The sequence below is a fragment of the Ligilactobacillus pabuli genome (assembly GCF_022836475.1).
Classification (GTDB): domain Bacteria; phylum Bacillota; class Bacilli; order Lactobacillales; family Lactobacillaceae; genus Ligilactobacillus; species Ligilactobacillus pabuli.
The window spans coordinates 1-102,232 of the sequence record NZ_BQXH01000009.1 but is presented as its reverse complement, the minus strand read 5'-3'; the positions used below and the strand labels follow the sequence as shown (position 1 = coordinate 102,232).

Here is a 102,232-nt window from a genome sequence, read left to right as displayed (position 1 = left end):
AAACTACAAGATTTAGAGTTCATTCAAAGTATGTCGCGCAAAGGAAATTGTCTAGATAACGCACCAATTGAAAGTTTCTTTAATCTATTAAAACGTGAGCGTTTGAATCGGTGTAAGATTCAAGACCTTGAAGAGTTGATTATGATTACAGAAGATTATGTTCAGTGGTTTAATAATGAACGAATTTCTTTGAAAACAAAAGGCCTATCTCCGGTAGAATACCGAAAACAGGTCTTAACTAGTTAAAACTTATTTAAATGTCTAACTTTTTTGTTGCACTTCAGTGCTAAGGGAAGGCTTTTTTATTGGCAGAATGTGCCGCTTTTTTAAGATAAATGAGCATACTCAATTTGCTGAGGGTAATTTGTTGTCAACTAGCTATTTCTTAGTTATAGTTAAGGTAGAAACAGACTTTATCAAAAAGGAGTGGGAAAGTTGAAAAAGTTAGTACTGTATGTGTGTGCAGTAGTTGCCATGTTATTCTTGGTGGCAGGCTGTTCTAGTAATTCTACTCAAAAAGAAGGGTCATCTACGCACAGTCATTCTTCTGAGAAAACAGAAATGCACGAGCATACAGGTTCGAAAAAAGTGCATGGTTTAAAGAAAGCTGAGCAACCAAAATATAAGGCCGGTACTAAAGTTAAGTTAACGGCAGATCATATGAAAGGTATGAAAGATGCCAATGCAACGATCGTAAATGCTTATGACTCGAAGTTATACGCAGTAGATTACAAATCAACTTCCGATAAAAAAATGGTCAAAGATCATAAATGGGTCACTATTAATGAAATCAAGGGTAATCGAAAAGAATACAAAAAAGGTGATAAGGTAACATTAAAAGCTGATCATATGGCGGGGATGAAAAATAGCTCTGCTACGATAGTTGAGATCCAAAAGGGACCAGCTTACATGGTAAATTATCAGCCTACAAATGGTGGCAAGCAAGTTACCAACCATAAATGGGTCGCTGAAGATGAAATTGAAAAACGTTAATATAAATCTGTAATAAAAGCTGATTTAAAAACTTTTAGTGATCAGCGTTGAAATAGGGATCAAAGCAAAACTTTTGTTTTGGTCCTTTTTTGCGCGACGAATTGTCAAATCAAGTGTAACTTTTTACCGAAGAAAACTTCAGACGGTGTCTTCCAGACTAAGACCTTACGGGGTCGATTATTTAAATCCCTGACAAACTTCGCGATATCTTGATCGGTCAGTTCATCAAGGTCAGTTCCTTTGGGAAAATACTCTCGGATGAGACCATTGGTATTTTCGTTGGTCCCACGTTGTTGTGGTGCGTGCGGGTCTGGAAAATAGACTGAGATACCAAGCTCTTTACCGACTTCACGATAACCCGCAAACTCTGTACCTCGGTCTGGTGTAAGTGTACGAACGCGTTTAGGTGTGACTGTATGCAGGAGGTCGATCATCGCTTGGGTCACATTCTTGGCATTCACTTTGGGTACACGCTCAGACAGAAGGTATCGTGACTTACGGTCGACCAGTGACACTAAACCCGAACACCCGATCTTGCCGCGAACGGTATCGCCTTCCCAATGGCCAAAACGAGTCCGATTCTCACATGAGACTGGTCGTTCATGGACTGATGGGACATTATTAAAACGGCCACGTCGTTCGTTGACAGTTCCTTTAACCTTACGAGTTTTCCCACGATGTCGTAACTTTCGAGCGAATCCTCGAGCCCCATGACTTTTACGTTTAACGCCTAAATTATTTCGTTCAATTCCGCGATAAATCGTGTTGTAGCTGATATGCCAATTACTGTTCTCTAAAGATAAACGACCGGCGATTTGCTCGGGTGACCATTGCCGTTGAAGAATGCAGTGAAGGACAAAGTCGCGTAGCTTTAAATTCTCCAGTACCCTGAGGCGACGACTCTTTAATCGGCGCTGTTGATAGTTCTGCTGGGCTTTTACGGCAGAATAGGCACCCCGACCGCCGTTGCGTTTAATTTCTCGTGACACAGTGGCTTTGGAACAACCGATTTGATCGGCAATAACCTGGTAAGTATGGTGTAAAGTTACACCTAACAGTATGCATTCGCGGTCTTTTAAGGTAAGATGTGTATATGGACTCATAGCCTAAGAACTCCTTTAGATGATTGTTATGGTGACTTCATTCTACAGGACTCAGGCTAGGAGTCTATTTTTATTTTCTTACTTGTTGCACTTCAATTGTAAATTCGTCACTGATATTACGTACATTCCCCTTAACCATACTTGGTGTTACCTAGCTAGTGTCTATAATCCAGTAACCCGACGGGTTATTGCTTACCACTTAATACGCAGATGACTAAAGAACTAGCGACTAACTTTATTACCCAAGTCATGGCGCAAGCAGTTAAACCACAAATTATTCATAGTGATATGGAAAGCCAATACACAAGTGACTTATTTGAAAACACTTTATCGAAGTATGGTATCAAGCATTCTTACTCCCGAAAGGGTCAGCCCGGCGATAACGCGCGAATTGAAAGTTTTCATTCAATTTTGAAACGTGAATACGTTAATTTCCAAGATTTTAAGACAATTCATGAAGCAATCGCCGGAATTGATAACTATATTCGTTGGTATAACAGTGATCGTATTTCACTTGTAGCGTAGCTACAGTCTATTAAATTCAATAATGTTGGGGCTTATTTAATATACTCTAAAGCGTTTTTAAAATCTGAACGGGACTAAAACTTCGGCCTCCGAAAATTAAATTAAGTAATTTAAATTGAAAGTCAAATTTGTTCGTACTTTTATGTCCGGATTCTTGACATAGGAGCCCACCTCTCAGTATAGAGGTGTCCTTTTTCATTTTCTAGGTACCTTTCTATTAGGCGCTTACGTTACTCTAACAATTACCGTTATCAATGGAATTTAAAAAAGATGGCCCCTATTCAATATAGGAGGCATCTTCAAGCAGCTTAATCTCTTGTTTTATTGTGTCCTTGACATGGGTACCATTTTATCGGGAGCTCTCTACCAAACTTTTATTTTTAAATCATTCTTTAAACAACAATGCTTTACTATTTGGATACGTAGGAAATTGGTTCATTGGAACGGTCCAGTCTTGTTCGGGAATACTAAAGTTATATTTATTTACTAATTGGTCAGAAAAGACACGCATACTGTGAAGAGTAATCCATTCTCCTGCACAACGGTGCATATTTCTAAATTCTCCTCCACCTTGCGCAATCATTTCGTATTCTTCTTCATAAGAAATTTCTTTTGTTTTTCCAATATATCTTTTGATATCAAATTTTTCTGGATGATCAATCGTACGAGCGTCATGGTTTGTACCATAAATATCTAAGACAACCCAGCTATCTTTTGGTATTTCGTAACCATCAATTTCTACATCACGAAGAGCGATTGCTGGTAACATAGGAAAGAATGGATAGTAGCGACGCATTTCTTGAATAAAGGAATCTTGTAGGGTATCAAAGTCTTCTTTTAATTGGTCATACAAGTTCGTTTTACTGAAAAGCGCATGCCCCATTAAGGCCATCCAAACCGTCAGTGCTACAGTAGGACGAATGATGTTTAGCAATTCAACTGCTGCAACCTCTACTGGTAATAACTCTCCTTCTAGGTCTTCTGCTTGTGCGAATGTATAGAGGGCAAGATTTTCTTTGCCTGGTACAGGATTTTTGCGAGCTTCTTTAATTAATGATTGAGCCCATCCCTCTGATTCGTTACGGTCTTTTACTCCTTTCAAGTGGTCCGTTGGAGAAGTGATGGCTCCGCTAATCATGGATATTTGATTACTAGCAAGCTTATCGATTTCTTTCGGATCATACTGTGCTAGATTAATTCCAGCCCATTCACAAATAGAGTTAAAGAGAACTCTTTTAGAAAGGTCGAATAACTCAAAAGTGCCATGTTGCTGATCGAGTTCGGTTGCAAGATTTTGATCTAGAATAGCTCTATAGTCTTCCATACGTTCTGGAGTCATCAAATCCATGAAATAATTTTTACGTTGATGGTGTTTCTTTCCATCTATCGTCTGTACGCCGTCTTCACCAAATAAAGTTTTCAATACTACTTTTGGCATAGACCCTTCCCGCTTGAAGTTTTCAGGATTATAAAATTTACGCGCTGCTTCTTCTCCATAAACGGTTGTAATTTCTTCTGTCAGAAATTCTGCTTTTGCTACTGGAGCATCTGCTTCTTCACGAAGCTCACCTAAAAGGTTATACCCTTTATTAAGCAACTCCTTTACATCCGTTAGTTTGATTTTTGTTTCTGGTACTTGTTTCATTATTTCATCTCCTATTTGTTTTATTTCTACTAATAAAAACGTACTATTTAAACAACTCAGCGTCAAAAATACTGCTCACTGGGTCTATACTAATATCCTTCCAGAATACTCCATATAAAACAGTTCATTTTTTAAGCGTCCAAAAAGAACCTATACACCACTGCCTTAACTGGTTTCTATTCAATAGCCCAGCATTCGGACTTTCCCAGAATAAGCTTGTTCATATTCAAGATAATGAAAAACCGCCATCTGTTATTCTTTTAAAATAAGTTTCTTTTAGAATAAATTACGTTGTACCATTTTTTGTGAAAATAACTAGCATCGAAATAAGCCGTAGGCTTCCTTATTTGTAAAATAGCGGAAAGTAGTCAGTTCATTCCATGGTTTGTGTAAAAAAAGTGTCTGTTTTTTTACTCCGCTTTTATTTTTGCGTACGTCAAACAAACGATCCCTTCTAATTTTAAAAAAATTAAGCTACCCAAGCAGTTAGATAAGCTAGATGGTTTTTACTGATCTTATCTTTCGCAAAGGCTAACATAATGAGAAAACTCTAGTTAGAGTAATCAAGTATATATTTGGCTCCTATGATGGAATTACGGACAAACTGTTCGATATAATACATGAAGTGCCCCATAATTATTAGACTTTTATATCTAATCAATTATGGGGCACTTCATAATAGTGATTTTTTTCTTCTAATGGAATTTCACAATAATCAAGCATTGCCAGCACGGCCGCTGGAGTTAGCGGCATAAAATCAACATTTTACGGATATCAGCTTTTAACAAGGTTAATGTATTCAACCATACAGTTCAAACAGATTCCAAGCACAACAACTAACACTCAAGCCACTTTTTCAGCAGCAGTTGCTACATCCGAGGATAAACTGGGCTAGCAGCACAGTCTTCATAAAATTACCTATCTAAAACAAACCAGTAATTTTTCCATCAGCGGTCACATCGATCTTTTCAGCAGCTGGTGCTTTAGGCAACCCCGGCATTGTCATTACAGAGCCGGTGGAAACTACAATAAATCCTGCTCCAGCATTGACCTTAATTTCTTTGACTGGTACTTTAAATCCTTTTGGCGCTCCTAAAGAGTTTTTGTTAGCTGAAAATGAATACTGGGTTTTAGCAATGCAGATCGGCAAATTGCCATAGCCGAGATGTTCTAGCTTCTTGATACTCTTTTTCGCAGGACCCGCCACTGTAATACCGTCTGCGCCATAAATTTTAGTTGCAACTTTTTCAATTTTATCTTGGATCGGATCTTCCTTATCATAAATTGCTGTAAAGTCTGCTGGCATATCAGCTAATTTAACAACTTCCTGGGCAAGCTCAGTGGCACCTGCTCCGCCTTGTCCCCAGACATCGGCTTCAATGGCATTGATTCCTAAACGTTGGCATTCTTCTCGCACTAAGTCTAACTCTGCTTGAGTATCAGTCGGATATTTATTAATAGCCACTACTGTCGGCAAGCCATAGACTTCATGCATATTATGAACATGCCGTAACAAGTTAGGCAACCCATTTTTTAGCGCATCCAAATTTTCTTCATTTAATTCTTTTTTATTCAAACCGCCATGCATCTTGAGCGCACGAACGGTAGCCACTAGCACAACTGCATCCGGTGTTTTACCCAAACGAGGAGCAACAATATCTAAGAATTTTTCAGCTCCAAGATCAGCACCAAAACCAGCCTCAGTAACTACATAATCCCCCAACTTCAACGCAAGATCTGTACCAATTAGTGAACTGCAGCCATGAGCAATATTCGCAAATGGACCGCCGTGAACAAAAGCCGGATTATGCGCCAAAGTCTGCACGATATTTGGTTTGATAGCATCTTTTAGCACTGCTGCCATCGCACCTTCAGCCTTTAATTGACCAGCAGTGACTGGTTCACCCTTCCTACTATAACCAATAACGATCTTAGCCAATCTTTCTTTTAAATCAAGCAAGTCTGTTGCCAAACAAAGAGTAGCCATTATTTCTGAAGCTGCCGTAATATCAAAACCATCTTCGTGTGGTATCCCGCTGGCATGATTACCTAATCCACCGACAAAAAGCCTTAATTGCCGATCATTCATATCGAGCGAACGTTTCCAAGTAATATTTTTAACATCGATATCTAGTTCATTTCCTTGATAAATATGATTATCGATCAAAGCAGCCAGTAAATTATTCGCAATTCCAATTGCGTGCAGATCTCCAGTAAAATGAAGATTGATGTCCTCCATTGGGATCACTTGAGAATGTCCACCACCGGCAGCGCCTCCTTTAATGCCGAAGACTGGTCCTACAGAAGGTTCACGGATCGCAACGATCGACTTTTTGCCAATTAGATTAAGTGCATCGTCCAAGCCGATTCCCACAGTTGTTTTTCCTTCTCCAGCAGGAGTGGGTGTGATAGCAGTGACTAAAATCAACTTGCCTTTTCGTGGCAGATGATCAAATTTGTGCAGAGCTATTTTAGCTTTATCTGTACCGTAGACTTCCAATTGTTCTTGACTAATTCCTATTTTAGCAGCTATATCTTGAATTTTTTCTGGCTGAACACTTTGAGAAACTTCAATATCTGAGACCATTTATAAACATCCTTCCACAAGCTATTGCCTTGAATTTGAAGACAGTCAACTTAACTTATAAATCACGAAATCCGATATCCTTACGGTAATAAAATTCAGTTAGGGCTAGTCGTTCTAACGTAGCATTGACCTTGGCTTGTGCTTCTTTCAAAGTCGGCGCATGTTCCACCAGAGTGAAGATCCGCCCGCCCGAACTTTTCAGCCACTTTCCATCACTAACGACCCCTGCATAGAAAACGTTAGTTGGCAGTTCTGGCAGCGGCAGTCCTTGTTTGGGTTGACTCGGATAGCCGGGAGCGGCCACGACTGTTCCGAGATAAAACTCCCGGCTTTGCCACTTCATGTCTGGTGTCCGTCCTGTCGTTAAATCAGTGATTGCCGTGTAAAAATCACTGGTCAGTTGCGGCAGCAAGATCTGCGTCTCCGGATCACCCAGCCGCACGTTGTATTCAATGACCTTGATCCCTGTCGGGGTCACCATGCAGCCAACGTACAGTGTGCCGGAATATTCCAAGCCCTCTTTTTTCAAACCAGCAATCGTCGGCTCTACTATTGTTTGCCGGGCTTGTTCCACGATTTTCCTCGTGATGTGCGGCACCGGCGAATAGGCTCCCATGCCACCGGTATTAGGACCCTGCTCCTCTGCAAAAATTTTCTTATGATCCTGGGAGATCGGTAAAACGACCGGTTCTGGTCCGCCCATAAACAGCATCAAGGAGAACTCTTCGCCTTCCAAATATTCCTCGATCAGAACTTGACCGCTCTGAGTGAAGGCTTGATGCAAAGCTGCTTCCAATTTGGTGACCTCAGTCACGATCTGAACGCCTTTGCCGTCGGCCAAACCGTTTTCCTTGATCACCAATGGAAAACTCAAGTTTTGCGCGTAAGCCAGTGCCGTTTCATAGTCGCTAAAAGTCGCAAAGGCAGCGGTCGGAATTTGGTTACGTAACATGAAGTTTTTGGCAAACTTTTTATCGCTTTCCAACCGCGCTGCACTCTGTGAAGGGCCAAAAACCTGCACACCGCGCTTTTGTAAGAAGTCAACGATTCCGTCAGCTAAGGGTGCTTCCGGTCCCACGAAAACCAAGTCGACCTGTTTTTGCTCGATAAATTCTGCCAGGCTCTCAAAGTCATTTTCAGCAATTGCTGCCAACTGGATCCCGCTTTTGACCATGCCCGGGTTGCCTGGGGCACAGTAAACACGATCAACCTGTCGGCTGCGTATAAAGGTCGCAGCAATTGCGTGTTCACGTGCGCCTGCACCGATCACAAGTACATTTTTCAAGCTGCTGTCCCCTCCTTAATGTCTGAAGTGCCGCACGTCGGTCATAACCATCGCGATCCCATATTTGTCAGCCATCGCGATCGAATCTTGGTCGCGAATGCTGCCGCCAGGCTGGATGATGGCTTTGATGTTATGCTGGGCAGCGTATTCCACGCAGTCATCCATCGGGAAGAAGGCATCTGAAGCAAGGATCGCATTTTCGTAGCCGTCCTTAGGCATTGCCTTTTGGATCGCAATCTTGGTCGAATCGATCCGGTTGGGCTGCCCCATCCCCACTCCCAGCGTCTTGGAATCAGTAGTGACAACAATCGCATTGCTTTTGACAAATTTAACGACATGCTGGCCAAACTGGAGCGCCTTTAACTGCTTTTTAGTTGGCTGAGTTTTAGTTACAACGGTAAAGTCGGCTATCTCTTCGACTTGCCGGTCCGTTTCTTGGACCAGCAAACCGCCGCTCACTGTCATCGCTTCATAACGCTCTGCTTGATCGCGGTGACTGAGGTCTGCTTGCAATAGCCGAATATTTTTCTTCTTGCTCAAAATTTTCAAAGCTTCTTCACTAAATGAAGGTGCGATCACGATTTCCAAAAAGATTTCGTGCATCTTCTTAGCGGTCGCGGCATTCACTTGGCGGTTAACAGCTACGATCCCACCAAAAATCGACATTGGATCGGATGCATAAGCTTCGTCCCAGGCGGTCTCTATCTCCGCGGCAATCCCGACTCCGCAGGGATTCATATGTTTCATGGCAACAACAGCGGGTTGATCAAACTCGCTGACCATGGTCAAGGCTGCATTAGCGTCTTTCAAATTATTAAAAGAGAGTTCCTTACCGTGTAGCTGCTTGGTAATAAGCGAAAGTTTCGCCGGAATTGGTTTGCGGTAAAAAGCGGCTGCCTGGTGACTGTTTTCACCGTAACGCAGACTCTGCTGTTTCTCGTAGGTCAAAGTCAGCTTCTCCGGGAATTCTTCTTCGGTTAAGTAATTGGCAATCAAAGCATCATAGGCAGCGGTGTGGCGGAAAACTTTGGCTGCCAGCTGTTTGCGGAAATCCTGGTTATTGACGCTCTTTTGCAAGAAGTCGGTCACTGCCGGATAGTCGGCTGGATCAACGACAGGCAAAACGTCGGCAAAGTTTTTGGCTGCTGCCCGCAACATCGAAGGTCCGCCGATATCGATCTGCTCGATGGCTTGTGCTTCGGTCGTAGCCGGATCTAAGATTGTTTGCTTGAAAGGATAGAGATTGACGACCACTAAGTCGATTGGGGTAATCCCAGCATCGTCTAACTGCTGCATGTGCTCTTGGTTGTCTCGTTTGGCCAATAAGCCGCCATGAATCTTCGGATGCAAGGTCTTAACGCGTCCGTCCAGCATTTCTGGAAATCCGGTCACTTCATCGACGCCAGTGACGGTCAAGCCGCCTTTCTCCAGTGCTTTTTTAGTACCTCCAGTTGAGACAAGTTCAAAATCCAATTTTAGTAACTGCTGGGCAAACTCCAGCAAACCCGTTTTGTCGGAAACACTCAGTAAAGCTCTTCTCGTCATCGTTAAATTTCTCCTTTTTCTAAAAGTTCCTTGACTACTGCTGGATAAAATTCATGTTCTCTGGTATGGATCCGCGCCTCAAGTTCTGGCAAACTATCTCCTTGATAAACCGGCACCTTGCTTTGTGCAATGATCTGCCCGGAATCGATTCCGGAATCAACCCAGTGAATCGTAACACCTGTTTCAGAGACTCTGGCTTGGTAGGCATCCTCGATTCCATGCCGCCCGGGAAAAAGTGGCAATAAAGCTGGATGGATGTTGATCATCTTCCCCGTGTATTCAGTCAAAAGGGTGGGGCCGATGATCCGCATATAGCCGGCTAATAAAATAAAGTCGACCTTTTTAGCGGCTAGCTGAGTGACAATTACCCTTTCAGCGGCGACTTTGTCAGGATGATCCTGATAATTCACCACGAGTGTTGGGACGTTTTCATGCGCGGCTCGCTCTAAGACATTGGCATTTTCGTGATCACAGACCAGCAAGCAGACCTTTAACGGCAAATTTTGCCGGGTAAATGCATGGCATAAGGCGGTAAAATTAGTTCCTTCACCTGATGCAAAAATCGCGATCCTCTTGATTGGTGCTGCCACTACAGCTCACCTCTGATCTTCACTTCTTTGGACCCGGACACGATTCGTCCGACTTGATAAACCGTCTCTCCTGCCTGCTCTAACTGACTTTTTACTTCTGCAGCCACGCTAGGATCAACCGCCAATACTAGTCCGAGACCGAGGTTAAAGGTCTGAGTCATATCAGCAAAACTAAGCTGACCTAGTTTCTGTAGCTCCTGCATGATCGCAGGTACTTGCCAGGCAGCCAGGTCAATTTCAGCAGCCAAATCATCCGGCAAGATCCGTGCCACATTTTCAACTAAGCCGCCGCCAGTGATGTGCGCGATTGCGTGGAGCATTTCCGCTTCAACCAGCGGATAGACCGACTTGACATAGATGCGCGTCGGTTTGAGCAGTTCATGACGCAGGTCCGTCTGACAGCCAGGCAAGATCTCGTCTAACGAAAAATCGTTTTGCTTAAACAAAATGTCGCGTACCAGACTGAAACCGTTGGAATGCAAGCCATTCGCTGCCAACCCCAGCAAAACGTCGCCTTCCTGCGTATTTTGAGCCGTTAACAGCTTCTTTTTGTCAGCGATCCCGACGGCAAATCCAGCCAGATCGTAGCGGCCGTGTTCATACATATCAGGCATCTCTGCCGTTTCACCGCCCAAAAGCACTGCTCCAGCTTCCTTGACTCCGGCAACTATTCCGCTCAAGATCTCAGTGGCCTTTGCTTCTTCCAAATGGCCAGTCCCCAGGTAATCTAGGAAAAACAGAGGCTTAGCGCCCTGAGCTAAGATATCATTGACACACATGGCCACCAGATCGACCCCGACCTGTGCGTTTTGCCCGGCTTGGGACGCGACCAGCAGCTTGGTCCCGACCCCATCGGTCCCAGCTACTAAGACCGGTTCATCGTACGTGCCAAGTTCTAACGAAAACATTCCGCCAAAAGAACCAAGGGCATCGTTTTGCGTCAGTTCTTTGAGCGCATCAACTAGGCGGTACCCGGCGGTAATATCGACTCCTGCTTTTTTATAGGCATCCATTATATGATCCTTTCATCTGCTAAATTAGACTTTCAAACAGTGTTTCAGAGCTGCTTGTTCCTGCTCATATGATTCTTGGTAATCGTACAGTGGCGTCGGATATTTACCGTCAAAATACGCCACGCAGAGACTGCCGTTTGGTTCTCCCGTCTTTAACCCGACCGCTTTGATCAGGCTAGGGACGCTCAAAAAACCCAGCGAATCGGCCCCAAAAGTCACCTGCATCTCCGCGATACTCTGGTTAGCCGCGATCAACTCGCTGGCGTGTTGAATATCGATCCCGTAAAAACACGGGTAACGTAAGGGCGGCGAAGCAATCCGCAAATGAACTTCGGCTGCTCCGGCATCTTTGAGTAATTTGACGATCCTGCGGCTGGTCGTCCCGCGCACGATCGAGTCATCGACTAAGACGACCCGTTTGCCAGCGACGACTCCTTTAACCGCTGACAGTTTCATATTGACACCTTGTTCTCTCAATTCTTGGGTCGGCTGAATGAAAGTTCGAGCTGAATATTGATTTTTGACTAAGCCCATTTCATAGGGCAGACCGGAAGCTTGGGCATAGCCCATCGCTGCTGAGAGCGAGGAATTCGGCACCCCGGTCACAAGATCAGCTTCCACTGGTTGTTCTTCGGCTAATAAAGCCCCCATGTTCTTGCGCGCAGAATGAACATTGATCCCGTAAATGTCGGAGTCCGGCCGGGCAAAATAGATAAACTCCATCGAACAGATCGCCAGCTGCGTATTAGTCGTGTACTCCGAAACGCTCAAGCCGTTCTCATCAATTTTCAAGAGCTGACCGGGTTGAACGTCACAGTGAAACTTCGCGCCGACTGCATCCAAGGCACATGTCTCGCTGCAAACTACATAGCCGCCATTTGGCAGCTGCCCGACAACTAACGGTCGAAAACCGTTGGGGTCAAGCGCCGCGTACAAGCGGTCTTTTGTCAGCAAAAGGTAGGCGAAACCGCCCTTGATCTGCCGTAAAGCGTCCTTGACTTGATCGTCCAAAGTTTCTTCCTTGCTTAAGCGGATCAGGTGCATCAAGTTTTCCGAGTCAGAACTTGAATGATAAATTGCCCCCTGATCTTCTAGGTTTTTGCGGATCGTCAGGGCATTAGTTAAGTTGCCATTATGTGCTAAGGCAAACTGGGTATCACTAAAATTAAAGGACAAGGGCTGGATGTTTTCCAGCGTATTGCTGCCAGCCGTCGAATAGCGAACATGACCAATTGCTGCTTGACCTTGCAGCTCTTGCAAGTCGGTAACCTTGAAGACGTCATTTACCAGCCCCAACCCGCGCTTGGTGCGCAGTTGGCCGTTGTCATTGATCGTGATTCCCGCCCCTTCTTGCCCGCGGTGTTGCAAGGAAAATAAGCCGCAATAGGTCAAAAAGGCAGCGTCAGGAGTTCCCCAGACACCAAAAATCCCGCATTCTTCATTTAAACTACTTACTTGAGACTGCATGCAGGGCTCCTTTCCAGATAGCGCGCGCTTTTGAAACAGCCAAGTCAAACTGGCCGTCTTTTGCTGTCACTTCTAAGCGATCTTCTGCCGTTACTTGACCTAATTTAACTGCGTTTTTTCCACATAACTTTTCAAACGCAGCTTGAGCCGCTGGTCTGACCGACAGTACGAAGCGCGACTGTGTTTCAGCGAAAAATTGGCGGACCGTCAAGTCGCTAGTAAGCTTGATCCCGAGTTGGTTGCCAAAAGTTGCTTCAGCTAAAGCCGTGATCAGCCCGCCTTCGGAAACATCATGTGCACTCTGAACCAGCCCTTCTTTAATCGCTTGGGCAACCAGGTTTTGTATTTGTAATTCGTAGTCTAGGTCAAAGTCAAACAATTGCCCCGAAACCGCGCCGGTCTGCATTTTTTGAATCTCTGAACCGTTAAAATCATCTTTGGTTTGTCCGACAATATAGACGAGGTCCCCGGCTTGTTTGAAATCTTGGGTCGTAATGTGTTCGAGCCCTTGGATCAAACCAACCATCCCGACCATCGGTGTCGGATAGATTGGCACACCGTCATATTCATTATTGAGCGAGACATTGCCGGAAATCACCGGTGCGCCAATTTTTTGGCAGGCTTCGCTCATCCCCATAACTGCTTGGTCCAATTCATAGAATTGTTCCGGCTTTTCCGGGTTGCCAAAGTTCAGGCAATCGGTGATCCCGAGTGGTTTTGCACCCGTAGCCACGATATTTCTAGCGGCTTCAGCGACTGCAATCTGTCCACCAATCTTGGGGTCCAAGTGGAGGTAGCGGCCGTTGACGTCAGTCGTCAGCGCCAACGCCTTGTCATAGTGCCGAATCCGCACCACGGCAGCATCCGAGCCGGGACGGACAAGCGTGTTAGTCTGGACCTGAGAATCATAGGTTTCATAAATACTTTCTTTAGAAGCAATTGTTAACTGGCTGAGCATTTCTTTTAAGACAGCAGTCGCGTCACTAATTTCTGGTACAAATTGTTGTGAAGCTGCATTCTTAATACGCTCTGGAACTGCGCTTTCCCGCTGATAGACTGGAGCTTGTGAAGCTAGTGCGTCGACAGGCACGTCCGCGACGACCTCACCATGATGAACCAAGCGATAACGGTCATCGTCAGTGACATGACCGATCACGACAGCTTCGACTCCATAGTGCGCGAAAACATCCAAAATCTCTGCTTCGCTCCCTTTTTTGACGCACAAAAGCATCCGTTCCTGGGATTCAGACAGCATCATTTCAAAGGGGGTCATTTCGGCTTCACGTTGCGGCACGAGGTCTAGATCCAAAACCATGCCGTTACCACCGGCTTTTGAACCCATCTCAGCCGAAGACGAAACCAAGCCAGCAGCTCCCATATCCTGGATCCCAACTAAAGCAGCGGCATGATTTTGGCTGACATCTAGACAAGCTTCCATCACCAATTTTTCAGTGAATGGATCGCCGACTTGGACCGCTGAACGTTGACTTTCGTGTTCGGAATCGAATTGAGCCGAAGCAAATGACGCACCGTTGATGCCGTCGCGCCCAGTTTTGGCACCAACGTAGATAATGCTGTTGCCGACTCCAGCTGCCGCTCCAACTTGGATCTGGTCAAGATCCATCAAGCCGACCGCCATCACGTTGACAAGCGGGTTTTGCTGATAAGCATCGTCAAAGGCGATATCGCCGCCAACAGTTGGGACCCCGATACAGTTGCCATAAGCCGCGATCCCGGCTACGACCTGCGAGATCAAATACCGATTCGCTGGAGTCTTGGGAGTTCCGAACCGCAGACTGTCTAGGCTGGCAATCGGGCGCGCGCCCATCGAAAAGATATCACGCAAGATTCCGCCGACCCCAGTGGTTGCCCCCTGAAATGGTTCCACAGCTGAAGGATGGTTGTGACTTTCTGCCTTGAAAACTACTCCCTGGCGATCACCGATATCGATGATCCCCGCACCTTCACCGGGACCTTGCACAACTTTAGGACCCTGGGAGTAAAATTTCTTCAGAACCGGTTTGGAATTCTTATAGGAGCAATGCTCGCTCCACATGCCTGAAAACAAACCAATCTCGGTATAATTTGGCAATCTGCCCAAAACTTCATCTTTGATCAGCTGGTATTCGTGATCAGACAAGCCCAAGGTCCGGTATAATCGTTGTTCTTCGATCTCTGCGGGTGAAACTTCTGGTGTCTGAAGCTGTGTTTTATTCATGAACAATTACCTCGTCTGCGGTGAAAAAATCGATCAGTGACTGAAAAAGTTGAATGCCGTCAGCAGAACCGAGAATTTCTTCGACACCCCGTTCTGGATGGGGCATCATGCCTAAAACATTGCCGGCTTGATTGGTGATCCCAGCAATATTTTTGACACTGCCGTTTGGATTATCTTGATATGTGAAAATAATCTGCCCATTTGCTTCTAATTCTTGGAGAGTTTCCTCATCGGCATAGTAATTACCGTCTCCGTGGGCGATTGGCAAGGTAATGACTTGCCCAGCTTGATAGCGGGAAGAAAATGGCGTTTGGGCATTGATGACGACCAGTTTTTGCTGGCGGCAGATAAATTTGCCAGCGGTATTTTTCTGAAGAGAGCCGGGCAGCAAGCCAGCCTCGGTCAAAATCTGAAAGCCGTTGCAGATACCGAGGACCGGTTTGCCCGCACCAGCAAAACCTTTTAGAGCCGGAATGATCGGTGCGAAACGTGCCAACGCCCCGCTGCGCAGGTAATCGCCATAGGAAAAGCCGCCTGGAACGACCACGGCATCAAAACCGGCCAGTGACTCGGCTTGGTATGAAACCAAGGTGACATCTTCTTCCAACACGTCTTTAAGCGCATAAAAACTGTCTTTTTCACAGTTAGAACCTGGAAAAGCTAGGACCGCAAACTTCATTAAATTACCTCCGTTTCGCTGATCTCATAGCGATATTTTTCCATGTTGTAGTTGACCAGCATCTGGTCGCAGATCTCATTGACCTCGCTTTTGATCTGTTCTTGGGTCAAACCATCTGCCAGAGTCAGCTCGAATGATTTGCCTACTTTCAGCTCGGCAATATTCTGATAACCAAGACGGCCAAGAGCCTTTTTGATTGTTTCTGCTTCCGGATTTAAAATCGAATCCTTATAGTTTACAAAAATTTTCACGACCGTCATTTTATCTCTCCCCTTCTTTTAGCAAACGCTGCAAGATTTCTTCATAAACGGGCACCATCTCACCCAGACCCTTGCGAAAAACATCCTTATCAAGTGACTGTTTAGTATCCAAATCGACTAACCGGCAGTTATCTGGTGACAGCTCATCGGCTAAGATCACGTCACCAGCGGCTGTCAGGCCAAACTCCAATTTGAAATCAACTAACAAAACATTCATTTTGGCAAAAATTTGTCTTAAGTGTTGGTTGGCCTTTAAGGCCAGTTGGCGGATCTGCGCCATTTGTTCGCGTGTGGCAGCACCAAGCGCTAAGGCATCATCATCGTTTAAAAAGGGATCGTCGAGCTCATCGCTTTTATAGAAGAACTCGATCACCGGCTGGTCAAATTTCTGCAAGTATTCTGTCTGATACCTTTTGACAAAACTCCCGGAGGCATAGTTGCGGACGACCGTTTCCAAGGGGATGATTTGCACCTTTTGCACCAGCTGGTCAGTCGGGGAAAGCTGTTCAATGAAATGACTGACGATCCCCTGCTCACGCAATTCTGTGAAGAGTCGGGCTGAGATCGCGCAGTTGGTTTTGCCTTTGTCCTTCATTTGGACCTTTTTTTTGCCGTTTAAAGCTGTGACTTGATCCATGTAGTGGACCCATAAAATGTCCGGATCATTGGTGGTGTACATTTCCTTAGCCTTACCCTGATACAACAAATCTTGTTTTTTGATCTCTGTCAATTCAGTCATGGTTTAATTTTCTCCTTTGAGCATGGCGGTCGTTTCCAGCAACTGTTCAACATCGCTGCCTAAAACGGTAATATGTCCTAGTTTACGTTGCGGTCTGATCTCGGCTTTGCCGTAATCATGAAAATGCCACTCCGAGTGATCTTTGAGTAATTTGCGGGCTAAGTTCAAGTCTTCCCCAAGCAAATTACGCATCACGGCCGGTTTGTACTGTACGATTTGCGGAATTGGCAAGCCGCAGATACTTCTAATATGTGCTTCAAACTGTGAAATGTTGCAGGCCTCGATCGTGTAGTGCCCCGAATTATGCGGGCGCGGGGCTAGTTCATTGACGACTAGATCATGATCATTGACGACAAAAAATTCGATGCCTAAAACACCGTACAAGTCGAGCTGCTCGGCGATCCGCTCGGCATAGACCTGGGCTTTTTGCTGGAGCAGTTCAGAAAATTGGTCGGCAGCGATCGTCGTGTGCAAGATGTGATTTTTATGTTGGTTGGTTACTAGCGGAAAGGTCTGGATCTGCTGGTGCAAATCGCGGGTCACCATCACTGAAGCCTCCGCCTGAAATTTTTGGCGAGCTTCTAGGATGCAGGGAACCTTGGTATAAAGTTCAGCTGCTTGGTCCAAATCGGCAGGTTCGTTAATATCTAACTGGCCATGTCCGTCATAGCCGCCGCTGACTGTTTTGAGCAAAGCCGGATAACCGACCTGCGCGATTGCCTGTTTAAGGGAAGGCTCATCTGTGACTGAGGCAAAATTAGTGACCGGGATCTGCGCGTTTTTGAGGAAAGTCTTTTCGCGCAAACGCTGTCCGGTAATGTGCAGCAACTCGACACCTTGGGGCAGTTCGGCGTACTGACTAGCTTTTTGCAGTGTTTCTTCGGCAGCATTTTCGAATTCGTAGGTCAAGACTGCACTGCGCTGCGCCAGTTGCAGTAAAGCTGCTTGGTCATCGTATTCTGAGGTGATCTGGAAATCAGCAACTTGCGCGGCCGGTGCATTCGGAGTTGGATCCAAGATCCCCACTCGATAACCCATCGCTTTGGCAGATAAAGCCATCATCTGCCCCAGCTGACCGCCGCCGACGATCCCAATCGTTGCTGGTGGTAAAATTGTTTTAATCAAAACGCGCCTCACTTTTGATGGCCTCCACTCGTTGTTCTTCTTTCAAATCAACTAACTTCTGCTGCAATATCTCGTCGGTCACACCCAGGATCTGCGCTGCCAGCAAAGCAGCGTTTTTAGCTCCTGCATCGCCAATGCTGACAGTTGCTACCGGGGCCCCGGCTGGCATTTGGACGATCGACAGCAATGAATCGATCCCGTTTAATGTTCGGGTTTTGATTGGAACGCCAATGACCGGCAGAGTCGTGTTAGCTGCCAACATCCCCGGCAAATGTGCGGCCCCTCCTGCCCCAGCAATAATCACTTTGATTTCATTTTCGCGTGCCTTTTGTCCAAAGTTCTGTAGCTCGTTAGGCATCCGGTGCGCCGAAATAACCCGCTTTTCATAAGCTATTTCAAGTTGCTCCAGTTGTTGGCAAGTTAATTTCATCGTCGCCCAATCTGAGATTGAACCCATTACAACCGCAACTTTATTTGCCATCTTTATCACTCATCCTTTACGTTATTGTTATTTATATAATACTTAACGTTATAACTAATGTCAAGGTATATAATTCGTGTTTTATACAAACAATTACACTAAATTTCAGCATGATAATAACTTTAAGTTCTTAATTACGAACATTTAACGTTTTACGGAGGCGGGAATGGAAGCGTTTTGTCCCAGTCCCATTTTTAACTAGGAGAAATTAAATTTTGTAAAGTACCGTTAAGCTTTGTTTTGTATAAAATAATACAATATCAACCAGGAGTTGAATTGAAACTATGCTTAAAACTACTATTCAAGCAAATAAACTATTGATTTTCACCTTAGGAACGCTTGCTGTCTTGCGCCCACTAGCTAAAATCACTCATTTAATCCACCTTTTTCCGACTGATAAAATGGGCAGTCTACTGTTAACCTTGCTGATTTCTCTGATTTGGTTTGGGACTGTTCTGGTCAAACAAAACCGCCATCCCATCATCGTCTTAGCGAGTGCCGGTTTAATATACGCACTGTAGGCATTTTTTCTAAGCGGAATCTTATCGCCAATATTAACTGGCAGTTTACAAGGCGGCCCACTCACTAATCTGCTGGCGCTGATCAGTGTCGTCGTGACCAATCTGATTTGGGACGCACTTGTTGGCTGCTTGGCCTTGCCATTTATCCGCAAAAATCGCTAAAAAAGAAGTTATGCCTGATAGGCTTTCACCTAACGGACATAACTTCTTTTAATATTTCTACCCATGTTGAGTTGATAAAACTACGCCATTATTCACTCAGTGCGAGTTTGCGTAAAATCGCCTGATAAACCTCTTCTTCGGCCATTCCAATTAAAAGCGGAATTCCACTGATAACTTGGTCTTTAAGTTCTTCTGGTACAACTGTGGTGCTCACAAAAGCATCATAAGCTGCCACATCATTTAAATGCTCAGCAATATTGCCTTGTAACAACTTCACTTGGTCACTGATCCCTTGACTAGTTAAAAATTCCCTGATCTTAGCTGTCACTAAAGTTGAGGTCGCTACCCCACTACCACATACTACCATTACTGTTTTCATTTTAAAATTTCTCCCCCTTAAATTCCTGTTGCCTAAAAATCCCTACTTGATACCTAAGCTCGCTAGCAAAGTGATGATGTCGTTTTGATCTGTCAATGTCATTAATTTTTGGACTGCGGCTTCATTTTGAAAAAACTGCATTAGAGCTTGCAACATCGCTAGCTGTTGTTGTGGTTCTTTTAAAGCTAATATGAAGACTAATTGGACCGCAACTTCAGCGTTATCACCCATTTGGCGAAAAATCACTGGTCGTTTTAACCGCAATAGTCCCAGTTGCTCGTGCTCGACGAACTCAGGCGCCGCATGCGGGAGCGCAACTCCTAACGTCTTAGTTTGTAAGCCCGTCGGAAATTGACGTTCACGGGTCAGTAACGCTGCTTTAAATTGGTCGTTGACCTGGCCTGCTGCTTGCAAACTATCAGCTAAACGAGTTAAAGCTAGGGTTGCACTTGGCAACTCTTCATCCAAGATAATAATTTTTTGATCAAACAACATTCAACCAGCCCCCTTCACTAATAAAAGCGTGCACAATTTTTATCCCACTAGCTTCTACTTTACAATAATTTAATCCAAATAGCCAAAAAAGCTACCATCCAGTGGACGATAGCTTTAATGCAACTTTATTTAGTGATTTTTCAAATCTTCAATCGAGTTGATATCTGTCATATATTTAGGAACGGCCAAACCGATCCGGGCTCCTTTTAAATTAGTCCGAATAATTTCATATTGTCCCTGATATTTTTTAGCAAATGCTCGGTGAGTTGACGGTAATTCCGCTGTCACCGTGGCGTCTGCCTTATCAGAAGCAATGGCTTGCCACATTACTTCAACGTCTAGTTGTTGCAAAGTCACGTCATAGTTTTTCTTCTTCAATAACTGACTCACAACATTCGAAGCAGCAATTTCATAGTCATATGGCATATAAACGAGCTTCAATTTCTTGCCCTTACCGTCGGGAACGTTCTTTAAGACTTCTTTGACCTTCTGTGGGTGCTCTTTTAAATACTTCTGCGCCTCTGCCGTTGGGTCTTCACCCTGATTAATTGCCATCATGACGGGTTCAGCATCTTTTTGTAAGTCCCACGAAAAGTTTTTCAGTAGTTGATAGGCTCCAGGATTATCCTGCTTAAATCCTTTTCTAACCACAGTCGATTCGTGTTCGCCTTTACCAAAGACATTCTTCGGGTCCTTCAACCATTTTAACGGATATTTGGAAAACATCCAATGAGGTTGATAAGCCGTCACAACGATTGGTTGTTTGTACTTCACAGCCTTGTCCAAGGTGCTGACCATTGCTGCCGTTGAACTTGGCATTAACTGCCAGTTCGCCTTCTTCAAGCCATACTTATCCAAGGCTTGCGTGGCATTATCCATTTCACCAGCAGAAGCATCGATCCCAGTAATCGTATAATTCAATTGCGGACCTAGCTTTTGGTCTGTTTGATAAGCAGCTGGCTTGGAACCACAGGCAGTCAAGATCAGGGTCAATCCTAAAACAGCAATGCTGCTCAATAATCCAGTAAGCTTGCGTTTCAAATGATTTCCCCCTTTTAGTGCGATGTCTTATTAAACGATTGTGTGATCCGGTCCAAAATAATGGCGACGATCACCACGGCAATCCCGGCAGCGAAACCTGCCCCGGCATCATTACGTCCAACCGCAAAGTAGACCTGTGTCCCTAAACCTAAAGCACCGATCATTGAAGCGATCACGACCATGGACAAGCCTAACATCATCGTCTGGTTGACCCCAGACATGATGGTGTTTTTAGCCATTGGCAACTGTAAACCGATCAGCTTTTGCCAGGACGTCGAACCAAATGAATCAGCAGCTTCGATCAAGTCTTCTGGGACCTGACGGATCCCCAAATTGGTCATCCGCACTGTTGGCGGCATCGCGAAGATCACGGATGCCAAGACCCCGGGAACCATCCCGATGCCAAAGAAGGCAACGGCTGGGATCAGGTAGACGAAGGCTGGCAGCGTCTGCATGAAGTCCAAGATCGGTTTGATCACAACTTCAGCCTTGCTGCTTTTCGCCATCCAAATCCCGAGTGGGATCCCGATCACGATCGCAATTAAACTTGATGAAAGAACCAAGGTCAACGTTTGCGTCATATCACGCCAGAAACCTAAGTTCCAAATTAACAATAATCCTAAAGCTTCAAAAATCATGAAGCCGAGTTTCTTTTGATCACGTTTGATCCAGTAAGTAAAAGCTAGGATCACAATGATGAACAGCCATTCTGGCAGCAGGTCAAAGACCCATTGAATGGCATCAATGATCGCCTGAAAGAAGGCCGTAATACTATTGAAAAAACCAGTAAATTGACTTAACCAATCAACACCTGAGTTGACCCAGTCAGCCAATGGTAATGCTCCGATACTACCCATTAAGCGTTCACCTCTTCCCCAGAAATAGCGGCTAAGACAGCCCCACGCAAGATAATGCCTTGTAAATGATCTTCTTCATCGACCACGATGTATGGGATCGGAGTCTTCGAAATGTCATTGATCAAATCATTGATCGGCGTGTCAGCGAGTGTCTTAGGCACATCAGTTTTAAGCACTGAACGCAAGTCTTTGCTGCCTTGCTTGATCAAGTCTGACACGTCATGCGCATCCGCGAAGCCGACAAACTTGTTCTCGTTATCAACGACATAAATCGATGAAATATCATTGTCGCGCATCCGACGCAAAGCCACCCGTGGACCAGCTTTTGCAATATTGATCACGTGGGCTTTAGTCATCACGCTGCTGGCAGTCAAAACACGAGTCCGGTCAACGCCTTCGATAAAGCGTTCGACGTAATCATTAGCTGGATGAGTCAGAATTTCTTCTGGTTCACCAATTTGTTCAATATTACCATCACGCATAATTAAGATCCGGTCGCCCAATTTTAAGGCTTCGTTCAAGTCATGGCCAATAAAGATAATGGTCTTATGCATTTTTTCTTGGATCTGCAGTAACAAGTCCTGCATTTCCTTCCGGTACAATGGATCCAAAGCTGAGAAAGCTTCATCCATCAGTAAAATTTCGGCATCATTCGCAAGTGCCCGGGCTAAACCGACCCGTTGCTGCATCCCACCAGATAATTGGTCAGGATACTGCTGGTCATAGCCATTCAATCCCACAAGATCTAAGGCTTCTTTGGCCTTCTTTTCCTGGGTTGATGAATCCACTTTTTTCAGTGCTAGCCCATATTCAGCGTTTTGTAAAACTGTCAAGTGCGGGAACAAGGCAAAGTTCTGGAAAACCATCCCAATTTTGTCTTGACGCAACTTCCGCAGTTCTTCTTTTGATAACTGCATTACTTTTTGACCATCAATTTCGACGTCACCGTCAGTTGAATTGATCAAGCGGTTGATCATGCGAATAATAGTTGACTTACCACTACCGGAAAGTCCCATGATCACAAATAATTCGCCTTCATTGATAGTAAAATTCGCTTGGTTGACCCCAACTGTACAACCAGTTTGAGCGAGGATCTCTTTTTTATCTTTGCCCTCACTCAATAATTTTTTTGCTTGAGGAATTTGTTTACCGAATATTTTAGTTAAATTTGTTACCTTAACTTTTTCTGTCATTCTGTTTTACTCCTCCCTTTTTTAAACGATACCTAACCATTATTTCAAACTTTTACCCCATAAGTCAAATTTAAGGCACTAAAAACCGTCTGAAAAAAATTATTATTACTAAAATTTTTAGTTATGATTACGCCAAAATTTGCAAGTTAAAAGTGCTTATAAAGACCGTCATTATCAACTTTACTGGGATAATGTTGCTAATGGTTTTTTCGGCAAACCAAAATATCTTTTTAGACTAAATTTAATTTTTTAAATACATAGGTTTTGCCCAACTTTCTTGCTGAAATTCACCAAAATGCAGACTTTTTATTTTGCTAATCATTCAAAATTTCGTATACTAAAGCTACATTAACTGATGAATTATTCATCATAGCTGAGAGGAGTCAAACATATGCATTGGATTTGGGTTTTAATCGTTGGCGCCATCATCGGTGCGATTGCTGGGTCAATTACCAGCCATGGGAAGTCAATGGGGTGCGCCGCTAACATCGTCGCTGGTCTGGTTGGTTCTTCACTAGGAGAAGCCTTATTAGGCGATTTCGGACCTCAAGTCGCTGGAATGGCACTAATTCCTTCCATCATTGGGGCAGTGATCATTGTCTGGATCGTCGCCTTCTTTGTTAATAAAATGGACTGAGTTAACTGAAATCAAATTATGCCCCTGATATTAATTACAGCTGCTAGCTGCCTTTTTTCATTTTTAGTCGCTACACAAGCAGGCTCATTAGAGTCCACTTACGTAGCGACTTTTTAGATCCACTAAAACATTTTCCTAGTTTTCCCTCAACACAAAAAACAGTCCCAACCCCTTTAATTCAAGGAATAAGAACTGTTCTTTGATCATTATTTTTCTATGCTAAATCTTCGCCATTAGTCTGAATTACCTTTTGGTACCAGTAGAATGAATCTTTGCGATAACGTTTTAGACTTCCTCGACCTTCATCATCTTGATCAACATAAATGAAACCATAGCGTTTGGACATTTCTGAGGTTCCGGCACTTATTAAATCAATTGGTGCCCAAGAGGTGTATCCCATTAGATCAACTCCATCTTGAACTGCTTCTTTCATCTGTAAAATATGCTTGCGCAGATAATCAATCCGATATGAATCATGGACCTGACTGTCTTCAGTTAACTTGTCGAGTGCACCCAGCCCGTTTTCAACAACAAAAAGTGGTACACGATAACGGTCCCAGAAAGCGTTAAGCGTAATTCTTAACCCAATTGGATCAATTTGCCAACCCCAGTCACTAGTTTCAAGATACGGATTTTTTCCGCCAAAGGTTAGGTTTCCACTTGTTTGTTCAGCATCTTTTGAAGCCGAAGTTACTGTCGACATATAGTAGCTAAACGACAAGTAATCCACTGTCCCTGCAGCCAGTAATTTCTCATCGCCTGGCTCCATGTTAATTTCCACATTATGTTCAGCAAAATAACGGTTCATATATTCTGGATATTCACCTCTGACCTGAACATCAGTGAAAAAGAGATTTTGTTGGTCCTGGAATTGTGACTCACGGACATCTTTTGGATCTGGTGTTAGCGGATAGTTTTGCATCCGCGCTAACATACAGCCAATTTTTGCCGTTGGATCAATTTCATGGCACTGCTTAACGGCGATAGCACTAGCAACAAACTGGTGGTGCACAGCCTGATATTCTAACTGCAGTTTCTCATCAGCTGATAAATTATCCTCAATTGCTCCAGTAGAAGTAAAGCCCCAGGTCCCTGCATTGATTTCGTTAAAAGTCATCCAATATTTAACTTTCCCACGATATCTCTCAAAAACGACTTTGGTGTATCTGGTAAAGTCCTCAATTGTTTTCCGACTGGCCCATCCATTACGCTGAACTGTCAAATTAAGGGGCATTTCATAATGTGACAACGTTACAACGGGTTCGATATTGTATTTGGCACATTCCGCAAAAACACGGTCATAAAATTCCAAACCCTTTTCATTTGGTTCTTGATCATCACCATTCGGAAAAATTCGCGCCCAAGCAATCGATAAACGATAAGCTTTAAAGCCCATCTCTGCTAATAACTTAATATCTTCTTGATAATGATGGTAAAAATCAACCCCACGCCGCTTCGGATAATTTTCGGTCCCATGATCTGCCATAGCCTCAGCAATTGTTGCCTTGGTTACTTGATTCATCGCCATCGCATTTTGCCGGTCAGTTGCTTTTCTCACCACTTCAGCAGTAGTCATACCTTTACCATCTACGTCCCAGGCACCTTCAATCTGATTTGCTGCCGTTGCTCCACCCCATAAAAATCCTTGTGGAAAACCTGTTGGTATATTTTTTGTATACATTTGCTCCATCCTTTCATAAAGCGCTTTAATTATTTTAATTCTAACAAATTATCTTCTGCTGAGATCAAACCTTTTTTCAAATAATTTACTTCATGATATTTAGTTGAGTTAGTCACAATCATTGGTGTTGTTAATTCATAACCTGCTGCGGTAATTGCTGCCACATCAAATTCAATTAATGGCTGTCCAGCTTGGATCTTCTGCCCTTTTTCAACTAAAGTTTTAAAGCTTTTTCCATTTAATTCAACGGTATCCATCCCGATGTGCAACAGGATTTCCGCACCATGCTGAAATTTAGTTTTGAGTCCTAAAACTCAACAAACAAAAACTCCTGGCTAGTTCGACCCGGTTTTATAAGTAAACCTCGTCGAACTAATCAGGAGTTTTCTGTGATCTTTTTTAATTATGAATTACTTAGCTTCAAGGTTAGCTTGTTCTTGAGCTAACAATTTCTTGTCGTAGATCCGTGCAAATGGGTAGTAAACTAATCCAGCAGCGATCACGTTGACAACGGCCAAGATAACTGATCTCCAGTCACCACCAGTACCAAGGAAGGCCCCGATACCAACAGGTGATGGCCATGGCATCTGTGCAATAATTTGACTAGTAATTCCCAGTTTGATTGACCAGTATGTTAATGATGAAGTTACAACTGGTGCTAACATAAATGGAATTGACAAGTATGGATTATACACAACAGGTGCACCGAAGATGATCGGTTCGTTAATGTTAAAGAAGGCTGGTGCTAACGCAACCCGACCCAGAGTCTTTAACTGTGCTGATTTGGCAAAGAATGACATGAAGAAAACTAAGCCCAAAGTTGCACCAGAACCACCAATAATAACAAACATGTTGTTAAATTCACCAGCAAAGATCATGTGAGCACCATGAGCGTTCAAAGTCAGGTTGTTCAAAGTGATTGGTGTAATCAAAGCCCCAATAATATTGGCACCATGGATACCCAAGACCCACAGTAAGGAAATCAACAGTTCGATGACAACCACACCTAACCAACTATTGGTTAAGTTAGTAACGAAACCGAATGGCATTGCGATCACGTTGTAAATATCAGTATGCATAGCAATCAAAATACCGTCGATCAATAAGACTACAAATGCAATCACAAAAGTTGGAATCAAAGCAGTAAAGGCATTCGCAACACCTGATGGAACTTGTTCTGGCATTCTGATGACCCAATTCTTTTGTACGATGATTTGATAAATCTTAACTGCTAGCAAGGCCATGATGATCCCAGTAAAGATCCCACCAGTTCCTAAGCGGTCAAGACCACCAGCACCGTTTCTCCAACCATTGAGCACGATTCCTGAATCATTGTTAACGTTTAATAATTTAAACAAACCGCCCTTAATGACTAATTCTGGAATTGTCATAAAGAAAGCAAAAACAGCTAACAAAGCACCGTTAACAGGATCAAGGGCAACTTTAGCTTCATCACGGATGATCCGGGTATATTCATAACCGATCACGATCGTGAAGTAAAGTGCTAAGATTCCCATTGTTGTTTGATTAGCGATCATATATAAATCGGTAATTTTGACAAATGTGGCGTTAAAGAAGCCGGTTAAGCTGGTAAAAACAGTTGGTAAAATATTTAAGACCAAGAACATGGACCCAACGATCGTAAATGGAATACTTGCTAAACCTGCGGCCATGATTGCCCGGACGATTCGAGTTGAAGCAATTTTTCCCATTGGTCCCATGAGTTTATCGTTTAAAAACTTCATGAACTTATTATCTTCACCCATAATTATTTCTCCTTTTTGAACGTCGTCTTTCGTGACGTTTAGTGTAAAAGTCAGCTCAATGTCGAACAGTGATGGCGGTTACATTTAACTACTAAAAAATAAGCTGTTGCTCAATAACTGAACTTCTCATGTAGTCCACCACTATCTAGGACTGAACTGGCTGATCTAAAGATATGATATAATAGCTCTTACTTTGCGCTTAGTTTGCGTCCTCCTCCCGCCTAAATTAAAGCGCTTTAATTCCTACACCTAAAGTATAATATGTTGGTACCATTTTTACAAGTGCCTTTCAATTTTTTATTAATTTTTTCTTATTGAACACTTTTTTAGCGGAGTAAACAATCAATTGTAATTCAAAAAGACCTATCAGCATTTTCGCTAATAGGCCTTTTTATTTGGGTCTAACAACTGTCAGAGATAAAATCCAATCATGCTACCGGTCGATCGCGTCGTTGTATTCCTGCATTCGCTTCAGGTAACGATCCCGGTCATTTTCAATCTGGTTAATACGTCTTTCCATATACAGACACAACAGAATCCCAACTGCCAATAAGGCAATGATCAATGTTTTTCCTTTAGCTGACATAAACGGATAGAAGCTAGTAAATAACGGTGTGGCACAAATCACCAATAAGCCGACATTTACTACTAATTGCAACCAAAAATAAGCTTTCGAAAGCGGCAGTTTGTTAGACGTATCGTGCAATTTTTTAAAGTGTTCCCAAATTACCGGTAAAATCGCTAGTATCAGTACTACTGGAAAAAACAACGTCCACTGATGTACGAAGATCAATAAGACCAGCCAATAGATATTCAGGAAAAATAAAAATGCCACAACATATCTAAATAGCAAAAAGCGGTTAAAAGACATCGTCTCCTTACTCTGCTTTTTTTGATTTTCCTCTGCTCTCTTTAAATCTTGTGCTTTCTTGTCAGTCATTTTTTGTCCTCAACTTCTCTTTTATCCAATTTATTTTCTGGTCGATTTAACAATTACTCTGATAAATCAGCACCGTTTGTTTTAATTACTTTTTGATACCAATAAAACGAATCTTTCCGTGAGCGAGCTAGGCTGCCATTACCATCATCGTCTTTATCAACGTAGATAAAACCGTAACGTTTAGACATTTGCCCTGTTCCAGCAGAAACTAAATCGATGCAGCCCCATGGAGTATAACCCATCAGGTCCACGCCATCTAAAGTGACTGCCTTTCTAACTTCTTCTAAATGTTTACGCAAATAGTCGATCCGGTATGGATCATGAATTTCTCCGTTTGCTTCAACTTGATCAACGGCACCCAAACCATTTTCAACAATAAAGAGCGGCAAGTGATAACGGTCAGTTAAGTCATTCAAGCCATAACGTAACCCAATTGGGTCAATTGGCCAGTCCCAGTCACTGCTTTCCAGATATGGATTTTCAACTACAATATCCATTGGGTCAGTGATCTGATCAACATCACCCTTTTTGGCGCTAACCGTCATTGATTGATAATAGCTAAAGCCAACATAATCAACTGTGCCTTCTTTTAAGACGATCCGGTCTTCCTCTGTAATATCTGGTCTAAAACCGCGGCGTTGAATATAAGTTTCAACTTCTCGTGGGTATTCACCCCAGACCTGAACGTCTGAGAACCAGAAGCGCCGTTGGTTGACCCGTTGTGCCATTAAGACATCAGCTGGCGCAGACGAAGCAGGGTAAGCAGGAGTATAGTTGATCATTGTCCCAATCATGAAATCAGGGTTGATCCTCTTTCCTTCTTTAACGGCCAACGCACTCGCAACAACCTCATAATGGGCAGCTTGATACATTTCTGCTTCATTGTCGCTATCGTTGTCTAATAGTAAGCCAGAGTTAGTTGCCATTGAAAAATCATTATTAAATGCTGCCTGATTGTCAATTTCATTAAAGGTCATCCAATATTTGACCTGGTTACGATAACGTTTAAAACATGTTGTCGCAAAACGAACAAAGAAATCGATCGTTTTCCGGTTACCAAAACCATGATACTTTTCAACTAAATGCCATGGCATTTCAAAATGAGCTAAGGTAACTACTGGTTCGATCCCATACTTATGACATTCAGCAAATAAATCATCATAAAATTTCAGACCCGCTTCATTTGGTTCAGCTTCGTCACCATTAGGAAAAATCCGTGTCCACGCAATTGAAGTTCTAAAGCACTTGAAGCCCATCTCAGCAAACAAAGCGATATCTTCTTTATAATGTCCATAAAAGTCAATTGCATCATGATTTGGATAGTTCTTACCAGCAACAACACCCTTGGTAATTTCACGGGGAACCCCGTTTTCGCCAGCTGTCATCACATCTGCGACAGAGACACCTTTACCGCCTGCTTGCCAAGCACCTTCAAGCTGGTGAGCAGCGACAGCGCCGCCCCACAGAAAACCTGCTGGAAATGAATTTTCAACCATTATTCCACTCTCCTCATTCTGATTAAAGTTTAAGTAAAACGCTTTCCACCAAAATTATAACTTATTGGTACAACTTCGTCAATGGCAGACAAGATTAAGCCTTAGCTCGCTGGCGTTGTGCGTTTAATCCCGCTTCGATCGTCACTAAGATCACTAAAAACAAGCCGAACAGCCCTATAGTTACTAACAAAGTCTGCCCGTAATCCAATAACCGGCCCCATTTAAGTTGAATTCCCAGTTGCTCCGCCAACTCTTGGCGAACATTAGCGGGAAATAACTTTTCCAGGTCATTTTTCAAAAATAACTGACGAAATAAAGCTGCAACATAGGCACCAGGTGTAAATTTAACGACCCATTGCGCCGCTTCAGGCAAGACTCCGATCGGAATATAGGCACCTACTAAAAAGCCAGAAACCGTCCCAACAATTGTAGAAATAGCACTTAAAGTACTCCGATTACGCACAAAAAGAATGAGAACAGCATTAACAACTGCATTTACTCCGGCGCCTAACAACATTATTCCGACCAGTGCGCCAAAATTGAAGTCCGTCAGTTGTAAATCGTCCACTAAGTGAAAATAAAGATACATTACGGCAAACACGATCATTTGCATCACAAAACCCACAAAAGCAGCACTCAAAAGATAGCCGCCATTCAACTTAAAGCTGCTGATTCCAGTTAACGTAAAATCTTGGGAAGTTTTAGTTTCGTAGTCCTCTGTTTTTTGACTTAAAACTGAAAGTGTGGTGGTAATGCCTGTGATGGCAAGGGTTCCACTAATTAACCAGCAGTCTAAAAACTGAGTATGTCCCGGGAAATTATCTCCCATAATGTTATCTTTTAAGAACGCAACGTATAAAATAAAAGAAATTAATGCTCCTAATAATGAAAAAAGACTTCTGATTTATTTCGGAAATATAGTAGTAAATTACGGTAACACAGAGTTAGCATTTTAGTGCATCTCCTTTCCCGTTAAGGCAATGAATGCATCATCTAACGTTCCTTCCCGGTATTCAAAATGTTGTAGTTCCGACTGGACCGCTAACAAACACTGAATAGCTTGCTGGGTACTTACTGGATTAACCAGTAGCTGCTGATCTGTTATTACGACTGGCTCAAGTTCTTCCGGTATCAATCGTTTTAAAGTCTCCGAGTCCGTTCCTTCTAACACCAGTTGATTTTTAGCGTAACGCTGCTTTAAAGAAGTCGCTGAACCATGCGCGATCAACTGACCTTGGTCAATAATAAAAATCATTTCGGATTGATCTGCTTCCTCTAAATAATGAGTTGTCAAAACAATAGTCAAGTTGTCTTGTTGTCTCAACTCGCCTAAGACTTGCCAAATTGCTTGTCTAGTCTGAATATCTAGTCCGGCTGTCGGCTCATCTAAAAATAAGATTTCCGGCTGTCCCAATAAGGCACGAGCGATATCAACGCGTCTCCTTTGTCCGCCTGATAAACGACCATAGCGTTTCTTGGCAAACTCGCTGACACCCAGTCTTTTCATCACCGTTAAAATTTCAGCTTGATCTTTGGTACCCGTCATTTTCTGCCGCACTTGCAGGTTTTCTTTAACCGATAATTCAGCGTCTAAAACACTATTTTGAAAAACAACGCCAATTCTAGGTTTTGAGTTTTGATAAGTGATCGTTCCACTGCTTGGCCGTAATAATCCTAACAACATTGCGATCGTAGTCGACTTCCCCGCTCCATTCGGTCCTAAAATTGCGGTAAAACTACCTTCTTCAATCTTCAAATCTAGTGAAGCAACTGCAGTTTGTTGACCAAAGTTCTTGGTTAGACCTTTAGTTTCCAGATATATTTCAGTCCCTCCGATCCATGTAGCCTACTTATCCCACGTCCGTCGATTATTAATTTTTGTTTTAGCCGCCACCAATTTTAGTGGATCGACATTCAATTGTTCACACATAAAAAAAGTGTAGGTCAACACATCAGCTAGTTCTTCTTCCAAATGTGCTCTTTTTTCCGGCGTTAACGGTGTATCTTCTGACTGCCACTGAAAAATTTCTAACACTTCAGCGGCTTCTAAATCTAACGATAACGCCAGGTCTTTCAAATTATGAAATGGTGCCCACCCTTGGTTCTGCCGAAAATCGCGTAACTGCTGCAGCACCGTTTGATACTGTTCTGATGTTTGTTGATCAATTTGTAAATTGCGATTTGAACCATCCTGCTCTAAATTATGTATTTTCCCCATTACTTCCACTTCTTTCTCTACTTTTCATCTTTATTTTAGCCTATAATCTCAACGAAGTCGTTAAATTCGAACCGGAATTCGATAAATAAAAAGCATCACCATGTTTTAACAAACTTTAACATGGTGATGCTCTATTAATTTTTAGATAATCGCTAAAACAGCGAAGTTAATGATAAATAGCAATGACACGATCCAAATCAACGGATGAACCTGCTTGCCTTTGCCCAAAACCGTTTTAACTAATGTGTAGAAAATAAAGCCAAAAGCGATCCCGTAAGTAATGTTGTAAGTGTAAGCCATGACGATCGAGGCCATAAAGGCTGGAATGGCTTCTTCTAAGTCTTTCCAAGGAATATCGCTAAAGTTACTCATCATCATCACACCCACCATGATCAATGATGGGGCAACTGCGACAGATGGGATAATCGATAAGAACGGTGATAAGAAAGCACTCAAGATAAACATCACTGCAACAGTTACACTAGTTAGACCAGTCCGACCGCCAGCACCGATCCCGGCAGAACTTTCAACGTAAGCAGTAATATTTGAAGTACCAAATAATGAACCAACACCAGTTGCAATGGAATCAGCAAACAAAGCCTTATCCAACTTAGACTTGAAACCTGGTTGTTGTTCTAAGGCCAATTCTTCTTCACCAGAGAAGATCCCTGTTTGGCGACCTGTTCCAATAAAAGTTCCCAGTGAGTCAAAAGTATCTGACAAACTAAAGGACAAAATTGTCACTAATACTAATGGGATCCGGTGTGCATCAGTAAACAAACTACCCATTCCTTGTGAACCAAAGGCAGCTAAAAATGTATTCTTTAGTTCTGCAACTGAAGCACCAAATGAGTATGCTCCTGAAAGATGCAAATCAGTCACGCCCATTGGGATGCCAATCACAGTTGTCAGCAAGATCCCAACTAAAAGTGCAGCTGGAACTTTTTTAACCAATAAAATAACTGTTAGGATGATTCCAATCACTGCCAAGTTGACCTGAGGATTGTTAAAGTTGCTCAAGGCTGGAACGATTCCGCCGCCAGAAACAACGCCAGAGATACCATGGGCAAAATGTTCCTTAGCTGCAGAAAATGGTTGGTTATTAATGCTTAAAATATCACCAGCATTAGTTGTGAATTGAACTAAGCCCGCGTTTTTGATCCCAATATAAGCAATAAAACAACCGATCCCACCGCTGATCGCAATTTGCAGATTAGCTGGAATTGCAGAAATCAACATTTTACGGATCTTAGTCACGGTGATCAAAATATTAACAATCCCGCAAAAGAAGACTAGTGCCAAAGCTTCTTGCCAGCGGAACCCTAAACTCATTACCACTGTATATGTAAAAAATGCATTCAAACCGATTCCGGGTGCTAGAGCATAAGGAACATTGGCAAATAATCCCATGATCAGCGTCCCGACTACTGAAGCAATAATTGTTGCTAAAAAGGCAGCTTGTCCTGGGATTCCTGCTTGATTCAAGACTCCTGGAACAACAAACAAAGCATATGACATTGCAAAAAATGTAGTTAATCCCGCACTAATTTCTGTCCCAACAGTAGTCCCTGATTTTTTTAACTGGAAAAAATGATCCACACTTACTTCCTCCTATATTACGAACTTTAACATAAGCAAAGGTCTAATAGTTCGCATTTATGATATGGTTAATTGTAGCACGATTTTCAGAAATAAGCACAAAAAAATCACACTTTTTGCAAATTTTTCATGTTTTTGCCACTCAATTTGCTCAATTTCCAAAAATTAACCATAAAAAAATAGCGTAACATTCGCTTATTTCAGCTCATGTTACGCCAATCTTTAATAATCTTTTTCACGTTATCTAACCCCAAACTGCGATAATCATTCGACCAATGATCCAAACAATAGCGATTGCGACCATCCATCCAGTCCGCATCATGAAGTCCCAAAAACTACTATGGTTATTTTGATTATTCACGACGATCCTCTCCTTTAACTCCGGGTCACCCTTAATTAAGCTGTCCAAAGAAATGTGGAAGTAATCGCTAATTTCAATTAAACGCTCTGTATCCGGATAAGCTGACCCAAGTTCCCACTTAGAAATTGTTTGTCGACTAACATTCAAAATATTCGCTAAGTCATCTTGTGTTAACTGATTCTTTTCTCTTTCTTCCTTGATCCTCTGACCTAAAACTAGTGCCATGGTAAATTCCTCCTCTCTTTTCTTAACTATGCACTCTCTCACCCTAAAAGTACACTGTAATGCCCGCTAATCATTCGCGCTAGCTGCGCAACTGCTGGTTGCATTCCCTCAACAACAAGCTTTCTTCAATTTTTTCCACTAGACACCCGCAATCTTATTACGTGACAAGTCCTTTGAGTAATTAATAATTTTTGGCAAAAGTGTGGTATTATTAGACTAATCTAAGTTCACATAGGAGCTTCATACTAATGAAAAACATTAAAATTTTAACGGATTCCTCTGTTCTTTTGACTCACCAAGAAATTGAACAATATGGAATCACCATCGTACCACTGTCAATTGAAGTTAACGGTACTAATTATATTGACGGTGAAGATATCAGTCGAGAAAAACTGGTCGAATTCTTAAAAGAAGGCAGCATTCCCAAAACTAGTCAGCCTTCATTAGGCCGTTTCGTAAACGCTTATGACGAATTAGGTAAAGATGGCAGCTCAGTCATTGCCATCGTACTTTCAGACGCTTTAAGCGGCACTTTATCAGCCGCTCAGCAAGCTGCAGCAATCTCCCAGACAGATGTAACTGTCATCAACAGCAAGTCAATCGACCGTGGTGCAGCTTTTCAAGTTATCGCCGCTGCTAAAGATGTCGCTGCCGGTAAAAGCATTGAATATATTAAACTCCACTGTGCTGAAATTTGTGCTCGGACAACCGTGCATGTGATGATCGACAGTCTTGACTGCTTAGTCGCTGGTGGACGCGTTAACAAAATGCTGGGTGCCTTTACCAAGCTGGCTAACATTAAAGTGGTCGCTGAACTCAAGAATAAATCATTAGATGTTGTTTCTAAGGGAAGGAACACTAAGAGCTGGTTTAAATTCTGTGAAAAGCTCAGCCAACAGCTTAAAGATAAACAAATTCAAGCTTTAGCCTTACCCAACGTTGCTGCAGACAGTACCGCCTTGGCTAAAGTCAAAGATATTCTGATTGGCGACAACCCTACTGCTGAATTTATTGCAGAGCTTACAAGCCCAATCATCATGACACATACAGGCTTAAAAGCCATCGGAATTATTACACTAACTGCTCAGCCAGTTAACGAATCGCAAAATTAACAACTATCAAACCGTAACTAACTTTTACTAGTTGAAAGTTAGTTACGGTTTTTTGATACACAATCCCCTTTTAACCACTGATAGCAAAACATTACTCTTTCAAAAAGCTTATTTATCGCCTTTTTTCTGAAAAATAAATAAATATATTTAAAATAGTTCGTAATTTGGTGTACAATAGTAGGCGGAGTTTATGAGAAAGGGACTTGAACATGAAACAATATAAATTTTTAAAATTATCTTTAGGCTGGCAAATACTGATTGGCTTGATCCTCGGTGTGATCCTTGGCATCATCTTTTACCATAACGATTTAGCAATCACTGCCATGCAAAATATCGGTAGTATGTTTATCGGTTTAATTCAAATGATCGTTTTACCGATTGTCGTTTCTTGTCTCACGGTTGGGATCGCCAATATGGGAGACATAAAGGAATTAGGACGGATCGGCTTAAAAACCCTGATTTATTTTGAAATTTTAAGTACGATCGCTATTATCTTAGGTATGATCGTCGCTAATATCTTTCACCCTGGGACTCTGATCGATATCAAGACACTTCATGGTTCCGACATCAGTCAGTATGTTGCAACTGCTAAATCAGCTAAAAGCAATCCCGGCATTTGGGCGACCCTTTTAGGCATTATTCCTACTAATATTTTTAAGGCGTTAGCTAACGGGGACATGATGCCAGTGATCTTATTTTCCGTTTTCTTTGGTTTAGGAATTTCTGCCATCGGTGAACGTGGGAAAATTATCGTCGATTTCTTAACTGCCGTACAAGAAGTCATGTTTAAGATCACCAACTGGGTGATGAAGACTGCACCAATTGGGGTCTGTGCTTTAATTGGAGTAACCTTAGCTCGAATGGGGATCAATGCCCTATTACCATTAGGCTACTTCGTTGCAATTACTTATGTGACTATGCTGCTTTTCGTTCTGGTAGTTATGGGGATCGTAGCCAAGATATTCAAATTTAAATTAACTGACCTGTTACGTGTCATCAAAGATGAAATTATCTTAGCCTTTTCAACTGCTAGTTCAGAAGCCGTTTTGCCAAAAATGATGGAAAAAATGCAGAAGTTTGGCGTCAAACAAGGAATTGTTTCCTTTGTAATTCCAACTGGTTATACTTTTAACCTTGATGGTTCAGCAATTTATCAGTCATTAGCAGCACTCTTTTTAGCTCAAGCCTACGATATTCATCTTTCCTTAGGCCAACAGTTAACCTTACTGATCGTTTTAATGTTAACTTCCAAGGGAATGGCGGGTGTCCCTGGTGCCTCCTTCGTGGTTTTACTAGCAACCATCGCTACGATTGGTGTTCCAATGAGCGGCTTGACCTTCATTGCAGGAATTGACCGAATCGTTGATATGGGTCGAACAGCTGTCAATGTTGTTGGTAATTCACTCGCAACAGTTGTAATCGGCAAATCAGAACACGAATTTGACGAAGAAAAATCTCAAAAATATATCGCTCAATTTAAATAATCAAAAAGGGGTCTGGATCTTTCTCATCAACAAGAAAGGTCCAGACCTCTTTACTAACAATTTTTATTGGGGAATAATTTTTCCCTTAAGGCGCCAGAATTCATCGTTTGGCACACTTGTGATATTTGTATAGCTGATCAGTTGATTAAAGTCATCAACGTGAGTCACTGTATTATGGCTTTCAGCTTCTGTCCAAGTGATCATATTGAGGCCAGCAGCCAAAGAAGTGATCTCAATGTCAAAATGATTGATCGTGCCCGGAGCATAAAAGCCATCCTCAACCACAGTCACTTCCAAATGTGTCCCGTCAACAAAGTGTAATTGATACTTAGAACCTTCACCAAAATCATATAGATATGTGTTTCCAATAATATTTTGTGCTGTCATCATCATCGACCTCCATATTTTTTAACTTGAACTTATCATACACCTTTCTAGTTTAACTTACAATAAGTAAGTTAAACTTTTTAATTATTTATCGCTGATTATTCGCCAAAACTTGGTCTAGGTACTGCAAAACACCCTGTTCATTGTTAGTTGTGGTTTGGTGGCGAGCAATCCGTTGAACCTCTGGTGCTCCATTGGCCATCGCAACTCCATCGCCCACTGCCGCTAACATCTCTAAGTCATTCCCGCCATCACCAAAAGCACACATCTCCTCCAATGGGATTCCCAAGCGCCGTCCTAAAAATTTTAGTCCGCTCGCTTTATGCAGACCCGGCTGGATCACGTCAAAATTACCATGCCCACTAGTCGTCAGCTCCCCTATCTGGGCTAACTGTTTTTGCAGTCGTGCCATAAAATCTCGCTCTACTGGTGTCTCATAATTAAAGGAGTACTTGGTGATCTCTTCATTGATTTCAGCAAATGATGAGACTACCTGCAGCCGCCGATTATAAAAGTGAGCCTCTTCCATGAATTGCGCAGTACTTGTCTCAAGCACGTATGCACTCTTTAAGCCACTCACTACCAACTCGGCCGCTAAACCAGGATATTCCAACAATTGATCTAAAATAGCTTGTGCATGGTCAGTTTGAAAATGTGACTCAAAATATTTCGTGTGCAAGTTGCGAATATAAGCTCCATTGTCTGCGATATAAATGATTTCCGGAAAGTCTGCAAAGAAAGTTTTGAGTTGATAAAACTGATTACCGCTAGCAACAACAAACTGGACACCTTGGGCTTGCATTTGCCGGTATAAGCTGGCAAAGTGTTGACGATCGTAGTCTTTTTGATCGTTTAAAAAGGTCCCGTCCATATCGACGGCAACTAACTTGTACTTCTGTGACATGCTTGCTCCTCCTCATATTAGCTCAACTGACTAATTTACCCCAAGATAACATGGAATCTCTGATAATCATACTAATCTGTCTTCTCTGTCACCATTGAAAAAGCTCACTAATTTCGCTATACTAGCATTCATGTTTCACAAATTATCCGAGGAGGCCATCACATGGACCGTAAGAGTTTATTCAGTGTCTTTTTCTTTGGCTGTCTGGGCGGTTTAAGTCGCTATGAACTAGTCAGCTTATTTCCTGGCCAAACCACAACACTATTGATCAATCTAGTCGGCTGTTTCTTGCTGGCATTGATCACTTATTACATTATTGAACGCCAAGTTTCTGCCGGTTGGCTGAGCACCGGCCTCGGTACTGGCTTTGTTGGTGCTTTTACGACCTTTTCTTCGTTTTGTAACGACCTAGACCAGGCTTTTATTAACCACTCTTACCTGAGCGGCAGCCTATATCTGTTACTTTCGATTCTCGGAGGCTACCTCGCTGCTTGGTTGGGTTATCTTCTCGCCGGCCAGTTAACCGCTAGAAAGGGTGTGACCAAATGACTCCCTTGCTAGTCGCTCTAGGGGCTGGTTTAGGTGCCAGCCTGCGGTTTATCTTGACAACTTGGTTCAAACAGCATGTTCAGCGAGCCTTTCCGTGGGCAACACTCATCATCAATCTGCTTGGCTCATTTTTGCTGGGAATGTTGGTCGGATTAAAACTACCAACGAGTCTCTACCAAATTCTTGGCATTGGTCTCATGGGCGGTTTCACTACTTTTTCAACTTTTAACGTTGAATTACTTACATTAACACGTAATCAGCCCCGACAACTCGCCCCTTACGCCTTAGCCTCATACCTTGGTGGCCCAGCCATTTTAATGCTGGGGCTTTTATGTGGCAAAATCTGCTAAAAAAACGTTACCTGCCCAGCAGCAGATAACGTTTTTTGTCATAATTTAAAGTAGGTCACTATTTATTCCTTAGCCTGTTTCCCGACTACTTTGCCATCGCGAACTTCAAACAAATATTGGCCTTTAATGTTCTGGCCGCTTTCATCCTTAGTAATGTAGTAAATCAATCCGATGGTTGGTGTCATTTGAACTTGGTATGGTGCTCCCATTTGGTCTAATAATTCATCTTGACTGATTTCCTTGTTCACTGCATCATATTTTTCTGGAGTGAATTTCTTATTTTCAACTGAAGGTTGTAACAAGAACTTCGAAGTTGCTTCTTTCTTGTCATTCGTTGAAACTCTAACATAACCAGTCTTGGTGTAGTTAGTGTACCAAGTATAACTGCCAGAAGCTGAACCTTCACTAGTATTATCTGGTTTGCCAAACTCTTTCGTTAATTCATCAACAGTTGTCCCAGCTTGCTTATCTTTGGCTAATTTGATGGAATTAAATTGGTCCATTGAAATGGCCTTTTTAACTTTCAAATCTGCCTTAGGCAAACTCTTGAATTTACCATCTTCAATTTTGGTAAAACCCTGTTTCTTTATCAGTTTCTCACTCTTTTCAAAACTGATAAACTTGGCTTTCTTATCAGAGTCGGTTGAGGAATTTGTTCCAGCTAACTTCAAGAAATCCTTGACTGAAGCCTTAGATAAGTCAACTGTGACCTTTTCGTCCAAGTAGCTGTCATGATAAGTGATCTTATCTGTTACACCTTTAGTATCGTTATACTTTTTAAGCGTTGATTTAACGGCTTTTTTAGCTTCAGCATTATTGTTGACCCGCAATGTTGCATATGTGATCTTGTTGGCCGTGGTCTGTTTGACCACCTTATCTTTTTGATAATAGTAGGTGACCCGTGAGTCAGATCCATTGCCGATTTTCTGGAAGGATGTATGCTCAGTCTTTGGAGTACACCCTGCGACAATTAACAACATTGCTCCTAATGCGAATAATACCTGGACCAATCTAATGGACATCTTTTTTACTTTCATAATAACTCCTCCTATGGTTATTAATAAATTGCTTTATTACCTGCCATATTCATAAGCATTCTGAGAATAATTGGCCGGTCAGTGAGAATGAACGATTTTCTCACATGATCGTGTCAAATTTATTTAACAAAGAAAAGTATACTGAAAGCGTTTCGATAAAGCAAATGATATGCACCATTAGAATACAAAGTGATTAGCTGCCCAGCACTCTCTGAGCCTGAACTTTAATGAATTTTTGGCATTGAAGGTTGGGTTGTGATAAGCGGAAGGAATTACTTTGTCGAGCTTGATTACTATTTCAGGTCCGTCCCGTTTGAAGCAATCACTTTTTGGAACCAAGCAAAAGAATCCTTCTTGTAGCGTTTCATCGTCCCGTTGCCTAAGTCATCACAATCAACGTACACTAAACCGTAGCGTTTCTTCATTTCACCAGTCCCATTAGAAACTAAATCGATTGCACTCCACATTGTGTAGCCCATTAAATCAACACCATCTTCATTGACTGCATCAGCCATAGAACTAATAGCTGCCCGCAAATATTTGATCCGATAATCATCATGAATAGTGTGATCGCTTTCTAACTGATCAGCCCAGCCCAGGCCATTTTCCACGACCCAAAGTGGCCGGTGATAACGATCCCACAAGGTATTTAAGGCTAACCGTAAGCAGTCTGGATCGGTTGCCCAACCCCAAGCATTAGTTTCTAGGTATGGATTGCTGACTCCTGCCACACCTAAGTTTCCGGAGGCATCGCCGTCGGTCGGATGAGTAGTCAAAACAGAGGAACTATAACAAGAAAAGCTCAAAAAGTCAGCGGGATATTCAGCCAGTAATTCATAATCTTGCGGTGTATCATCTAGTTGAATCCCTTGTCGTTCATAGCTCTTCAACCGGTATTCTGGGTAGCGTCCGCCAACTTGAACATCGGAATAAAAGAGAGTCTCTTGCTGAGCCTTCATAATTTCAACTTGGTCGGCAGGATCACACGTATAGGCATAGATTGGTGCATAAGCCAACATTTGTCCAACTTGCATTTCGGGGTCGATCTGATGTGCAGCTCGCACGGCTTTAGCACTGGCGACAAATTGGTTATGTGCTCCTTGAGCTCGATTCTGCGGTGTTGGATCAGTCAAACCGCCACCCATATATGGTGCAAGGTCCATCGCGTTAATTTCATTAAAAGTTGTCCAATACTTAACTTGGCCCTTGTAATGTTTGAAAACTGTCACTGCATATTTTTCAAATAAATCGATCAACTTCCGGTCTGCCCAGCCGCCATAGCGTTCAACTAAAGACAATGGAGCATCATAATGAGATAAAGTGACCATCGGTTCGATCTGATATTTTTGACATTCTGCAAAAATTTGGTCGTAAAAGGCTAACCCAGCCTCATTTGGCTGCTCGTCGTCTCCGTTGGGAAAGATTCGGGACCAGCTTAACGAAAGCCGGAACGTTTTGAAGCCCATTTCAGCCATCAACTGAATATCCTCTTGATAATGATGATAAAAATCCGTGCCATGGTGACTAGGATAGTGATACTCAGGTAAAATTGCTGGACTCGCATCCGCTGGCACGGAAAATTCTTTGCCCCACACTAATGGCGACGTTCCAGTGGTTCCATCTGCTTTTTTCCAAGTAACTAATCGTGGTTGGTCTACCGCACCATTAGTTAACACGTCGATCGCGTTTAATCCCTTGCCACCTTGGTCGTAGCCGCCTTCATACTGGTTAGCTGCCGTTGCTCCGCCCCAGAGAAAACCCTTCTTAAAAGCCATGTATTTTCATCCTCCTTGAGTTAAAAAAAGAACAGGAGCTGCAAATTGCTTTGTCCACTCTTGTCCTTTCTAGTTAATTGTTATTTTTTTAATTCATCGAGTTGTTCATAAACATCAACAAAGTTCGTTGCCAAATCTACAAACGTAATCGCAGTCATCAGATGATCTTGCGAATGGACCATCAGTAATGTCACCTGAGCATGTTCACCCTGTGCTTCTTTAGTCAACATCCCTGTTTGTGTGTTATGAGCATCAACTAAAGCTTGTTGTGCTTCGTCTAATTTTTGATGAGCATCATCAAAATTACCTTCTTTGGCAGCCTTGATTGCTTCAACCGCAAATGACTTAGCGTTACCAGCGTTAATGATCAAACCCATTGTCGTCTGTAGTTGTTCTTCTTCAGACTGTTGTGACTTTTCTTCTTCTGCAGCCATTTTAATCCTCCAGTTTTAAACCACTAACTTAGCGATTATTATTCACCCATCAAATCGTAGGCTTGTTTGATAACTTTATCACCTTGCATCATTCCGTAAGCTTGCATATCAATGACAGCTACTGGAATATTCTTATCAGCTAATTTTTTCTTGAAATCTGCTTCCATATAACGAACTTGAGGTCCAAGCAAGACAACGTTGATTTCTTGTTGTTCCAATTTTGAATCAGCTTCTGCGGCTGGAACAGCGAAGATTTCTGCGTCTTTGCCTTCTGCTTCAGCAGCTTTCTGCATCTTTGTTACCAACAAACTAGTACTCATACCTGCTGCACAACATAACATGATCGTTTTTTTAGCCATAAATAAAGACCTCCATTTTTTAGCTCTTTACCTAGCGTAGTTTTTTTAAGCTTGCTTAATAAAGCGCTTTCTATTACAATATATTTATATCATATTGGTACGAATTTTACAAGTACCTTTAAATAAATTATGGGGGACAGGTTGATGAGCTTAAAATACAAAGAAATTTCTCAAGATATTGCCGCTAAAATCGCTGGAAATGTCTTCCAAACTAAACTTCCCAGTGAATCTGAATTAATGGACATGTATTTAGTGAGTCGAAATACTGTCCGGAATGCAATTGACGTTTTATATAACCAAGGCCTGATCAAAAGAATTCAGGGTAGTGGTTATTTTGTCAATCAGCCGCTACATAATGAGGATCATCTAATGAACTTAGCAAATAAAGTTGGCATGAATGCCCTTGCCAACGAGACCCCAGTCACATCCAAGGTCCTATCATTTGCCAGTCAGACTGCTGGACGTGAAGTCGCTAAATTGCTAAGGTGCCAACCAGATGAACCGGTCTACTACATTAAACGGTTACGTTATTCTAAAAAAGAACTCTTAAGTTTAGAAGAAGCATATTATTTACGCAGTGCCGTTCCATATCTTGATGAAAAAATCTGCACTAAGTCGATTTTTAAATTTATCATTGATAATTACAACGTTGAAATCGTGAACGCTGATGAATATGTTAGGCTCCACCATCTTTCTGAAGCAGAGGCTGCAGCAACCGAGCATTCAGTCAACGAATCAGTTTTACGGATCGAGGAAATCAATTACCTTAAAAATGAACGCCCCTTTAACTATTCTCGAACTTGCTATTTCCAAGACGATTTAACCTTGTATTATCACATTAGTAACTATCTACATTAAAAAAGCCCTGCTTGATGAATTAACTTGAACTACGTCATCAAGGAGGACTTTTTGATTGCTATGCTAATTTTGGCTAGGTAAGCTAGTTTTCATAATAATTAAGTGGCATCTATAATAACCAAGCTAAAATTTCATCGGGGAGTTTCGTAATTGCGATTTCAACGAAATTTTCCTTAGAAACTTGGGCTAGATCTGCTGGATAAGTTACATTGAATGTACTCCCTAAGCCAGCTAAATCGTTCACACATGTAAAAACAAAGTCCAAATCATACACAAATAGTGAAACTTGTGCTTCAGAGTCAACTATATCCCAAAAATGTTTGTTTGTTGGCGGTAGACTAAGGAGCTTCTTTAATGCTCTAACTTTATCTCGCTCGCCTGCTTCTCCGTTCTTCAATATTAAACACACTCCCTAAGCCATCCGCGATTTTCTATCCATTTTGCCATAATGTCAGGGGGGCAATTAGGGGGCAACTAATAATTGCCCCCTGCCATTTTTTATCTATTTTCCATTTAAATCAAGGCTTTATCTGGCTCTGGCAAGAAAAACAATGTTAGTTTTTTTCTGCAGACCTTGCTTCTAATGACACAATGCTAGTTGCAACTCTTTCTAAAAAATGTTGATCATGTTCAACCAATAAAATTGTCGGTTTAATACGTGTCAGTAATTCAATCAGCTGTTCTTGATTATAAATATCCAAGTAGTTTAATGGTTCATCCCAAATATACAATTCTGCTGGTTGTGAAAGAGATTTTGCCACTTCAACTCTTTTTTGTTGTCCCAAGCTCATCTTCTGGATTTCCTGCGTAAAGGCCGACCGTTCCAAGCCTAACTTATGCAAGTTATTCAAAAACATCTCGTAATCCAAGTGATGTTCTTCTGCAAAATCTGCAAGATAACCCGGGTTATTATTTTCAAAATCTTGGCGAATATAACTAACTTTCACTTTTTCTGGCCACTGTAATTCGCCCTTAATTTCACCAGTAAACTTCTGTTGCAGTGCTTTGATCAAGCTTGTTTTCCCACTACCATTGGGTCCGGTTAAACCGACACACTGACCTTTTTCAACAGTTAAATTCACTGGCGCAAATAATGCAGCATCGTCATAAAATAATTCTAGTTGTTGCGCAGTTAATAACCGACGATGATGTCCTGGTTGAAAATTCAGGTCAAGTTGATCCACTTGTTCAATGTTTTTAAGCAGTTTTTGTTTGGTCTGTAATTCAGCTGACATTCTGTGTTCTAACGATTTCGATTTTTTCATCACTCTCGCTGCTCGCGCACCAATATGTCCGGTATCATAAATACTGCCGCTGCCTTTAATGTGCGGATCACCCCGCTTATCTTTTTCGCGACTACCCGACCACCGTTCTTTTTCTCGCGCCGTTTCTTTCAATCGCCGAATTTCCTTGGTTAGTTTCACATTTTGTTGGCGTTCAAAATCGTCTGATAATTGTTTTTCCTGGGCATAAGTGGTGTAGTTTCCAGCATATAAGGAGACTTTCGCCTTGTCGATAACTAAAATATGATCGACCACTTGATCAACAAAGGTTCGGTCATGACTAACAACAATAAAGCCTTGCTTTTTTTGCCGTAAATAAGTCGCAACTTGTTGACGTCCAGTTAAATCTAAATGATTGGTTGGTTCATCTAGTAGTAAAAAGCCTGCCTGTTCTGCAAACAAAGCAGCCAACCGCAGCTTTGTTTGCTCTCCACCTGATAAACTCTGAAATGGGCGCCATAATATGGCCGGATCAACTCCCATCAAGGTTAGCTCCCGTTCCAACTCCCACGTTTCAAAATCCATCCCGCTATTTAATGCATCGCTCGCTAATTGACTTGGATCTGTAACCTCTTGAGGGAAATAACTAAGGTTCAGCTGGTGAAAGATTTTCCCCCGATATTCTAGTTTTCCCTGTAATAACTTGAGTAGGGTTGTTTTTCCACGTCCATTCCTACCAAACAAGCCTAACTTCCATGCCGAATCTAAGTTTAAGTTCACTTCTTTAAATAACTCTTGTTCTTGTCCTGGATAACTAAAAGTTAATTGTTCAATTTTAATTTGAGCCATACTGATCTCCCTCGTTTCAAAAAACGCAAGGGCGATAATTCAAGAGCCAGCTTTAATTTATGGGACGCAAAAAGACCCAAAGCATTAATTAATTTATCTCTCAAACTATCTGGGCACACTAAATAAATGTGTACTTCTACCTTGCCCATTCACAATAGTTTTGAAAAGCTAAATTAATTCTTCAATGCTTGGATCTCTCACTTTCGTTGTTAGATTAATGTCAGTATAACAAATCTTGTTCGGAATAGATAGTCTGACGTTTCGTGCCTGTTTTCTCAGAAACTAAGTCATACTCCTATGTGAATCATAATCGACTCCGTTAGAGTGGTGACATCCATTCAAACGTGCTCTTTTTTGTATTTAACTGTTTGCAACGCTAAATTACCAGATAATTTGTCCCACCAAATTCTATCGTTTTGGTAAAGAACTTGTGAAAACTCTTTCATTTGACTGATAATTGTTGCATAATGGACTTAATTACAAATTGCAAGGAGATGTCTTTTTGATTTTTGAAACAATTAAAGCTCTAGCAGCTGCTAGAAATATTCCGCTACATACAATTGAACTCGCCCTTGGTTTACCACTTGGAACCCTACAGGCTTGGAATCAGACAGCACCTTGCAATAAACTGGTTAAGGTCGCACGCTACTTCCAAGTACCGGTCGAAAGACTGTTAGCCTAAGCCTCAGCACAGCTGTTTAAGTTTGGCAATAAAAAATGAAAAAATAGTCCTGAACCTTTATCTATCAATAGGTTCAGGACTTTCTTTGTTTACCAAAAGTTGTAGTGTAAAATCGCAAATTAACTTACTGCCGGTTTATCAATATAGATATTGTAAGTCACTCGCTGTTGTAGGATAGGCCCATAATAGCTGTTGTACTTGCTTGGACGAATACTCGGCACCAATTAAACTACTCAAGTAATTGATCATCTCGTCGGCTTCTAAACTTAAACAAGCAGCTCCTACTACCAATCCACTCATTTGATCAAGAATCAGTTGAACTTGTGCTTGCTTTTCGCCCTGACGCTTGTAAGTGATCCAGTTAGTCATTTCAACTTCTTTAACTTGATAGCGTGCGACATTTCTTTGTGCTTGGTTTTCAGTCATTCCGATCTGAGCTAATTTGGGTAGGGAAAATACAATCGTCGGTACCAGCGGATAACGAATCTCATCATCTCTGCCGCCCAATTGTGCAGCCACGTAACGAGCTTCAAACCCAGCCACCGGTGTTAACTTTGGCACCGGAGACGCTGCTGCATCACCAATCGCATAGATATGTGCTGCTGTCGAACGTAAGTGTCTGTCGACAATCACACCTTGGTTAGAATACTCAACACCTGCTTGAGTTAGTCCCAGATTGTCCACATTAGGCTGACGTCCCACTGCCGCAAAAACTCGATCCGTAACTTGACTAAAACCATTGGGGCCGGTAACTTGAAAACCATCTGCAGTCTGTTGAACCTCAGTGACTGCTTGGTTTTCAACAAATTCTACCCCTTGATCCTTTAATTCAGCTACCAAACCTTGCACTAACTGTTGTGGGAAAGCCCGTAGCGGATGAGCATTGTGTAAGACCATCGTGACTTGTGCACCAGCCTGAACTGCGATCCCAGCCAACTCAAAGGCAACATAACCTCCGCCAATCAGCACGATTTTAGCGGGCATCTCGTCTAAATCTAAGAAGTCAGTGGAAGTTTGCAAAAATTCTTGTCCGGGGATATCTAGTGTTCCTGGACGTTGCCCCGTGGCGATCACGAAGTTTGTGGCCGCTAATTGATGATCTCCCACTTGTAAATTTTTAGTGGTTAAAAATTTAGCGTGTCCAACATAAGTGGTAATACCTGCCTTTTCCATTCCTTGCTTCGTGGCTGAACTAATTGGCGCAGTATACTCACGTTTGTTAGCCATTAGTGTTGGCCAGTCAACCGAGATATCTGACTTTAACCCACGCTGAGCTAATAGTTCAGCTCTTCTTTTGGCTTCAACAGCTGTATACAAGATTTTTTTCGGATCACAACCCCGGTTTGGACAAGTTCCTCCCCACAAATCTTCTTCTACCAGCGCAACTCTTTTACCTTGTTGCTTTAAAGCCGTTGCTGCCGCCGTTCCAGCCGGACCTGCACCAAGTACAACGACGTCAAATTCTTCTGCTAACTGATTCATTTTCCCACGCTCCTTAATCTTCATTTTGACTGAGATAATTTAATAGCAGTTGCCGGTTCAAATAGCCGCGGCTCTGACCGGTTTGAGCAATAATTTCAACATTTTCATTGATACTCAAGGCTTGAAAAACATCCCGTAAAGCTGCGTCTTCCGCTAAGCGTCCAGCAGCACTCTGTTGTTGACTGCTTAAATCTGTCAGCGGTGTAACAGCCAATAACAGTTGACTGACTGGCCTGTCATAAACATTTTTCGCCACACTCGTTTTAAAAAAGTCGCGAACGAAGTCATTAGCAGGGTGTTGCGCAATTTCTTGCGGCGTTGCGGCCTGTAACAGCTGGCCGTCACTCATAATACCGATCCGATTCCCAATCTTCAGGGCTTCATCCATATCATGAGTCACAAACACGATCGTATTATGCAACTGCTGATGAATATCTAACACCAAATCTTGGAGATCTTTTCTTGAAATTGGATCTAGAGCGCTGAAGGGTTCATCCATCAAAACAATTGGCGGTTGAGATGAAATTGCTCGTAAAATCCCTACACGTTGCTGTTCCCCGCCAGACAACTCACGCGGATAACGGTTGCGATATTTAGCTGGTGACAAACCAACTCGATCTAATAAGGAATCCGCTAACTGCTGCAGTTGTGCTTTCGGTGTTCCTTTCATTTCTGGGATCAATGTAATATTTTGCGCCACAGTCATGTTAGGAAACAGAGCAATTTGCTGCAAAACATAGCCCATCATCCATCGCAACTTCTGTAAAGGATAGTCTTGTGCTGGTTTTCCATTGATCAGCACTTGCCCAGCAGTCGGCTGTTCCAACCGATTCATCATTTTTAAAGAAGTTGTCTTGCCACTCCCAGACGAACCCACTAGTACAAAACGTTCTCCTTGCTGCACTTGCATATCCATGCCAGAAATTACGGCTGTCTCGCCAAAGCTTTTTTGCACAGCCTGAAATTCAATTGCAGTTGTCATTTATTCGGCCTCCTTTAACAAATGGTGTGAAACAAGATACTGGTGAGCAACCTCTGCCGGAGTCTTGTCTTTCACGTTGACCTCATAATTCATTTCCTGCATCTCTTGTTCAGTCACTTTGCCTGCCAAACGATTTAAACTGCGCACAATTTTGGGATGTTTCTTAGCGAAGGCGGCCGTCATCAACGGTGCTCCCTGATAGGTAGGAAACATATGCTGGTCATCTTTTAAAATTCCCAGGTGATATTGGCGCAATTCACTATCGGTCGAATAAGCATCAACAATATTGATCCGATTTTTGCTAATTGCTTGGTAACGTAGTGCCGGCTCCATCGATTTGACAGGAAAATCTAGTCCATAAACTTTTTTAATTCCTTTGAGTCCATCGCCCCGGTCAATAAACTCTAAGGTCATCCCGCCCTTTAAAATGGACTGCACGTTTTGCAAATCACTGATGGTCTGCAAATGATGTTCTTTTTTAAACTGAGTTTTCACCGCTAATGCATATGAATTGTTATACTTCATTGGTCGCAACAAGGCTAGATCTTCCTGTGACAGCATTACTTTTTTGGCCTTAGAATAAGTAGCCTTGGCCGTCAAACCGGTTGTCTTTTGCGGCTTTTTAGCCAGAGTTTCCAGCACTGTTCCGGTAAACTCAGGGTAAATATCGATCTGATTATTTCTTAACGCATTAAATAAAAAGGTTGTCTTCCCGAAATTAGGTTTCAGTGTCACTTTGACATGCTGATCATCATTTTCAATCAATTCTTTGTACATATTAATTAAAATCTCTGGCTCTGAGCCTAATTTGCCAGCAATCGTCACCGTTTCAGTCCGATTAACATACGCATTGTAGGCACTGCCTCCACCCAACAAGACGATAATCACTGCCAAAACACTAACAGCTGTTTTCACTGACGCATGTTCCAACCATTTGATCAGCGTACTCATAATAATAGCCAAAACCCCCGAAGCAACTGCCCCAATTAAAATCAGCGAGGTATTATTTCGGTCGATCCCGAGCAAAATAAAGGTCCCAAGTCCACCAGCACCGATCAACGCGGCTAAAGTGGCAGTCCCAATAATCAGCACTAACGCCGTTCTGATCCCAGAAATAATGGTCGGCATCGCTAGCGGCAACTCAACTTTCATCAGCTTCTTAATACGTGACATCCCAAATGCATCCGCTGCTTCTTCCAGTGCCGGATCAATTTCTGTGAGGCCTAAATACGTGCTCTGAAAAATTGGTAATAAAGCATACACTACTAGGGCAATCACCGCTGGAACAGTTCCGATCCCAACTAGCGGAATCAGCAACCCTAGCAACGCCAAGGATGGAATTGTTTGTAAAACACCAGTCACCTGTAACAAAACTTCTGCGATCTTGTGATGTTTAACGACCCAGATTGCTAATGGGATCGCAAGCAGCATTGCAATTAACAACGACAAGGTTGAAATCTGCAAATGTTGTAATAGCGCCTGCCCCAGCTCTCCTTTTCTTTCACTATAAGTTTGAATAATTTGTCCCATTTTTTTACCTTCTATACTTTAATCATTTCTTCTCTGTTAACTATTATCCACCAATCTTTACTATTAACTATAGCAATTATTTGACTAGTCACAAAATGATTCGACTTACTTCTCTAATTTTCCTGCAATCATGCAAAAAGACTATTTCAAATACAGCGGTCCTCTGACTAAACAATGACCCTAGTCCATTAATAACTCTACTACTAATTTCTACCCCAAAAGATTTCCCGGGAAATCTTTTAACGAAAATGTTCCGATCTATTTAAGCAACTTTAACTGCTGCAATTTCGTATGAATCAAAGTGCCTTTAGTTGGGCTTATTCTGACTTAAATGTTATCATAAGACTGAAAAACAAAGAATTTCAGTCCATTTTCATTACAGCTTTTTTAGTGGAAATATACTCACTGTTATTTGAGAAAACTTTCCCCCAGTTCAATATATTTTTAAGCGCACCGAAACTTTTAGTTTTATTCTACAAATTAAGGGTGTACAATGTTTATGGTTCGCAAAGAAAGGTGGTTTTACAGTTGAGTGAAAACAAACAACCAACTCAAAAAAAACACCGTTTGGTACAATATGCCAACGGAAGCTCTCTTGAAGAAATCAACGGTACTGTCGAAGTCCCCAAGGGCAAAGGCTTTTGGAAAACTCTATTCATGTACTCTGGTCCCGGCGCTTTAGTTGCGGTCGGATATATGGATCCTGGTAACTGGTCAACATCTATTACCGGTGGGCAAAACTTCTCTTACCTACTGATGTCTGTGATTTTGATGTCGAGTTTAATTGCCATGCTGTTGCAATACATGGCCGCTAAACTGGGCATAGTAAGTCAGATGGATCTGGCGCAAGCAACTCGTGCACGAACAGGAAAAGCACTCGGAATTATTTTATGGCTCATGACCGAATTAGCTATTATGGCCACTGATATCGCTGAAGTTATCGGTGGTGCGATCGCTTTATATCTTTTATTCAAAATTCCATTAATAATCGCCGTGTTCTTAACTGTCCTAGATGTTTTGATCTTGCTGTTATTAACTAAGATCGGTTTTAGAAAAATCGAAGCAATCGTTGTTTGTTTGATTTTTGTGATCTTAGGTGTCTTCATCTACCAAGTTGCTTTATCAGACCCTAACTGGGGTGAAATGTTCAAAGGCTTCTTGCCAAATGGTCAAACCTTTGCTAGTTCCCCAGAAGTCAATGGAATGTCACCAATTTCTGGTGCCTTAGGTATCATCGGTGCTACAGTTATGCCACATAACTTGTACTTGCATTCAGCTATTTCTCAAACTCGTAAAGTTGATCATTCTGATGAAGAAGATGTTGCACGAACAGTTAAGTTCACAACTTGGGACTCTAACATTCAGTTATCATTAGCTTTCATCGTGAACGCTTTACTGTTGATCATGGGTGTTGCCGTCTTCAAGTCCGGTGCCGTTAGTGACCCATCGTTCTTTGGACTTTATGAAGCACTTTCAGATACTTCAACTTTAAGTAATGGGATTTTGATCAAGGTTGCCCGTTCAGGTGCCTTATCTGCCCTGTTTGCCGTTGCCTTACTGGCTTCTGGTCAAAACTCAACCATCACTGGGACCTTAACTGGTCAGGTTGTTATGGAAGGTTTCGTCCACATGAAAATGCCGCTCTGGGCTAGGCGCTTAGTTACTCGTTTGATTTCAGTTGTTCCAGTTTTAATAGCTGTTCTATCAACTAGTGGTCAAAGCGAAGTCCAACAACACGTAACGATCAATAATTTAATGAACAATTCCCAGGTGTTCTTAGCCTTTGCCCTACCATTCTCAATGATCCCGCTCTTAATGTTAACTAACAGTAAGACGGAAATGGGAGATCGCTTTAAGAACTCCACTTGGGTTCGAATTGTCGGCTGGATCGCAGTTCTTGGTTTAACCTTCTTGAATATGAAAGGTTTGCCAGATTCTATCGCTGCTTTCTACGGCAGTCATCCAACTGCTGCACAAACTTCAACAGCAACAATGATTGCCTATATTCTGATTGCAATCATCATTGCTTTACTAATTTGGACAGTGACTGATATTTATCAGGGTGACAAACGCTTGGCACAAGAACAAGCTGCTGAAGCCGCACAGAATTCAGAAGAAGATTAATTCTAATTAAAAAACCGTTTAGCTCACATTGCTAAACGGTTATTTTTTTAGTTCATTTTTTCTTTTCTCAATTAGTTCTTCTAGCATCTCGATGTCCGCTAGTGTCGCCCTTTTGTTAATAAAAGAACGGGCTCGTGAACGATGATTAAGATAAGCACTATATTCCTTATTCTTGGCACGCCACTTACTGGTGGCAATTGATTGTTTATTAGGCATTAATAAAACACCTTCTATACTTTAAAAACGGTGATAAGCTGCCCCACGAGTGTTGTAACTTAGCAAACGGACGAGCAGCGTTGATCATCCTTTGAAATTTACCAACAAACATTTTCATATCGAATTCTGACCTTTCGTGTTATAATGAAATTACCAAGAAGGGGAAGGTCAAGTTCCCCTTCAACTGGCAACTATCTATGCCAGCTCAAAAAGATTTTGAAAGCTAAGGGCAAGAGACTGATCTCTAATGAGAAGCTGAAAGCCATTAGCTTTTTTCTTTTATGCTTTGGCAAGGAGGTCACCTCCCTTCTTGGTACAATTACTATTATTGTCCTATGATTATTTAATTGAAAGCGCTAACTTAACTTTTTTAAATTAAATTTAATCACCAAAAATTACGAGAGAATTGCTCATTGAACTACCATCCTTTAAAAAGGATGGATTCAGGGAACACAGCAAACTTATCGGTTAGATCACTCTAACTAAATAGACAGCGGTCACTGCTATTTACCACGGTACGTTCCATACCTTAGTTTCAATACTCGACTAAACGAGTGCTTTTTCTTTGGTGGTTTGGGCTAGTCCACGGTGCAAAATATTTTGACTAGCATTAATGTCACGGTTTAAGTGTGTCCCACAAGTTGGACAAACCCATTCCCGGACGGCTAACCACTCATGCTGGTTTAAATTGTCAAATTGATGGTTCTTTTGCCCACACTGATGGCAAATGCGACTCGTGTTTTTAGGATCAACAAAAATTAGTTGCTTTCCGTACCAATCACACTTATATTTCAGCATGGTAACTAACTTACCCCAACCAGCGTTAGATATCGCACGAGCCAGATGATGATTTTTCAGCATCCCTTGTGTATTGAGTTTTTCCACCACGATCACATCGTAATTTTGCACTAACTGGGTCGTCAGCTTTTGCAGTCGGTCATAACGACGGTCACTGACTTGACGTTTGAGTTTAGCGGCTGTGCGACGGGCCTGTTGGTAGCGCGGAAACTGTTTTAAACTAGTCCGTGGCAACAAGAGCTTTTCGTGCTTATCAAAAGCCATTTCTTTCTGGGCATTTCGTCTACGACGGGCCATTTTGCGTTCCCAGATTCTAACTTGTTGTTTAGCTTGGAGGTCAAAATGCATCATATTAACTTTTTGCCCATTCGACAAAATCATCAGGTCATCTAGTCCTAGGTCAATCCCCACTACTTTATTAGTTTTAGTCTTGGGTTTGAAAGCTTGTTTTTCACTTTCAATTAAGATGGTCGCATAATATTGACCTTGGGCATTGATCCGAATGGTTGCACGTTTAATTTTGCCATTTAGTATCCGACCAGCTCGAAAATAGACTTGCCCGAGCTTGGGCAGTTTTAGGTGGTGATTGTCAATGACTTTAATGTTTTGATTAACTGCTTTAGTTGTATAACTTTGGGCATAGTCTTTCTTACTTTTAAACTTTGGATGGCCGTTCTCGAGTTCCGGATCAAAAAAGCGCATAAAAGCGTCGTGCGGATGATCATTCGTTGCTTGCAAGGCGGTTGAGTCAACGTCCTTTAACCACGGGTATTCTGCTTTTAAAGGTTTTAGCATTAAATTCATCGCATAATTGTTTTGATACTTAGCCTGGTGATTGTTTTCATATCGCTCATTTTGCATGGCTACCATTTGGTTCCATAAAAAACGCGTCGAACCAAAAGTTCGGTTCATCTGGTTAATTTGTTTTTGATTGGGATATAAGCGGACCTTAAAAGCTATCGACGTCATTGATCTCACCACCTTTTCTTTAGCATAGCACTTTATTTGGTTAAAACAATGTGTAATTTATGTAGCGTACAATGTACGCTACGGCTATCCATCCCCCGACTAAAGTCAGGGGTATTTCGCCAAAAGCATCAATAAAACTATGTACTTGCTTACATCGTCAAACGTTTTGATATCGAATCTGTGTCTTTCATGTTATAATAAAACTACCAAGAAGGGGAAGGGCAATTCCCCTTCAGTGGCTTTACCGTTGCCACTTAATAGAAAGCTTGAAAGCTAATGGTGTGAGGCCAATCTCAATCGAGAAGCTGAACACTTTTAGCTTTTTTCTTTGGCTATTAGGCAAGGTACGACACCTCCCTTCTTGGTACAATTATCATTATAGTCCTATGATTATTCAATTGAAAGCGCTTTTTAAACCAATTAGTGTTAAATTTAAAACAGAAAGACTACACTAACAGTAGATGGTTTTTCACTTATTGAATTACATCAAGTAACACCTAAGGAGGACTTCAAATGAGCCTAACTGTAAATCTATACTACACTGGTAAAAACGGGGCTGCCCGCCAGTTTGCCCAAGAAATGCAAGACTCCGGGGTCGTTGACCGCATCCGTGCTGAAGAAGGCAACCTAAAGTATCGTTATTTCACTCCCATAGACGACCCAGAAACAATTCTGTTAATTGATAGTTGGACCGATCAAGCCGCTCTTGACCGTCATCACGCTTCGTTAATGATGACTGAATTAGCCGCACTGCGAGAGAAATACGACCTGCATATGCAAATTGAACGCTACCGCGACGACGATGCAGATAATTTTCAAGATGAAGAATTTATTCGCGATTAAGCGCAGAAAAATAAAGCTTGAAAGCTAATTTTCAAGCTTTATTTTGTTGGATCAATAATCTTGACGACTTGAAACTCCTGTCCATCAAAAATCAGCTTAATAATGGCACAGTGCGGTAATTCTAGCGGTTGTTTCCCAAAACTCTCCTGCCAGATTTGCTGTAAAAAATAAAAGCATGCCCCGTTATGAGAAACCACCAGAATTTGTTGATGGTGGTCATTTTGCGCAATGTCCGTTAAAGTTCGCAGCATTCTTTGCCTGACTGTCAGTGCACTTTCTCCGCCAAATGAAACATAAAAATTCTCAAACGCATCTGGTCCCTTGGGCTGCAAGTACGTTGCCTGAGCTTCAAAATCACCAAAATCCATCTCTTTTAGCCCTTTTAGCCGTTGATAAGGCGCATTAGTCACTACTTCTAAAGTATCGCTGGCTCGCTCTTGTGTCGAAGCATACCCATAGTCAAACACAATGTTGTGCCGTGCAAAATAATTTTTGGCGTCTTTGGCCTGTTGAATTCCTGTTTCTGTTAAGGGAGAATCGCTTGCTCCCTGAATTTTATGCAGTTTGTTAAACCGTGTTTCTCCGTGTCGCATCAAATACAGTACTTTTTTCATCATTTCTCCTGCTTGAGCTTTTTCACGTTGATTGATTCTACGAAATTAAATTGATCATTTGCAAAAGTCAGCTTCAAAATGCAGCAATTATGAAAATCTGTGACCCGCCGTTGAATTTCCGCATAAGAAAGCCATTTTTGCAAAAACATAAAGCACGCTCCGCCATGACTAACGGCTAAAACTCGGTCATGTGTTGGTTGTTGCATGATTTCAGTCAACGTTTGATTCATTCGCTCTCGAACCTCATAATCTGCTTCTCCACCGTATTGCACGAAAAAGTCGCCATAAGAATGGCGTTGTGAGTCATTTTTAGGATTCAGTTGTTCACTTTGGCCTTCAAACACCCCGAAGTTCCACTCTTTGAGTCCCTTTAAGCGTTGATAAGGTTGACTAGTAATACATTCCAGCGTATCACATGCTCTTTCCTGCGTAGAAGAATAGGCATGGTCAAACGACAGTTGTTGCGCCTTAAAATATTGGCCAACTTCCTTGGCATCTGCGATCCCTTGCGCGGTCAGCGGCGAATCACTGGCCCCTTGAATTCGATGTAATTGATTAAACAACGTTTGCCCATGACGCATTAAATATAGTTCTTTGACCATAAACACCTCTCCGATCCAATCTTTAATTTAAACACCTTTATCGTATATCTTGTAACCGCTTTTGTCACCTGAAAAAAAACCGTCCCAGAACAATCTACTGTCCTGGAACGGTCATCGACTAATATTTAGTTAATCTTTCTCTTAGGATTCATAATATTCATGGGATCAAAGAGATTCTTTAATTGGTGTTGGATGCGGTCAACTGCGCCGCCCAATTCAACATTGTTCCACTGGTTTTTGGACATACCGACAGCATGTTCACCAGAAATAGTGCCACCCAAGTCCAAAGCCTTATGGAATAACAAACGAATTGCCTGAACAACGCGTTCCGGTGCTTCTTCTTGGTCGTTCCATAAAAGACTTGGATGCAAGTTGCCATCGCCAGCATGACCAGCTGTATAGATGTCGACGTTTAATTTCTCGCCCACTTCTGTAATGTAATCAGCCATTTCAGCTAATTTGGACAACGGCACTGCCATGTCTTCCATAATATAGTACTTGCCCTTGGCAAAGACAGCTGGCAGCATATCCTGACGTAACTTGATCAAACTAGCGATCTCATCAGCGTCTGAAGTGACTTGGATTCCCCAAGCATCATGCTGTTCCAAAATCTTTTTGGATTCAGTTTCTTGGAGATCACTAGCGCCATCAAAGCTAAACAAAAGTAGTGAAGAAGACTCGCTCTTACTGTATGAAGTCTTTTCATATTCGTCCAAAGCCTTCACAGTCTTGCCGTCCATTGCTTCAAGCATCGATGGATTTAAGCCAGAATTCCGCAAGTCAGCGACACCCTCGGCCAAAGCTGCCATATCCTTGAAAAAGGCGATCCCAGTAATTGACTTGCCAATTGGTTGTGGGTAAAGTCTCACGGTAACTTCAGTAATGATCCCAAATGTTCCTTCAGAACCCACAAATAATTGCGTTAAATCGTAACCAAAGGCCTGTTTAAAGGTCCGGCCACCCAGGCTGATTTCTTCACCGCTTTCGAGCATAACTTTCATGCCCAAAACGGAATCCTTAGTTGCACCGTACTTAACGCCGCTCATTCCGCCAGCGTTAGTAGAAACATTCCCACCAATGGATGACATTGGCTTAGATGCTGGATCTGGGGCGTAGAACATCCCTAATTTGCGAGCAGCTTGGTCTAAATCTTGGTTGATCACACCTGGTTCGACGACAGCCAATGAATCACCCTTGCTGACTTCTTTAATGTGGTTCATGCGTGCGGTCGAAATGATCAAGGCGTTATTCACACCATCGGCACCGATCACGGTACTGGTGTCAGCTCCTTGAGGAACGATCGGTAAGTGAAATTTAGTTGCTGTTTTAACTAAGCCGCGGATATCTTCAACGTCTCCGACTTCAACGTAAGCCAAAATATGTCCTTCGATTTTGTTTTGAGCGTTGCCGTTAGCTGCGTGTTTGTCAGCAACTTCATCATCCGTATGGATCTCTGCATGAGGTGCATTTTGTTTCAAAAATTCAATAATTTCATCGTTATCATATGCTGTAAAAATTGCCATAAGACTGAGACTTCCTTCCCGATTTGTTAGTTTAAATTATTATTTTTTAATTCACTTACTTTTAGTAAGTTATTTACAAAGAATACTTTAGTTCTTTTTCTTCGCGAATGCAAGTCCCAATTTGAAAAAACTTCTTAGAGTAATTTAGTCCGCCAAATTTGCCGGTAATGGAGCAGCCAACCAATCGAGCCCCCAAGAATCACTATGCCCACCAGTAAGTTCACTACCAGTGGGGTAAACTTGATTCCGATGGTCGTGAAAGTTAATAAAAGCGCGCCAACAAAAAGCGTGACAAACATGTTGATGGCCACACCCAGCTTGCCCATTCCACGGGTAAAAAGTTGGCTAATTTCAGTCCAGTCCAGCTGTAGCAAACGATAGTCGCGATAAAAGTAATACAAACTGCTCAAGTACGTTCCTAACAGACTGCCAGCAAGCAGGCTCACCAGATGCAGCATAGGAAAGTGCAATAAAACTCCGATGATCACAATCACACCACAGGCTAAGGCTTCTTGCACCTGCAAAATTATCAGGAATTTAGCTTTCAAAAATGTCCGCATTTCTAGAGGCAGAGAACGAATAAATTCAAAGTTTTGTTTTTCCAATGAGATCGCATTGGCTGGTAAGGATGATTGATTAGTTGTAACTAGTGACACCAAGATACCTCCCACAAAGGTCACTCCTAGCATTTCGTCGCCCAGTCGACTAAAATTATAGTCCCCAGAAACCGAGAAACTGATGGCAAAAATCAACGGAAACATCACTGAACTAGTCACCATCTGCAACATTAAGTTAGCTTTGCCAATTAAGCGCAGATTGTAATGTGCTAAAATTTGCGCTAGGCTCTGATGAGCGACATGTTTTTTGTTAATCTTTTGTTCGGTGGGCATCGTTGCCGACAATTGTTCGAGCAGTTTTGGAATAAAGAAACGACCCAAAATAAGCAGTAATCCTCCTGCTACTAGCAGCAAACCAAGCCAGCTCAAGATTCCACTCAGCTGAAACGGCTCAGTTATGCCATAGAAAAACGGCAGCAATAAACTAATTTTCCCTTGATCCACCCCACTCGCTGCCCCGTTAGCTTGCTGGTTAAGGGTCAATACACCAACTATCGACGCGCCCATTGCGATAATTAGCAATAAGCTAGTCACTAACTGCCGGTGCTTCTTGAAAAAATTCGTTTTAGTCAAGCCAAAGACGATCAAACTGCATAGCGCAAAAATAATACTCATAAAAACGACAAACAGCAATAAACCTAAGATAATCGCTAAGGGCCAGAAAACTTGCGCCCGGATCCCGGTTAAAATAAACAAGATCACCACTGGTAACACCAACGGGACCGTACTTAGGGTAATAATCAAAATTTTGGCGGTAAAAATCTCGCCTTGTGTAAACGGTAACGGTAAAAAACTCGGCAAATCGTTACTTTCAAAAAAGACGTTGTAAATAGCCGAAATTCCCTGCGAAAAAGCGATGATTCCAAATAGCGCCACATAATAGGTAAACCGACCAGGAAGCTGACTAAAATTAACAAATCCCATGACCAGCCCATATACCAGCAAAAAAATTAGTCCCGAATAAAAATACTGCCAGTATAAAGATCGGGTCAGTTTTCGTCCAATTTTCCCCTTACCACGCTGCTGAGTCGTTTGTTGCGGATTAGCGTAGCGCAGATTAACTTTAAGCAGTTCGCGGACCCGTTGCTTATTCATTTCGCTCACCTGCCTCACTTTGAGCTTGCCGGCCCGCCAGGCCTAAGTAAATATCTTCCAGTGATTCATCCGGATATTTAGCCATTAAATCGTGCAAGGTCCCGTTATAGATCAGTTGTCCTTTCTTTAAAATTGCCAGCTCATCACACAATTGTTGGGCTGTCGCGAGATCATGCGTCGAAAAAATCACCGTTTTGCCTTTTTGCGCATGTTCTTTCATCAACTGTTTTAAATCATGAGCGGCCTGCGGGTCTAAGCCCTGCATCGGCTCGTCCAAGATCCAAATTTCAGGGTCAGATAACAATGCCCCGATCACGATCACCTTTTGGCGCATCCCATGAGAAAAGCTGCCGATCGTCTCATCTTGGTGGGCGGTTAACTCAAAGAGGTCGACTAATTGCTCCAAACGTTCTTTTTTGGCTGCTGGCGCCAGTTCATAGGCTGCTCCCAACAGATCCCAATATTCATTCGCACTAAGCTGTAAGAATAAGTCCGGTGTATCTGGGACGTACCCGATCTTTTGTTTAATTTCTTGCCGATGCTCTGTCAATAATTGACCATCGATCACGATCTCACCAGCAGTAGGTTCGATCACACTCACCAAACTCTTGATCGTCGTTGATTTACCCGCACCGTTATGCCCCAAGAAACCAAAGATCTCCCCTTCTTTAATGGTTAGATCTAATTTTTCCAAGGCATGTGTCTGTCCGTAAACCTTAGTCAGCTTTTTCAATTCGATCATTGCTGCTTCCCCCTTCCTGCAGACGCAACAGCTGAGCTCCGTCGTTCATTGGCAGATGCTCCACCTAATTCACTTTCACCTTAGCAAACAAACCACTGATCTAGCAAACATTCAGCCTAAACAACACAAACCCCCAGTCTGTCCTAACACTGACAAACTGGGGGATTTCTTGAATGATTTTATCTTACAAAAATTCGGTAACGTCACTGGCAGGATAACGCGTTGATACCAGCGGAACCTCGGCGGATTTACCTAGAGAAATGGCCATGACGGGCACAAATCGTTTTTGATCTAAGCCTAAGGCAGTTAGCATTTTTTGTGGATCATATCCTGCCCAAGCATTGGCGTCATAGCCATGGGCCCGGATCACTTGCAACAGCTGCATTGCGGCCATCGAACAGTCGATCGTGGCATCCATTTGTAAGAATTCAGGTGTTGCGTTTTCATATAAAGGTAAAAATGAACTAAAAATCTCATCCCGCTTTTCAGGAGTGATTCGTCCTTCTGCAACTGCTTGGTTCCAAACATCACGATAAACTAAGTGCGATTCAGTGTCGCCGGCAAGATAAATAATCGCTGAAGCAGTATCGACCTGCGGATAGTTGAACTTCATCGCCGCTTCCTTGAGCTTGGCTTTTCCTTCTGGGGTATCAACCACTACAAAGTGCCAAGACTGCAGGTTACAAGCCGATGGTGCTTGAATTGTTTCAGCAATCATTTGCTGCAATTCATCCCGACTAATTTTTACGTTAGGTTCAAATTCACGGACTGAATGCCGATTCAACACCACATCACTAAAATCATTGTTTACAAATTTCTGGTCTGTCATCAAAACATCGCCTTTCTTAATTTAACCGTTTTCATCTTTGTTAATTATATCACAATATCTGGCAAATTGTCCTGAAATCATACTAAAAAAAGGCTCCCAGCAGCTGCTGTTAAACAACCACTCCGAACCCATTTAAACTCAGAAATTCAAAACCTACTGCTCTTCTTTCAACAACTTTTGATCGTATAATTTGAAGAATGGATAGTAAATGACCACTGAGACTGCCAAGTTAACAAAGGCTAACAAGACTGCCGCAAAACTACCATTCGTCCCTAGCCAAGCACCAATCCCGACTGGCAAGATCCACGCAATGGCCGACTTCACTGTCCCAACTAAACCAATTTTAATGGCAAAATAAGTTAATGACGAGGTAACCAGCGGATTAACCAAGAACGGAATCATCAAGTACGGATTGTAAACGATCGGTGCCCCAAAGATCACTGGTTCGTTGATGTTAAAAATTGCTGGTAAAAGTGCTGTCCGACCCAAAATCCGCAACTGTTTTGACTTGGACATAAAGTTCATTAACAAGACCAAGCCTAAGGTCCCACCAGCACCACCGATGAAGACCCACATATTAATAAAATCACCGGCAAAAATATTATGAGCCCCATTTACATTTTCGGTTAGAGCTACTAACAAAATCGGGTTAACAAAACTATTTTTAATAATCGCTGTTCCATGCACACCCACGATCCATAGCAAATGAATCAGCAACAAAATCACCAGCATTCCTAGCCAGGAACCAGTCAAATGCTTAACAAAGCCGAATGGCACCGAAAGTAGTGCGTGCAGGTCGGTGTGCATCAAGCCTAAGATCCCCACTAAAATGATCATAATAAATGCCACTAAGATCAGTGGAATCAGAGAAGCAAAAGAACGGCTGACCCCATCGGGAACCCCTGCTGGCATCTTAATTGAGAGATTCTTATTGATACAAAAACGATAAACTTGGACTGCCAAGATCCCGACAACGATGGCAATAAAAATCCCAACACCACCAAAGCGAGTCACCCAGCCATTACTCAAGGCTGTTCCGTTAACTGTGCCAGTATTATCTTGTAACGCAACCGAAACACCGGTAGCAGTTCCTTTTTGCCAGACAATCGAAGGAATTGTCATCAAAAACGCAAACAGTGACAAAATCGCCCCAGAAAAGGAGTTCAGTTCTTTTTCGCCATCACGCCGATATTCTTCAACGTAGTAATACCCAATCGCTAAAGAATAGTACAGCGCAATCGAACCTAATGCCATCGTGTTTCCTAGCGAATAAAAACCGCTGAAGCGCAAGATCGTATTATTAAAGAAGCTCGCAGCGAAGGGGAAAATTTGCGGTAGATTATTGAGAATTAAGAAAATTGAGGCCACGATCGTAAATGGTACCGCCGTTAAACTGGCATTCATAATTCCACGAACGACCTTGGTATTCGCAACCTTGTTTAGGGGCGGCAACAATTTACTTTCCAAAAAAGTAAAAAATTTATTCATAATTAGAGCCCACCTTTTTCAATGACTTGTTTAAACCAGTAATAGCTATCTTTCGGGTAACGCTTTAATTCTTTCACATCTTTGTCTGTTCGATCAACATAAATAAAGCCGTAACGTTTCGCAATCCCTTCATGCACACTGATCAAATCGATGGCAGACCATGGTAGGTAACCACAAACCGGCACCCCATTTTTTTGTGCCTGCTCAATGGCTGCTAAGTGCTGTTGCAGGTAGTCGATCCGATATTGATCATGGATCTGGTGGTCAGCCGTTAACTCATCATAAGCACCTAAGCCATTTTCCGTGATCATGATTGGAATTTCATAGCGGTCATTAGTAACTTCGAGTGTTGTTTGTAAGCCCAGCGGATCTAAAGTCCAGTTAAACTCATTTTTCTTCAAGAACGGATTAGTCACACCCTTATATGCGCCCGGTTCATAAACGTCTTCTGATTGTTGGTCAGATACTCCGGCTAATTTGGCTTCACCCGGTTGTGGGAAACTAACAGTAGCACTTGTATAATAATTTAAGCCAATAAAGTCTGGCAGGTTATTTTGGACTAACTCTAAGTGCTCTGGTTGTATCTCTAGCGTAATTCCCATGTCTTTCAAATGTGCTTGCAAGACTGGATTGATCCGACCCTTCACAGAAAAATCTAAATAAGCCCAGTTACGAACCGCGTTAAAGGTCAGGGCCGCGCGGATATCTGCTGGTTTGGAAGACAGCGGATAAACCAGCGAAATATTGGGCACTGGTCCAATCTGTCCGTCCTCAACTAGTTCATGGCATTTCTTGATCGCAATTTTTTCTGCGATCATTAAGTTATAAAATGATGCATAACATTCCGGATTTTCACGATGGAAACCGACGATTTTTTGGTCCGCTAATAACATAATATTAGGCTCGTTGATCGTTAGCCAGTGCTTGACCCGGTCACCAAAATGCTTAAATAAAACTTCAACATAGTCGCTATATGCTTGAACTGTGTCCGGATTAGTCCACCCACCGGCTTGTTCCAAATGGTCAGGCAAATCAAAATGATAAGTGGTGACGATCGGTAGAATATCTTGTTTTAACAAATAGTCGATCACATCATCGTAATGCTTCAAGCCCCGCTCATTCACACCGCCGTCAGCCTGAATGATCCGCGTCCATGCAAAAGAGATCCGCAAAGCTGTTAGCCCCATTCCCTTTAACAAATCAATATCTTCTTGATAATGGTGAAAATGGTCGACCGCGACCGTAAAATCAGCGATCTCATGATTATCTCGTTGGCGGGTATCCTGCACTGATGGCTGCTTGCCGTCGACATCTACGGCACCTTCTGTTTGATGGGCAGACAGTGACGCTCCCCATAAAAATTTTTTCTCAGTCTTCATAGTTATCCTCCTTGGGAAATTATATACTAAACATATTACCAGACATCTCACAGTTTATTATATAAAAACGTTTTCTTTATTCAACGAAAAATCACACAAATTCTGCTTTATGTTAAATTACAGTTCATTTTTGGAGGTCAAGCCATGCATTCCACAGAAAGTTCCATTATTTTACGTCAGCAACAAGAGCTCGAATACTTACGCCTCCACCGACAAACAACCATTAGTCAGCTCGCCCAGGTTTTTGCCGTCTCACAAATGACGATCACGCGGGATCTGCAGATGTTTATTAAAAAAGGCATGGTCGTTCACGATTATGGTCAAGTTGTCTGGCTAGGAGATTTAAGTTCAGCAGCACAAATTTCGGCAGCAAACCGCGACCAAATTATCGGCTCATTAAGTCCCTACCTGCATGAGGCACACCACGTCGTGCTCAACTATAGTCCGATCACTGAAACATTACTGGCTGATCTGCTGGCTAAAAACATCAGTGTCCTAACGACTGAACTCATTACTGATCCGACTTTGCTGGCAAATCCACGCTTACAAATGACTGGCGGCAGTCTTCAACCAACTCCAACTGGTTATTTTTTTACCGGCGAGATCGCGATCAATACCATTCGACGGACACCAGCTGACTTAGCCTTAATTTTTGCGACCGGCAGCAACCAGCGCCTGTTAACCACAACGACGCTGGCACAATCAATGATCGATCGCACCATGCTGGAATCTGCCACCCGTTCAGCAGTTTTTTTAGCTGACCATGCCCACCAACATGAAAGTAACTTTATGATCACTAAAACGTCGTCTGCATTCTCAATCATTAACTAATTTTGCAAATAAATGGTTTTTCAGTGATAAATTCATTAAAAAAGCTTTCAATTTCAAATTATTGTGCTAAAATTAGCTTTAATAAAGTTAAAGACATTAAGAAAGACAAGTAAACTGCATAGTGCTAGCAGAGACTCAGCGGGTGGTGAAAAGCTGAGAAGTTAACTAACAGTCGAATAACACTTTCCTAGTTTCAAGCCCAAATGAGTGATCAGAGTAGGTTTTGACGTCACCGGTTCGTTACCACTGGGCACGTATGATAGTACGTGAATTAAGATGCTGTTCGTGTAGACGAGCGGTAATTTGGGTGGTACCGCGAGTCCTTCGTCCCTTAGTTGGGAAGAAGGACTCTTTTTTTGCCCAGAAAATTAGCTGTTCATCTACCTGCCCCACCTTTGTCGCAGAAAACCGGAGACTATGGCCTAGAATGTTTCACGTGAAACATTCATGTCATTTGCCCATTTAGCTAACTTAACCACAAAATGAAAGGAACGATTTATATGCCAACTATTTTCCCACAAGGCTATCAGCCAACATTATCCGTTAAAGAAACGGAAGAAGCAATTCGTTATATTCGTGAAACATTTCAAGATGAATTTGGTAAAAAGATGAATCTCAGTCGCTTAACTGCGCCGATGTTTGTCAGCCGAAGTACGGGGCTCAACGATAATCTGAATGGCGTTGAACAACCCGTTTCGTTCACGATGCAGGGACTTCCAGATCAAACGATCGAAATCGTTCATTCCTTAGCTAAGTGGAAACGTGACGCACTGCGCCGTTACGGTTTTGGCGTCCACGAAGGCCTATATACCAACATGAACGCAATCAGAAAAGATGAAGAACTCGATAACTTCCACTCAATTTATGTCGACCAATGGGATTGGGAAAAAGTGATTACTAAAGACGAGCGCAACTTTACGACTCTAGAAGCAAACGTGAAGCAGATTTTCAAGGTCATCAAACACATGGAAGATGAAGTTTGGTACCAATACCCACAAGCAGTCCATCATTTACCTAAAAAAATTCATTTTGTCACCACCCAGGACCTAGAAGACCGTTACCCAACTTTGAGTCCAAAAGAACGAGAAAACGCCATTTGTAAAGAACTGGGAGCAGTGTTCTTAATGCAGATCGGTGGCCCGCTTAAAAGTGGCAAACGGCATGACGGGCGGGCACCAGACTATGACGACTGGTCACTAAACGGTGATATCTTATTCTGGTATGAACCATTACAACAAGCCTTAGAATTATCCAGTATGGGGGTCCGGGTCGATAAAACTGCCTTACAAAAGCAACTAGAAATTGCTGGCGCCACAGATCGCCTGAAATACCCCTACCATCAAATGATCATGCATGACGAGATGCCACTGACCATCGGTGGTGGAATCGGCCAATCACGCCTGTGCATGTTATTGCTTGGTAAAGCTCACGTCGGTGAAGTCCAAGCCAGCATTTGGCCACAAGAACTGATCGATGATTGTGAAGCCCATCAGATCCACTTACTCTAGCAAATTCAAAAAGCCTCCAGGTGTGCCGTTAAATGGCGCCATGGAGGCTTTTTACTTAGAACTATATTTACTTTAGTAACTTTAGCAGCTATCTCACTTGCTAGCGTGCATTTGCCGATACTGGGTCAACTTTTCCTGCCAAAATTGATGGTCTTGCGCAGATATTTTTCGAATAACTCTGGCAGGATTTCCACCAACAATCGTGTTTTTAGGAACGTCTTTTGTGACAACAGCACCTGCACCGACGATTGAGTTTTCCCCAATCGTGATTCCCGGCAGAATTGTAACACTACCACCGATCCAGACATTATCCTCCACCACGATGGGATACCCGAACTCTAAGCCAGTTTGCCGGACTGCTGCATCAATTGGATGACCTGCGGTATAGAAATTAACTCGTGGACCAACTAAGACATTATCACCAATCACAATTCTATTGATATCCAAAAAGATACAATCCAGATTTGCATAAAAATTGTCACCAACCTCAACGTGATTCCCATAGCACACTGATAACGGCGGCTTAATATAGAAGTTATCCCCCGTTTTTCCGAACAGCTTTCTTTCTTGCGCTACAATTTCTGCCCGGTTTTCGATCGGCAACCGATTGATTTTTTGCGCCAATATTTTTCCTGGCATTGACCGATTCTCAGGTAAAATACTACTGGCCAAGTACAATTCGCCCGCTAACATTTGTTGATATTCAAATTCCTGATCCATCCAGTACTAACTCCTCGTGTAACAAATTTTAGTAAATCACTGGTTTGATATTGGCAAACTCATAGATTCCCCACTCACTTAATTCACGTCCATAACCAGAATCCTTGACGCCGCCAAACGGCACTTGTGCCTGTGAACTTAAGATTCGATTGATTGCTACTTGACCAGTTTCGATCCGACTGGCAATTTTCTTGGCTCGTTCCACATCATTCGAGTAGATCGCACCGCCTAATCCATGACGCGAATTATTCGCGATTGCCACAATTTCATCATCCGAATCTGCCTGATAAATTTGTCCAACTGGACCAAAGAATTCTTCTTCATACAGCGGATTAGTTGCTTCCATTCCGCTCAAGATCAGTGGTGTAAAGCCGGCTCCTGGTCCTGTGAGTGGGCTTGGATCTCCAAACAACACTTCTGCCCCGCCAGCAATTGCCTCTTTGACTTGTTGCTGCAAGTGTTGTTGTGCTACCTTAGAAGAAAGCGGTGCTAAAGTCGTTTGCTCATCTAGTGGATCACCGAGCTGATATTTAGCAAATTCTTGCTTCAAAGCTGCTAAAAATTCAGGATAAATTTCGCTGGCAACAATATAGCGCTTAGCTGCGGTACAAACTTGCCCCGCGTTCGATAATCGTGCTTGCGCAGCATCTTTAGCGGCATGTGCAACATCCACATCAGCTAGTACAATAAAGACATCGGTCCCGCCTAATTCCAACGTTGATTTGGTCAAATGCTGCCCCGCACTGGCCGCAATTTTACGACCTGCACCTTCTGAACCGGTTAAAGCGACACCCTGAACCCGGGGATCAGCAATGATCCGATCAACCTGTGCGTAGTCAGCAAAGACGTTGGTAAATGCTCCTAATGGTAAGCCCGCATTATCGCACGCCTCTTGAAAGGCTTGAGCTGCTTCTGGCACAATACTAGCATGTTTCAAAAGCACAGGGTTGCCCAAGATGAAATTAGGTGCGACGACCCGCATCACCTGTGCATATGGAAAGTTCCACGGTTCGACCGCCAATACGATCCCTGTCCCTGAAAACTCGACCTGCGCTTGTCCACTTTGTAAGTTAGTATAAGCTTGCGGTTGCAAGAGTTGCAGCCCATTTTCGGCGTAATAACGGGCAAACGCTACGGTTTTCGCCACTTCTTGTCGTGCTTCTTTCAGTAGTTTGCCCATATTAGTCGTTAGGATTCGAGCATACTTTTCGGCATTGTTTTCAAACTCATCGGCTAAGGCCGCTAAAAACTCCGTTCGACTTTTAACGGTTGTTTTCTGTGCTTGTTCATAAAAACGTTGTGCTTCATCTAATAACAATTCCAATTGCTGGTCAGTTACATTTTCAAACTCATTCACTTTTTCCCCATTGTAAGGATTAATTGCTGTATAACTCATTTAAATCTGCCTCCCTCACTTTGATTTTTCAACTACCCCTATCTTACTAGCAATTTCACTGCAAGCGCCAACAAATTGCTTAGACATTGAAAATTAGCTCGAATAATTGACCTTTTTTAAAGCGAAGACTGCCAAAAAAGGGGAGAAAACACGAAAATTTAAGTTTTTACTGACAAAAGAAGACAAAAAGTACCCCATTTAACCGAAAAATTTAGTTTTCAATTGATTTGTAACATTTTTGTAATTTATTTAGTTATTATTTTAGTGTTATACTGGATTATACGAGGGCTGCAGAGCAGTTCGATATCCGCCTGGTATTGTAGTATACGCTCTACGTTTCCAGAGCAATTATTCTATTTTTTACATAAAAAAGCCGGTCAAGTGACCGGCTTTTTTGTTACACTTATTTACTTAATTTCTTTTCTGCAAAATGGTAAAAGACCCAGGCAACGATTCCAAAGAAAATTGGTCCAACCATTGTCCAAAATGCAGTTTGATAATCATGTTCAATCACTGGTTGAACACAGGTAAAGATAATCCCTCCGGCTAAAATCACCAAAATGATCGCAACGATCAAATTCGTAAATTTCCGGTTCTTATAAATTTCAAACGGTCGTTGTAAGTCTGACCGTTTCTTGAAGAATGGGAAAGCTCCGACTAGGAATAAGTATGGGAAAGTCGTTGAAACATTGGCCATATCAGTTAGGATAATATAAAACTTCTGCGCAGCTGAACCGCCAAAAGCAACTAAGAACACGAAGACTGCAACAATTGCAGTTTGCAGCCACATTGCATTCGCAGGCATATTATGCTTATTCATCTTAGTCAATTTGGCAGGCCATAGCCGAGCGTCAGAACCAATAATAAAGGACTTAATTGGTGAATAGATCAACACAAAGAATGCCCCTAAATAACCCATAAACATCCCGATTCCAGCAAAACGCGTCATAATGTTTCCTAACACCATACCAGTGGCATGTGAGAAGCCAAGCGACGTCCCGAGTTCAACACCCAGATTGTTCATCAAAATGTACGTAATGTTTCCTAAATTGACGTCAGAGCCACCTAAATCACGTTGCCAGTTACTTGAGATCCCCCAGAAGAAGATCATGGAAGCATAACCGATCGTAATGATTAAAGTCGAAATCATGAGTGCTTTAGGGAAAGTCTTTTCAGGCTTTTCAATGTCATCCATAATTCCACCCATTGATTCCATTCCGCCATAAGCGAAAACTGCGTAAATCACAAAGGAAATCAAAGCTAGCGAACTACCAAAGTCTGGATTGGGCGACTGGAAGAAGCTAGATAATCCATTGATTGGTTGTGCTAAGGCGCCATGGTTGGCGATCCAAACAACAATACTGGCGACCATGAAGATCACGTCTAATAACACAATACAAGTTCCACCTAGGGATGAAACCTTAGCAATAAAGCTTACCCCATGAGTAGTAGTAAAAGCCACAAACACGATCCAAAGAATCCCTAATAAACCAATTGTTTGCGTTGAATTTAGCCCAAATAAACTCCAAGTTTGGGTTGCATCATGGCCAAAAATTAGTGCTGATAATGGAATCCACACTTTAGATGAAGTTGAAACTAGCCAAATCACCCACGATGATAACCAGATAAACGTACCGATAAAGGCTGGTTTCTCACCAATTGAACCCGCTAACCACGAGTAAATTCCACCCTTTGCTTCTTTAAAGGCTGAACCATATTCAGCAAACATTAAAGAACTAGGTAAAAAGAAGAACAGTGCCGCTAAAATATACCAAAAAATACTTGCGTATCCCATTTGATAGTATGCAACTGTCGTATTTGCAAAGCCAAAAATTGATGAAAAGATCATCATTACTAAGGCTTTGGTTTTAATTTTCTTTGATTTTTCCACAAAAAACTCTCCCAACAAAATAACCAAACTGTCAAGCTTAGCGGTGCGCCTTTAAGTCACATTCACTGCTCAACATATATTATGTATTTTTATTCATTGCAACTAGAAAAGTATAGCACTTCTGTTAGCGGAGATTTCATAATTTAGTTTTTTATTATTTTTATGCAACTTTTATTTAATAGTTGCTGTTTAAAATTACTAACCCATCAAAGATAAACTGCATGAGTGTGCGGTTTATCCCTAAATTATGCTTTTTAATTAAATTAAACAAATACTAACCTAATTCTTCTACCAATTCTTATGCATCCACAATCAAAAAATATTTCCCGGGTTATTTTTCTAAACCACACAAAAAAGCAGTCGGTTTAGCCAACTGCTTTTTTCAAATCAAACTCAAATTTGTCCTACCTTACCCGTGAAAACTGGCAATTTTTTCAGCATCTAAATCTTTTAAGATCTCTACTACTAATTCAACTGCATGTTGGTAATCATCCAGAGAAGTCCAATTATAAGCTGTATGCTCATAACGCACAGGAATACCAATTACAATTGTTGGTGCGCCATTCCAATACTCGATTGCAGCTCCGTTCACACCGCCACCAGTCCGCACTGAACGTGTGTATGGAATCTGATGTTGGTCTGCCAAACGAGCGGCGTATTCTTCAAATAACGGGTTAGCGATAAATGACGTATCCATATCACGCAACATTGGCCCTTTTTTCAAGCCCGTTTGAATCAACCAGTCTGGTTCAAAAGTATCATCACATGGACAACCTTCAAAAACAATTGCCAAGTCTGGTGAAATCTTATTCGCAGTAACTTGAGCTCCTCGTGTGCCAACTTCTTCCTGGGTTGACAAAGCTGTCGCCACATCAACTCCCAAATCTTTACCGTGTAACTGGTCTAAAACATCAACTAAGGCAGCCGAACCAACCCGGTTATCGAAGTCTTTACCGAAGAATAGGCGTGTTGAATCATAATATTCACAATCAACATCAGGGAAAATTGGACAACCTGTATTGATTTTAAACTGTTCGATAGTTTCTTCTCGGCTGGTCGAGCCAACATCAATTGACATTTCAGCAATTTGTGGAACCTTTTTCTTCTCTTCTTCTGTCATAAAATGAGGTGGCTTGCTAGCAACAACACCCTTAATATACTTCCCATCCTGATTACGCACCCGAACTCTTGTGGCAGGCACATTAGTTGGAGCCCAACCACCTAAAGTTACGAACTTGATCAACCCATTAGGCCGGATCGCCTGAGCAATAAAGCCAACAGAATCTGCATGAGCATCAAGCTGAACTACAGGCTTCTTCCCAGTATTTTCAGTCCGGTCGACGTAGGTATTAAAAATTCCATCGCGACTGATTTTTCCGTAAGGCGCCGTCCGCTTTCCAAAATATTGAGCAACTTCCATTTCAAAGCCAGGAGCTCCACTTAAATTCGAAAAATCTTTAATCAATTGGATCTGTTCTTGTTCTTGCATTAACTATCTTCTCCTTTACTTTTTGGCTAAATATGCTTCTTTATAAATGTAATGACCATTAATCCTGTTGTAGCTAACACCTTTTAGGCGTGGATTAACTAAATCTTCATTGTTGTTTTGGTACACTGGTGTAACTACTTGCTCTTTCATTAAGATTTGGTCAGCTTTAACTAAATCAGCCCACCGTTTTTGAGGTGAAGCCGCATTTTTGTTCAACGAATCCGTAATTGCTTGATCGTATTTCTGGTTTGACCAACCAGTATGGTTTTGCGCACTATCACTCGGGAAAATTTGTAAGAATGTATATGGGTCAGCAAAATCCGCGGACCAGCCTTGGAAAGACATATCAAAATCGCCCTTATTAACTGCGGCGATCCGACTATTTTGCGGTACCTTATGCAATTCAACTTTCAGACCTGGCAAGTTGGTTTCCAATTGGCTCTGCAAGAAGTCTGCCACTTGTTTAGACGTGTCAGTATCTGCTGTCACTAAACGAACTTTTAACTGTGTCTGTCCTAATTCTTTAAGTCCTTGGGTAAATAACTGCTTAGCTAGTTTTGGCTTATAACTAGCAGTATTTTTAACTTTGGCTTCTTGATAAAAATCTTCTTTCGTCTTTGGATTGGCTGCAACCTTGCGTGGCACAAAGTTTCCGGCAGGTTTAGCACCATTTTTCAAAATCTTCTTAGAGATTTGTTGACGGTTTATTGCCAAAGAAATCGCCTGTCTTACCTTTTGATTCTCCAAACCAGAGTTATTTTTCAAATTATACTGTAAGTAAGATGTTGCTGCTAAAGAACGTTTCACCAGATCTGGATGATGTGACAATTGTTGCGCCTGTTCACCCACTAAGGTGATTTGATCTAACTTTTTAGTTTGATATAGGTTATAAGCTGTTGACGGTTCTTTGATGACAGAATAGTTGATTTGTGCCAACTTAACGTGTTTTTTGTCCCAGTAGTGAGGATTTTTCTTCAGCTTCCACCGTAAATTGGTTCCTTTCCAACCGGAACTCACAAATGGTCCATTATACAGCGTCTTCTTAGAAGAGGTCCCGTATGCCTTCCCCTGTTTAGTCACAAACTTCTTATTCAAAGGATATAAGGTCTCACGTGCCAAAATCATTTTAAAGTAGGCTTGTGGTTTAACCAAGTTAATCGTTAACTGATACTTACCAGTGGCTTTCACTCCTAATTTTTTAGGGGCAAGTTTTCCCTGTTGAATTGCCTTCGAGTTAACAATGTTATCAAATAAGTAAGCATACTCACTGGCAGTCTTAGAGTCAACCGCTCGCTGCCAAGCGTAGACAAAATCTGCAGCTGTCACTGTACTTCCATTGCTCCACTTGGTATTTTTGCGAATATCAATCGTATATTTCTTTTTATCTTTAGAAATTTTGGTTTTTTTGGCTAAAGCTTGATGTGGTTTTCCATTCTTATCATAGGTATAGAGTCCCTCACCAACGTTGTCCAACTGCGTAAAAGCGTTGGTTTCAGTCACTTTAGCTGGATCTAACGATGATAGTTCTGAGTTTGCATATAGGCTGATTTCCTGCGTACTTTTAGCCTGACCATTCTCAGTTTGAATTAAGAGTCCGCTTGCAAAAGCCGTCGTCATCACTAGTGTCAAGCCTAATCGTCGAAGCTTCATTTCCTTTTCCCCCTTAGTCAAGTTCTACCAAGCATCTTCTTCCGCCGATTCAAGCCCAGTCTTTATTGCCCAAAATGCATTAAAGTCTAGTCTCCAATCATGCTTGGGAGCTAACCGCTTTGTTTCACTCTGTCTTTATAACAAATAAATGAAAATGATTATATATAAATTAGATGTTTCTCATTAATAATGAGTATACCTGACCATTGTCCGTTAATCAATAGATTTTAGCGTTTTCATTTGTTTTAAAATCCGTCTTTTATACAAAAATAGCCCTGCATCTTTGTTTGCACGGCCATTTTTAATTAAATTAGTTTAATCGTTTCTAAAATAAATCATCACCACTTTGGTATTCCAAGCCAGGGTGATTATCAAACCGGACTACCCCCACGACAACATCTGCACTAACTGCTTCTTTGATTTTCGCTGTGCCGATAATACCAAAGCCACCACAAAGTTCCAAAGACTTAACACCCTGTTTTTCCATTTCTTTAGCCGCTAAAACTGCATCAGCATAATCTTTAGCACCATAAACATTTAACGCCACTCCTGGTGTTTCAACTACCTGATGGTCTGTCTGATAATCAGCACCTGGTGCTAGAAAAATAAAGCCTGCTTGTAATTGTGCCATTTAAATCGTCTCCTAACGGTGAGTAAGTTGGTTGAAAACAAACATCTATATTTTAAAAATACCTGCTCTGCCCGTGACAGAACAGGTATTCAATTAGGAAGTTACATTACTATAGGATCAGCTTGTATGGATTTTGCAGATTTTCTGCAATCTTGCCTAAGAACTGGGCAGCTTGTTGGCCATCGATAATTTGATGATCGAAGGTCAAACTCAATGGCAATTTGGCTGTTGTACCAATTTGGCCATCATCCTTCAAAGTCAATTCTTTAGCCATTGCACCGACACCCAAGATTCCAATTTCTGGTGGGTTAATGATTGGTGTGAAGTATTCGATTCCTTCCCCGCCAAGGTTTGTGATCGTAAATGTTCCACCACTCATTTGATCTGGTGTTAAGCCACCTTCATGAGCCAAGTCAGCCACATGTCTTAATTCACGCCCAAGTACTGTTAAGTTCATGTTTTGTGCGTCTTTGATGATTGGCACGATCAAGCCTTCAGGCAAACCAACTGCTTCACCAATGTTAACTGAATCGATGTGTTTCAGTTCGCCATCACCGTAGTTGCTGTTCATCTGTGGTGTTTCTTGTAAGGCCAAGATTGCTGCGCGAGTGATTAAAGTATTAATACTCAACTGACCATCTTGTAATTGGTCGCCAGCTTTAGCTTTGATATCACTTCTAAAGGCCATCAATGCATCCAGGTCAACTTTACGCTGCAAAGTAACTTGCGCGGTCGTTGTCAAACTCTGCATCATGTTGGTTGCGACAGCTTTGCGCATGCCCTTCAAGCCAGCACCCCATTTTGGAGCAGCTGGTGCGGCAGCAGCTGCGACCGGTGCAGCAACTGGTGCTGGTGGGTTAGCAGCATAAGCTTCAACATCCCGTCGAGTGATTCGACCATTTCCACCTGTCCCTGTCACTGCAGCATAATCAATCCCTTTTTCTGCAGCGATCTTACGTGCAAGTGGTGTGACGAAGATCCGCTCGCCTTCTTTTCTCTCGGGTACGGCTGGTGCTGGCGTTGCTGCAACTGGTGCAGCTTCTGCAGCGGGTGTTGCTGGTGTTTCTGCGGCTGCTGGTGCGGCAGCGGCACCGCCAACTTCTTCACCGGCTTCACCGATATAACCCATGTCTTCTTTAATTGGTAAGTCTTCGCCTTCTTGGACTAAAATTTTAATTAATGTCCCACTGGCTGGGGCTTCCACGTCGGAAGTTAATTTTTCGGAACTGATCCGAGCAACAACTTCACCTTTTTCAACTGTGTCGCCCTCATTTTTTGTCCATTCTTCAATCGTTCCCTCAGTCATTGTGAGACCAAGTTTTGGCATTGTAATAGCTGTAGCCATGTTAGTCCCCCCTTTACTTCGAACTCTTCAAGTCATCAATGATTTCAGCAGATTCTTCGATCACACGATCAGCCGTTGGCAAGTATGCCTGTTCCAAGTTAGTTGCGAATGGAACTGGTGTGTTTGGTGCTGTCACACGTTTGATTGGTCCATCAAGGTAATCAAAGGCCTTATCAGTTACAGTAGCTGCAATGTCTGTTGCAGTATTGTTATGTGGTTGAGCTTCATCGATCACGATCAAGCGACCAGTCTTCTTAACTGATTCGATCACTGTTTCTTCATCCCAGGGTGCAACAGTCCGCAGATCAATGACTTCTACATCGATTCCTTCTTTTTCAAGACGATCAGCAACTTCCATCGCTACAGAAACCATCTTACCAATGGTTACGATTGAAAGATCTTTTCCTTCGCGTTTAACAGCGGCTTTGCCCAATGGAATTGTGTAGTATTCTTCAGGAACTTCACCCTTAACACCATACAAAGTCTTGTCCTCACAGAAGACCACGATATTGTCTTCTTCGATAGCTGAAAGCAAGAGGCCTTTAGCATCATATGGGTTTGAAGGTACAACTACTTTGATACCAGGAATTGAAGCAAAGATCCCATAGTAAGCGCCTGAATGTTGCGCAGCGGCACTAGCACCGGCACCAATTGTTGTCCGAACTGTCAATGGTAATTTAGCCTTACCACCGAACATGTAACGCATCTTTGAACCCTGAGTCAGTAATGAGTCAAAGGAAACACCGATAAAATCACTAAACATCAATTCTGGCACTGGACGTAAACCTGTCACAGCAGCACCAACAGCAGCACCCATGTAACTTTGTTCTGAGATTGGAGTATCGATCACACGTTTTTTGCCGTATTTTGGTCCTAAGCCTTTAGTAACCCCAAAACAGCCGCCCCATGAATCTTCATTCTTTTCTTCCAAATGTTTAATGTCTGTCCCGCCAAGGATATCTTCACCCATTAGGAAAACTTTGTCATCTTTTTCCATTGCTTGGTCTAATGCTTGGTTAATAGCATTCATAAATGCGATTTTAGTCATAATATTTTCCTCCTTGCTTTCCCGTGCTAATCAGCGAAGACGTCTGTGAACAGTGCTTCTGGTTGTGGAATTGGACTTGCTTTAGCAAATTCAACAGCATCCGCAACATCTTGAACTGACTTGTCTTCGATCTTCTCGGCATCTTTTTCAGTGAATAATTTCTTCTTCAGAGCATATGCGCGGAATTCTTTGATATCATCGCGATCATGGAAAGCAATTTCTTCATCTGAATCATATTTATAAGTCTGTTCGTCACCTTCAAAATGTCCATATTCACGGTAAGTATGGTATTCGATCAATGAAGGACCTTCACCCTTACGTGCCCGGTCGATAGCCTTGCCAGCTGCTTCATAAACAGCCATGAAGTCTTTCCCGTCAACTTTTTCACCAGGGATATTGTAAGCAGCAGCACGTTCTGCAATAGTTGGTGAAGCTGAAGAATAGTGCTGTGGTGTTGATTCAGCAAAGGTATTATTTTCGTTAATAAAGACAACTGGTAATTTCCAAATAGCTGCCATGTTAATGGATTCGTGGAAGTTACCTTCATTAGCGGCACCATCACCGAAGAAACAAACGGCAACGTCATCCGTGCCTAAATATTGATTACGTAAACCAGCACCGATTGCTAATGGGAATCCACTACCAACGATCCCGTTTGCACCAAGCATCCCTTTGTCCAGGTCAGCAATATGCATTGAACCGCCTTTACCTTTACACAAACCTGTTTCTCTACCGTAAATTTCAGCCATCATTCCTTTTAAATCACAGCCTTTAGCGATACAGTGACCATGTCCACGGTGAGTACTGGTAATGTAATCACTATCTGTTAAGTGTGAACAAACACCTACGGCAACTGCTTCTTCACCAGCGTACAAGTGAACGAAACCTGGGATCTCGCCTTTAGCGAAAATATCATGCAAGGTGTTTTCAAAGTTACGGATATCATTCATCTTTTCATAAGCTTCTTTAGCCTTTGCAGCTGTTAATTTTTTCATTACTATGACCTCCAGTCATCTAACTCCACTTAGCAGCAGCGTTCAGTTATTTAACTGACTTTTCATTCTGCTGACTTCTACTATTAAGCCATTCTGTTATCGCTTACATTTTGTTAATTAAAAATTATTTGTTGGTTGATTTACCCAATAAAGCTTTGGCAGCATCATTGATAGCTTCCGAATATGTTGGATGAGCAAACAGCATGTCGCTCAATTCATCTACGGTACCTTCACTTTGAACGACTGCGATAATACTATGCAGCATTTCAATTGCGTCCGGTCCTACCACAACTGCACCCAAGATCTGGTGATACTTCTTTTCACTGATCAGCTTGACGAAACCTTGTCCACCACTGGCTAAGTTCCGGCCATTTGCGGCTAACGGACTCATCGAAGTTTGAACTTCATAACCAGCTTCAGCAGCTGTCTTTTCGCTATAACCAAAGTGAGCAACTTCTGGTTCGGTGTGCAAGAATAATGGCAACAAGTTCCGGTCAACCGGCGGCTCAGGATGATCTGCAATTGCTCCAGCAGCTTTCATTGCTTCGGCCATTGCTTCACCAGCTAACATATATCCGCCAATCAAATCGCCGATCGCATAGACGTTTTTCACGCTGGTTTGATAATGACGGTCAACTTTCACGTGCCGTTTCCAATCATCTAAGTCCAGCCCTAAGGTTGTGGCAATGCTTAAATCAACCTGTCGGCCAGTAACAACTAATAATTGGTCAAAGTCGAAATGTTCACCTTGTTCACTGAGGACTTGGTTAGCCTTGATCTCACTGATTTTCACGCCCGAGTGGATCGCAACTTTCATCCGTTTCAATTCGCTCTTGATCACATTTCTGGCATCGTCATCTTCTGTCGCTAAGATTTCCGGTGCAGCATCGACGATCGTGACATCAACTCCCAATGGTGCTAACACAAAGGCCATGTCGATCGCAAAAATATCTCCGCCAATAATGGTCAGGCGGTGCGGCAACTCTGTCAGTGAAAAGACATCTTCAGTGGTTAAATAATCCACTTTGTCCAAGCCTTTAAACGGAACAACTTTTGGACGACTCCCAGTTGCTAACAAGAGCTTTTTAGTCTGAATTTTTTTGTCATTCACAACCACAGTCTGAGGATTTTCAACTGTCGCTGTCCCTTCGATCAGGTCAATTTTGTGACCCTTGAATAAGGAGCGGACTCCCATTTGTAACTGAGTTGTGATTTGGTCTTTATGTTCCTTCAAAACTTTCAGATCGATATTTTCGACCTTCGCTGTGATTCCTAAATCTGCGGCATTCTTAATTTTAGCCGCTAATCGACTAGCTTCAAGATATGCAGTTGTGGGAATACACCCATAATTAACACAGGTCCCACCAATGTTTTCAGAAACCACGCCTACTTTCAGTCCCAGTTCGGCTGCACGAATCGCTGCCGTATAACCGCCCGGGCCTGCTCCAACTACGATCAGATCATACATGGAGCTATCACCGCCTTAAATAATATTTAAAACTAAAGCCTTCACGAACTCTGTGAAAATCAATCCCTATTTCACTAATTTTAATTGCATTTTTGTTATGTATAAATAACATCTTTGCAATATATTGAAAAATATTTACTTAAGCTCTGCTAGAACTTTCTAGCTTAAATGATTGTTTTCATATAGTTGTAAACGCATTCAACAACTGAATATTACCACACTTTTCGGAGGCTGTGGGGCTTTTTTTGATAATTTTTTTGGTCAAATTTTTTAGTTATCTTTGCTTATTTTTAATAACTAAAAACAAAGATACAATTCGGTCGCAATCATTTTTACATGTGAAACGTCTCACTTGTGAAAATTACTGGTTCCTAGCGAAATTCCATCCAAATTATTTGATAGCGCTTTCTTTTAGTGAAGGAGTTTTATCCCGATTTTTGAAATTTAATTTATATATAACATAAATTAAATTTATACTTGATTTTAATTTTTTTGCGCACAAATCACGACTTAACGCCTTTTTTAACCAGATATTAATCTTTTAAGCTTAACCAAAACAAATATTGTATACGATATATCTCAAATATTTGCACAAAAATAGACCGTTGCAACACGGTCCATCGTTCCATTTTTAGGCGGTTTGCTCATCTATTTTTATTATTCCAGCAACCGACATTGTTTGCGGTACTCCTGCGGGGTCATTTTTTCATAGTGGTTGAAGACTTTGGTTAAGTGACTTTGATCTACAAAGCCTAAATCTACCGCAATTTTAGAAATTGGACGATTAGTTGATGCTAGTTGGTTTTTGGCTTCGAGCATCTTTTGTCGCCGAATATATGATGAAATTGTCAAACCAGTCTTGTCCTTAAATAACCGTGTCAGATAATTTTTCGAATAACCAACCGCCGTTGCCAGGTCGTCCAAGGTAATTTTTTCTGTCAGATGTTTAAAAACATATTCTTGAATCGCAAAAACTACTGGCACGTTCGCATATTTAGTAGTTGCCTGAAGTTTTTCAATAAAAGCTTCCGGGAGTTGTTTCATATATGTAATCACTTCCGGCACACTGCTTAGTTTTTCAAGATTTTGAATTGAAATGTCGCTCATTTCATACGCAATTTCAGGCAGCATCCCACCCTTGATCACCGCTCTGGTTAACAAAGTGATCCCCGTGATCATGACATCCTTCATGTTACGCACTTCATTTTCTGGGACCAAGGTTCCCGGCTTTCCACTTTGTAACAGCTGGTTAAGTCGCAACTGAAATTCACTTAAATTTCCATTTTGAATCGCCTCAAATGCCTTAGTTTCAAGCAAATAATCACTATGAGCTAACACGTCTCTTTGAGTTTCTGGTGTCTGCTGATAGATTTGGTTCACTGGCGGGCTCTCACTTAAAAAATTGATTTGTTGATCAAATAACCTTTTGTGGTAAAAATTGAAATAGCAGAGTTGAAGTGCCGCCTTAACCCGACAACTTGCTTGTTTTTCAACCGACAGCTGTACCAACCGACTCGGCGCTTGCCAAATCACGAGCAGCTTGCCATCGTTTAACCCCACTGCCGTAAAGCAACCACCATTTTTAACACTATAAATCGTGATCTTCTGCTGTTGAACGGCTCTTTTCAAATACTGCTGTGGGAAATCAGGACTGATCACCGGTTTAAAACCTTTAAGTAAATTCCTGTGGTTATCATAAACAAAAAATGATAGTTGTGAGATTTGGTGTAACTGCTCCACAAAGTAAAAGTCAGTTTCATTCATTTTTGTAACCCCTTTCAACAAGTTAATTATATACCAATTTAGGTTAGAAAATACAAGTAATTCTTCACTAACCTTTGCATAATAAGAACTAGAGAAGCGAATTTTCGTTAAAATCAACCAAAGGAGATGGCATTCAATGAACCTAAAAGCAGCAAGCAAAAAGAAACTCTTTTTCTTAACCGTCGCTGGTGTCCTGGGAGGCTTTTCTGCCGGAACAAGTCTAGACATTGGTCACTTGCAGGTGCAAGCGCTGGTTACAGATCCGCAACCCACTGCGGTGGAACAAAGTAATTCTCAGCTAGCAACACAAATTGCACAAAATGGGATGGTCTTACTTAAAAACAATAACAACGCCTTACCCATTAGTCCCCAACAAAAAATTGCTTTGTTCGGTGCCGGCGCATATGGAACATACTATGGTGGTAGTGGTTCGGGGAGTGTTAGTTCACGAGATCCAATCAATATTTGGCGCGGCTTAAAAACTGCAGGTTATCAAATCTCTTCGGAAAACTGGTTAAACAAAATCAAAACCGACTACGACCAAAAGAAGTCTAAAACGGGCAATAGTGAACTGCTCGGTTCCTTTAAATATCGTGATCCGGCTTTATCAGACCAAGATTTTGCTAGTGCTCCAGCAGAAACTGGGATCTACGTCATCTCACGTGCAGCTGGTGAAGGAATCGACCGTAAGAACATCCAAGGTGACTACCAGTTAACTGCTAATGAGAAACAAAATATTCAAAAAATGGCACAGCATTACCAGCACAGTGTGGTTTTATTAAATGTCGGTGCACAGATCGATACTAACTTTATCAATGAAATTTTCCAATTAGACAGCGTTCTGCTTGTTTCCCAAGGGGGCCAAAATACTGGAACAGCCGCAGCTAATCTAATTGCTGGTAAAGAAACTCCTGCTGGCAAGCTAACAGCGACCTGGGCCAAGAATTATTCGGACTATCCAAGTTCCAAAAAGTTTTCTGATAATGATTTGAACTCGCTGACAGAAAGATACACAGATGGGATCTACGTCGGTTACCGTTATTTTGATTCCTATAACGTCACGCCTCAATATGAATTTGGCTACGGTCAATCCTATACAGACTTTGACATCAAGGCCACAAAAGCAACGGTTGAAAATGGCCAAGTTTCGCTCGCTTCGACCGTCAAAAATACAGGAACTAAGTATTCTGGCAAAGAAGTCGTTCAGCTCTACTACTCAGTTCCGCACAGCACCGTCCCAGCTGCCTTTCAGGAGCTAGGAGCCTACGTGAAAACTAACAATTTAGCGCCTGGGGCCTCACAGAAAGTCACACTAAGTTTTCCACTAAAAAATATGGCCAGCTATGATACCCATTATCATGCTTACAAATTATTTAAAGGTCAATATCTCTTACGCTTAGGGAACAGTTCACGCAACACCCACGTTGTCGCTAAAATGGACTTACCAAATGACGTAACTACCCAAACTTTGTCCAGTGAATCTGCCCCTAAATTTGATCCGACTCAGCTCAAAGGGAGCAATAATACTTATACTCCTGCCACACAAAAAACCGAGATTGCAGCCGCACCCACTATTAGTTTAAGCACAGGTTCAATTAAAGCCGGCCAACAGCTAGCAGTCCAAAAAGCACAAACATTTAGAGCACCCGACTTTGCCTTTGGGTCCAAAAATAGCCAAGGTAAAACTTTAAAAGATGTTTACGACGGCAAAATCTCGATGAAAGACTTCGTCAATGGTTTGAATCAGACTCAGCTTTCACAAATTGTGGAAGGAACACTTGATCCACTGACAAAATCCGGCCGTGAGTCACTCTTGCATATGATTGGGATCGGTGGCGTATTTGGCGGCGAATCTAAGCTTTTACCGGGAGCCGCCGGACAAACCACAGACGATTATGACCAAACTTTAGGCATCCCAGCTACTGTCAGTTCAGACGGGCCCGCCGGTTTACGGTTACCACAAAGTTATGAAAAAGATGGTGTGACCTACTATAACTACGCAACTGCCTGGCCAATCGGAACTTTAGTTGCACAGACCTGGGAACCCCAACAAATCTATCAAATGGGACAAGCGACAGCTAAGGAAATGAGTGAATTTGGCGTCACAACTTGGCTCGCACCAGGAATGAATATCCAAAGAAACCCACTTGGTGGACGAAACTTTGAATATTTCTCAGAGGATCCATTAATTGCTGGAATTTCAGCGACCGCAGAAACTCGTGGTGTTCAAGCAACTCCCGGAATTGGTGTAACGATCAAACATTTTGCGGCTAACAATCAAGAAGCCAATCGCATGCTTTCAAATAGCATCATCGGTGAACAGGCATTACGACAAATCTACTTGCGCGGCTTCCAAATCGCAGTTTCAGATAGTCAGCCACAGTTTATTATGTCCTCATATAACAAGCTGAATGACAAATATACTGCCACCAACCATGATTTGTTAACTGATATTTTACGTGATGAATGGGGCTATAACGGCACAGTGATGACTGACTGGATCAGCTTACCAGGTGTCACTCGTCCACAAGACGTCATCAATGCGGGGAATGATTTGATCATGCCTGGCGGGTCACAAGGAATGTTGGCGCTCAACGCTAGAACACACCCAGCAACAATGACTAATTTGAAAGTCTCCGCTGCCCGCGTTCTAACCGTGATCATGAATAGTGACAGATTTGCACAAAAATATCATGTAGCAGTTAAGTCATACACACCAGCAAATGTTCAAACAACATTTACCGCTAACAATCAAGGCTGGTAAAAATCACAGGGTGGAGTGAGGCGGGAGAAAGCGTACACTACCGGGACCGGGGAGTTAATGCGGTTTAGGCATTGACCCCTGGTTTGGATAGGCGGAACTTTCTGTTTCACGGAACCCGACTAATAATCACAGAGTGGAACAAACCGGGAGAACTTGAGCACCATCGGAGCCTGAACTTTAATGCGCTTTTGGCATTGAAGACTAGGCTTAGATGGGCAGAGAGTTCTGGTTTTAGAAACTCGACTAAAAACGACCCCCATTTTAACGGTGAAGGTCGTTTTTAGTCTTAAATCATAGTTGGTCTTTACGCAAAAAGGAAAAAATTAACCCACTTACTTTGTGTTTTTTCCCAATACCCCTTACACTTAACTAATATGCCAAGCAATTTTTGGCTCGCAGTTGACCGCCTTTTTAGTCAGACAGCCTCTGCCCTATTGCACTAAATCAAGCTATTGGAGAATTAACATGATAAAACTAATAAATTTACCTGACGAACTAACTTTGATTCAAACCAGCAAACTAGCCCCCGTCGAAATTGCTGAACTAATGGGACGCTACGGCTTAACTCAAGAAGTGATCGACTATGTCATTGACCGGGATGAAAGCCCGAACTATGTCTACGATGAAGATAGCGGCGATGAACTGTTTATCGTTCAAATTCCACATGCCATGCAGGGCACTGGACTACGTTATATTACCCAGCCTGTGGGCTTCCTGTTGCACGAAAAAGCACTTTTTACCTTTAATCCTAGTGGTGAATCTGGTTTCGACCAAATTCTCGCCAAAAATCTGCACAAACATGCACATAACCTAGCTGAGTTACTCTTTGCCGTCCTCTTTGATTTAATGGATAGTTTTGTCCCAATCATGCATCAGTTAACTAAACAGCGAAATCAGCTAGACAAGGTTCTTAATCAAGAGATCAAAAATAAGCAGTTAGTTTCCTTATCCCACTTGCAACAAACTCTGTCATATTTTTCTAGTGCCAGTGAGCTAAATTTGACGATGTTTCATAAACTACCGCGAACACACTTTTTCACGACTTCTACAAGTCAAGATGAGCTAGATGATAAAAAAGCGATTTTAGAAGATGTTACTATTGAAGGTGAACAGGTTGCACGCATGATTGAAACCGAATTAGCCGTTGTCGGTCGGATTGGTGATACCTTCAACACGATTGCCAATAATAACCTAAACGACACCATGAAGACCCTCACCATTTGGTCATTAGCACTGACCATCCCCACGATTTTAACCGGTTTTTACGGCATGAACGTTAGACTACCCGGATCACATAGTTCTACTGCCTGGTTTGGGATTATTTTGTTATCCTTAATAATTGCCCTACTCTTACTGCTTGGTCTCAGACTCCGGCATAAACTTTAAACCAAATAAAGCTAGTAGTTCAATCAGAAACAGAACTTTCTGCATTAAACTACTAGCTTTTTAGCATAGATTCAATTAAGTTAGTGAAGCAACTAATTAACACCACTCGCCTTTAGCGAGATATTTGGACAACCTTCCACTCAAGAAAGCTCTCCTGTTTCATTTCCACACCAACAGTCTTTCCCTTAAGTCCTGTTGCATAGTGAAGAGACTGACTGGTTCCACCTTGGGCATCAGACGTCTGCTTACACCGCGTTTTTTGATTCAAATTAACTAAAAAATCCGCAGTCTGTTTGTCAGCCGCAAGTTGTTTCAGTTTGGAATATTCTTTCTTTTCAATCATAGTGTTTATTTGGTGATTCAGTTCCAACGCTACATAACTATCTGAATAAACAAAGAAAAAAGCAACTACTATGACAACCACAGCACATAAAGCTAAGCCAAATTTTCTTTTCATTGCTACATTTTTCACCCGATTTTTGTTTGTTGATGGTTATATCATGTACTCTCTTGGGCAAACAATCAAGTGTTATCCTCAACAAAAATGAGCGCTAGAAATTCAATCTGCTTGTTTAGCAAATTTGGTTTCTAACGCTCGTTTTTTATTTTAGAATGTCTCTTAAATTATTTAACTCGTAATTCTTTCCAGCCTTGACTCATACCAGCAGGATTCCAAACATAACCATGAATGTTAGTCCGCCATAATTGAGCAGTTGCTGGCTGATACAATGGAATAACTCCTTGTTCTTGCATCAAAATCTTTTCCGCATTAACTAAATCTTCATAGCGTTTCTGTTTGTTATTGGCATCTTCTGCGCCAGAACGTGCGATCAATTGATCATATTGCTTGTTGGACCACTTACCACTATTGGAAGAATTATCCGAAGTTAACAAGTCTAAGAAATTGATTGGGTCGGCAAAATCAGCACCCCAGTTAGAAATTACCAAATCAAAGTTTCCATTATCAGCACGAGACATCCGGCTTAATTTAGGCATGTTTGAGACACTAACTGTTAATCCAGGTAGTTCACTCAAAGAACTTTGAATGTATTCTGCGACCTTTTTGCTAGAATCAGTATCATCGCCTAAGACATTAAGCTTCAAGGAAGTCATCCCAACTTCTTTTAAGCCTTGTTTCCATAATTTCTGTGCCTGTTTAGGATTATAGGCAACCCCAGACTTAACGTAAGCATCGTCAGCGAAATCGGCGTTAGTCTTCGGATTATGATAGAAGTTCGTTGAAACAAAGCCCTTTGATGCCGTTGAACCGTCATGTAAGACCTTCTTGGCTAATTTGTCACGGTCAATTGCTTGTGATAAAGCCTGACGGATCTTCAAGTTTTGCAAAGCTTTATTCTTCGCCTGGTTCACATGCATATACATCGTAGAACCACCAGTAAAGGTCTTATAGTCCTTGCGATTCTTCAAGTTTTGGACTTGTGAACCATCCAAGGTCGTGACGTCTAACTTCTTTTGCTGGTACAAATCATAACCAGTTGACGGACTCTTGATCACCCGCATGTTGATCCGGTCTAAATGAACATGCTTTTTATCCCAGTACTGTGGATTTTTAACTAATGTCCATTTTTCGTTAGTCCCCTGCCATTTTGTAAGTTTGAAAGGACCATTGGCAGTCATTTTAGCACTAGATGTTCCGTAATCCTTGCCGTATTTTTTAACAGCTTTTTCCTGTTGTGGGAAGAAGGTTGGAAATGCCAACAATTCCTTGAAATAAGGAACTGGCTTATCCAGTGTCACAACTAATTGGTCTTTGCCGTTCGCCTTAACACCTAATTGATCAGGCTTAACCTGCTTTTTTTGTACCGCTTCGTAATTCTTAATGCCGGCTAACAAATATGAGTAGCCAGAAGCAGTCTGTGGGTCAGCCGTCCGTTGCCAGCCATAAACAAAATCTTGGGCTGTGACCGGGGTTCCATCGGACCATTTGTCAGTTGTTCGTAAGTTAAAGGTATAAGTTAAACCATCTTTTGAAACTTCAGAACTTTTGGCTAAGGCATTTTCAAGCTTACTTTCCTTGCCCAAACGATACAGTCCTTCACCAGTATGATATAACTGCGTCAACGCTACAGATTCTTCTGCCTTTGAAGGATCCATAATTGAGATCTCAGATGAAGTACTTAAATTAACTTCATTTTTCTGAGTATCTTCAGCTTGGTTGGACGTCCCTTTACCACAAGCAGCCAAAGTTAGTACTGCCGCGGCTGTCACCGCTAGTTTGCCAAAATATGCAAAATATTTATTCATCTTATCCTCCTATGAAATAGTCTTTCTATTTATCATTGCATTTCATCACAACTAATATCATTTCCATTGTACCACAGATTCACTTATTAAAGGTAAGAATAACTATTATTCATCTACCTCGATATTTACCAACACAACACCCTTGATTGAACCTTTTATCCGTTTAACTTATCAGATAAATTATTAATATCCCAACAAATCCAACTTGTTTAGCGTATAATGAAAGCGAATAGGCCTTTCATTAATTCTATGAAAACAGCCTCACAAACAGTTACTAAATTACTGCACATTTAACCACAAATTTAAAGGAGACGTTTTTTTGATTACATTAAAATCACCACGAGAAATTGCAGGGATGCAACATTCTGGCGCAATTTTAGCCGGGGCTCACATCATGTTGCGTGACAAATTACACGTTGGGATGGACACCTGGGAAATTGAACAACTAGTTGACCAGTACATCCAAGCCCATGACGCCACTGCGTCTGAAAAAGGAGTCGACGGCTACAAATACGCTACTTGTATCAGTATCAACGATGAAGTTGCCCACGCTACTCCCCGTCGTGGCTTAAAACTCAAAGACCACGATGTTGTGAAAGTTGACTTTTGCGTGAACTGGCATGGCTACCAAAGCGATTCTGCCTGGACCTATGTCATCGGCGACTCTACTCCAGAAATCGATGAACTGCTGGCAGTCACACACAAAGCCTTATATTTAGGGATTGAACAAGCTCAAGTCGGCAACCGTGTCGGCGATATTGGTCACGCCATCGAAGACTACGTAGAACGTCAACACCACATGGGTGACGTGCGGGACTTAATTGGTCATGGCATCGGACCTTCTGTGCATGAAGCTCCTGATATTTACCATTATGGAACACCACATCAAGGTTTACGGTTAAAAGCCGGGATGGTGATCACGATCGAACCAATGGTCAATGCTGGTGGTTCATGGGAAATTGACACAGAAGTCGTCCCAGAAACTGGTTGGGAATACTATGTTTCAGGCGACCGCAGTTTGTCAGCCCAATTCGAACATACGCTAGCAATCACAAACGATGGGCCAAAAATTTTAACGTCCCAAGACCCAGAAGGAGACAAAAAATTTTTACTAAAATAACAGAGCGGAACAACCCGATTAGAAGATGAGCACTAACAGGTTTTCGGGCATAATGCGATTTTGACATTGTGAGCGAAAACTGGTTAGGCGGAGTCTTCTGGGTTGCGGAGCTCGACTAATCACAGAGCGGAACAAAGCGGTTAGTTCCCGAGCATTATCGTGACTGGGCCTTGAATGCGTTCTTGGCATTAAAAGTTCGGTTGGGATAAGCGGAAGGAGCTGCTTTGTGAAGCTTGACTACGAACACAGAGCAGAGTGAGGCGGTTAAGAGACGAGCACTATCGTAGCCTAGCCTTTAATGCGGTTTCGGCATTGAAGGTTGGGCTGGGATAGGCGGAATCTCTTGCTTCACGGAGCTCGACTAATCACAGAGCGGAATGAAACGGGGAGAAAGTGAGCATTATCGGAACTAGGGACTAGTGCGGTTTCGGCATTGGTTCCTGAGTTTGGATAAGCGGAGCTTTCTGTTTCACGGAGCTCGACTAAGATCACCAAACCATCTCAAGGAGGGAAGTAATAATGGTTTTAAAATACAAGAAAGTTGCCTTTGAAATTTCTAAAAAAATTGCCAACGGGGAATACACGGATAAACTTCCAAGTGAGGCACAGTTAGTTGAAAAATATCAGGAGAGCCGGAACACAATTAGAAATGCGATGGATGCCCTATTTGAACAAGGCTTAATTAAACGGGTCCAGGGCAGTGGTTATTTCGTCAATGTTCCCTTACACAGTGACGGTTACTTTATGAATATCGCCGGCAAAAATGGCTTAGGCCGTTTAGGAAAAAAGAAGAGCATCACTTCCAAAGTCTTGGCATTAGAAGTCCAACCAGCAGGTCCAGAATTAGCCACCTATCTGGATTGTGAACCCGAAGACCAAGTTTATTATGTCAGCCGGCTGCGCTACTCCGACCAGGATCTCGCTAGTTTGGAACATGCCTACTATTTGAAATCACAGGTTCCTTACCTCACAAAATAAATCTGCGAAAAATCAATTTTTAACTTTATCATTGAAAATCACGACATCGAAATCACAAATGCTGATGACTATATCAGCACCTACAGTTTAAGTGAAAAAGAAGCCAAGGAAAGCGGACAACCAGTTGGAACGCCAACATTACGGGTTGAGGAAATCAACTGCACGAAAAATGAGCATCCTTTTAACTACTCAAACTCTTATTATTTCCAGAAAGATATGACGATTTACATGCATATCAACAACTCTTTGACTTAAAAATACAGATTAACCCTTAAAGAAACCACTCAAGTAATTTTGGGTGGTTTCTTTCTTTTAACTTGCAAAATTGATATATACCAATTTTGTGATTTTACTCTGAAATTTATTTTTTCTGTGTTTTCACCCTTGATTTTAGGTAAAAACTAAAGTACGCTTATAAACATATGCTACTTAATGCACTTGTGTTCATGCCTACATTCTCCAGATGTGACATAGGATGTTGATCATCCATAACATAGCTCGAAACCCGTCCTTTTGTGGGTTTCTTTTTTGTCTCTGCAAAAATTTTGTTAATCAACTCTTGCTATTTACTAGTGAAAAAAGGTAAGATAGATTCCATAAGATTCATCGTGAAATTAGTACTTTCATAACCAACAACAGGAAGTTAGTCCCCGACTGAAAGCTAACACTAATATGGCACAGTATTACATAGGTTAACACCACCTCTATCAGTGTAGATTGGCAGTTTGCGACAGATAGTTAGCATTGCCAAAAAGGCGGACTTCAATGAAAGTCCGTGAAACTTGGGTGGAACAGCGTTGAAAACGCCCCTTGTACTAGTTGATAGTACGAGGGGGCGCTTTTTTTTCGCTCTCAAAAATATAAGGAGAATTATTAGATGGAACAACAGCAAAAACTTTCTCGCTCTTTAAAAAATAAGCACGTCCAAATGATTGCAATCGGTGGTGCAATTGGAACTGGTCTTTTCTTGGGCTCTGGTAGTGCCATTCATAAGTCTGGTCCAGCAATTATCTTATCTTACTTGATCGTCGGAATCTTCTGTTTCTTTATGATGCGCACGATTGGAGAGCTACTACTATCTGACTTAGAGCAACATTCAATTCTAGATTTTGTCAAAATCTACCTTGGCGACCGCTTAGAGTTCGTCACTGGTTGGTTATACTGGTTTTGTTGGGTCAGTTTGGCGATGGCGGACTTAACCGCTACTGGAATTTACGTGAAATACTGGCTGCCAAACATACCGCAGTGGATCACACCGTTGATTATTTTGTTATTTCTCTATCTCGTTAACCATGTGAATGTTCGCTTGTTTGGTGAATTAGAATCATGGTTTTCATTAATCAAGGTCATCGCGATCATTGCTTTGATTGGTATTGGCGTCTTCTTGGCGATTTTCAAGTTTAAGGTCGATGGCCAAGCTGCTAGTTTTGCTAATCTTTGGCAACATGGTGGCTTTTTTGCGACTAGTGGCTACAGTTTTTTAATGTCTTTTCAAATGATCGTCTTTGCCTTTGTTGGCATCGAAATGGTCGGATTAACTGCTGGAGAAACTGAGAACCCTCAAAAGAACCTACCTGCAGCAATTAACAGCTTGCCAATCAGAATTGGATTATTCTACGTTGGGTCCATGATTGCCATTATGAGTGTCTATCCGTGGGATAAGATTTCCACCACTTCCAGTCCCTTTGTTCAAGTTTTTGCCGCCATCGGGATTCCCGGAGCCGCTGGAATTTTAAACTTCGTCGTCTTAACCGCTGCCCTCTCTGCGACAAATAGCTGCTTGTTTAGCACTAGTCGAACTTTATTATCTCTAAGCAGTAGCGGCAACGCGTTACAAAAGCTGACTCGGGTCAACCATCGCGGTGTTCCCGTTGCTTCTTTGAACTTCTCCACCGCTATTTTATTGATTGCAGTCTTATTGAACTACTTAATGCCCGCCAGTGTGTTTGAATTGATTTCTAGTGTTTCAACAATTAGTTTCGTCTTGGTCTGGATCATCTTAATTTATTGTCATCTAAAATATCGCCAGCAAAATCCAACTGGTGCTGCCATTTTCAAAATGCCTGGCTATCCAGTGACGGACTATCTCACACTGCTATTTTTTGCAGGGTTCCTAGTCTTCTTATTATTTGACACAGCAACACGTTTGCCTTTACTAGCAGCGTTACTGGCATGTTTTTGCTTATTTATCAGTTACCCACTTATTTTCAATCACAAGGCGGAGTGAAACGGGAGAAAATGAGCACTATCGGGACCTGGGAGTTAATGCGATTTCGGCATTGACCCCAGGTTTGGATAAGCGGAACTTTCTGTTTCACACAGCTCGACTAAAAATCACAAAACTGGAAAAAATGAGCTAGATTTCTTCCAAGTAAAAAAGCCTTCAGTGCGAAGGCTTTTTTGCTACTCTTTATTTAGTTTCGTGATAGATTTTTCGTAAATTAGCCAGATCTTGTGGGGCAAAAGTCGTTTTTCCTTGGTCGATCGGGTACATGATAGATTCACGATTTTCCGTGTGATCTAGGCCCAGAGCATGCCCAATTTCATGCAGTGCCACCGATAGTCGCGGTGGATAAGCGGCATTTAATTGAGCTTGACCACTGTTTAAATCATAACCATTCAACCCTAACTGTGGGTAGATTTGTGGGCCACCAACTCCTAATTCCTGCAATAAACTATGACGTTTAGCTTGTTTATGGTAGGTCTTAAAAGCTAGTTCATTTCCCTGTCCGTTCGCTTGACCAGGCACTAATTTAACCAAGCCAGTCTGGTTATAGATCCTGACTGCTTGTTGAAAAGTACTGCGATATTGTGTTGGCATTCCGTTTTCAAAATGGTAGTAATACAGACGATTTAGTTGCCGGTTTTGAGCAACATCTTCAATGCCATCTGAATCAGCAGTAGTCGTTGTTTCTTCATGTAAAGAAGGAGCAGTCACACTATTAGCGACCTGCTTAGCCAACAATGTACTAAAATCATTCATTTGACCAGTCAATCGTTGTCCAAGATTTGGAGTGAAAAAGATACGCACAGTTAACAAGATTACTGCCACTGCCACGATTCTTTTCAAAATTTTCATTCTGCCCCTCCTTTCTCATGCACCTTAGGTTTAACAATTAATTGTGCTAACTGTGACTCAGTATACTGCTGGTGCACCCAAGGTGACTGGGTAGCGAGTAGCAGATTTAAACCAATTAAAATCACTAAATAAGAAATTACCGCTCCAGCCACGATTCCTAAAAGCGAATTTCCCCAACCTATCAGTGGCCAACGGTTAATTTTATTTAACCAACGTCCTACACTTTGAAAAACACCGCTAACTATTAGCATTAATGTCACAAAAACAATGACATAGGTGATATAATTTCCTGCAACAGAAACTGATTGATGGAAATACTTCACCATAATCTGGGTGACCCAATTAGTCACATCATGGCTATAGTACATGGCAAAAATCACGGCCAACACCATCGAAATCAGGCTGCTGACCTGTAACAACAGGCCCGTGCGATAGCCATGCACAGCTCCAATTAGCAGGAAGACGATAATCATTCCAGAAAAAAGCATCATTTCATCCCTCTTAGTTTCTAATAATTGCTTTCGTCTTACTAGTATACTGGATAATCGCCCTAAAAACAGTGCCTGCCATGAAACTTATTTATTTTTAGCATTTCTTAAAATCACAGAGCGGAGCAAAGCGGTTAAGACTCGAGCACGATTGAAGGCTGGTCTTAAATCGGCGGAAAGTCTTGCTTTGAGGAGCTCGACTTAAATCACAAAGCGAAGTGAAACGAGAAAAAGCGAGCACTATCGGAACCTGGGAGTCAATGCGGCTTTGGCATTGATCCCAGATTTGGATAGGCGGAGCTTTCCATCTCACAGCACCCATCAAAAAAGTCCCAGTAAATTTTTTAACGCCAAATTTACTGGGAACTTCTTTTAGTTTCAGGTTAATAATTTCCAATCGGAACGACCATTGGGCTATGAACAATAGGATCTTCCACGATCAATGAATTCAGCCCAAAAATTTGCTTGATCAAGTCTGTCTTCACTACTTTTTCAGGCGTACCTTCCGTGACCAGTGCCCCATCCTTTAAAGCAAATAGTTTGTCAGCATAGCGTGCAGCTAAATTGATATCGTGCAAAATTAGGACGATTGTTTTTCCGTAGCGATGGTTTAGATCCGCTAACAAATCGAGAATTTCGACTTGATAAGTCATATCTAAAAAGGTGGTTGGTTCATCTAAGAAAATAATATCTGTCTGTTGAGCGAGGGCTAAAGCGATCCAGACCCGTTGCCTTTGCCCGCCAGATAGTTCACTCACATCTCGTTGTGCTAGCTCACTGATTCCAACCATTTTCATTGCTTCAAAAACTGCTTGTTCATCCGCCTTAGTAAACTTGCTAAATAGTGAATGATGTGGGAACCGCCCCTGACTGATTAAGTCGACTACTTTCAAGCCGACTGGGGCACTTGTTTGTTGGGGTAAAATGGCCAAGAGTTGTGCAACCTGCTTGGCAGAATATTTTTTCAACTGTTTGCCATCCAAACACACCTGTCCGGACCTGGGACATAAAAAGCCGCCTAAAACCCGTAACAAGGTCGACTTGCCGCACCCATTTGACCCAATCAAAACACTAATTTTACCGGCCGGGATCCGCAGCGAAACGTCTTTTAAGATATCTTGTTGTGCATAACCTGCCGTGATATTTTCACAATAAAATTCATGTTCGCCCATTTTAACCTGCTCCTCGCTTACTAAGATGAATCAACTGTAGAATCAAATATGGTGCTCCAATTAAGCCCGTGATCACTCCGACCGGAAAACGGTAAACAAACGCATACTGTCCGACTAAGTCAGCGGCAATCACTAAACATGCTCCAAAAATCCCCGCTGCTAGAGCATTATTACCAGTCTGCCCCATAATTTTATTAGTCAACGGTCCCGCCAAAAAACTCACAAACGCAATTGGACCTGTCACTGCCGTCGCTAAAGCCGTCAAAATCACGGTCGTTGCCAATAAAATGATTTTTGTTTGCCCAACATTGACCCCTAACGAACGGGCAACTTCCTCGCCCAGATTTAGGAGCTGTATGCGCTGACCAAAATAGAAGATCACTGGTACCAAAAGTAATAAAGCTCCATCTAACAAAGGTAATTGGTTCAACGAAATGCCATCCAAACTCCCATTCAGGCAGCGTAATGCTTCCGGCAAATCACGTTGATCGCCATTCACTGTAAAATAAGAGATCACAGCGTTATAGAAGGCTTGCAGACCTAAACCAATAATAACGAGCCGAGTTGTTGCCAAACTTCGCTGATTTGATAAGCCAAATAGTAATAACACCGTCCCGATCCCAGCTCCAACTGCGGCAATAATTCGGACCGTTTGGCTAGTATGGAAAACTAGAATACAAATCACTACCGCGCAACTTGAACCAGAACTGATCCCTAAAATATCTGGATTAGCCAGTGGGTTGCGTAACAACGTTTGAAAGACTAAACCAGCAATCCCAAAGGACATTCCCGCTAACAGTGCGGCTAGTAGCCGTGGCAGTCGTAATTCCAAAATCGTAAAGGATGCGCCCGCCACAAACTTTCCGCCTAAAACTTGCCAAACTTCACTCACGGAATAAATCGTTTGCCCATACAATAAGGCACAACTACTCAGGATCAGTAAAATAACCAGCAAGAAGCCTAGCTTAACTCTGCGTGAGGTTTGTCGGCGATGACGTGCGGCAAAAATTTTTTCAATGGTAATTTCATTTTTCATAAGGCACGCACCTTCATTCTCCGAGCTAAGAAAATCAAAACTGGTGCTCCGACCAAGGCGGTAATAATACCGACACTAATTTCAGCAGTATCGCTGACTAAGCGGCCGATCACATCAGCACTTGTCAAAAACAAGGCACCCACCAAGGCGGACAATGGTAAAACCTTTTTGACCTCTGAACCAAAGATCAGTCGAGTAAAATGCGTCGCTAGTAACCCGATGAAAGCAATTGGTCCTGCCAGAGCGGTCGCCGTTGCACATAAAGCGATTCCTGCCAAACAAGCAGTGAGACTAATCAAAACCGCATTGACTCCCAAACTTTGAGCGACTTCACTCCCCAGCATCAAAGCATCTAAACCCGGAGCGCAAGCCACAGCTAGGATCAAGCTCAAGAGAAATAACGGCACAAAGACCTTGATCCCCATGACACTCGCCGAACCCAAACTGCCGACTTGCCAAAAACGAAACTGGTCCATCGCTTCTTGTTTGACTAAAATCACGATCGTGACCAACGACGAAAACATCATGCTGACACCCGTTCCCGCTAACAGCAGGGTCAAAGCATCTAGTCGTTTGCCTAAAGCCACAATGCCAAAGACTAACCCAGCCGCCACTAATGCCCCAATAAACGCTACGATAACGTATTGTCCAGCAGTTGAGATTTTGAAAAAAGCAATCCCGCAAACCACAAAAAAGGATGCCCCCGTATTGATCCCTAAAATACTCGGATCAGCTAACGGATTTCGCGTCACAGACTGCATTAAAACTCCAGCTACTCCTAGCGCTGCCCCACATAACAAGCCAAAAGCCATGCGGACGATCCGCTTATCAACGATACTGCTAAGCAGTGACTGCTCATTGTGGTGAAACAATAGCAGGGTCAAAATTTTGTGACCAGAAATATCCTTAACTCCCCAAAAAACTGAGGCTAAACAAGCCAATAACAATAGAATTACTAATAAAAACACTACCCCAGACTGTAACTGCCACCGTGTTTTTAAGTAACTGCTAATTTTCATTGAACTTTACCAGCAGCTTTTCCTAGCAATGACAAGTATTCAGTTAAGGTGTAGTCAATTGATAATGGGGTTGGTGTTCCGGCAGCGACAATTGGCGAATCACTATCAATAAATGCCACAGATCCCCGCTTGATCGCAGGAATTTTTCCTAACACAGGATCCTTCTTTAAAGCTGCGTAAAGCTTCTGATCACCATAGCCAACAATAATGTCAGTTTGGTTTAAGACATCTGCTCGTTCAGCACTGAAATCCTTGGAATAAGCATCTTGCTTTTTAATTTCTTTGGTCAAACTTTGCGGATATTGCAAGCCAAACTCTCTTAATAATGCTGGTCTAGGATCTGCAGGAGTATAAATCTGGAATTTTGATAAATCTTGCGCAGAAAAATTGACCCAAGTTACCGTTTTATTTTTTAACTGCGGATATTTTTTGACTGCCTGGGTAATCTTTTGCTGAGTTTTGGTAATTAACCGTTCTCCCTGCTTTGCTTTTCCCATCCCTTTTGCATTTAAGCGGACTTGTTGTTTCCACGAAGTTGTCCATGCTGACTTGGGATAAGCAACAACAGGTGCAATCTTGCTTAGCTTTTGATATTCTTCTTTGGTAATGCCGGAATATGCGGCTAAAATCACATCTGGTCTGGCATCTGCAATTGCTTCAAAATCTAAGCCATCAGTATCACGAAAAACATTGGGCTTCTTAGCGCCAATTTTTTGGAGTTGTTTTTTAGTCCACGGCAACAAACCGCTTTCATCTTTCACCCCAAAGTTTGCCGCCGAAAAGCCAACCGGCTCCACTCCTAAAGCCAGTGGGATGTCCTGGTTTCCCCACTGAATCGTCACTATTCGTTGTGGTTTCTGTTTGATAACTGTTGTGCCAAATTTGTTTTTGATTTTAATTGGATACTGGCTTTCGTTATTTTTTTCACTAACATTTTGCTGGGTTTGCTTCGCCTGATTACTTTGGCAACCACCCACTAAAAAAAGTGTACATAATAATAGTAGAAATACTGAATTAATCTTGTTAAGTCTTGTCATTACGGTAACCACCTTAGTTTACTCAGTTTAGAAACGCCAACCCATAATTCTTAATTGAGAATCGTTTTCAATTACAATTATTCACAAATTCGCCAAAAATAGCAAGGCTTATTTGACTTAAATCAAGTTGTTTATAATTTTATTCACAAAGATTATCACTAAGTCCCGTTACCATCGCTCTCGTTTCTAAATTTCACAGTCTTTTTTCCAAAAAACTTTTGCTTGTCTTGTTACTAACTCTATGTTATTTTTATTACGTTAACCTTATTAAGAAAAAAAGTTGACGTAAAAGGAGGATTACTTTTGAAAACCAAAGATTTAACCACAGTAGCATTGATGACTGCAGTTTTATTAATTTTAGGCGTCATTCCCGGAATCCCACTCGGATTTATTCCCGTCCCGATCGTCCTACAAAATACTGGTGTACTCTTAGCCGGCTTACTTTTAGGACCCAAACGCGGTACACTGTCTGTTTTATTATTACTACTTTTAGCCGCTGTTGGTTTACCTGTTTTATCTGGTGGACGTGGTGGACTACCCGTCTTAATTGGTCCCACAGGCGGCTACTTATTAGGCTGGTTGTTAACACCGCTATTAATTCATCTCGGCCTAACCCTACTTAAAAAACAACCACGTCCTGCACTGCAATTATTAATTTGCTGGTTAGCCGGTGTGTTGTGTGTCGATTTAATTGGGAGTTTATGGTTAACCATCCAAAGCAACATGCCATTGGTTCCCGCTCTTTTATCCAATCTTGTTTTTATACCTGGTGACACACTCAAAGTCATCCTAGCCTTTACTATGGCTAAAAGTTTGCAAGCCCACAGCTTGTTCCGTAAAACGTCAAATTAAGCGCCACAATGTTTCACGTGAAACATTCGCACAACAAAAAAGTCCAGTCGATTTTTTGACTGGACTTTTTACAGTTGCTTATTTCAAAATTTCTTCTAAGATCTGATCGACCTGTTTAAAGGTCTCTGCGGGTTCATGGTTATTATCCACCACAAAGTCCGCTAACCGGTGGCGGGTCGCTGGGTCCATTTGACTATCCACTCGGGCTTGTGCCTCTGCCTCAGTCAAATTATTGCGACTCATTAAACGTTCTAATTGAACTTGCGGATCGATTTCAACAACTAACACAGAGTCGCAGAACCGTTCGCAATGGCTTTCAAATAAGAGCGGAATATCCAAGATCACTAAAGTGACATCTTTCTGCTCAGCAGCACGAACCTGCGCTAACATTTCCTCTTTGATCAATGGGTGCAAAATATCATTGACCAGCGCTCTTTTTTCTTGGTCATTGAAAATAATTTGTCCTAAAGCGCCACGATCCAAACTACCATCTTCAACGATAATTTCTGTACCAAATTTGTCCGCCAATTGCTTTAAACCAGCAGTCCCTGGTTCAACTACCTGGCGTGCCACGACGTCAGCATCAACGATTACAGCTCCTTGTTCGTACAGATAGTTACTAACGGTACTCTTCCCACTGGCAATTCCACCGGTTAAACCCAAAACATAAGTCATGTCTAAACCCCTCACTTTTTATCACAGAGCGCAAAAACTCGCTTAGAAGACGAGCATTAAGGGGCAGGGACATTTAATGCGCACTTGGCATTGAAGGTCCTTGCTTTTTAAGCGGAATCTTCTGAGTTTTGAAGCTCGACTATTATCACAGAGCGGAGCAAACTGGGAAAACTCGAGCACTATCAGACCTCGGTCTTTAATGCGCTCTTGGCATTGAAGATTGGGGTTGAATAGGCGGAAAGTCCTGGTTTGCGCAGCTCACCTATAATCACTAATTACCGTTTATTTTACGCTAAAAGTCAGGTCAGTGCTACTTTCTCAACTTAGAAAACTAGTTCTTCTAATGCTTGGGCAATTCCATCTTCATCATTTGAAGCTGTTTGATAAGTGGCATGTTCTTTAGCTAGTGGAGCGGCATTTCCCATCGCTGCAGCTTGTCCCGCAAAATCAAACATTGGAATATCATTTTTTTCGTCACCAATCGCTAGGATCTCACTCGCGGATAAATTCAATGCTTCAGCTAATTTTTTCAAACCTGCACCCTTATCAACTCCCGGCGCCATGACCTCTAAAAAGTTATCCGCCGCGCGAACGACATAATTATTAGCTCCGAAAGCCTCGCGAACTGCAGCTTCCTGCTGGTCGAATTCTGCAGTTTCACCTACAAAAACTCCTTTGATCGCAGTAAAGTCAGCTGGCAGTTCATCCGGTGTCCGAATTAGCAAACCTGCACTATTTTCCCAGGCTTGAACAACAGTGATCCGGTTCACGTCATGGTTACTAGTATAGATTTCACCATTCCGGTCCAAGACATTGTATTGCAACCCAATTTCTTTGGAATAAGTATCCATTTGGCGGTAAACCTGATTCGTTAAGCCTGTCTCAGCAATCACCTGTCCAGTGACTGATTCGATCACACTGCCGTTATAAGTGATTACATATTGTTCATCACCACTGATCCCGATTTCGTTTAAAAATGGTTTAACCCCAGGTAAAGGCCGGCCAGAACACAAAACGATCTTAACCCCTGCCTCTAAAGCACGTTGTAAAGCTGCCTTAGTAGCTGGCAAGATTTTTTTCTGTGAGCTAAGTAAAGTATCATCAATATCAATCGCAACTAATTTAATTGTCATGTCGCTCCTCCTTTATGGTTACGCTTTCATCATAACTTATTGGTACTTCTTACGCAAGAACCAATAACACTAATTATGTTTTGTAATTCATAAAAACTAATCAATCGCCGCTTAGACAACCAATTTGGGACATAAAGAAAGCCCTGAACCCCTTGATAAACCAGAGTTCAGGACCATTTTTCTATTTTTTTATTAGCTGCCAAACACAAGACACAAAAAACCAGCAACCCAAGTTAACCTTTCATCACCGCGATAAATTTTAATTTGTTATTTTACATTATCGGTGATCCGTTAACATGACCTGCTGGCCTTGGTTATTTGAAAGGAGTACATAATCCCATCATTCACCTGCGCACCGTTTCCTCTGACCGTGTCGGAAACAGCCTATATCTCATAAAACCTACGGTATGCGTTTGAACCTTTGGCATACCTCCGTGGGATTTAAACCCCTTTCCAACTCTTATACTACACTATTTTTGGAAAAATGCAAGCGTTTTCTTCGAAAAAGATATTTTTATTTTTGAGCCTGTCAAAGGCTTGTTAACTTAGGTTTCTTAGCTAAAAAAAAGACAGCTGTTCAGGATATATGTTACGATAATAAGCGGTGTCTTAAGTCAACTACCACGGGTTAAAACCCGTGGCTTGTAGTCGGTAGCATCCACCGGATACCTGCTACAATTTCACTAGATACAGCACCGCTCCTTATGACCGCAGTCAGTAAGTCGTCTAACATGCCAATTACCAAGTGCATTCAGCCCCCAAGTTGCCAAGGGGCTTTTTCTCGCTTTAAGCTAATGACTCGATTCCTCTCGCCAAAATATTTTTGGCAGCATTATGATCACGGCGATGCTGAGTATGACATTGCGGGCACTGCCAAGCACGATCCTTCAAAGTTAGCTTGTGTTTACCAGTCAACAAAAAGCCACAAGCTGAACAAGTCTGGGTGGTATTACAGGGATTGATAGTCACAAATGTCTTACCGTAAAGCTCCGCTTTAGTTTGCATTTGTTGCAAAAAGATCCGCCAACCTGTATCACTGATGGACATGGCAAGTGCGTGATTCTTTAACAGATTACTACTTCTTAATTCTTCAGCAACTAATAAGTCGTGGTTCTTGACTAATTCAGTTGTCAAATTATGTACGAAGTTCAATCGTTGATGAGCCACTTTACTTTCCATCTTAGCCACTAATAATCGTTGCTTCTGATAGTTTTTAGCATCACATAAGTGACGATGTTCCTTCTTTGCTCTGACTTGTCGCCGGGAAAGTTTCCGTTTTTGACGGTTAAGTTGTTTTAGTATTTTGCGATAATACTGCGGATTAGCCACAACTTCACCATTACTGTCAGTCAAAAAGTTTTCGAGATTTAAGTCAACGCCTAGTTTTTTGGTAGTGAAGGTCACGGTACCAATAAACGGTTGGACAGATGCTAGCTGGAAGCTCAAATAAAAACAATCATCACTATCCTTAGAAACAGTCACGGTACCAATTCTAACGTTCTCGCGCATCTCCCAGATTTTGCTACGAACAGAACTAGTTTTGATCAGACCGATTTTCGGTAATTTAACATGATTGCGGTCCAGAAACTTAACTGACCCATTCAACAAAGAAGGAGTACTGATTTTCCCGGAGTACTGTGCGTTAGTTTGATACCGCCAACGATAACTTTTCTTGTGAAAAACAGGTATCCCACTCCGATGAACTTTCCGAAAAGCTTTCCAAGCCTTAGCGTAGTTTTGTTTAGCGTTCGCTAAAGCTAAACTATCAATATTGGGGTGATACAAAAATAAGTGTTCCTCACAAATATTCTTGGTTGTTTTCTGGCGCTGTTTCAGTTGTTCGCTCCGTTGCTGGATTTGTGAAATTGGTATCTTGGATTTTTTTAACTGAAATAGTTCTTTATTAATCCCAACTAATTCATTGTAGACAAAGCGACTAGCGTCACTGTTCCGCTTAATAATTGCCTTTTGCTGACTAGAAGGATAGCAACGCACTTTAATACCATAATGATATGGCATTTTTTTCATACTTAATTTTGCCATCTTGTATTCACCTTCTTCCTTGACATGTGATATTATTATCATATATCAATGCATACTATATCTCAAGCATTATGCTCCTAGATAGCAATAAGAAAGGTTGTTTACAATGCAAAAGAAAAACAAGGTCGAAGAAGCAATTTACACGCAACGTTATGTTTATAATTTTCATTTTCATTTGATTTGGACCACAAAGTACCGCCATCAAACATTTACTAGCCCAGCTTTAGTCCAAGAGATGAAAGATCTCTTGCTTCAAACTGCTGAAAAAAATAAAATTGTGCTCGAAAAAATGGAGGTCATGCCTGACCATGTTCATTTATTAATTAGTTTTCCCCCAAGTAAAGCACCAACCTCAGCCATCAAAGCTCTCAAAGGGCGAAGCGCTCAACTATTCTTAGCAAACCATCCCGAAATCAGGCAAAGCCAATTTTGGGGTGGTCACTTATGGTCACCTAGTTATTATATGAGTACCCTTGGTAATATGAGTCAAGAAACTGTGGAGAAATACATCGAGAACCAACACTATAACTCCAAAAAATAGGTATATCCTAACGACACTCAAAAGACGCATTCATCCCATGACTAAAGTCACGGGATTTCTGCTCAATTTTTAATTAAATCACAAACAACTTAAAAAAAATTTCAGTTCTCAAGTGACTGAGATGCACTTGATCTTTAGACATGTGGTTTTAAGTCAAGCGAAGGTGATAAATAAATTTTAAAAACTTTCTAGAAAAGACTTGATTTTTGGCGCACTTTAACAAGCCCCAAAGTTTCAATTTTTTAA

The 102,232-nt window shown here is 42.0% G+C and carries 91 protein-coding genes, 3 pseudogenes and 1 other annotated feature; of the genes and pseudogenes, 22 read left to right on the top strand and 72 right to left on the bottom strand.

From position 1 onward, the window contains the following. Both LPAF129_RS06015 and LPAF129_RS06010 read left to right on the top strand, forming a co-directional pair. The coding region (locus LPAF129_RS06015) for an IS3 family transposase (protein WP_244055255.1) at positions 1 to 246 on the top strand (246 nt) is incomplete at its 5' end. A gap of 189 nt (positions 247 to 435) precedes the next feature. Further along, complete coding sequence (locus LPAF129_RS06010) at positions 436 to 993, top strand: YdhK family protein (protein WP_244055254.1); 558 nt, start codon at positions 436 to 438, stop codon at positions 991 to 993. Positions 994 to 1,097: 104 nt separating this feature from the next. Here LPAF129_RS06010 and LPAF129_RS06005 read toward each other — a convergent pair whose 3' ends face one another. Continuing rightward, positions 1,098 to 2,096, bottom strand: a complete 999-nt coding sequence (locus LPAF129_RS06005; protein ID WP_244055253.1) for an IS30 family transposase — start codon at positions 2,094 to 2,096, stop codon at positions 1,098 to 1,100. Between the two features lie 106 nt (positions 2,097 to 2,202). Here LPAF129_RS06005 and LPAF129_RS06000 point away from each other — a divergent pair. Next, a pseudogene (locus tag LPAF129_RS06000) lies at positions 2,203 to 2,621 on the top strand (transposase); the annotation flags it as partial. Between the two features lie 385 nt (positions 2,622 to 3,006). On the opposite strand, the gene LPAF129_RS05995 reads toward LPAF129_RS06000, so the two are convergent. The 13 genes from LPAF129_RS05995 to purE all read right to left on the bottom strand — a co-directional run bounded on the left by LPAF129_RS05995 (position 3,007) and on the right by purE (position 18,255). Beyond that, complete coding sequence (locus LPAF129_RS05995) at positions 3,007 to 4,266, bottom strand: cytochrome P450 (protein WP_043023464.1); 1,260 nt, start codon at positions 4,264 to 4,266, stop codon at positions 3,007 to 3,009. A gap of 922 nt (positions 4,267 to 5,188) precedes the next feature. Then, a complete protein-coding gene (locus LPAF129_RS05990; protein ID WP_244055252.1) occupies positions 5,189 to 6,853 on the bottom strand; it encodes a formate--tetrahydrofolate ligase in 1,665 nt (554 codons plus the stop codon). Positions 6,854 to 6,908: 55 nt separating this feature from the next. After that, positions 6,909 to 8,138: a phosphoribosylamine--glycine ligase gene (gene purD, locus LPAF129_RS05985; protein WP_244055251.1), complete on the bottom strand. Its 1,230-nt coding sequence runs from the start codon at positions 8,136 to 8,138 to the stop codon at positions 6,909 to 6,911. Positions 8,139 to 8,153: 15 nt separating this feature from the next. Further along, positions 8,154 to 9,683 (bottom strand): bifunctional phosphoribosylaminoimidazolecarboxamide formyltransferase/IMP cyclohydrolase, encoded by a 1,530-nt coding sequence (gene purH, locus LPAF129_RS05980; protein ID WP_244055250.1) that lies wholly within the window; start codon positions 9,681 to 9,683, stop codon positions 8,154 to 8,156. A gap of 2 nt (positions 9,684 to 9,685) precedes the next feature. Continuing rightward, positions 9,686 to 10,261, bottom strand: coding sequence for a phosphoribosylglycinamide formyltransferase (gene purN, locus LPAF129_RS05975; protein WP_373875036.1), 576 nt, complete (start codon positions 10,259 to 10,261; stop codon positions 9,686 to 9,688). A gap of 11 nt (positions 10,262 to 10,272) precedes the next feature. Continuing rightward, complete coding sequence (gene purM / locus LPAF129_RS05970; RefSeq protein ID WP_309296502.1) at positions 10,273 to 11,286, bottom strand: phosphoribosylformylglycinamidine cyclo-ligase; 1,014 nt, start codon at positions 11,284 to 11,286, stop codon at positions 10,273 to 10,275. Between the two features lie 24 nt (positions 11,287 to 11,310). After that, positions 11,311 to 12,753 (bottom strand): amidophosphoribosyltransferase, encoded by a 1,443-nt coding sequence (gene purF / locus LPAF129_RS05965; protein ID WP_244055248.1) that lies wholly within the window; start codon positions 12,751 to 12,753, stop codon positions 11,311 to 11,313. Further along, positions 12,734 to 14,971: a phosphoribosylformylglycinamidine synthase subunit PurL gene (purL, locus tag LPAF129_RS05960; protein ID WP_244055247.1), complete on the bottom strand. Its 2,238-nt coding sequence runs from the start codon at positions 14,969 to 14,971 to the stop codon at positions 12,734 to 12,736. Before purL ends, purF begins: the two co-directional genes overlap by 20 nt. Then, the gene (gene purQ, locus LPAF129_RS05955) at positions 14,964 to 15,650 is read right to left on the bottom strand and encodes a phosphoribosylformylglycinamidine synthase subunit PurQ (RefSeq protein ID WP_244055246.1); all 687 of its coding nucleotides are present in this window, start codon (positions 15,648 to 15,650) and stop codon (positions 14,964 to 14,966) included. Before purQ ends, purL begins: the two co-directional genes overlap by 8 nt. After that, positions 15,650 to 15,910 carry a phosphoribosylformylglycinamidine synthase subunit PurS gene (purS, locus tag LPAF129_RS05950; RefSeq protein ID WP_244055245.1) on the bottom strand — a complete coding sequence of 87 codons (261 nt, stop codon included), beginning with the start codon at positions 15,908 to 15,910 and terminating at the stop codon, positions 15,650 to 15,652. The genes purQ and purS overlap by 1 nt, the downstream gene beginning before the upstream one ends. Position 15,911: 1 nt before the next feature. Beyond that, on the bottom strand, positions 15,912 to 16,649 hold the full coding sequence (gene purC / locus LPAF129_RS05945; RefSeq protein WP_244055244.1) for a phosphoribosylaminoimidazolesuccinocarboxamide synthase: 738 nt from the start codon (positions 16,647 to 16,649) through the stop codon (positions 15,912 to 15,914). A 3-nt stretch (positions 16,650 to 16,652) separates the two neighbouring features. Further along, positions 16,653 to 17,774, bottom strand: coding sequence for a 5-(carboxyamino)imidazole ribonucleotide synthase (purK, locus tag LPAF129_RS05940; RefSeq protein WP_244055243.1), 1,122 nt, complete (start codon positions 17,772 to 17,774; stop codon positions 16,653 to 16,655). Further along, entirely contained in the window at positions 17,767 to 18,255 is a 489-nt protein-coding gene (gene purE / locus LPAF129_RS05935; RefSeq protein ID WP_244055242.1) for a 5-(carboxyamino)imidazole ribonucleotide mutase, read from the bottom strand. Before purE ends, purK begins: the two co-directional genes overlap by 8 nt. Before the next feature lie 284 nt (positions 18,256 to 18,539). Here purE and LPAF129_RS05930 point away from each other — a divergent pair, with 284 nt between their 5' ends. Further along, entirely contained in the window at positions 18,540 to 18,776 is a 237-nt protein-coding gene (locus LPAF129_RS05930) for a hypothetical protein (protein ID WP_244055241.1), read from the top strand. Positions 18,777 to 19,026: 250 nt separating this feature from the next. Here the strand turns inward: LPAF129_RS05930 and LPAF129_RS05925 are convergent, their stop codons facing one another. The 5 genes from LPAF129_RS05925 to LPAF129_RS05905 all read right to left on the bottom strand — a co-directional run bounded on the left by LPAF129_RS05925 (position 19,027) and on the right by LPAF129_RS05905 (position 22,903). Further along, positions 19,027 to 19,317, bottom strand: a complete 291-nt coding sequence (locus LPAF129_RS05925; protein WP_244055240.1) for a PTS sugar transporter subunit IIB — start codon at positions 19,315 to 19,317, stop codon at positions 19,027 to 19,029. 42 nt (positions 19,318 to 19,359) lie between these two features. After that, positions 19,360 to 19,812 carry a PTS sugar transporter subunit IIA gene (locus tag LPAF129_RS05920; protein WP_244055239.1) on the bottom strand — a complete coding sequence of 151 codons (453 nt, stop codon included), beginning with the start codon at positions 19,810 to 19,812 and terminating at the stop codon, positions 19,360 to 19,362. 129 nt (positions 19,813 to 19,941) lie between these two features. Next, positions 19,942 to 20,853, bottom strand: a complete 912-nt coding sequence (locus tag LPAF129_RS05915; RefSeq protein WP_244055238.1) for a glycine betaine ABC transporter substrate-binding protein — start codon at positions 20,851 to 20,853, stop codon at positions 19,942 to 19,944. A gap of 14 nt (positions 20,854 to 20,867) precedes the next feature. Then, a complete protein-coding gene (locus tag LPAF129_RS05910; protein WP_244055237.1) occupies positions 20,868 to 21,710 on the bottom strand; it encodes an ABC transporter permease in 843 nt (280 codons plus the stop codon). After that, complete coding sequence (locus LPAF129_RS05905) at positions 21,710 to 22,903, bottom strand: quaternary amine ABC transporter ATP-binding protein (protein WP_244055236.1); 1,194 nt, start codon at positions 22,901 to 22,903, stop codon at positions 21,710 to 21,712. The genes LPAF129_RS05910 and LPAF129_RS05905 overlap by 1 nt, the downstream gene beginning before the upstream one ends. 391 nt (positions 22,904 to 23,294) lie before the next feature. On the opposite strand from LPAF129_RS05905, the gene LPAF129_RS05900 reads away from it, so the two are divergent. Next, a complete protein-coding gene (locus tag LPAF129_RS05900; RefSeq protein ID WP_244055235.1) occupies positions 23,295 to 23,540 on the top strand; it encodes a GlsB/YeaQ/YmgE family stress response membrane protein in 246 nt (81 codons plus the stop codon). Between the two features lie 214 nt (positions 23,541 to 23,754). Here the strand turns inward: LPAF129_RS05900 and LPAF129_RS05895 are convergent, their stop codons facing one another. The 10 genes and pseudogenes from LPAF129_RS05895 to LPAF129_RS05850 all read right to left on the bottom strand — a co-directional run bounded on the left by LPAF129_RS05895 (position 23,755) and on the right by LPAF129_RS05850 (position 33,826). After that, complete coding sequence (locus tag LPAF129_RS05895; protein WP_244055234.1) at positions 23,755 to 25,221, bottom strand: glycoside hydrolase family 1 protein; 1,467 nt, start codon at positions 25,219 to 25,221, stop codon at positions 23,755 to 23,757. A 29-nt stretch (positions 25,222 to 25,250) separates the two neighbouring features. Further along, a pseudogene (locus LPAF129_RS05890) lies at positions 25,251 to 25,505 on the bottom strand (PTS sugar transporter subunit IIA); the annotation flags it as partial. A 126-nt stretch (positions 25,506 to 25,631) separates the two neighbouring features. Beyond that, complete coding sequence (celB, locus tag LPAF129_RS05885) at positions 25,632 to 26,987, bottom strand: PTS cellobiose transporter subunit IIC (protein ID WP_244055232.1); 1,356 nt, start codon at positions 26,985 to 26,987, stop codon at positions 25,632 to 25,634. Positions 26,988 to 27,420: 433 nt separating this feature from the next. Next, positions 27,421 to 27,927: a hypothetical protein gene (locus LPAF129_RS05880; protein ID WP_244055231.1), complete on the bottom strand. Its 507-nt coding sequence runs from the start codon at positions 27,925 to 27,927 to the stop codon at positions 27,421 to 27,423. Positions 27,928 to 27,980: 53 nt separating this feature from the next. Further along, positions 27,981 to 29,423 carry a 6-phospho-beta-glucosidase gene (locus tag LPAF129_RS05875; RefSeq protein WP_244055230.1) on the bottom strand — a complete coding sequence of 481 codons (1,443 nt, stop codon included), beginning with the start codon at positions 29,421 to 29,423 and terminating at the stop codon, positions 27,981 to 27,983. Between the two features lie 94 nt (positions 29,424 to 29,517). Then, a complete protein-coding gene (locus tag LPAF129_RS05870) occupies positions 29,518 to 30,285 on the bottom strand; it encodes an ABC transporter permease (RefSeq protein ID WP_373875035.1) in 768 nt (255 codons plus the stop codon). A 90-nt stretch (positions 30,286 to 30,375) separates the two neighbouring features. Further along, on the bottom strand, positions 30,376 to 31,245 hold the full coding sequence (locus tag LPAF129_RS05865; protein ID WP_244055259.1) for an ABC transporter ATP-binding protein: 870 nt from the start codon (positions 31,243 to 31,245) through the stop codon (positions 30,376 to 30,378). Between the two features lie 24 nt (positions 31,246 to 31,269). Beyond that, a complete protein-coding gene (locus LPAF129_RS05860; protein ID WP_244055228.1) occupies positions 31,270 to 31,641 on the bottom strand; it encodes a nucleotide pyrophosphohydrolase in 372 nt (123 codons plus the stop codon). A 141-nt stretch (positions 31,642 to 31,782) separates the two neighbouring features. Then, positions 31,783 to 33,240: an NCS2 family permease gene (locus LPAF129_RS05855; RefSeq protein WP_244055227.1), complete on the bottom strand. Its 1,458-nt coding sequence runs from the start codon at positions 33,238 to 33,240 to the stop codon at positions 31,783 to 31,785. A 244-nt stretch (positions 33,241 to 33,484) separates the two neighbouring features. Beyond that, positions 33,485 to 33,826 (bottom strand): helix-turn-helix domain-containing protein, encoded by a 342-nt coding sequence (locus tag LPAF129_RS05850; RefSeq protein WP_244055226.1) that lies wholly within the window; start codon positions 33,824 to 33,826, stop codon positions 33,485 to 33,487. A 248-nt stretch (positions 33,827 to 34,074) separates the two neighbouring features. On the opposite strand from LPAF129_RS05850, the gene fakB reads away from it, so the two are divergent. Together fakB and LPAF129_RS05840 are read left to right on the top strand one after the other, a co-directional pair. Beyond that, complete coding sequence (gene fakB, locus LPAF129_RS05845) at positions 34,075 to 34,938, top strand: DegV family protein (RefSeq protein ID WP_244055225.1); 864 nt, start codon at positions 34,075 to 34,077, stop codon at positions 34,936 to 34,938. A gap of 209 nt (positions 34,939 to 35,147) precedes the next feature. Next, positions 35,148 to 36,422, top strand: coding sequence for a cation:dicarboxylate symporter family transporter (locus LPAF129_RS05840; RefSeq protein WP_244055224.1), 1,275 nt, complete (start codon positions 35,148 to 35,150; stop codon positions 36,420 to 36,422). Between the two features lie 63 nt (positions 36,423 to 36,485). On the opposite strand, the gene LPAF129_RS05835 is transcribed toward LPAF129_RS05840, so the two are convergent. Further along, on the bottom strand, positions 36,486 to 36,812 hold the full coding sequence (locus LPAF129_RS05835) for a MoaF-related domain-containing protein (RefSeq protein ID WP_244055223.1): 327 nt from the start codon (positions 36,810 to 36,812) through the stop codon (positions 36,486 to 36,488). 85 nt (positions 36,813 to 36,897) lie between these two features. Further along, positions 36,898 to 37,713, bottom strand: a complete 816-nt coding sequence (locus tag LPAF129_RS05830) for a Cof-type HAD-IIB family hydrolase (RefSeq protein ID WP_244055222.1) — start codon at positions 37,711 to 37,713, stop codon at positions 36,898 to 36,900. Between the two features lie 162 nt (positions 37,714 to 37,875). Here LPAF129_RS05830 and LPAF129_RS05825 point away from each other — a divergent pair, with 162 nt between their 5' ends. Together LPAF129_RS05825 and LPAF129_RS05820 are read left to right on the top strand one after the other, a co-directional pair. Beyond that, entirely contained in the window at positions 37,876 to 38,262 is a 387-nt protein-coding gene (locus LPAF129_RS05825) for a fluoride efflux transporter FluC (protein WP_244055221.1), read from the top strand. Further along, positions 38,259 to 38,612 carry a fluoride efflux transporter FluC gene (locus LPAF129_RS05820; protein ID WP_244055220.1) on the top strand — a complete coding sequence of 118 codons (354 nt, stop codon included), beginning with the start codon at positions 38,259 to 38,261 and terminating at the stop codon, positions 38,610 to 38,612. Before LPAF129_RS05825 ends, LPAF129_RS05820 begins: the two co-directional genes overlap by 4 nt. 62 nt (positions 38,613 to 38,674) lie before the next feature. Here the strand turns inward: LPAF129_RS05820 and LPAF129_RS05815 are convergent, their stop codons facing one another. The 4 genes from LPAF129_RS05815 to LPAF129_RS05800 form a co-directional block, all read right to left on the bottom strand. Then, entirely contained in the window at positions 38,675 to 39,649 is a 975-nt protein-coding gene (locus tag LPAF129_RS05815; RefSeq protein WP_244055219.1) for a DUF1307 domain-containing protein, read from the bottom strand. 293 nt (positions 39,650 to 39,942) lie between these two features. After that, positions 39,943 to 41,424, bottom strand: coding sequence for a family 1 glycosylhydrolase (locus LPAF129_RS05810; RefSeq protein ID WP_244055218.1), 1,482 nt, complete (start codon positions 41,422 to 41,424; stop codon positions 39,943 to 39,945). A gap of 80 nt (positions 41,425 to 41,504) precedes the next feature. Next, the gene (locus LPAF129_RS05805) at positions 41,505 to 41,858 is read right to left on the bottom strand and encodes a PTS lactose/cellobiose transporter subunit IIA (protein ID WP_244055217.1); all 354 of its coding nucleotides are present in this window, start codon (positions 41,856 to 41,858) and stop codon (positions 41,505 to 41,507) included. 38 nt (positions 41,859 to 41,896) lie between these two features. Continuing rightward, positions 41,897 to 42,217, bottom strand: a complete 321-nt coding sequence (locus tag LPAF129_RS05800; RefSeq protein ID WP_244055216.1) for a PTS sugar transporter subunit IIB — start codon at positions 42,215 to 42,217, stop codon at positions 41,897 to 41,899. Positions 42,218 to 42,361: 144 nt separating this feature from the next. Between LPAF129_RS05800 and LPAF129_RS05795 the strand changes: the two genes are divergently transcribed. Further along, positions 42,362 to 43,075, top strand: a complete 714-nt coding sequence (locus tag LPAF129_RS05795) for a GntR family transcriptional regulator (protein WP_244055215.1) — start codon at positions 42,362 to 42,364, stop codon at positions 43,073 to 43,075. A 109-nt stretch (positions 43,076 to 43,184) separates the two neighbouring features. Here the strand turns inward: LPAF129_RS05795 and LPAF129_RS05790 are convergent, their stop codons facing one another. Both LPAF129_RS05790 and abc-f read right to left on the bottom strand, forming a co-directional pair. Next, positions 43,185 to 43,472: a hypothetical protein gene (locus LPAF129_RS05790; RefSeq protein ID WP_244055214.1), complete on the bottom strand. Its 288-nt coding sequence runs from the start codon at positions 43,470 to 43,472 to the stop codon at positions 43,185 to 43,187. Positions 43,473 to 43,629: 157 nt separating this feature from the next. Further along, positions 43,630 to 45,147, bottom strand: coding sequence for a ribosomal protection-like ABC-F family protein (gene abc-f, locus LPAF129_RS05785; RefSeq protein ID WP_244055213.1), 1,518 nt, complete (start codon positions 45,145 to 45,147; stop codon positions 43,630 to 43,632). A gap of 502 nt (positions 45,148 to 45,649) precedes the next feature. Between abc-f and LPAF129_RS05780 the strand changes: the two genes are divergently transcribed. Beyond that, positions 45,650 to 45,829 carry a transcription repressor gene (locus LPAF129_RS05780; RefSeq protein ID WP_244055212.1) on the top strand — a complete coding sequence of 60 codons (180 nt, stop codon included), beginning with the start codon at positions 45,650 to 45,652 and terminating at the stop codon, positions 45,827 to 45,829. A gap of 138 nt (positions 45,830 to 45,967) precedes the next feature. Here LPAF129_RS05780 and LPAF129_RS05775 read toward each other — a convergent pair whose 3' ends face one another. From LPAF129_RS05775 to LPAF129_RS05765, 3 genes are read right to left on the bottom strand one after another with little or no spacing between them, the layout of a single operon-like run. Beyond that, complete coding sequence (locus LPAF129_RS05775; protein WP_244055211.1) at positions 45,968 to 47,311, bottom strand: dihydrolipoyl dehydrogenase family protein; 1,344 nt, start codon at positions 47,309 to 47,311, stop codon at positions 45,968 to 45,970. 13 nt (positions 47,312 to 47,324) lie between these two features. Further along, entirely contained in the window at positions 47,325 to 48,293 is a 969-nt protein-coding gene (locus LPAF129_RS05770; protein WP_244055210.1) for an ABC transporter ATP-binding protein, read from the bottom strand. Further along, a complete protein-coding gene (locus LPAF129_RS05765; RefSeq protein WP_244055209.1) occupies positions 48,294 to 49,823 on the bottom strand; it encodes an ABC transporter permease/substrate-binding protein in 1,530 nt (509 codons plus the stop codon). A 528-nt stretch (positions 49,824 to 50,351) separates the two neighbouring features. On the opposite strand from LPAF129_RS05765, the gene LPAF129_RS05760 reads away from it, so the two are divergent. Further along, positions 50,352 to 51,947, top strand: a complete 1,596-nt coding sequence (locus LPAF129_RS05760; RefSeq protein ID WP_244055208.1) for an Nramp family divalent metal transporter — start codon at positions 50,352 to 50,354, stop codon at positions 51,945 to 51,947. A 39-nt stretch (positions 51,948 to 51,986) separates the two neighbouring features. Here the strand turns inward: LPAF129_RS05760 and LPAF129_RS05755 are convergent, their stop codons facing one another. Together LPAF129_RS05755 and LPAF129_RS05750 are read right to left on the bottom strand one after the other, a co-directional pair. Then, on the bottom strand, positions 51,987 to 52,163 hold the full coding sequence (locus LPAF129_RS05755) for a hypothetical protein (protein WP_244055207.1): 177 nt from the start codon (positions 52,161 to 52,163) through the stop codon (positions 51,987 to 51,989). Positions 52,164 to 52,709: 546 nt separating this feature from the next. After that, positions 52,710 to 53,930 (bottom strand): RNA-guided endonuclease TnpB family protein, encoded by a 1,221-nt coding sequence (locus LPAF129_RS05750; RefSeq protein WP_244055206.1) that lies wholly within the window; start codon positions 53,928 to 53,930, stop codon positions 52,710 to 52,712. Between the two features lie 513 nt (positions 53,931 to 54,443). Between LPAF129_RS05750 and LPAF129_RS05745 the strand changes: the two genes are divergently transcribed. Further along, positions 54,444 to 54,773 carry a putative quinol monooxygenase gene (locus tag LPAF129_RS05745; RefSeq protein ID WP_244055205.1) on the top strand — a complete coding sequence of 110 codons (330 nt, stop codon included), beginning with the start codon at positions 54,444 to 54,446 and terminating at the stop codon, positions 54,771 to 54,773. A 38-nt stretch (positions 54,774 to 54,811) separates the two neighbouring features. Here the strand turns inward: LPAF129_RS05745 and LPAF129_RS05740 are convergent, their stop codons facing one another. From LPAF129_RS05740 to LPAF129_RS05705, 8 genes are all read right to left on the bottom strand, one after another. After that, complete coding sequence (locus LPAF129_RS05740; RefSeq protein ID WP_244055204.1) at positions 54,812 to 55,387, bottom strand: histidine phosphatase family protein; 576 nt, start codon at positions 55,385 to 55,387, stop codon at positions 54,812 to 54,814. Beyond that, positions 55,387 to 55,989: a histidine phosphatase family protein gene (locus LPAF129_RS05735; protein ID WP_244055203.1), complete on the bottom strand. Its 603-nt coding sequence runs from the start codon at positions 55,987 to 55,989 to the stop codon at positions 55,387 to 55,389. Before LPAF129_RS05735 ends, LPAF129_RS05740 begins: the two co-directional genes overlap by 1 nt. 125 nt (positions 55,990 to 56,114) lie before the next feature. After that, complete coding sequence (locus tag LPAF129_RS05730) at positions 56,115 to 57,512, bottom strand: FAD-binding oxidoreductase (RefSeq protein ID WP_244055202.1); 1,398 nt, start codon at positions 57,510 to 57,512, stop codon at positions 56,115 to 56,117. A 134-nt stretch (positions 57,513 to 57,646) separates the two neighbouring features. Beyond that, positions 57,647 to 59,224: an ABC transporter gene (locus LPAF129_RS05725; protein WP_244055201.1), complete on the bottom strand. Its 1,578-nt coding sequence runs from the start codon at positions 59,222 to 59,224 to the stop codon at positions 57,647 to 57,649. After that, a complete protein-coding gene (locus tag LPAF129_RS05720) occupies positions 59,217 to 59,966 on the bottom strand; it encodes an ABC transporter ATP-binding protein (protein WP_244055200.1) in 750 nt (249 codons plus the stop codon). Before LPAF129_RS05720 ends, LPAF129_RS05725 begins: the two co-directional genes overlap by 8 nt. 184 nt (positions 59,967 to 60,150) lie before the next feature. Beyond that, positions 60,151 to 60,795, bottom strand: a complete 645-nt coding sequence (locus LPAF129_RS05715) for a nitroreductase family protein (RefSeq protein WP_244055199.1) — start codon at positions 60,793 to 60,795, stop codon at positions 60,151 to 60,153. A 153-nt stretch (positions 60,796 to 60,948) separates the two neighbouring features. Continuing rightward, positions 60,949 to 62,283, bottom strand: coding sequence for a PTS cellobiose transporter subunit IIC (celB, locus tag LPAF129_RS05710; RefSeq protein ID WP_244055198.1), 1,335 nt, complete (start codon positions 62,281 to 62,283; stop codon positions 60,949 to 60,951). A 2-nt stretch (positions 62,284 to 62,285) separates the two neighbouring features. Then, on the bottom strand, positions 62,286 to 63,662 hold the full coding sequence (locus LPAF129_RS05705; protein ID WP_244055197.1) for a glycoside hydrolase family 1 protein: 1,377 nt from the start codon (positions 63,660 to 63,662) through the stop codon (positions 62,286 to 62,288). 144 nt (positions 63,663 to 63,806) lie between these two features. On the opposite strand from LPAF129_RS05705, the gene LPAF129_RS05700 reads away from it, so the two are divergent. Further along, a complete protein-coding gene (locus LPAF129_RS05700; RefSeq protein ID WP_244055196.1) occupies positions 63,807 to 64,493 on the top strand; it encodes a DeoR family transcriptional regulator in 687 nt (228 codons plus the stop codon). An 87-nt stretch (positions 64,494 to 64,580) separates the two neighbouring features. Next, positions 64,581 to 64,828: a binding site (T-box leader), on the top strand. Between the two features lie 165 nt (positions 64,829 to 64,993). Beyond that, entirely contained in the window at positions 64,994 to 66,001 is a 1,008-nt protein-coding gene (asnA, locus tag LPAF129_RS05695) for an aspartate--ammonia ligase (protein WP_244055258.1), read from the top strand. Between the two features lie 93 nt (positions 66,002 to 66,094). On the opposite strand, the gene LPAF129_RS05690 is transcribed toward asnA, so the two are convergent. From LPAF129_RS05690 to LPAF129_RS05640, 11 genes are all read right to left on the bottom strand, one after another. Further along, complete coding sequence (locus tag LPAF129_RS05690; RefSeq protein ID WP_244055195.1) at positions 66,095 to 66,721, bottom strand: sugar O-acetyltransferase; 627 nt, start codon at positions 66,719 to 66,721, stop codon at positions 66,095 to 66,097. Between the two features lie 28 nt (positions 66,722 to 66,749). Continuing rightward, positions 66,750 to 68,117 (bottom strand): aldehyde dehydrogenase family protein, encoded by a 1,368-nt coding sequence (locus LPAF129_RS05685; RefSeq protein WP_244055194.1) that lies wholly within the window; start codon positions 68,115 to 68,117, stop codon positions 66,750 to 66,752. A gap of 403 nt (positions 68,118 to 68,520) precedes the next feature. Then, positions 68,521 to 70,008, bottom strand: a complete 1,488-nt coding sequence (gene yjeM, locus LPAF129_RS05680) for a glutamate/gamma-aminobutyrate family transporter YjeM (protein ID WP_244055193.1) — start codon at positions 70,006 to 70,008, stop codon at positions 68,521 to 68,523. 409 nt (positions 70,009 to 70,417) lie between these two features. Next, entirely contained in the window at positions 70,418 to 71,497 is a 1,080-nt protein-coding gene (locus LPAF129_RS05675; RefSeq protein ID WP_244055192.1) for a M42 family metallopeptidase, read from the bottom strand. Between the two features lie 15 nt (positions 71,498 to 71,512). Further along, a complete protein-coding gene (locus LPAF129_RS05670) occupies positions 71,513 to 73,147 on the bottom strand; it encodes a peptide ABC transporter substrate-binding protein (protein WP_244055191.1) in 1,635 nt (544 codons plus the stop codon). Between the two features lie 325 nt (positions 73,148 to 73,472). Continuing rightward, positions 73,473 to 73,778, bottom strand: coding sequence for a DUF6506 family protein (locus tag LPAF129_RS05665; RefSeq protein WP_244055190.1), 306 nt, complete (start codon positions 73,776 to 73,778; stop codon positions 73,473 to 73,475). Between the two features lie 109 nt (positions 73,779 to 73,887). Then, a complete protein-coding gene (locus tag LPAF129_RS05660; RefSeq protein WP_244055189.1) occupies positions 73,888 to 75,123 on the bottom strand; it encodes a dihydrolipoamide acetyltransferase family protein in 1,236 nt (411 codons plus the stop codon). A 13-nt stretch (positions 75,124 to 75,136) separates the two neighbouring features. Next, the gene (locus LPAF129_RS05655) at positions 75,137 to 76,171 is read right to left on the bottom strand and encodes an alpha-ketoacid dehydrogenase subunit beta (protein ID WP_373875034.1); all 1,035 of its coding nucleotides are present in this window, start codon (positions 76,169 to 76,171) and stop codon (positions 75,137 to 75,139) included. Between the two features lie 26 nt (positions 76,172 to 76,197). Continuing rightward, entirely contained in the window at positions 76,198 to 77,166 is a 969-nt protein-coding gene (locus LPAF129_RS05650; protein ID WP_244055188.1) for a thiamine pyrophosphate-dependent dehydrogenase E1 component subunit alpha, read from the bottom strand. Positions 77,167 to 77,290: 124 nt separating this feature from the next. Further along, complete coding sequence (gene lpdA, locus LPAF129_RS05645) at positions 77,291 to 78,634, bottom strand: dihydrolipoyl dehydrogenase (protein WP_244055187.1); 1,344 nt, start codon at positions 78,632 to 78,634, stop codon at positions 77,291 to 77,293. 657 nt (positions 78,635 to 79,291) lie between these two features. Further along, positions 79,292 to 80,398 (bottom strand): helix-turn-helix domain-containing protein, encoded by a 1,107-nt coding sequence (locus tag LPAF129_RS05640; RefSeq protein WP_244055186.1) that lies wholly within the window; start codon positions 80,396 to 80,398, stop codon positions 79,292 to 79,294. Between the two features lie 136 nt (positions 80,399 to 80,534). Between LPAF129_RS05640 and LPAF129_RS05635 the strand changes: the two genes are divergently transcribed. Continuing rightward, positions 80,535 to 83,162, top strand: a complete 2,628-nt coding sequence (locus LPAF129_RS05635; RefSeq protein WP_244055185.1) for a glycoside hydrolase family 3 protein — start codon at positions 80,535 to 80,537, stop codon at positions 83,160 to 83,162. A 465-nt stretch (positions 83,163 to 83,627) separates the two neighbouring features. Next, positions 83,628 to 84,548 carry a magnesium transporter CorA family protein gene (locus LPAF129_RS05630; protein ID WP_244055184.1) on the top strand — a complete coding sequence of 307 codons (921 nt, stop codon included), beginning with the start codon at positions 83,628 to 83,630 and terminating at the stop codon, positions 84,546 to 84,548. A 112-nt stretch (positions 84,549 to 84,660) separates the two neighbouring features. On the opposite strand, the gene LPAF129_RS05625 is transcribed toward LPAF129_RS05630, so the two are convergent. After that, positions 84,661 to 85,005: a hypothetical protein gene (locus LPAF129_RS05625; RefSeq protein ID WP_244055183.1), complete on the bottom strand. Its 345-nt coding sequence runs from the start codon at positions 85,003 to 85,005 to the stop codon at positions 84,661 to 84,663. A gap of 167 nt (positions 85,006 to 85,172) precedes the next feature. Next, positions 85,173 to 86,813, bottom strand: a complete 1,641-nt coding sequence (locus tag LPAF129_RS05620; RefSeq protein WP_244055182.1) for a peptide ABC transporter substrate-binding protein — start codon at positions 86,811 to 86,813, stop codon at positions 85,173 to 85,175. A 319-nt stretch (positions 86,814 to 87,132) separates the two neighbouring features. On the opposite strand from LPAF129_RS05620, the gene map reads away from it, so the two are divergent. The 3 genes and pseudogenes from map to LPAF129_RS05605 all read left to right on the top strand — a co-directional run bounded on the left by map (position 87,133) and on the right by LPAF129_RS05605 (position 91,138). Next, complete coding sequence (map, locus tag LPAF129_RS05615; protein WP_244055181.1) at positions 87,133 to 87,933, top strand: type I methionyl aminopeptidase; 801 nt, start codon at positions 87,133 to 87,135, stop codon at positions 87,931 to 87,933. Between the two features lie 519 nt (positions 87,934 to 88,452). Further along, a pseudogene (locus LPAF129_RS05610) lies at positions 88,453 to 89,166 on the top strand (GntR family transcriptional regulator). A 622-nt stretch (positions 89,167 to 89,788) separates the two neighbouring features. Beyond that, the gene (locus tag LPAF129_RS05605; protein WP_244055180.1) at positions 89,789 to 91,138 is read left to right on the top strand and encodes an amino acid permease; all 1,350 of its coding nucleotides are present in this window, start codon (positions 89,789 to 89,791) and stop codon (positions 91,136 to 91,138) included. Between the two features lie 183 nt (positions 91,139 to 91,321). Here LPAF129_RS05605 and LPAF129_RS05600 read toward each other — a convergent pair whose 3' ends face one another. The 6 genes from LPAF129_RS05600 to LPAF129_RS05575 form a co-directional block, all read right to left on the bottom strand. Further along, the gene (locus LPAF129_RS05600; RefSeq protein WP_244055179.1) at positions 91,322 to 91,990 is read right to left on the bottom strand and encodes a matrixin family metalloprotease; all 669 of its coding nucleotides are present in this window, start codon (positions 91,988 to 91,990) and stop codon (positions 91,322 to 91,324) included. Beyond that, the gene (locus tag LPAF129_RS05595) at positions 91,987 to 92,481 is read right to left on the bottom strand and encodes a CvpA family protein (protein ID WP_244055178.1); all 495 of its coding nucleotides are present in this window, start codon (positions 92,479 to 92,481) and stop codon (positions 91,987 to 91,989) included. Before LPAF129_RS05595 ends, LPAF129_RS05600 begins: the two co-directional genes overlap by 4 nt. Positions 92,482 to 92,861: 380 nt before the next feature. Further along, on the bottom strand, positions 92,862 to 93,650 hold the full coding sequence (locus LPAF129_RS05590) for an ABC transporter ATP-binding protein (protein ID WP_244055177.1): 789 nt from the start codon (positions 93,648 to 93,650) through the stop codon (positions 92,862 to 92,864). 1 nt (position 93,651) lies between these two features. Continuing rightward, a complete protein-coding gene (locus LPAF129_RS05585) occupies positions 93,652 to 94,686 on the bottom strand; it encodes a FecCD family ABC transporter permease (protein WP_244055176.1) in 1,035 nt (344 codons plus the stop codon). Continuing rightward, positions 94,683 to 95,705: a FecCD family ABC transporter permease gene (locus LPAF129_RS05580; protein ID WP_244055175.1), complete on the bottom strand. Its 1,023-nt coding sequence runs from the start codon at positions 95,703 to 95,705 to the stop codon at positions 94,683 to 94,685. Before LPAF129_RS05580 ends, LPAF129_RS05585 begins: the two co-directional genes overlap by 4 nt. Continuing rightward, positions 95,702 to 96,742, bottom strand: coding sequence for an iron-siderophore ABC transporter substrate-binding protein (locus LPAF129_RS05575; RefSeq protein ID WP_244055174.1), 1,041 nt, complete (start codon positions 96,740 to 96,742; stop codon positions 95,702 to 95,704). The genes LPAF129_RS05580 and LPAF129_RS05575 overlap by 4 nt, the downstream gene beginning before the upstream one ends. A 303-nt stretch (positions 96,743 to 97,045) precedes the next feature. Here LPAF129_RS05575 and LPAF129_RS05570 point away from each other — a divergent pair, with 303 nt between their 5' ends. Next, on the top strand, positions 97,046 to 97,594 hold the full coding sequence (locus LPAF129_RS05570; protein WP_244055173.1) for a biotin transporter BioY: 549 nt from the start codon (positions 97,046 to 97,048) through the stop codon (positions 97,592 to 97,594). Positions 97,595 to 97,672: 78 nt separating this feature from the next. Here the strand turns inward: LPAF129_RS05570 and coaE are convergent, their stop codons facing one another. The 3 genes from coaE to LPAF129_RS05555 form a co-directional block, all read right to left on the bottom strand. Next, positions 97,673 to 98,269 (bottom strand): dephospho-CoA kinase, encoded by a 597-nt coding sequence (gene coaE, locus LPAF129_RS05565; RefSeq protein ID WP_244055172.1) that lies wholly within the window; start codon positions 98,267 to 98,269, stop codon positions 97,673 to 97,675. Between the two features lie 323 nt (positions 98,270 to 98,592). After that, entirely contained in the window at positions 98,593 to 99,402 is an 810-nt protein-coding gene (locus LPAF129_RS05560) for a Cof-type HAD-IIB family hydrolase (protein WP_244055171.1), read from the bottom strand. A 786-nt stretch (positions 99,403 to 100,188) separates the two neighbouring features. Further along, a complete protein-coding gene (locus LPAF129_RS05555; protein WP_244055256.1) occupies positions 100,189 to 101,430 on the bottom strand; it encodes an RNA-guided endonuclease InsQ/TnpB family protein in 1,242 nt (413 codons plus the stop codon). Between the two features lie 121 nt (positions 101,431 to 101,551). Between LPAF129_RS05555 and tnpA the strand changes: the two genes are divergently transcribed. Then, positions 101,552 to 101,986, top strand: coding sequence for an IS200/IS605 family transposase (gene tnpA, locus LPAF129_RS05550; protein WP_244055170.1), 435 nt, complete (start codon positions 101,552 to 101,554; stop codon positions 101,984 to 101,986). Positions 101,987 to 102,232: the final 246 nt, after the last annotated feature.

Coding starts and splice junctions, on each gene's coding strand:
- LPAF129_RS06005 (WP_244055253.1), bottom strand. CDS start 2,096: ATGAGTCCATATACACATCTTACCTTAAAAGACCGCGAATGCATACTG.
- LPAF129_RS05995 (WP_043023464.1), bottom strand. CDS start 4,266: ATGAAACAAGTACCAGAAACAAAAATCAAACTAACGGATGTAAAGGAG.
- LPAF129_RS05990 (WP_244055252.1), bottom strand. CDS start 6,853: ATGGTCTCAGATATTGAAGTTTCTCAAAGTGTTCAGCCAGAAAAAATT.
- purH (WP_244055250.1), bottom strand. CDS start 9,683: ATGACGAGAAGAGCTTTACTGAGTGTTTCCGACAAAACGGGTTTGCTG.
- purM (WP_309296502.1), bottom strand. CDS start 11,286: ATGGATGCCTATAAAAAAGCAGGAGTCGATATTACCGCCGGGTACCGC.
- purF (WP_244055248.1), bottom strand. CDS start 12,753: ATGCAGTCTCAAGTAAGTAGTTTAAATGAAGAATGCGGGATTTTTGGT.
- purL (WP_244055247.1), bottom strand. CDS start 14,971: ATGAATAAAACACAGCTTCAGACACCAGAAGTTTCACCCGCAGAGATC.
- purQ (WP_244055246.1), bottom strand. CDS start 15,650: ATGAAGTTTGCGGTCCTAGCTTTTCCAGGTTCTAACTGTGAAAAAGAC.
- purS (WP_244055245.1), bottom strand. CDS start 15,910: ATGACGGTCGTGAAAATTTTTGTAAACTATAAGGATTCGATTTTAAAT.
- purC (WP_244055244.1), bottom strand. CDS start 16,649: ATGACTGAATTGACAGAGATCAAAAAACAAGATTTGTTGTATCAGGGT.
- purE (WP_244055242.1), bottom strand. CDS start 18,255: ATGGCAAATAAAGTTGCGGTTGTAATGGGTTCAATCTCAGATTGGGCG.
- LPAF129_RS05930 (WP_244055241.1), top strand. CDS start 18,540: ATGCTTAAAACTACTATTCAAGCAAATAAACTATTGATTTTCACCTTA.
- LPAF129_RS05925 (WP_244055240.1), bottom strand. CDS start 19,317: ATGAAAACAGTAATGGTAGTATGTGGTAGTGGGGTAGCGACCTCAACT.
- LPAF129_RS05920 (WP_244055239.1), bottom strand. CDS start 19,812: ATGTTGTTTGATCAAAAAATTATTATCTTGGATGAAGAGTTGCCAAGT.
- LPAF129_RS05910 (WP_244055237.1), bottom strand. CDS start 21,710: ATGGGTAGTATCGGAGCATTACCATTGGCTGACTGGGTCAACTCAGGT.
- LPAF129_RS05905 (WP_244055236.1), bottom strand. CDS start 22,903: ATGACAGAAAAAGTTAAGGTAACAAATTTAACTAAAATATTCGGTAAA.
- LPAF129_RS05900 (WP_244055235.1), top strand. CDS start 23,295: ATGCATTGGATTTGGGTTTTAATCGTTGGCGCCATCATCGGTGCGATT.
- LPAF129_RS05895 (WP_244055234.1), bottom strand. CDS start 25,221: ATGTATACAAAAAATATACCAACAGGTTTTCCACAAGGATTTTTATGG.
- celB (WP_244055232.1), bottom strand. CDS start 26,987: ATGGGTGAAGATAATAAGTTCATGAAGTTTTTAAACGATAAACTCATG.
- LPAF129_RS05880 (WP_244055231.1), bottom strand. CDS start 27,927: ATGACTGACAAGAAAGCACAAGATTTAAAGAGAGCAGAGGAAAATCAA.
- LPAF129_RS05875 (WP_244055230.1), bottom strand. CDS start 29,423: ATGGTTGAAAATTCATTTCCAGCAGGTTTTCTGTGGGGCGGCGCTGTC.
- LPAF129_RS05860 (WP_244055228.1), bottom strand. CDS start 31,641: ATGGGGAAAATACATAATTTAGAGCAGGATGGTTCAAATCGCAATTTA.
- LPAF129_RS05850 (WP_244055226.1), bottom strand. CDS start 33,826: ATGGCACTAGTTTTAGGTCAGAGGATCAAGGAAGAAAGAGAAAAGAAT.
- fakB (WP_244055225.1), top strand. CDS start 34,075: ATGAAAAACATTAAAATTTTAACGGATTCCTCTGTTCTTTTGACTCAC.
- LPAF129_RS05840 (WP_244055224.1), top strand. CDS start 35,148: ATGAAACAATATAAATTTTTAAAATTATCTTTAGGCTGGCAAATACTG.
- LPAF129_RS05835 (WP_244055223.1), bottom strand. CDS start 36,812: ATGATGACAGCACAAAATATTATTGGAAACACATATCTATATGATTTT.
- LPAF129_RS05830 (WP_244055222.1), bottom strand. CDS start 37,713: ATGTCACAGAAGTACAAGTTAGTTGCCGTCGATATGGACGGGACCTTT.
- LPAF129_RS05825 (WP_244055221.1), top strand. CDS start 37,876: ATGGACCGTAAGAGTTTATTCAGTGTCTTTTTCTTTGGCTGTCTGGGC.
- LPAF129_RS05820 (WP_244055220.1), top strand. CDS start 38,259: ATGACTCCCTTGCTAGTCGCTCTAGGGGCTGGTTTAGGTGCCAGCCTG.
- LPAF129_RS05815 (WP_244055219.1), bottom strand. CDS start 39,649: ATGAAAGTAAAAAAGATGTCCATTAGATTGGTCCAGGTATTATTCGCA.
- LPAF129_RS05810 (WP_244055218.1), bottom strand. CDS start 41,424: ATGGCTTTTAAGAAGGGTTTTCTCTGGGGCGGAGCAACGGCAGCTAAC.
- LPAF129_RS05805 (WP_244055217.1), bottom strand. CDS start 41,858: ATGGCTGCAGAAGAAGAAAAGTCACAACAGTCTGAAGAAGAACAACTA.
- LPAF129_RS05800 (WP_244055216.1), bottom strand. CDS start 42,217: ATGGCTAAAAAAACGATCATGTTATGTTGTGCAGCAGGTATGAGTACT.
- LPAF129_RS05795 (WP_244055215.1), top strand. CDS start 42,362: ATGAGCTTAAAATACAAAGAAATTTCTCAAGATATTGCCGCTAAAATC.
- abc-f (WP_244055213.1), bottom strand. CDS start 45,147: ATGGCTCAAATTAAAATTGAACAATTAACTTTTAGTTATCCAGGACAA.
- LPAF129_RS05775 (WP_244055211.1), bottom strand. CDS start 47,311: ATGAATCAGTTAGCAGAAGAATTTGACGTCGTTGTACTTGGTGCAGGT.
- LPAF129_RS05770 (WP_244055210.1), bottom strand. CDS start 48,293: ATGACAACTGCAATTGAATTTCAGGCTGTGCAAAAAAGCTTTGGCGAG.
- LPAF129_RS05765 (WP_244055209.1), bottom strand. CDS start 49,823: ATGGGACAAATTATTCAAACTTATAGTGAAAGAAAAGGAGAGCTGGGG.
- LPAF129_RS05755 (WP_244055207.1), bottom strand. CDS start 52,163: ATGCCTAATAAACAATCAATTGCCACCAGTAAGTGGCGTGCCAAGAAT.
- LPAF129_RS05750 (WP_244055206.1), bottom strand. CDS start 53,930: ATGACGTCGATAGCTTTTAAGGTCCGCTTATATCCCAATCAAAAACAA.
- LPAF129_RS05745 (WP_244055205.1), top strand. CDS start 54,444: ATGAGCCTAACTGTAAATCTATACTACACTGGTAAAAACGGGGCTGCC.
- LPAF129_RS05740 (WP_244055204.1), bottom strand. CDS start 55,387: ATGAAAAAAGTACTGTATTTGATGCGACACGGAGAAACACGGTTTAAC.
- LPAF129_RS05735 (WP_244055203.1), bottom strand. CDS start 55,989: ATGGTCAAAGAACTATATTTAATGCGTCATGGGCAAACGTTGTTTAAT.
- LPAF129_RS05730 (WP_244055202.1), bottom strand. CDS start 57,512: ATGGCAATTTTTACAGCATATGATAACGATGAAATTATTGAATTTTTG.
- LPAF129_RS05725 (WP_244055201.1), bottom strand. CDS start 59,224: ATGAATAAGCAACGGGTCCGCGAACTGCTTAAAGTTAATCTGCGCTAC.
- LPAF129_RS05720 (WP_244055200.1), bottom strand. CDS start 59,966: ATGATCGAATTGAAAAAGCTGACTAAGGTTTACGGACAGACACATGCC.
- LPAF129_RS05715 (WP_244055199.1), bottom strand. CDS start 60,795: ATGACAGACCAGAAATTTGTAAACAATGATTTTAGTGATGTGGTGTTG.
- celB (WP_244055198.1), bottom strand. CDS start 62,283: ATGAATAAATTTTTTACTTTTTTGGAAAGTAAATTGTTGCCGCCCCTA.
- LPAF129_RS05705 (WP_244055197.1), bottom strand. CDS start 63,662: ATGAAGACTGAGAAAAAATTTTTATGGGGAGCGTCACTGTCTGCCCAT.
- LPAF129_RS05700 (WP_244055196.1), top strand. CDS start 63,807: ATGCATTCCACAGAAAGTTCCATTATTTTACGTCAGCAACAAGAGCTC.
- asnA (WP_244055258.1), top strand. CDS start 64,994: ATGCCAACTATTTTCCCACAAGGCTATCAGCCAACATTATCCGTTAAA.
- LPAF129_RS05690 (WP_244055195.1), bottom strand. CDS start 66,721: ATGGATCAGGAATTTGAATATCAACAAATGTTAGCGGGCGAATTGTAC.
- LPAF129_RS05685 (WP_244055194.1), bottom strand. CDS start 68,117: ATGAGTTATACAGCAATTAATCCTTACAATGGGGAAAAAGTGAATGAG.
- LPAF129_RS05675 (WP_244055192.1), bottom strand. CDS start 71,497: ATGCAAGAACAAGAACAGATCCAATTGATTAAAGATTTTTCGAATTTA.
- LPAF129_RS05670 (WP_244055191.1), bottom strand. CDS start 73,147: ATGAAGCTTCGACGATTAGGCTTGACACTAGTGATGACGACGGCTTTT.
- LPAF129_RS05665 (WP_244055190.1), bottom strand. CDS start 73,778: ATGGCACAATTACAAGCAGGCTTTATTTTTCTAGCACCAGGTGCTGAT.
- LPAF129_RS05660 (WP_244055189.1), bottom strand. CDS start 75,123: ATGGCTACAGCTATTACAATGCCAAAACTTGGTCTCACAATGACTGAG.
- LPAF129_RS05655 (WP_373875034.1), bottom strand. CDS start 76,171: ATGACTAAAATCGCATTTATGAATGCTATTAACCAAGCATTAGACCAA.
- LPAF129_RS05650 (WP_244055188.1), bottom strand. CDS start 77,166: ATGAAAAAATTAACAGCTGCAAAGGCTAAAGAAGCTTATGAAAAGATG.
- lpdA (WP_244055187.1), bottom strand. CDS start 78,634: ATGTATGATCTGATCGTAGTTGGAGCAGGCCCGGGCGGTTATACGGCA.
- LPAF129_RS05640 (WP_244055186.1), bottom strand. CDS start 80,398: ATGAATGAAACTGACTTTTACTTTGTGGAGCAGTTACACCAAATCTCA.
- LPAF129_RS05635 (WP_244055185.1), top strand. CDS start 80,535: ATGAACCTAAAAGCAGCAAGCAAAAAGAAACTCTTTTTCTTAACCGTC.
- LPAF129_RS05630 (WP_244055184.1), top strand. CDS start 83,628: ATGATAAAACTAATAAATTTACCTGACGAACTAACTTTGATTCAAACC.
- LPAF129_RS05625 (WP_244055183.1), bottom strand. CDS start 85,005: ATGAAAAGAAAATTTGGCTTAGCTTTATGTGCTGTGGTTGTCATAGTA.
- LPAF129_RS05620 (WP_244055182.1), bottom strand. CDS start 86,813: ATGAATAAATATTTTGCATATTTTGGCAAACTAGCGGTGACAGCCGCG.
- LPAF129_RS05605 (WP_244055180.1), top strand. CDS start 89,789: ATGGAACAACAGCAAAAACTTTCTCGCTCTTTAAAAAATAAGCACGTC.
- LPAF129_RS05600 (WP_244055179.1), bottom strand. CDS start 91,990: ATGAAAATTTTGAAAAGAATCGTGGCAGTGGCAGTAATCTTGTTAACT.
- LPAF129_RS05595 (WP_244055178.1), bottom strand. CDS start 92,481: ATGATGCTTTTTTCTGGAATGATTATCGTCTTCCTGCTAATTGGAGCT.
- LPAF129_RS05590 (WP_244055177.1), bottom strand. CDS start 93,650: ATGGGCGAACATGAATTTTATTGTGAAAATATCACGGCAGGTTATGCA.
- LPAF129_RS05585 (WP_244055176.1), bottom strand. CDS start 94,686: ATGAAAAATGAAATTACCATTGAAAAAATTTTTGCCGCACGTCATCGC.
- LPAF129_RS05580 (WP_244055175.1), bottom strand. CDS start 95,705: ATGAAAATTAGCAGTTACTTAAAAACACGGTGGCAGTTACAGTCTGGG.
- LPAF129_RS05575 (WP_244055174.1), bottom strand. CDS start 96,742: ATGACAAGACTTAACAAGATTAATTCAGTATTTCTACTATTATTATGT.
- coaE (WP_244055172.1), bottom strand. CDS start 98,269: ATGACTTATGTTTTGGGTTTAACCGGTGGAATTGCCAGTGGGAAGAGT.
- LPAF129_RS05560 (WP_244055171.1), bottom strand. CDS start 99,402: ATGACAATTAAATTAGTTGCGATTGATATTGATGATACTTTACTTAGC.
- LPAF129_RS05555 (WP_244055256.1), bottom strand. CDS start 101,430: ATGAAAAAAATGCCATATCATTATGGTATTAAAGTGCGTTGCTATCCT.
- tnpA (WP_244055170.1), top strand. CDS start 101,552: ATGCAAAAGAAAAACAAGGTCGAAGAAGCAATTTACACGCAACGTTAT.